This window comes from Enterovibrio sp. FF113, from assembly GCF_041439165.1.
GTDB classification, from domain to species: domain Bacteria; phylum Pseudomonadota; class Gammaproteobacteria; order Enterobacterales; family Vibrionaceae; genus Enterovibrio; species Enterovibrio norvegicus_A.
This window is the reverse complement of record NZ_JBGONO010000005.1, coordinates 1-115,343: the sequence shown is the minus strand read 5'-3', so window position 1 is coordinate 115,343 and position 115,343 is coordinate 1. Positions and strand designations below refer to the sequence as shown.

General features: G+C 47.6%; 94 protein-coding genes, 1 tRNA gene, 1 pseudogene and 1 riboswitch (1 of these 97 running past the window's edge). Of the genes and pseudogenes, 49 read left to right on the top strand and 47 right to left on the bottom strand.

Annotated features, from left to right (window positions below; genetic code table 11):
• Both ACED36_RS05495 and cysC read left to right on the top strand, forming a co-directional pair.
• A protein-coding gene (locus ACED36_RS05495) for an SLC13 family permease (protein ID WP_017005234.1) crosses the window boundary here: on the top strand, window positions 1–62 show its 3' end. 1,666 nt of this gene lie to the left of the window's left edge; the window shows 62 of its 1,728 coding nt (coding positions 1,667–1,728); the start codon falls outside the window, past its left edge; it ends in the stop codon at window positions 60–62.
• A gap of 17 nt (window positions 63–79) precedes the next feature.
• Window positions 80–700 carry an adenylyl-sulfate kinase gene (gene cysC, locus ACED36_RS05490; protein ID WP_371732899.1) on the top strand — a complete coding sequence of 207 codons (621 nt, stop codon included), beginning with the start codon at window positions 80–82 and terminating at the stop codon, window positions 698–700.
• A gap of 30 nt (window positions 701–730) precedes the next feature.
• On the opposite strand, the gene ACED36_RS05485 is transcribed toward cysC, so the two are convergent.
• Entirely contained in the window at window positions 731–1,648 is a 918-nt protein-coding gene (locus ACED36_RS05485; protein WP_017005230.1) for a TIGR03899 family protein, read from the bottom strand.
• Window positions 1,649–1,941: 293 nt separating this feature from the next.
• Complete coding sequence (locus tag ACED36_RS05480) at window positions 1,942–2,496, bottom strand: YtfJ family protein (RefSeq protein WP_016959042.1); 555 nt, start codon at window positions 2,494–2,496, stop codon at window positions 1,942–1,944.
• 394 nt (window positions 2,497–2,890) lie between these two features.
• Between ACED36_RS05480 and ACED36_RS05475 the strand changes: the two genes are divergently transcribed.
• The gene (locus ACED36_RS05475; RefSeq protein ID WP_016959041.1) at window positions 2,891–3,100 is read left to right on the top strand and encodes a DUF1107 domain-containing protein; all 210 of its coding nucleotides are present in this window, start codon (window positions 2,891–2,893) and stop codon (window positions 3,098–3,100) included.
• Window positions 3,101–3,215: 115 nt separating this feature from the next.
• Here ACED36_RS05475 and msrA read toward each other — a convergent pair whose 3' ends face one another.
• A complete protein-coding gene (msrA, locus tag ACED36_RS05470) occupies window positions 3,216–3,857 on the bottom strand; it encodes a peptide-methionine (S)-S-oxide reductase MsrA (RefSeq protein ID WP_371732898.1) in 642 nt (213 codons plus the stop codon).
• Between the two features lie 149 nt (window positions 3,858–4,006).
• On the opposite strand from msrA, the gene ACED36_RS05465 reads away from it, so the two are divergent.
• Complete coding sequence (locus tag ACED36_RS05465; protein WP_371732897.1) at window positions 4,007–5,731, top strand: autotransporter assembly complex family protein; 1,725 nt, start codon at window positions 4,007–4,009, stop codon at window positions 5,729–5,731.
• Entirely contained in the window at window positions 5,731–9,483 is a 3,753-nt protein-coding gene (locus ACED36_RS05460) for a translocation/assembly module TamB domain-containing protein (RefSeq protein ID WP_371732896.1), read from the top strand. Before ACED36_RS05465 ends, ACED36_RS05460 begins: the two co-directional genes overlap by 1 nt.
• A gap of 102 nt (window positions 9,484–9,585) precedes the next feature.
• Here the strand turns inward: ACED36_RS05460 and fbp are convergent, their stop codons facing one another.
• Window positions 9,586–10,602 (bottom strand): class 1 fructose-bisphosphatase, encoded by a 1,017-nt coding sequence (gene fbp / locus ACED36_RS05455; protein WP_371732895.1) that lies wholly within the window; start codon window positions 10,600–10,602, stop codon window positions 9,586–9,588.
• A gap of 305 nt (window positions 10,603–10,907) precedes the next feature.
• On the opposite strand from fbp, the gene mpl reads away from it, so the two are divergent.
• Entirely contained in the window at window positions 10,908–12,266 is a 1,359-nt protein-coding gene (mpl, locus tag ACED36_RS05450) for a UDP-N-acetylmuramate:L-alanyl-gamma-D-glutamyl-meso-diaminopimelate ligase (RefSeq protein WP_371732894.1), read from the top strand.
• A gap of 98 nt (window positions 12,267–12,364) precedes the next feature.
• Window positions 12,365–13,000 (top strand): flavin prenyltransferase UbiX, encoded by a 636-nt coding sequence (locus ACED36_RS05445; protein WP_017005222.1) that lies wholly within the window; start codon window positions 12,365–12,367, stop codon window positions 12,998–13,000.
• A gap of 100 nt (window positions 13,001–13,100) precedes the next feature.
• Here ACED36_RS05445 and ACED36_RS05440 read toward each other — a convergent pair whose 3' ends face one another.
• From ACED36_RS05440 to argR, 3 genes are all read right to left on the bottom strand, one after another.
• Complete coding sequence (locus ACED36_RS05440) at window positions 13,101–13,538, bottom strand: universal stress protein (RefSeq protein WP_016959034.1); 438 nt, start codon at window positions 13,536–13,538, stop codon at window positions 13,101–13,103.
• A 57-nt stretch (window positions 13,539–13,595) separates the two neighbouring features.
• The gene (locus ACED36_RS05435) at window positions 13,596–16,169 is read right to left on the bottom strand and encodes a TRAP transporter permease (RefSeq protein WP_016959033.1); all 2,574 of its coding nucleotides are present in this window, start codon (window positions 16,167–16,169) and stop codon (window positions 13,596–13,598) included.
• A gap of 396 nt (window positions 16,170–16,565) precedes the next feature.
• A complete protein-coding gene (gene argR, locus ACED36_RS05430; protein WP_016959032.1) occupies window positions 16,566–17,036 on the bottom strand; it encodes a transcriptional regulator ArgR in 471 nt (156 codons plus the stop codon).
• Window positions 17,037–17,337: 301 nt separating this feature from the next.
• Between argR and mdh the strand changes: the two genes are divergently transcribed.
• Window positions 17,338–18,273: a malate dehydrogenase gene (gene mdh, locus ACED36_RS05425; RefSeq protein WP_016959031.1), complete on the top strand. Its 936-nt coding sequence runs from the start codon at window positions 17,338–17,340 to the stop codon at window positions 18,271–18,273.
• Window positions 18,274–18,358: 85 nt separating this feature from the next.
• Here the strand turns inward: mdh and ispB are convergent, their stop codons facing one another.
• On the bottom strand, window positions 18,359–19,330 hold the full coding sequence (ispB, locus tag ACED36_RS05420; RefSeq protein ID WP_016959030.1) for an octaprenyl diphosphate synthase: 972 nt from the start codon (window positions 19,328–19,330) through the stop codon (window positions 18,359–18,361).
• A gap of 269 nt (window positions 19,331–19,599) precedes the next feature.
• On the opposite strand from ispB, the gene rplU reads away from it, so the two are divergent.
• The 6 genes from rplU to folA all read left to right on the top strand — a co-directional run bounded on the left by rplU (window position 19,600) and on the right by folA (window position 23,636).
• A complete protein-coding gene (rplU, locus tag ACED36_RS05415; RefSeq protein WP_016959029.1) occupies window positions 19,600–19,911 on the top strand; it encodes a 50S ribosomal protein L21 in 312 nt (103 codons plus the stop codon).
• 17 nt (window positions 19,912–19,928) lie between these two features.
• Window positions 19,929–20,186 carry a 50S ribosomal protein L27 gene (gene rpmA / locus ACED36_RS05410; protein ID WP_016959028.1) on the top strand — a complete coding sequence of 86 codons (258 nt, stop codon included), beginning with the start codon at window positions 19,929–19,931 and terminating at the stop codon, window positions 20,184–20,186.
• A 383-nt stretch (window positions 20,187–20,569) separates the two neighbouring features.
• Window positions 20,570–21,754 carry an Obg family GTPase CgtA gene (gene cgtA, locus ACED36_RS05405; protein ID WP_016959027.1) on the top strand — a complete coding sequence of 395 codons (1,185 nt, stop codon included), beginning with the start codon at window positions 20,570–20,572 and terminating at the stop codon, window positions 21,752–21,754.
• A gap of 137 nt (window positions 21,755–21,891) precedes the next feature.
• On the top strand, window positions 21,892–22,659 hold the full coding sequence (locus tag ACED36_RS05400) for a threonine/serine exporter ThrE family protein (protein WP_371732930.1): 768 nt from the start codon (window positions 21,892–21,894) through the stop codon (window positions 22,657–22,659).
• Window positions 22,644–23,120, top strand: a complete 477-nt coding sequence (locus ACED36_RS05395; protein WP_198928374.1) for a threonine/serine exporter family protein — start codon at window positions 22,644–22,646, stop codon at window positions 23,118–23,120. The genes ACED36_RS05400 and ACED36_RS05395 overlap by 16 nt, the downstream gene beginning before the upstream one ends.
• Before the next feature lie 36 nt (window positions 23,121–23,156).
• Window positions 23,157–23,636: a type 3 dihydrofolate reductase gene (gene folA / locus ACED36_RS05390; RefSeq protein WP_016959024.1), complete on the top strand. Its 480-nt coding sequence runs from the start codon at window positions 23,157–23,159 to the stop codon at window positions 23,634–23,636.
• Here the strand turns inward: folA and ACED36_RS05385 are convergent.
• The 6 genes from ACED36_RS05385 to lptD are packed head-to-tail and all read right to left on the bottom strand — an operon-like array spanning window position 23,633 to window position 30,344.
• Entirely contained in the window at window positions 23,633–24,469 is an 837-nt protein-coding gene (locus ACED36_RS05385) for a symmetrical bis(5'-nucleosyl)-tetraphosphatase (RefSeq protein ID WP_371732893.1), read from the bottom strand. The genes folA and ACED36_RS05385 overlap by 4 nt on opposite strands.
• Window positions 24,470–24,484: 15 nt before the next feature.
• Window positions 24,485–24,859, bottom strand: coding sequence for a Co2+/Mg2+ efflux protein ApaG (gene apaG, locus ACED36_RS05380; RefSeq protein ID WP_016959022.1), 375 nt, complete (start codon window positions 24,857–24,859; stop codon window positions 24,485–24,487).
• Between the two features lie 24 nt (window positions 24,860–24,883).
• Window positions 24,884–25,696, bottom strand: coding sequence for a 16S rRNA (adenine(1518)-N(6)/adenine(1519)-N(6))-dimethyltransferase RsmA (gene rsmA, locus ACED36_RS05375; RefSeq protein ID WP_016959021.1), 813 nt, complete (start codon window positions 25,694–25,696; stop codon window positions 24,884–24,886).
• Window positions 25,693–26,685, bottom strand: coding sequence for a 4-hydroxythreonine-4-phosphate dehydrogenase PdxA (gene pdxA / locus ACED36_RS05370; RefSeq protein ID WP_017005214.1), 993 nt, complete (start codon window positions 26,683–26,685; stop codon window positions 25,693–25,695). Before pdxA ends, rsmA begins: the two co-directional genes overlap by 4 nt.
• Window positions 26,675–27,970, bottom strand: a complete 1,296-nt coding sequence (gene surA / locus ACED36_RS05365; protein WP_016959019.1) for a peptidylprolyl isomerase SurA — start codon at window positions 27,968–27,970, stop codon at window positions 26,675–26,677. Before surA ends, pdxA begins: the two co-directional genes overlap by 11 nt.
• 22 nt (window positions 27,971–27,992) lie before the next feature.
• Window positions 27,993–30,344 (bottom strand): LPS assembly protein LptD, encoded by a 2,352-nt coding sequence (gene lptD / locus ACED36_RS05360; protein WP_016959018.1) that lies wholly within the window; start codon window positions 30,342–30,344, stop codon window positions 27,993–27,995.
• A gap of 208 nt (window positions 30,345–30,552) precedes the next feature.
• On the opposite strand from lptD, the gene djlA reads away from it, so the two are divergent.
• Entirely contained in the window at window positions 30,553–31,380 is an 828-nt protein-coding gene (gene djlA / locus ACED36_RS05355; protein ID WP_017006136.1) for a co-chaperone DjlA, read from the top strand.
• Between the two features lie 28 nt (window positions 31,381–31,408).
• Here the strand turns inward: djlA and ACED36_RS05350 are convergent, their stop codons facing one another.
• The 3 genes from ACED36_RS05350 to rapA all read right to left on the bottom strand — a co-directional run bounded on the left by ACED36_RS05350 (window position 31,409) and on the right by rapA (window position 36,174).
• Window positions 31,409–32,362 carry a D-2-hydroxyacid dehydrogenase gene (locus ACED36_RS05350; RefSeq protein ID WP_017006138.1) on the bottom strand — a complete coding sequence of 318 codons (954 nt, stop codon included), beginning with the start codon at window positions 32,360–32,362 and terminating at the stop codon, window positions 31,409–31,411.
• Window positions 32,363–32,403: 41 nt separating this feature from the next.
• Window positions 32,404–33,126, bottom strand: coding sequence for a bifunctional tRNA pseudouridine(32) synthase/23S rRNA pseudouridine(746) synthase RluA (rluA, locus tag ACED36_RS05345; protein ID WP_016959015.1), 723 nt, complete (start codon window positions 33,124–33,126; stop codon window positions 32,404–32,406).
• A 129-nt stretch (window positions 33,127–33,255) separates the two neighbouring features.
• Entirely contained in the window at window positions 33,256–36,174 is a 2,919-nt protein-coding gene (gene rapA, locus ACED36_RS05340) for an RNA polymerase-associated protein RapA (protein WP_016959014.1), read from the bottom strand.
• 323 nt (window positions 36,175–36,497) lie between these two features.
• Between rapA and ACED36_RS05335 the strand changes: the two genes are divergently transcribed.
• Entirely contained in the window at window positions 36,498–37,871 is a 1,374-nt protein-coding gene (locus tag ACED36_RS05335; protein WP_016959013.1) for a PhoH family protein, read from the top strand.
• 133 nt (window positions 37,872–38,004) lie between these two features.
• Here the strand turns inward: ACED36_RS05335 and ACED36_RS05330 are convergent, their stop codons facing one another.
• The 10 genes from ACED36_RS05330 to leuA form a co-directional block, all read right to left on the bottom strand.
• Window positions 38,005–39,444, bottom strand: coding sequence for a GGDEF domain-containing protein (locus tag ACED36_RS05330; protein ID WP_016959012.1), 1,440 nt, complete (start codon window positions 39,442–39,444; stop codon window positions 38,005–38,007).
• A gap of 181 nt (window positions 39,445–39,625) precedes the next feature.
• A complete protein-coding gene (locus ACED36_RS05325; RefSeq protein ID WP_371732892.1) occupies window positions 39,626–40,624 on the bottom strand; it encodes a GGDEF domain-containing protein in 999 nt (332 codons plus the stop codon).
• A gap of 92 nt (window positions 40,625–40,716) precedes the next feature.
• Window positions 40,717–41,406, bottom strand: coding sequence for a thiamine ABC transporter ATP-binding protein (gene thiQ / locus ACED36_RS05320; RefSeq protein WP_017005200.1), 690 nt, complete (start codon window positions 41,404–41,406; stop codon window positions 40,717–40,719).
• The gene (gene thiP / locus ACED36_RS05315; RefSeq protein ID WP_371732891.1) at window positions 41,390–42,991 is read right to left on the bottom strand and encodes a thiamine/thiamine pyrophosphate ABC transporter permease; all 1,602 of its coding nucleotides are present in this window, start codon (window positions 42,989–42,991) and stop codon (window positions 41,390–41,392) included. The genes thiQ and thiP overlap by 17 nt, the downstream gene beginning before the upstream one ends.
• A gap of 4 nt (window positions 42,992–42,995) precedes the next feature.
• Window positions 42,996–43,991 carry a thiamine ABC transporter substrate binding subunit gene (thiB, locus tag ACED36_RS05310; RefSeq protein WP_371732890.1) on the bottom strand — a complete coding sequence of 332 codons (996 nt, stop codon included), beginning with the start codon at window positions 43,989–43,991 and terminating at the stop codon, window positions 42,996–42,998.
• Between the two features lie 50 nt (window positions 43,992–44,041).
• Window positions 44,042–44,146: riboswitch (TPP riboswitch) on the bottom strand.
• A 38-nt stretch (window positions 44,147–44,184) separates the two neighbouring features.
• Window positions 44,185–44,991, bottom strand: a complete 807-nt coding sequence (locus tag ACED36_RS05305) for a DUF547 domain-containing protein (protein ID WP_016959007.1) — start codon at window positions 44,989–44,991, stop codon at window positions 44,185–44,187.
• A gap of 256 nt (window positions 44,992–45,247) precedes the next feature.
• Window positions 45,248–45,850, bottom strand: coding sequence for a 3-isopropylmalate dehydratase small subunit (gene leuD, locus ACED36_RS05300; protein ID WP_016959006.1), 603 nt, complete (start codon window positions 45,848–45,850; stop codon window positions 45,248–45,250).
• Between the two features lie 9 nt (window positions 45,851–45,859).
• Window positions 45,860–47,275 (bottom strand): 3-isopropylmalate dehydratase large subunit, encoded by a 1,416-nt coding sequence (gene leuC, locus ACED36_RS05295; RefSeq protein WP_016959005.1) that lies wholly within the window; start codon window positions 47,273–47,275, stop codon window positions 45,860–45,862.
• Between the two features lie 89 nt (window positions 47,276–47,364).
• Window positions 47,365–48,453: a 3-isopropylmalate dehydrogenase gene (gene leuB / locus ACED36_RS05290; protein ID WP_016959004.1), complete on the bottom strand. Its 1,089-nt coding sequence runs from the start codon at window positions 48,451–48,453 to the stop codon at window positions 47,365–47,367.
• Window positions 48,454–48,455: 2 nt separating this feature from the next.
• Entirely contained in the window at window positions 48,456–50,012 is a 1,557-nt protein-coding gene (gene leuA / locus ACED36_RS05285) for a 2-isopropylmalate synthase (protein WP_016959003.1), read from the bottom strand.
• 639 nt (window positions 50,013–50,651) lie between these two features.
• Here leuA and ACED36_RS05280 point away from each other — a divergent pair.
• The 8 genes from ACED36_RS05280 to ilvN all read left to right on the top strand — a co-directional run bounded on the left by ACED36_RS05280 (window position 50,652) and on the right by ilvN (window position 63,180).
• Entirely contained in the window at window positions 50,652–52,040 is a 1,389-nt protein-coding gene (locus ACED36_RS05280) for an efflux RND transporter periplasmic adaptor subunit (RefSeq protein WP_371732889.1), read from the top strand.
• A complete protein-coding gene (locus ACED36_RS05275; protein WP_017005190.1) occupies window positions 52,037–55,156 on the top strand; it encodes an efflux RND transporter permease subunit in 3,120 nt (1,039 codons plus the stop codon). The genes ACED36_RS05280 and ACED36_RS05275 overlap by 4 nt, the downstream gene beginning before the upstream one ends.
• 133 nt (window positions 55,157–55,289) lie before the next feature.
• Window positions 55,290–55,820, top strand: coding sequence for a phosphatase PAP2 family protein (locus tag ACED36_RS05270; RefSeq protein ID WP_371732888.1), 531 nt, complete (start codon window positions 55,290–55,292; stop codon window positions 55,818–55,820).
• 24 nt (window positions 55,821–55,844) lie between these two features.
• A complete protein-coding gene (locus ACED36_RS05265; protein ID WP_371732887.1) occupies window positions 55,845–56,984 on the top strand; it encodes an MJ1255/VC2487 family glycosyltransferase in 1,140 nt (379 codons plus the stop codon).
• A gap of 378 nt (window positions 56,985–57,362) precedes the next feature.
• Window positions 57,363–58,310: a transcriptional regulator LeuO gene (leuO, locus tag ACED36_RS05260; RefSeq protein ID WP_016958998.1), complete on the top strand. Its 948-nt coding sequence runs from the start codon at window positions 57,363–57,365 to the stop codon at window positions 58,308–58,310.
• A gap of 319 nt (window positions 58,311–58,629) precedes the next feature.
• Window positions 58,630–60,426 carry a long-chain fatty acid--CoA ligase gene (locus ACED36_RS05255; protein ID WP_371732886.1) on the top strand — a complete coding sequence of 599 codons (1,797 nt, stop codon included), beginning with the start codon at window positions 58,630–58,632 and terminating at the stop codon, window positions 60,424–60,426.
• Window positions 60,427–60,964: 538 nt separating this feature from the next.
• On the top strand, window positions 60,965–62,683 hold the full coding sequence (locus tag ACED36_RS05250) for an acetolactate synthase 3 large subunit (RefSeq protein ID WP_016958996.1): 1,719 nt from the start codon (window positions 60,965–60,967) through the stop codon (window positions 62,681–62,683).
• A complete protein-coding gene (ilvN, locus tag ACED36_RS05245) occupies window positions 62,683–63,180 on the top strand; it encodes an acetolactate synthase small subunit (protein WP_016958995.1) in 498 nt (165 codons plus the stop codon). Before ACED36_RS05250 ends, ilvN begins: the two co-directional genes overlap by 1 nt.
• 183 nt (window positions 63,181–63,363) lie before the next feature.
• On the opposite strand, the gene pykF is transcribed toward ilvN, so the two are convergent.
• A complete protein-coding gene (gene pykF, locus ACED36_RS05240) occupies window positions 63,364–64,776 on the bottom strand; it encodes a pyruvate kinase PykF (protein WP_017005184.1) in 1,413 nt (470 codons plus the stop codon).
• A gap of 650 nt (window positions 64,777–65,426) precedes the next feature.
• Between pykF and ACED36_RS05235 the strand changes: the two genes are divergently transcribed.
• The gene (locus tag ACED36_RS05235; RefSeq protein WP_017005182.1) at window positions 65,427–66,860 is read left to right on the top strand and encodes a sensor domain-containing diguanylate cyclase; all 1,434 of its coding nucleotides are present in this window, start codon (window positions 65,427–65,429) and stop codon (window positions 66,858–66,860) included.
• Window positions 66,861–66,902: 42 nt separating this feature from the next.
• Here the strand turns inward: ACED36_RS05235 and ACED36_RS05230 are convergent, their stop codons facing one another.
• Window positions 66,903–67,811 (bottom strand): sensor domain-containing diguanylate cyclase, encoded by a 909-nt coding sequence (locus ACED36_RS05230; protein ID WP_016958992.1) that lies wholly within the window; start codon window positions 67,809–67,811, stop codon window positions 66,903–66,905.
• A gap of 519 nt (window positions 67,812–68,330) precedes the next feature.
• On the opposite strand from ACED36_RS05230, the gene ACED36_RS05225 reads away from it, so the two are divergent.
• Complete coding sequence (locus ACED36_RS05225; RefSeq protein ID WP_016958991.1) at window positions 68,331–68,543, top strand: cold-shock protein; 213 nt, start codon at window positions 68,331–68,333, stop codon at window positions 68,541–68,543.
• Window positions 68,544–68,785: 242 nt separating this feature from the next.
• A complete protein-coding gene (locus tag ACED36_RS05220) occupies window positions 68,786–68,995 on the top strand; it encodes a hypothetical protein (protein WP_016958990.1) in 210 nt (69 codons plus the stop codon).
• A gap of 116 nt (window positions 68,996–69,111) precedes the next feature.
• Here the strand turns inward: ACED36_RS05220 and ACED36_RS05215 are convergent, their stop codons facing one another.
• Both ACED36_RS05215 and ACED36_RS05210 read right to left on the bottom strand, forming a co-directional pair.
• Window positions 69,112–69,747, bottom strand: coding sequence for a PolC-type DNA polymerase III (locus ACED36_RS05215; protein WP_016958989.1), 636 nt, complete (start codon window positions 69,745–69,747; stop codon window positions 69,112–69,114).
• A gap of 157 nt (window positions 69,748–69,904) precedes the next feature.
• Window positions 69,905–70,369, bottom strand: coding sequence for a MarR family winged helix-turn-helix transcriptional regulator (locus ACED36_RS05210; RefSeq protein ID WP_017005178.1), 465 nt, complete (start codon window positions 70,367–70,369; stop codon window positions 69,905–69,907).
• 110 nt (window positions 70,370–70,479) lie between these two features.
• Here ACED36_RS05210 and ACED36_RS05205 point away from each other — a divergent pair, with 110 nt between their 5' ends.
• Window positions 70,480–71,607: a twin-arginine translocation pathway signal protein gene (locus ACED36_RS05205; protein WP_371732929.1), complete on the top strand. Its 1,128-nt coding sequence runs from the start codon at window positions 70,480–70,482 to the stop codon at window positions 71,605–71,607.
• 77 nt (window positions 71,608–71,684) lie between these two features.
• On the opposite strand, the gene ACED36_RS05200 is transcribed toward ACED36_RS05205, so the two are convergent.
• Window positions 71,685–73,394: a glycoside hydrolase family 30 beta sandwich domain-containing protein gene (locus ACED36_RS05200; RefSeq protein WP_017005176.1), complete on the bottom strand. Its 1,710-nt coding sequence runs from the start codon at window positions 73,392–73,394 to the stop codon at window positions 71,685–71,687.
• 555 nt (window positions 73,395–73,949) lie between these two features.
• Here ACED36_RS05200 and ACED36_RS05195 point away from each other — a divergent pair.
• The 7 genes from ACED36_RS05195 to ACED36_RS05165 all read left to right on the top strand — a co-directional run bounded on the left by ACED36_RS05195 (window position 73,950) and on the right by ACED36_RS05165 (window position 81,016).
• The gene (locus ACED36_RS05195) at window positions 73,950–75,185 is read left to right on the top strand and encodes a tyrosine-type recombinase/integrase (protein ID WP_371732885.1); all 1,236 of its coding nucleotides are present in this window, start codon (window positions 73,950–73,952) and stop codon (window positions 75,183–75,185) included.
• Between the two features lie 62 nt (window positions 75,186–75,247).
• Window positions 75,248–76,174, top strand: coding sequence for a hypothetical protein (locus ACED36_RS05190; protein WP_371732884.1), 927 nt, complete (start codon window positions 75,248–75,250; stop codon window positions 76,172–76,174).
• On the top strand, window positions 76,156–77,574 hold the full coding sequence (locus ACED36_RS05185) for a metallophosphoesterase (RefSeq protein WP_371732883.1): 1,419 nt from the start codon (window positions 76,156–76,158) through the stop codon (window positions 77,572–77,574). Before ACED36_RS05190 ends, ACED36_RS05185 begins: the two co-directional genes overlap by 19 nt.
• A 437-nt stretch (window positions 77,575–78,011) precedes the next feature.
• Window positions 78,012–78,908 carry a hypothetical protein gene (locus ACED36_RS05180; protein ID WP_371732882.1) on the top strand — a complete coding sequence of 299 codons (897 nt, stop codon included), beginning with the start codon at window positions 78,012–78,014 and terminating at the stop codon, window positions 78,906–78,908.
• A gap of 87 nt (window positions 78,909–78,995) precedes the next feature.
• Entirely contained in the window at window positions 78,996–79,238 is a 243-nt protein-coding gene (locus ACED36_RS05175; protein ID WP_371732881.1) for a helix-turn-helix transcriptional regulator, read from the top strand.
• A complete protein-coding gene (locus tag ACED36_RS05170; RefSeq protein WP_371732880.1) occupies window positions 79,231–79,494 on the top strand; it encodes a hypothetical protein in 264 nt (87 codons plus the stop codon). Before ACED36_RS05175 ends, ACED36_RS05170 begins: the two co-directional genes overlap by 8 nt.
• Window positions 79,478–81,016, top strand: a complete 1,539-nt coding sequence (locus ACED36_RS05165; RefSeq protein ID WP_371732879.1) for a replication endonuclease — start codon at window positions 79,478–79,480, stop codon at window positions 81,014–81,016. The genes ACED36_RS05170 and ACED36_RS05165 overlap by 17 nt, the downstream gene beginning before the upstream one ends.
• Before the next feature lie 41 nt (window positions 81,017–81,057).
• Here the strand turns inward: ACED36_RS05165 and ACED36_RS05160 are convergent, their stop codons facing one another.
• From ACED36_RS05160 to rpsU, 7 genes and pseudogenes are all read right to left on the bottom strand, one after another.
• The gene (locus tag ACED36_RS05160; protein ID WP_371732878.1) at window positions 81,058–81,525 is read right to left on the bottom strand and encodes a hypothetical protein; all 468 of its coding nucleotides are present in this window, start codon (window positions 81,523–81,525) and stop codon (window positions 81,058–81,060) included.
• Entirely contained in the window at window positions 81,522–84,530 is a 3,009-nt protein-coding gene (locus ACED36_RS05155; protein WP_371732877.1) for an RNA-directed DNA polymerase, read from the bottom strand. The genes ACED36_RS05160 and ACED36_RS05155 overlap by 4 nt, the downstream gene beginning before the upstream one ends.
• 189 nt (window positions 84,531–84,719) lie before the next feature.
• Window positions 84,720–84,795: transfer RNA gene (locus tag ACED36_RS05150), tRNA-Ile, on the bottom strand.
• Between the two features lie 154 nt (window positions 84,796–84,949).
• Window positions 84,950–86,791, bottom strand: a pseudogene (gene rpoD, locus ACED36_RS05145) (RNA polymerase sigma factor RpoD); the annotation flags it as partial.
• Between the two features lie 81 nt (window positions 86,792–86,872).
• The gene (gene dnaG / locus ACED36_RS05140; protein WP_016958975.1) at window positions 86,873–88,627 is read right to left on the bottom strand and encodes a DNA primase; all 1,755 of its coding nucleotides are present in this window, start codon (window positions 88,625–88,627) and stop codon (window positions 86,873–86,875) included.
• 153 nt (window positions 88,628–88,780) lie between these two features.
• Window positions 88,781–89,224, bottom strand: a complete 444-nt coding sequence (locus ACED36_RS05135) for a GatB/YqeY domain-containing protein (RefSeq protein WP_017005145.1) — start codon at window positions 89,222–89,224, stop codon at window positions 88,781–88,783.
• A 24-nt stretch (window positions 89,225–89,248) separates the two neighbouring features.
• Entirely contained in the window at window positions 89,249–89,464 is a 216-nt protein-coding gene (rpsU, locus tag ACED36_RS05130; protein WP_002537656.1) for a 30S ribosomal protein S21, read from the bottom strand.
• A gap of 197 nt (window positions 89,465–89,661) precedes the next feature.
• On the opposite strand from rpsU, the gene tsaD reads away from it, so the two are divergent.
• A complete protein-coding gene (gene tsaD, locus ACED36_RS05125) occupies window positions 89,662–90,681 on the top strand; it encodes a tRNA (adenosine(37)-N6)-threonylcarbamoyltransferase complex transferase subunit TsaD (protein ID WP_017005144.1) in 1,020 nt (339 codons plus the stop codon).
• Between the two features lie 122 nt (window positions 90,682–90,803).
• On the opposite strand, the gene plsY is transcribed toward tsaD, so the two are convergent.
• A complete protein-coding gene (gene plsY / locus ACED36_RS05120; protein ID WP_026024095.1) occupies window positions 90,804–91,436 on the bottom strand; it encodes a glycerol-3-phosphate 1-O-acyltransferase PlsY in 633 nt (210 codons plus the stop codon).
• Window positions 91,437–91,622: 186 nt separating this feature from the next.
• On the opposite strand from plsY, the gene folB reads away from it, so the two are divergent.
• Genes folB through ACED36_RS05105 form a run of 3 tightly spaced genes read left to right on the top strand, consistent with a single transcriptional unit; the run spans window position 91,623 to window position 93,302 of the window.
• Entirely contained in the window at window positions 91,623–91,976 is a 354-nt protein-coding gene (folB, locus tag ACED36_RS05115; RefSeq protein WP_017005143.1) for a dihydroneopterin aldolase, read from the top strand.
• Window positions 91,973–92,458 carry a 2-amino-4-hydroxy-6-hydroxymethyldihydropteridine diphosphokinase gene (gene folK / locus ACED36_RS05110; protein WP_017005142.1) on the top strand — a complete coding sequence of 162 codons (486 nt, stop codon included), beginning with the start codon at window positions 91,973–91,975 and terminating at the stop codon, window positions 92,456–92,458. The genes folB and folK overlap by 4 nt, the downstream gene beginning before the upstream one ends.
• 40 nt (window positions 92,459–92,498) lie before the next feature.
• The gene (locus tag ACED36_RS05105) at window positions 92,499–93,302 is read left to right on the top strand and encodes an undecaprenyl-diphosphate phosphatase (protein WP_017005141.1); all 804 of its coding nucleotides are present in this window, start codon (window positions 92,499–92,501) and stop codon (window positions 93,300–93,302) included.
• 139 nt (window positions 93,303–93,441) lie between these two features.
• Here ACED36_RS05105 and ACED36_RS05100 read toward each other — a convergent pair whose 3' ends face one another.
• Window positions 93,442–94,683: a multifunctional CCA addition/repair protein gene (locus ACED36_RS05100; protein ID WP_017005140.1), complete on the bottom strand. Its 1,242-nt coding sequence runs from the start codon at window positions 94,681–94,683 to the stop codon at window positions 93,442–93,444.
• Between the two features lie 216 nt (window positions 94,684–94,899).
• Here ACED36_RS05100 and ACED36_RS05095 point away from each other — a divergent pair, with 216 nt between their 5' ends.
• Entirely contained in the window at window positions 94,900–97,203 is a 2,304-nt protein-coding gene (locus ACED36_RS05095) for an AAA family ATPase (RefSeq protein ID WP_371732876.1), read from the top strand.
• 133 nt (window positions 97,204–97,336) lie between these two features.
• Here ACED36_RS05095 and ACED36_RS05090 read toward each other — a convergent pair whose 3' ends face one another.
• From ACED36_RS05090 to ACED36_RS05080, 3 genes are all read right to left on the bottom strand, one after another.
• Window positions 97,337–97,951: a TIGR04211 family SH3 domain-containing protein gene (locus ACED36_RS05090; RefSeq protein ID WP_016958966.1), complete on the bottom strand. Its 615-nt coding sequence runs from the start codon at window positions 97,949–97,951 to the stop codon at window positions 97,337–97,339.
• A gap of 230 nt (window positions 97,952–98,181) precedes the next feature.
• Window positions 98,182–99,447 carry an inorganic phosphate transporter gene (locus tag ACED36_RS05085; protein WP_016958965.1) on the bottom strand — a complete coding sequence of 422 codons (1,266 nt, stop codon included), beginning with the start codon at window positions 99,445–99,447 and terminating at the stop codon, window positions 98,182–98,184.
• Between the two features lie 35 nt (window positions 99,448–99,482).
• Window positions 99,483–100,163 (bottom strand): TIGR00153 family protein, encoded by a 681-nt coding sequence (locus ACED36_RS05080; protein WP_016958964.1) that lies wholly within the window; start codon window positions 100,161–100,163, stop codon window positions 99,483–99,485.
• A gap of 179 nt (window positions 100,164–100,342) precedes the next feature.
• Here ACED36_RS05080 and ACED36_RS05075 point away from each other — a divergent pair, with 179 nt between their 5' ends.
• Complete coding sequence (locus tag ACED36_RS05075) at window positions 100,343–101,869, top strand: CYTH domain-containing protein (RefSeq protein ID WP_371732875.1); 1,527 nt, start codon at window positions 100,343–100,345, stop codon at window positions 101,867–101,869.
• 68 nt (window positions 101,870–101,937) lie between these two features.
• Here ACED36_RS05075 and ACED36_RS05070 read toward each other — a convergent pair whose 3' ends face one another.
• Window positions 101,938–102,747 carry an ion transporter gene (locus ACED36_RS05070; RefSeq protein ID WP_371732874.1) on the bottom strand — a complete coding sequence of 270 codons (810 nt, stop codon included), beginning with the start codon at window positions 102,745–102,747 and terminating at the stop codon, window positions 101,938–101,940.
• 112 nt (window positions 102,748–102,859) lie between these two features.
• On the opposite strand from ACED36_RS05070, the gene ACED36_RS05065 reads away from it, so the two are divergent.
• Both ACED36_RS05065 and glnE read left to right on the top strand, forming a co-directional pair.
• The gene (locus ACED36_RS05065) at window positions 102,860–104,458 is read left to right on the top strand and encodes a methyl-accepting chemotaxis protein (protein ID WP_371732873.1); all 1,599 of its coding nucleotides are present in this window, start codon (window positions 102,860–102,862) and stop codon (window positions 104,456–104,458) included.
• Between the two features lie 156 nt (window positions 104,459–104,614).
• Window positions 104,615–107,470 carry a bifunctional [glutamate--ammonia ligase]-adenylyl-L-tyrosine phosphorylase/[glutamate--ammonia-ligase] adenylyltransferase gene (glnE, locus tag ACED36_RS05060; protein ID WP_371732872.1) on the top strand — a complete coding sequence of 952 codons (2,856 nt, stop codon included), beginning with the start codon at window positions 104,615–104,617 and terminating at the stop codon, window positions 107,468–107,470.
• Between the two features lie 33 nt (window positions 107,471–107,503).
• Here the strand turns inward: glnE and lpxL are convergent, their stop codons facing one another.
• On the bottom strand, window positions 107,504–108,433 hold the full coding sequence (gene lpxL, locus ACED36_RS05055; protein ID WP_371732871.1) for an LpxL/LpxP family Kdo(2)-lipid IV(A) lauroyl/palmitoleoyl acyltransferase: 930 nt from the start codon (window positions 108,431–108,433) through the stop codon (window positions 107,504–107,506).
• A gap of 175 nt (window positions 108,434–108,608) precedes the next feature.
• On the opposite strand from lpxL, the gene hldE reads away from it, so the two are divergent.
• Window positions 108,609–110,039 (top strand): bifunctional D-glycero-beta-D-manno-heptose-7-phosphate kinase/D-glycero-beta-D-manno-heptose 1-phosphate adenylyltransferase HldE, encoded by a 1,431-nt coding sequence (gene hldE, locus ACED36_RS05050; RefSeq protein ID WP_017005134.1) that lies wholly within the window; start codon window positions 108,609–108,611, stop codon window positions 110,037–110,039.
• Between the two features lie 109 nt (window positions 110,040–110,148).
• Here the strand turns inward: hldE and tolC are convergent, their stop codons facing one another.
• Window positions 110,149–111,474: an outer membrane channel protein TolC gene (tolC, locus tag ACED36_RS05045; RefSeq protein ID WP_016958957.1), complete on the bottom strand. Its 1,326-nt coding sequence runs from the start codon at window positions 111,472–111,474 to the stop codon at window positions 110,149–110,151.
• 242 nt (window positions 111,475–111,716) lie between these two features.
• On the opposite strand from tolC, the gene nudF reads away from it, so the two are divergent.
• The 5 genes from nudF to ACED36_RS05020 form a co-directional block, all read left to right on the top strand.
• Window positions 111,717–112,349, top strand: a complete 633-nt coding sequence (gene nudF, locus ACED36_RS05040) for an ADP-ribose diphosphatase (protein ID WP_016958956.1) — start codon at window positions 111,717–111,719, stop codon at window positions 112,347–112,349.
• Window positions 112,350–112,384: 35 nt separating this feature from the next.
• Window positions 112,385–112,813, top strand: a complete 429-nt coding sequence (locus ACED36_RS05035) for a DUF1249 family protein (protein ID WP_026024092.1) — start codon at window positions 112,385–112,387, stop codon at window positions 112,811–112,813.
• A 30-nt stretch (window positions 112,814–112,843) separates the two neighbouring features.
• Complete coding sequence (cpdA, locus tag ACED36_RS05030; protein WP_371732870.1) at window positions 112,844–113,689, top strand: 3',5'-cyclic-AMP phosphodiesterase; 846 nt, start codon at window positions 112,844–112,846, stop codon at window positions 113,687–113,689.
• A 3-nt stretch (window positions 113,690–113,692) separates the two neighbouring features.
• Window positions 113,693–114,271, top strand: coding sequence for an esterase YqiA (gene yqiA / locus ACED36_RS05025; protein ID WP_017005131.1), 579 nt, complete (start codon window positions 113,693–113,695; stop codon window positions 114,269–114,271).
• 96 nt (window positions 114,272–114,367) lie between these two features.
• Window positions 114,368–115,343, top strand: a 976-nt coding sequence (locus ACED36_RS05020) for an ATP-binding protein (protein ID WP_371732869.1), incomplete at its 3' end; no start/stop codon positions are given.

The following is a 115,343-nucleotide window of genomic DNA, read 5'->3' as shown; positions in this document are numbered from 1 at the left end:
CGTTGTCGCTGGTGTACTCGGCATTGGTGCTGGGACTGATACCGGTGTTTTTTCCATTTTAATTAACAAGGATAGAGTTATGAGTGCTTTGGACTCGAAGCATACGGATGAAAACGTCGTGTGGCATAGCCATGCTATAGATAAGAATTTCCGTGCCGAGCAGAAAAAGCAACGTCCGGCATTGCTTTGGTTTACTGGCCTGTCAGGTTCGGGTAAATCAACAGTGGCAGGTGCGCTGGAAAACAAGCTTGCTCAATTGGGGTATCACACCTATTTGCTTGATGGCGATAACGTGCGCCATGGGCTTTGCCGTGATTTGGGCTTTTCGGATCATGATCGTCGCGAAAACATTCGCCGTGTCGGTGAAGTAGCAAAGCTGATGACCGATGCAGGCCTTATCGTTTTGTCAGCGTTTATTTCGCCGTTTCGTGAAGAGCGCGATCTGGTTCGAGAACTGCTGCCAAAAGGCGATTTTTTAGAAGTGTTTGTTGATACGCCGCTCGACGTATGTGAATCACGCGATCCGAAAGGGCTTTATAAGAAAGCACGAGCGGGGGAAATTAAAGCATTCACCGGTATTAGCTCAGCCTATGAAGCGCCAGAGCAGCCAGAAATTCATTTGCATACCGATCAACACACGATCGATGCGATTGTTGCGCAGTGCCTGAGTGTATTGCGAGAGCAAGGTGTGATCGCCTGATCACACTTGCTCAGTGCTTTTGTCGCGCAGTTACGCTTTTTCGTTGACCGTTGATCCCACGTCACTGTTGATAGAAAACGCGCGCGACAGAAGTGCAATTAACGCATCCAAATACTCTGGGTGCGACTTTTGCCCTACCAGTTTTGCCAATTCATTGCCCGTTGGGCTGAAACGATAATAGTAAATGCGCGCGCCTTTGCGAAGTGGCGTCAGCATAAACGTTTGTCCTTGTCCGCTCAGAGGAAGGGAAGAGGCGGGATCGAGCAGGCCTGATTCCAATTCGGTTCTCAAAATGAGTCCCAGATCCATCAAAAGCATCAAATCGGTAAAGGGCAGTTTGAAGCTTCCCAGTGCCAATCTCTCCGCAAGGTCCGGTTTAAAATACCGACGCATACCATTTTCTGGTTGGCGAAACCCCGTGATCAGCTTGTTTGAACCGTCGCTTCCAAAGGTGCAGGCGAGGGAACATGCTCGCTGCAATGCTTGTGCCTCTCGCTGCGTGATGGTTTCTAATAACGCCAGCGCTTTCAGAGAGGTACTGCCGGGTTTGAGGATCTCTTGTTTTAGAATTCGTGCCCATAGATTCTGCATGCTTTCGCCGTAAATGGTTTTCGCCATTTCGAAAAAGCGATACAGCCAATCGGGGTCTGGAGAGCGAGAGGTTTCATCTCGGCACAGATCGTGCGTGATCTTAATGATCTGCTCAAGGTTGGCTTGCTGCTGCTGTTTTATTTGTAATTGTCGATATCCAGCGCGAGTGGTCAGGCTGTCGTGCTCAATGTCGTGCAGCTTTGCATCAATATGGTGAGCCGTTGCAATGGCAGACAACTTTTGTTGACTAGACTTAACGTGATTCTCTTGGCCGCTCTGGGTGCTGCCTGCGTGTTTTTTGTTGCTGTCATCGACGATGACGGCTTCAATCACCACTGTTTTCTTTGGTTCAGCCATATTTTCATCCGCCTGCATGCGATAAATGAATGTTTTAGCAATGGTTTAGCAAGACCGGCAATTAATCAACTATGTTAAAATTAAATTAAATTTGTTAACATTTAATCAAATGCCGAACAAACAAGGAGGAGTCATCGCAGTGAAAAAGTTCAAAGTGAATTCTGTGAATATCCTGCTTGTCGTTTTTTACATTGCTACCTTGCTATATCTGTCTCAGTTTATCGGCTAATTGATCGAAAACATTAAAAAAACCCGCCATTGGCGGGTTTTTTTGGTTCAAGCAGTGAGCAAGATCACTGCATTAGCTTATTGACTAAATCAATGACTTGCGTGATTTCTGCGTGACTTAGTGCGCCTTCTTTAACAAAGCGAACGTCGCCTAGTGGGTCAATCACCATGATGGCTGAGCTTTCATCTTTAAGGTGCCAAGCCTTTGCGACCGCGCCGTTTTTGTCCAAGACAATGGATGACCAACTGAACTCTTGCTTACTGTCTTCTGCGGACGATTTAACGAAACCGCCCGTGCCCCAAATAGCATCATCTTGATTGATAATGGTGGTGGTTTGGTATTGATCATTTGGAAAATCAGCCGCTTTGATCGCTTCTACCAAAGGTGCATTCATTTCTTTGGCGCTACTGCGTCCCGCGATAGCTTGAATAATGCGAACCTTGCCAGTGAGATCGGTGCTGTTCCAGGTTTGATAACCAACCGTGTCGCCATTCAGCGTGAGTTCGCCATGTTTTTCGACAGTGGCGGAGGGTACAGGTTGGCCATTAGAAATGATGTGTGCCGAAGCGAAACCTGAAATGAGAGCGGTTGCTAAGGCTAGTGTTTTAATACAACGCATAGAGGTGATGTCCCCATTTATTAGTGTGTGATAGTACGAAACAACCACTGAAGTCCTTCATCTTTAGGGTGTTTCGGTATTTGACTATAGCCGATACAGGGTAACCGCCCGTATCAATAACAGATCCAACCACTCAAAATCAGAAAAATCCTTGGCACTAATTTGAATCATTTTTGAATCATTGTGTCATATTTTTGCCATCTGGATATTTTTGGCTACGCTTACTCGGTGTGGCAGGAAATAGGGATAACCCGCCCATATCTAATGTCCAAGTTGTTATTGAGATAATCCCTGAACTTTTGGCATTCAGATTGCATCGCAGAAATGTCAGCCATTGGTGAAACTAATGGTGTGCGATACAGGTCTTTTACATTGGCATGGAAGGAGTTCATCAATGTTTCGTATTTTTAATCAGTACCGTCCGCGTCAGGTTGCTCGCTACGTGAAGGGTTTTTTTCGCGGTAGGCTTTATATCGATGGCGTTGGGGCATTTGAATTTGATGGCGGGAGATTGCTCCCCCCAACGAAAAAAGATAAGCGCGCGCTGACTGTGATGACTGAAGTGAATAATGAGATCCGAGCAATGACAGCTGCCGCTGCATAACACGCTGCTCTCTCGCTACTCTAAATTGAAAAGCGCCCGTCGATGACGGGCGTTTGTGTTTCTGCGTTTTAGCGGTGAATCTGAGCCTATTCGCAACGTAAAAAGATCAACGCGTTCATCGCTCCCAAGGGGGCAAGCACACGCCTGTACCACCAATGCCGCAATAACCATTCGGGTTTTTATGCAGATACTGCTGATGGTATGTTTCGGCGAAATAGTAAGGCCCCGCAACATCAATCTCTGTCGTGATATCAGATGATTTCCCTGCGTTTGTCAGTGCTTGTTGATAAGCCTCTTTGCTGCTGAGTGCCGCCTCTTTTTGTTCGTCGTCAAAATAATAGATAGCTGAACGATATTGAGTTCCAACATCATTTCCTTGACGCATCCCTTGAGTGGGATCATGACTTTGCCAAAAGTGTGTCAAAATAGCCGCCAGAGAAATGTTATCTGGGTCATACACGACTTGTACTATTTCGGTATGCCCCGTTTGTGCAGTACACACGTCCTGATAAGTTGGGTTGACTGTAACGCCACCGCTGTAGCCAACGGACGTTGAAATTACGCCATCTAGCTTCCAAAACAGGCGTTCAGCGCCCCAGAAGCAGCCCATTGCCAGTAAAATCTGTGCATGACCATCTGATGGGCTTTTGCTGAGTGACGTGCCATTGACGGCATGAGGGTCAGCCGGAATAATTTCAGCGGAGCGGTTAGGAAGTGCTTGTTCTGCCGTGATCGTGGTTTGTTTATTGTTAAGCATGCCGCGACTCCTTGTCGTCTGTATTTTTATGATTCCATATTTATCGTGGTTTGGTGCACTTTTGCAACAAGACATCTGATCATATGGAGGGTCATACTGTTCAGTAAGAATCAAATTGGCTCTCAGGGTGAGAGAAAGACGTACGGTTGATGATAAGAAAACGATTAATACCTTGGGTACTGAGTGGATTCGTGTTGGTGCCAGAAATGGCCATTGCCAGCGTGGATTTCGACATCAAAGGTTTAGATGATGCGCTCAAGGACAATGTAAGTATTTACATTGACGCCATCCCTGAAAGTGAACGACGACTGAATTTTCGCCTTCAAGCCCGTGTGGCAGATGAAACCAAAAAGGCGCTTCAGGCATTGGGTTACTACTACCCAGTCATTGGTTTCAAGGTTGAAGACAAAACGTCAGACACGGATGCCACGATCGTACTGAACATAGACCCGGGTAAGCCGGTCCTCATTTCAGAGGTCGATATTCAGATCGACGGTGATGCCACCAAAGATGACGCTTTCACTAAGCTATTGGAAACGGCACCGAAAAAAGGCGACATCCTGGATCAGGGAAAATATGATTCGCTTAAATCGGCCATTCAAAGCCTCGCTATTCGTCGCGGCTACTTCGATGCAGATTATACCCTTTCTCGCTTGGAAGTGGCGCCAGGCCTTTATGAGGCATTTATACGGCTTCATTTCAGCAGCGGTATGCGTTTCCACTTCGGCAATGTGTACTATCACAACAGTCAAATTAATGAAGATCGTTTAAGTAGCATGCTGACGTTTAAAGAAGGTCAGCCTTATCTCGTTAGCGATCTCGGTGCTTTTAATCAAGCGTTGGCGAATACAGGTTGGTTTTCGTCTGTATTGGTCGAGGCTGGCCTAGACGATTTGCGTCAAGACAGAGTACCGATTTCGGTGAGCCTCGAACCTGCGCCGCGAAACCAGTTTGAGACGGGTATTGGCTATTCGACGGATGTCGGGCCTCGCGTGAAAATCGGTTGGAAAAAGCCGTGGTTTAACAGCCGTGGGCATAGCTTGAACACCGATCTCTATGTGTCAAAACCCAAGCAAACCCTTGAGTCGACCTACAAAATCCCCCTTGAAGATGTGCAGCGCGAGTATTATCAGGTTCAGGTTGGTGTCGAAAATATCGATAACAACGACACAAAAAGTTTGGAATTGACGTCTTCTGTCTCTCGTCACTGGAAATACGACACGGGCTGGCAGCGCTCATTGTATTTGCGTTGGTTGTACTCTGATTATACCCAGGCCAGCGTTTCAGATATCTCCAATCTCATACTGCCCGGTATTAACTTCTTACGTGTCCGCAGTCGTGGTGGGGCTATGCCCTATTGGGGGGACAAGCAGTCGATTACATTTGAAATGGCTGAACCCATCTGGGGATCTGACATTAATCTTTATCGCGTGATTGGACAAACAACCTGGATTCGAAGCCTTAACAACAATAATCGATTCATTTTTCGCGCCAACGGCGGTGGCGTGTTTACCGATGAATTCGAACGTGTGCCGCCGTCATTGCGCTTTTTCGCGGGGGGTGATAACAGCATTCGCGGTTACAGTTATGAGTCGATTTCACCGAAAGATTCCGATGGGAAACTCGAGGGTGGTAGCTATTTGGCGACGGGATCGCTTGAATACAATTATCGCGTGACAGGCAATTGGTGGGCAGCGTTGTTTACTGATGCAGGGGATGCATGGACAAGTGGTACCCCAGAATGGAATACGTCGGTTGGTGTCGGTGTACGCTGGGAGTCTCCCGTCGGTCCCATCAGTTTGGATGTCGCACACGGGTTTGAAAATACCGATGATAATTTTATGATCCACTTTAGTTTAGGACCGGAATTGTAATGCGCTGGCTGAAACGTTTTGTCATTGCCATCATTCTGTTGTTGGTTCTCATTGTGCTGGTTGTCGGGGCATTGTTGCTGACGCCTGCTGGGGTAAGAATTGCAGTGTGGGGGGCTCAAGAAGCAGTACCTGAACTGACGATCGAGAAAAGCCAAGGCGCTCTGCTCAACGGCTTTACGCTAAGTGGTATTTCCTACCAAAGCTCTGCCTTCTCGTTGACGGGGAAATCTCTGTCGCTCGATATTGAAAGCAAATGCCTGTCTGGGCCTGCTTTGTGTGTTGAAAGGCTGACGGCTGACGGGTTGACGGTTACCGTCGGTGAAACAGAAGCATCACCAGAAGAGCCTTCCGCGCCCATATCTCGGATCTCGACGCCTATTCCTGTGTTCTTAAGCGGCGTGTCTTTGAGTGACATATCCCTTGATATTCTCGGTACGAAAGTGCATTGGGACAGCTTCACTGCTGCAGCGCAAATGCAACGTGACACGCTGACGTTAAAATCGACTACGTGGCAAGGGATCAATGTGTCGCTCGCAACGACCAGTGATAGTGAGGCGAAAAGTGATCGTGCGGATGATGCTAAGAGCAAGGTAGGAAGCAGTGATAAAAACAATTCCGCAGAGGCTATTGTGCTGCCCGAGGTTTCGCTTCCGCTGAATGTAGTCATCGAACGTTTCGAGCTAAAAGATGCCACCTTATTGTTGCCAGAAAAACAGGTGATCAATCAGTTTTTATTGGTCGGAAAAGCCGCTGGAAATGATATTACGCTGTCGCAAGTGGTGCTGGACGCTGAACAAGGCAAAGTTTCTCTAAACGGCGATATTGCCTTGAAAGGCAATTACCCGCTGACCGTAGAAGCCGATGCCAATATTCGCATGGCGCCATTGGCTGGACATTCGCTGAGCTTAGATGCGAAGGGCGATCTCAGCGATTTGGCGTTAGGCGCGCGCTTAACAGGCACCTTGCGAGCGAACCTTTCCGGAAAGGTGAACGTACTTGAGCCGAATATACCGTTTGATTTGTTGTTAAATAGTAAGAATCTGCAATGGCCTATTGATACGGCTGCAGAATATCGGCTGACTTCAACGGCACTCAATGCCCGTGGCAGCCTGAAGCGCTATAACGCAACATTGAAAACATCCGCCTCAGGCGATGTGATTCCTGATATGGCACTTTCAACCAAACTGAGCGGCGATTTGTCTGAAATCACCTTAAGTGATTTTAAGCTTGCGACGTTAGGCGGCGATATTGCAGGAACGGCAAATGTTGGTTGGGCGGATAAGGTGAAATGGAAAACGGCGCTCGATTTTAATGACATTCAACCTGGTCTCCAGTGGCCAGAGGCGGAAGGTAAGCTCTCTGGACAATTTAAAAATGACGGTGAACTGACCTCTCAAGGTGGTTGGAAAGTCAATGTTCCCGAGCTGGATATTCAAGGTGTTGTTCGCGATCAAGCCTTGACCATCGTGGGGCAGGTGAATGCCTCTGATGTGAAAGGCAAGGGCGATATTAAGGTAGAAACCCAAGGTTTGTCGCTGCGCCATGGGCCGAACCAAGTGGCTGTCACTGGACGCGTAGACAACACCTTAGATTTAAATTTGAAGCTGAACTTACCCAAATTGTCGGCGTCTTTGCCACAAGCTGGCGGCAGTATTCAAGGTGATGTGGCTCTGTCGGGTACGTTGAAAAAGCCAACGGCGACGATGACGCTAAATGCCAAGACATTGCGCTGGGAAGAGTTAGTGACTGTGCAAAGTGTCAATGTTCGTGGCTCGGTGACACCGCTCCCGATTATTGGCGGCGGTTTGATTGTTGATGTCACAGGGTTGAAAGCCGAAGGTGTGGATGTGTCTCAACTATCGCTACGTGCCTCGGGCGATGAAAAAGATCAAACCCTGACTGTGTCCGTGAAGGGCAAGCCAGTGGGTGCTGATCTGGCACTACGTGGCAGTTTGGATCGCGAAAAAGGCTGGAAAGGTACCTTATATGAATCCAAGCTCACTACGCCAGTAGGGCCATGGAAACTCGCGAATGAGGTGCCGTTAGGCTTTGAACTTAAAACAGGCAAGGTCGATGTTGGCGCATTTTGTTGGACGCAAAGTCAAAGTCGGATCTGTTTGGATAAACCAATTTCGGTCTCTGACAGTGGCGCTGCGCAGGTATCTATCGTCGACTTTAATCTTGATATTATTCAATCGTTCTTGCCCGTCACGACGACCTTATCGGGGGCGCTTAACGCCAACGCCGATGTGGCGTGGAAACCGGACGCACTGCCGACAGTGAAGGCCTCGGTCACTTTAGGTAGAGGGCAGCTGGTCGAGCAACTCGATCAGCCATTTACCTTGGGTTGGAATAAGAGTTCAGTGAACGCGACGCTGAAAGATGACAAGCTCAATGCCGATATCTTGATTGATGTGGCCAACAACGGATCAATTTCGCTTAATGCCTTAATGACCCACTTATCTGATAAGAAGCGCACATTGCAGAGCACCTTCGACATTAACGCCATCAATCTTGATCTGCTCGCGCCGTTGTTTGGCGAAGACACGCAATTTGATGGCATGCTCAATGGCAACGTCGTGATGAATGGCGATATCAATGCACCAACGGCGAACGGCAGCATCAAGCTGGCAGGGTTGAAGCTACAAAGCCTTTCTGCACCCGTGGAAGTGCGACAGGGTAACGTGACAATTGCACTGACAGGTCGCCAAGGCAACATTAATGGTGACATCAAAACGCCGGATGGCGATCTTGTGTTATCCGGTAGTGCGGACTGGCGTGATCTCAATGCTTGGCTGGCGACTCTCAACGTCAAAGGTCAGCGTTTGAAAGTGGTTGTTCCCCCGATTGTGGCACTTGAAGTCAGCCCTGACATGACCTTGAAAGCAACACCTAAACAAATAGACGTAACCGGCAATGTTTCCGTGCCTTGGGGGCGTATTGTTGTTGAATCCTTGCCCGCCTCTGCGGTGCAGGTATCCAGTGATGTGGTCATTTTGAATGATGATCTTAAACCTATTAGCGAGAACGAATCCTCCCCAATATCAATCAATGCAAAAATCGGTGTGAATATCGGTGACGATGTGCGACTTGAGGCTTTTGGTTTAGTCACAAACTTGGTTGGGAAACTCGATGTCAGCAGTAATAAGAAAGGCCCAAGCGTGAGTGGAGAAATCAATTTAGAGGATGGGACATATCGATCGTTTGGTCAGGACTTGCTGATCCAAAAAGGTCAGATTCTGTTTAATGGGCCGCCAGAGCAACCGTATCTTCAAGTTGAGGCGATCCGTAACCCTGATGCGATTGATGATAATGTCGAAGCGGGTATTCGCGTAACTGGCCCTGCCGATGCTCCTGAGGTGAGTGTGTTCTCGGTACCTGCCATGCCACAAGCTAACGCGCTTTCTTACCTCACAAGAGGGCAGAATCTAGACGCCGAATCGGATGGCAATGCCATGACATCAATGCTGATTGGGCTAGGCCTTTCGCAAAGCGGAAAATTGGTCGGGAAGCTAGGTGAGGCGTTTGGTGTGCAGGATCTCAGTCTAGATACTTCAGGCAGTGGTAACGACGAGAAAGTCGAAGTATCGGGCTACATTCTTCCGGGTCTTCAAGTGAAATACGGTGTGGGGATATTTACCAGCCTGCCAGAGTTTACGGTGCGCTATCGACTGCTGTCAGATTTGTATGTTGAAGCGGTATCCGGTGCTGATAACGCGGTGGATTTGCTATACCAATTCAGTATTAAATAGCGCACTGGTTATCTAGATAACATTGCCGATATCGTGAAGAAAGAAGCCCGCATTTTCGGGCTTCTTTCTGTCTTGATACTTCTGCGCATTTACGTTGTGCGTTTATTCAAAATCAGGGTTATCTCTCAAGAACTCTTCCACTTTATCGACCATGTGCGTTGAACCGACAAAATAGGGCACACGCTGGTGAAGTTCGGTGGGTTTAATATCAAGGATACGTTTTTCGCCGTCAGACGCTTTACCGCCCGCCTGTTCCATGATGAATGACATTGGGTTGCACTCATACAGTAGGCGAAGTTTGCCGCTTGGGTAGGCTGCCGTGCTCGGGTATAAGTAGATGCCCCCTTTGAGCATGTTACGGTGAAAATCTGAAACTAAAGAGCCGATATAACGTGAGGTATATGGACGATTGTCTTCGGGTTCATTCTCTTGGCAGAATTTCAGGTACTTCTTCACCCCTTGCGGGAATTTAATGTAATTCCCTTCGTTGATCGAATAAATCGTTCCTTCCTCTGGAATTCGCATGTTTTCATGCGACAGGCAGAACACACCGATTGATGGGTCATAGGTGAAGCCATGAACGCCATTCCCTGTGGTGTACACCAGCATGGTGGAAGAGCCATAAATGATATAGCCAGCTGCCACTTGCTGATTCCCTGGTTGTAGGAAATCTTCCATGGTCGCCGAGCTACCAATGGGAGAGACGCGACGGTAAATCGAGAAAATGGTACCGACGGAGACGTTGACGTCAATGTTGGAGGAACCGTCGAGTGGATCCATCAAAATGACGTATTTTGCATTGTGTCCTTGCGCGTTGTCGAAAATGACCGCGTCATCTTCCTCTTCACTGGCAACGCCACACACTTGATCCCTTGCCGCCATGGCTGACTTAAACTTCTCATTGGCATAGACGTCGAGTTTTTGTTGTTGTTCGCCTTGCACATTTTCGCTACCAAATGCCCCTGTAATATCAACCAAGCCAGCTTTGTTGATTTCACGGTGGACGATTTTTGCAGCGAGTCGGATAGAAGATAGCAGTGAGCTCAATTCACCGCTGGCATGAGGGTACTCATGCTGCTTTTCAATGATGAACTCGCCGAGTGTACGCATATCGGACATTTCAGATCCTTTTGATGTCTGTAACTAAATTCTTGGGTAAGATGCTTGAAAATAAAGAGGTGCACGCCGCAAGCGTTAGGCGAAAACTGCGCCTTATTTTCCAAGTTGATTCCATACTAAACCGAGTCACGCTATCTCGGCTGTACGCAACAATGCGCAAGTAGTCATGCCATGACTGGGCAAAAAATCAACTTGTTACAAAGTTTATAGTGTAGAACTTTTTATTCGTACCGAAGTAATTTGGACGTGTCCGGAACTGTGATCGCCCTGCGATACAGAACGGGTAACTAGGCTGGCGGAAGCGTATGCATATACATATTTTGGGAATTTGCGGCACTTTTATGGGTGGCGCAGCCATTCTGGCAAGACAGTTGGGTCATAAAGTGACGGGGTGTGATGCCAACGTGTATCCGCCAATGAGCACATTACTTGAATCACAAGGGATCGAGATCATCCAAGGTTACGATCCTTCTCAGCTGGATCCGGCTCCCGATCTGGTGGTGGTAGGGAATGCTATGAGTCGTGGCAATCCTTGCGTGGAATATGTGTTGAACAAAAACCTGAATTACACATCAGGCCCGCAATGGTTGCTGGATTTTCTTCTTAAAGATCGCTGGGTGCTGGCGGTAGCAGGCACCCATGGCAAAACCACGACTGCGAGCATGTTGGCGTGGGTGTTGGATTCATGCGGTTATCAGCCGGGCTTTTTGATTGGCGGTGTACCGGGCAACTTTGGTGTGTCTGCGCGTCTTGGCGAAAGCATGTTTTTCGTGGTCGAAGCCGATGAATATGACAGTGCCTTTTTCGATAAGCGCTCCAAGTTTGTTCACTACCATCCTCGTACATTGGTCATCAATAATCTTGAGTTCGATCATGCCGACATCTTCGATGATCTGGCGGCGATAAAACGTCAATTCCATCATCTTGTTCGCACGGTTCCGGGGATCGGACGCATTATTGCGCCATCGGAAGATCTGAATGTCAAAGACACCTTAGACATGGGATGTTGGAGCGAGCTGGAATTTGCGGGTGAAGATGGTCTCTGGCGCGCTGAAAAAAGACAAGCAGATGGTGGCGAATTTGATGTCTGTTTCGATGGCCAATGTGTGGGCACAGTGCGCTGGGATTTGATTGGCGACCACAACGTCAACAATGCTTTGATGACGATTGCCGCGGCGCGTCACGTTGGTGTCACGCCTGATTTAGCGTGTGAAGCACTGGGAAGCTTTATTAACACCAAGCGTCGCCTTGAGCACAAGGGAGAATTTGCAGGTGTTACTGTGTATGACGATTTTGCTCACCATCCCACAGCCATCAAGACCACGCTGGAAGGGCTGAGAGCGAAAGTCGGTGAAAAACGTATTCTTGCTGTGCTTGAGCCGAGATCCAACACCATGAAGCTTGGCGTACATAAAGATGAGATTGCCCCTTCTTTAGACAGCGCAGATGCCGTCATCTTGTTCCAACCCGATCATATTAAATGGTCAGTCAACGATATTGCCAAGGCATGTAAAGCGCCGGCGCAGACATTTGATGATATTGATCTTTTGGTAGAAGGCATTGCACAAGAAGCCCAAGCGGGAGACGTTATACTGGTGATGAGTAACGGCGGATTTGGCGGCATTCACGATAAGCTGCAACAGGTATTGGCACAGGGTGGCTAAGTTACGCAGCCAGGTGTTAGGCAATAACGTGAATGAATGGCTAATCAAAGCAAATAAGCAAAGCATGCAAAGGGAAACCATGACTAAGGCGTCAGACCATGATTAAAGCTTCAGAGAGCGACAAGCGCATTACACTAGTGTGGAGTGGGGCGTCAGGGGCTCCTTATGGCCTTCGTTTGTTAGAGTGCTTGTTAGCGGCAGATTACGAGGTGTTTTTGCTGGTGTCATCGGCCGCTCGCGTGGTGTTAGCGACGGAACATGGTTTGAAGTTACCTTCAGGTCCCGAGGCGGCTAAAGAAGCACTCGTTAAACACTTGAGTGTGTCGACAGACAAGCTAGTGGTATGCGGTAAAGAAGACTGGTTCTCTCCGGTTGCGTCAGGCTCTGCAGCGCCAAAGAAAATGGTGGTGTGTCCGTGCTCGGCAGGATCGCTGGCGGCGATAGCTCACGGTATGTCGGATAACCTTGCTGAACGAGCTGCAGATGTGGTGTTGAAAGAGCGAGGGCAGTTATTGCTGGTGGTTCGTGAAACGCCATTTTCAACGCTTCATTTGGAAAATATGCTCAAGCTTTCCAAAATGGGTGTCACCATCATGCCTGCTGCACCAGGGTTTTATCATCAGCCTCAATCTATCGACGATTTGGTGGATTTCATGGTGGCGAGAATTCTTGATCATTTAGGTATTGAGCAGGTGTTGGTGCCTCGTTGGGGGTATGATCACCGCAGCGAGTGATAGGGTGATGCTCAAGCAAGATGGCATTGCAATAACACGATGAGATGAAATGAAAAAAGGGCGGGTCGCAATGACCGCCCTTTTTTATGTCTGAAGATTATCAGCCTTGTGGCTTTAAAATCAGCACGTTAACTTTCGATTGTTCTAACACTTTTGATGCCACTGAGCCGATCAATAGCTTGTTGGCTTTTGAGCGCTTATGGCTTGGCATAACAATCAAATCACAGCTCAGAGCGTCCGCTGTTTTCACGATCGCTTTGTAAGGCTTTCCTTCGGCAACGGAAATATCATACGCCACGCCATCAGGCACCATACGCTCTGCAAATGCTTTGAGGTTCAGTTTCACATCTTGTTTCATTTTACGCGCTGCGTCTTCTGGGAAATAAGACGCCACCATGGAATTGTGTATTCCTGGTAGTGCCGTCAAAAGATGCAGGGTCGCGCCAGTTTGAGCGGCTAACCAGACAGCATGTTCAACGGCGTTATCGGCAAAACTCTCATCATTCAAATCAACGGGGACCAGAATGTGTTTATACATGAGTGACACTCTCTTATTCGTTAGTGATCAGAAGGGGCGCTATCGCCCCAGCCGAAATTAAGCCGCTAGCTTTATGCGACGACGCTGATTCCATGCCAGTACACCCAACAATAGGAAGGTTGGAATGAATACCCACTCTTTCATTGGTCGATCAGCCGGAGTGCTGACTTGAACGATTTCCCAATCAAAGTCGATGCCCGCTTTCTCTGCTGGGCTGCCGAATTGGATCATATCGACAAATTTCGCGCCGTCTTCATCACGAAGTTCCAACCCTGTCGACAAGACGCGAGCTAAACCTTCGGCTTGCGCGGTATCTATGGGCAGATGAACGTGCTTAGTGATGATGTCGCCATCGATATTTTCACCACGAACTTGCAAGTTAAGCGTTTGACCATCAGGCAGTTTTTCAGCCACTTCAATAATAGCAGAGCCTTCAAAGTCATTCGTTGGTGCGTATACCTCATCCCAGAAAAAGCCGGGACGGAACAATGCAAATGTGATGAGAAGCATTAAGATGGTTTCCCACCATTTATTACGCGTTAGCCACCATCCTTGGGTGGCAGCAGCAAACACGAGCATTGCGACGGTTGCTGAAACAATGGTTAGGATCAAGTGCACAGGACCATCAATATCGAGCAACAACAACTGGGTGTTGAAGACAAACATAAACGGCAAAATAGCAGTACGAATATCGTAGGTAAAACCCTGAATACCGGTTTTTATTGGGTCGGATTTGGCAATCGCAGCAGCAGCAAAAGCAGCCAAGCCCACTGGTGGCGTGTCATCGGCAAGAATACCGAAATAGAACACGAATAAGTGAACCGCAATTAATGGAATGATCAGGCCAGATTGTGCGCCTAAGGTAACGATAACCGGTGCCATCAGCGTCGATACGACGATGTAGTTCGCTGTGGTTGGCAAGCCCATACCAAGCAGCAAGCTGATCACAGCAGTGAACAGAAGCATGAGTATGATATTGCCGCCAGAGACAAATTCGACAAAGTCGGTCATCACTAGGCCGATACCCGTCAGCGTCACAACGCCAACCACGATACCCGCGGCAGCTGTAGCAACACCAATACCGATCATGTTGCGCGCGCCTGTTACAAACGCTTCCGTCAGATCAATAAAACCCGCTTTGGTTTCTGTGTCCATTGGGTTCTTTTTGTTGAAAAACGCGAGCAGTGGACGGTGCGTCACAACGATAAACATCATGAACACTGTGGCCCAGAATGCAGACAAACCCGGTGAAAAACGTTCAACCGTTAAACACCAAACCAGCACAAAAATAGGCAGTAGGTAGTAAAGGCCTGCACGTGCGGTTGGACCAGGGTCTGGTACTTCTGATAAATCTGCCGCGGCAGGGTCTTCAACGGCGTCTGATTTGTAGCGCGATGAGTAACGAACCAGTGCTACGTACGCGACCATCACAACAATACCGATTATCACGGTTGCCGCTGAGCCGAAGGCTTCTTTGGTCCAACCGATGCCGTAATAGACAGCAAGGCTTAGCACAATCATGCCGACAATCACTGTCATGTAAGAGAACAAGCTCTCAAGGAACGTCGGTTTATGGCGGCGAGGTAGTCCTTCCATGCCCGCTTTACAGGCTTCTAGGTGGACAATATAAATCAGCGCGATGTAGGAAATCAGCGCGGGTAACACGGCCGCTTTGATGACTTCCACATAGGAAATGCCGACGTATTCGACCATGAGAAATGCTGCAGCACCCATGATAGGTGGTGTTAGCTGACCATTGGTTGAAGCCGCCACTTCAACAGCACCGGCTTTGACACCGGAAAAGCCAACACGCTTCATCAGAGGAATAGTAAACGTACCCGTGGTAACAACGTTCGCGATAGAAGAGCCCGATACCAGACCGGACAGGCCTGATGCCACAACCGCGGCTTTTGCCGGGCCGCCACGCATGTGACCGAGCAATGAGAATGCAACTTTAATGAAGTAGCCACCTGCGCCTGCTCTATCTAATAACGCACCAAATAGTACGAACAAGAATACGAACGAGGTTGATACCCCAAGGGCAACACCAAATACGCCTTCAGTGGTCAGCCATAGATGTGACATGGCTTTGTTGATGCTGGCGCCTTTGTGGGCGATGACATCTGGCATATGAGGGCCGGCAAAGGTGTAAAGCAAGAAAAAACCTGCCACGACCATTAACGGAGGACCCAGTGCGCGGCGTGTTGCTTCAAGCAACAACACCATGCCCATCACAGACACAACGATGTCCATTTGGGTGGGGGCGCCGGATCGAGAAGCGAGTTCGTTATAGAACAGGAATAAATAACCTGCTGCAAAACTCCCTAGTGCAGCAAAGACCCAATCAATAGCGGGGATACGGTCACGAGGGGATGATTTAAACGCAGGATATGCGGTAAATGCCAAGAAGATGGCGAAAGCGAGATGTATAGATCGCGCTTCCGTGTCGTTGATTAGGCCCACACCAAAAATGAATGGAAGCGGTGAAGCATACCAAAGCTGGAATAGAGACCAGCACAGTGGAACGAACCATAGAATTCGCCCCGGTATTCCTAATGGAGCTCTGGCCCCGGTGTCCGCTTGCGCAACAATGTCTTGAGCATCAAGCGGTGTCTCGGTCGTCTTCGTCATGCCATTGTCCCTTTTTCGGCAAGTAAAGTGTAAAAACATCTGACATCAGATGCGGATAACCCGCATTGAAGCGGGTTATCTCCTCAGCACGTTTAATACGGCTATTTCTTTTTCATCCAATGATGTCAGCTGTAACGCATAGTGTGGTTAAGGCTCGGTTTGCTAAGTGGAAATCACTATATCTAACAGTAGATGATAACAAACTTGTATCGAGAATTTAAAACCGGAGAAATATTTTGTCATGATATTTCACATCGAAGTGTGGCTTTGGGTGAAAGAAAACTCGAAAGTCTTAAAAATGAGAGATTATTTGACGAGGATTAGTGAATATATGGGCAGGAAAATAGGCAGACGCTTAAGAAAAACATCCTGCCTTAATTTAATGTTTTTACCGTATTAACGACTGTAATCAAACAAACTGCATACCGAGTTAAAAAGGCCTTCAGTCGTGGTTGCGCGAGTTGGGGTAATAAAGATGGTGTCATCACCAGCGACAACGCCAAGAATGCCTTCTGCTTTACCCAACGAGTCGAGTAAACGGGCGATAAGCTGTGCAGCACCAGGACCCGTGTGAATCACAACCAATGCATCGTTGTAGTCGATATCCATGACCAACTCTTTGAGTGGGCTGCTAGTGGTTGGCACACCTAGTTCTACTGGCAGGCAATACACCATTTCCATTTTCGCGTTGCGAGTACGCACCGCGCCAAACTTAGTCAGCATACGAGAAACTTTTGATTGGTTAATGTTTTCGTAGCCTTGCCCTTTAAGCGCATCAACGATTTCACCCTGAGAGCTGAATTTTTCTTCTTTCAGGATTGCTTTGAAGGCTTTCACTAACTGGTCTTGTTTATCTGAATTGCGCATATTTCTTCTTTCTTACCCGTGTCACGATGGCGTATTTTTGCATAGTGATTCAGTCGCGGGCAATAAAATCCGCAGTAAAGTGACGCACCTATCACCTTTCAACAGCGGGAGAGACCATTAAAAAGAAAAATGAGAAGCGCGGCTTATCCTTACCTTGATAGGGTTGTCGACACTAACTGAAGCCACGTATGATGCGATTAGGTCTAAAACAAGGGAGTAGGTGTCGGCTATTTTGTAAACCTCAAAGACAACTACATCCCAAAGGTCTGATATAAAAATAATCGTAAATAAGGAGAACGAGATGAAAGTTGCTGTGATTGGCGCCGCTGGAGGCATTGGTCAAGCTTTAGCCCTGCTTTTGAAAAACCGTCTGCCTGCGGGCTCAGATCTGGCATTGTATGACATTGCCCCTGTGACACCTGGTGTTGCTGTTGATCTTAGCCACATCCCGACACCTGTAACGATCAAAGGCTACTGCGGCGAAGATCCAACCCCTGCACTTGAAGGTGCAGATGTGGTGTTGATCTCTGCGGGTGTTGCTCGTAAGCCTGGTATGGATCGTTCTGATCTGTTCAACGTGAATGCTGGCATCGTTCGTTCTCTCAGTGAAAAAATTGCTGATGTTTGCCCAAAAGCGTTGATCGGTATTATCACTAACCCGGTGAACACCACAGTGGCTATTGCGGCAGAAGTGCTGAAAGCCAAAGGTGTTTACGATAAGAAGCGTCTGTTTGGTATCACGACACTGGACATCATCCGTTCAGAGACCTTTGTGGCGGAGCTGAAAGGTAAAGATCCAAGCAACGTGTGTGTACCGGTTATCGGTGGTCACTCTGGTGTGACGATTCTGCCGCTGCTTTCTCAAGTAGACGGTGTTGAGTTTACCGAAGAAGAAGTGGCTGCATTGACGCCACGTATCCAAAACGCGGGCACCGAAGTGGTCGAAGCGAAAGCGGGTGGCGGTTCTGCAACACTGTCTATGGGTCAAGCGGCATGTCGCTTTGGTCTTGCGCTGGTTCGTGCTGCGCAAGGCGAGAAAGACGTGGTTGAGTGTGCATATGTAGAAGGTGATGGTAAATACGCACGCTTTTTTGCACAACCTATTCGTTTGGGTAAAGACGGTGTAGAAGAAATTCTGGATCACGGTCCATTGAGTGCATTTGAGCAAGAAGCACTCGACAGCATGCTAGACACGCTACGTAAAGACATCACCTTGGGTGAAGAGTTTGTGAAGTAATCACAAGCCTGAAACGAAAAAAGCGGCTTATCAAGCCGCTTTTTTTATGTCTGATCGATGATAGAACAGAGAGAGTGCAATAAAGTTAGGTGCGACGACGTACAGCGATGTGTGCCAGCGCTTTTAATGCTTCTTTGTAATCAGACTCCGGCAAGGGGGTAAGCGCATCGATGGCTTTTGCCGCTTCTTGCTCAGCGCGTTGACGGGTGTATTCCAACGATCCGACTTGCTCCATACAAGCCAAGATAGCATCGAGCTTATCGAGGCCGTTGCCTTGCTCAATGGCTTCGCGGATCATCGCAGCTTGCTGTTCATTACCATTAGCCATCGCATGAAGTAGGGGCAGCGTTGGTTTACCTTCCGCCAAATCATCGCCGGTATTTTTGCCCATCTCATCGCCTTGTGAGGTGTAATCCATCACGTCGTCGATCAGTTGGAATGCGGTGCCTAGATAGCGACCATAATCTTGCATGGCCGATTCGATGTTTTGCGGCGCGTCAGCAAGGATTGCACCAATCTGTGTGGCGGCCTCAAACAAACGTGCAGTTTTCGAATAGATCACCTGCATGTAGCTTTCTTCGGTCGTGTCGGGATCGTTGCAGTTCATTAACTGCAGCACTTCACCTTCCGCGATGACGTTTGTCGACTCACTCATGACATCAAGGATCCTCAAGGATCGAAGTTGTGTCATCATTTGAAACGAGCGCGTGTATATAAAATCGCCAACAAGCACGCTGGCAGCATTGCCAAACATGGCATTTGCGGTCGCTTTACCACGACGAAGATCGGACTCGTCCACGACATCATCATGGAGCAAGGTTGCAGTATGGATAAACTCGACAAACGCCGCGGCCGTCACATGGCCTTCACCTTGATAATTGAGTGATTTAGCTGCGAGCAATGCCAGCATAGGTCGTAGACGCTTGCCACCACCACTGACAATGTAAAAGCCCAGTTGGTTGATTAATGCAACATCAGAATCAAGTTGCGCAAGGATTTTTTTATCCACTTTTGCCATGTCATCGGCAATGAGTGCTTGGATGGTGTTAAAGTCCATTGATGCGTCCGGTCCAAGGGATGAATGCAGTCTGAAACTGTCATTTTTTCGATGATAGTACACTAAATTTTTAGCCTCTACACAGGGTCTTTGGTGAGAAAAACAAGGGTTAGCAACAGTGGACAGGTTTTCACCAATTTTCTTTCATTGCCCTCTTGCCAGTCGACAAATCTTGCCGTAGAATTCGCGCCCTATTGATGAATTAAATGCGCACCCCTCACTGTATACTTTTTAAACGCAGTAGGCTGTGCGGAAATGCGGAGAAACCCATGTACGCAGTTTTCCAAAGTGGTGGTAAACAACACCGTGTAAGCGAAGGCCAAACTATTCGCTTGGAAAAGCTAGACATTGAAACTGGCTCATCAGTTGAGTTTGATTCAGTTCTGCTGGTTGCTAACGGTGAAGAAGTCACTGTTGGTGCACCGTTCCTGGCTGGCGGCAAAGTAACTGCTGAAGTAGTTACCCACGGTCGTGGCGACAAAGTTAAAGTCGTTAAATTCCGTCGTCGTAAGCATTCTCGTAAGCAAATGGGCCACCGTCAGTGGTTCACTGAAGTCAAAATTACTGGCATCAGCGCTTAATTTAGGAGAAGAGAAAAATGGCACATAAAAAAGCAGGCGGTTCTACTCGTAACGGCCGTGATTCAGAAAGCAAACGTCTAGGTGTTAAGCGCTTCGGTGGTCAATCTGTTCTTGCAGGTAACATCATCGTTCGTCAACGTGGTACTAAATTCCACGCTGGCACTAATGTAGGTTGCGGTAAAGACCACACTCTATTCGCTTTGACTGATGGCAAAGTGAAGTTCGAAGTTAAAGGTCCTAAGAACCGTAAGTTCATTAGTATCGAAGCTGAATAATAGCACTCGAACTTATTCTGAAGCCCTGCCTTACGGCGGGGCTTTTTGTTGTATATCCAAGTGACTTTTAAGAAGGGCGCTATTGCCACTTTGACGTGACTTGGATATATAGCGTTTAAAGGCGACTAAGCAGCTATATATTTGCGTGAACTTCGCTCTGTCGAAGTGTAGGGATTCTCGTCACGCAAACGTCACAGGTGTTACGAATAAGTTTGTTCGAACACAATGAATGACGATATCAAACGAAGTGCGGCATTTGATCCTAAGATCATTATGATCATCAGCCCAAAGTGCTCCATCAGGGTGCTGCTAAATCGCCAATGTTAACCCGCAGTCACGTAATACCTAACGTTGTTTAGGTTGTGCTGGGTATGGAGAAAAAAATGAAATTTGTAGACGAAGCGGTGATCCGCGTTGAAGCGGGAGATGGCGGCAATGGTACCGTTAGCTTCCGTCGTGAAAAATATGTTCCTCGTGGTGGACCTGACGGCGGCGACGGTGGCGATGGTGGCGATGTTTACCTGCTAGCCGATGAAAACCTCAATACGTTGATCGATTTCCGTTTTGAGCGTTTCCATGCAGCGCTACGTGGTGAAAATGGTCGTGCGGGTAACTGTACCGGCAAGCGCGGTGATGATCTGATATTGAAAGTACCAGTGGGTACACGTGCGGTTGATGAAGATACTGGCGAAATCATTGCCGATCTCACCCAGCATGAAATGAAGATCATGGTTGCGAAAGGTGGCTGGCATGGATTGGGTAATACTCGATTCAAGTCGTCAGTAAACCGCGCACCTCGCCAGAAGAGTATGGGCACTAAAGGTGAATTACGTCACCTACGCCTAGAACTCTTGTTGCTGGCTGATGTTGGTATGCTTGGCTTGCCTAACGCAGGTAAATCGACCTTTATTCGTGCGGTATCCGCAGCAAAACCAAAAGTGGCGGATTACCCGTTTACTACTTTGGTTCCAAGTCTTGGTGTTGTGCGTGTCGCGCAGGATAAGAGCTTTGTTGTTGCCGATATCCCAGGTTTGATCGAAGGTGCTGCGGAAGGCGCGGGTCTTGGTATTCGCTTCTTGAAGCACCTAGAGCGTTGCCGTGTTCTACTGCACATGATTGATTTGATGCCTGTTGATGGCTCGGATCCTGTCGATAACGCCTTTACTATCATTGAAGAGCTTCAGCGCTACAGCGAAAAGCTGGCGGATAAGCCGCGTTGGATCGTCTTCAATAAGATGGATCTGATCTCGGAAGAAGAAGCTGAAGCTCAGATTGAGCGCGTTTTAGAAGCGCTTGGTTGGGATGAACCTTATTACGCGATTTCTGCGATCAATAAAGGCAACACTCAACAACTGACGTTTGATCTGATGGAATTCATCCAGACTCTGCCTGCTGAGTTGACTCAGGAAGTTGCAGAAGAAAGTAAAGTTGAATTCAAGTGGGATGATTACCACGAGCAGCAGCTTAAGAAGCAGCAAGAAAGCGCTGATGACGATGATGATGATGAGGATGATTGGGACGACTGGAACGAGGACGACTACGACGTCGAAATCATTTACCGTCCATAATTATCGGTCATAGAGAAAACCGCCTTATAGAGGCGGTTTTTTTTCATCCAAATCAAAGTAAAACATGTTTAATTAGCGTACAAACATAGCCCTATCAAGGAAGAGTGGGAGTGATAAAGGTGCACGACGTGCCAGAGATGAGCGAACCCGTTCAGCGAGAGATTTCACGGTTAGTGAGCCACGCAGGACAAATGTTGTTGCAGCATGGTGCTGAAAGTAAGTTGATGAGTGATATATGCTGTCGACTTGGCGAAGCGCTGGGTCTGGACAGTGTTGAAATATCGCTATCGGCGAGTTCAATGGTGATCACGACGATCACCCATCAACATTGTATTACTACGGCCAGGCGTTGCCCGGATCGTGGGATCAATATGCGGATAATTACCGAGATCCAACGAATTCTGATCATGGCAGAAAAAGACCTGATCGATAGAGATGGTGTGAATAAGCGCTTAGCAAGGCTGTCTCCTGAGCGCTATAACCGTTGGTTAGTTGCTGTGATGGTTGGGCTTTCCTGTGCCAGTTTCAGTCGTCTTTCCGGCGGGGACATCGCGGTGTTTATCATCACTTTTCTCGCCTCTTTTGTTGGCATGCTGGTTCGACAGGAAATCGGGCACCGTCAGTTCAATCCTCTGCTTAATTTTGGTATCACCGCATTCGTAACGACATTGATTTCCAGTCTAGGTGCAATGCAGCAGATAGGTAATCAGCCCTATCTTGCAATGGCTTCTTCTGTGCTGATGCTGGTACCCGGATTTCCCCTTATCAATGCGGTGTCAGACATGGTCAAAGGTTACGTCAACATGGGTATTGCACGCTGGGTATTTGCAAGTTTGCTAACACTTGCCACTAGCCTTGGTATTGTTGGTGCGATGAATATGACTGGCGTATGGGGGTGGTTATGAACCTGTTGCTGGCTCTACTCCATGACATGTTGTTTGCCGCTATCCCTGCCGTTGGTTTTGCATTGGTGTTCAATGTGCCCGTTAAGGCATTGAAGTATTGCGCGATGTGTGGCGCATTAGGTCATGGAAGCCGTTTTCTATTGATGCACTTTGGCGTGCCAATTGAATGGGCGACGCTGGGAGCGGCCACTTTAGTTGGTATGGTTGGGGTGTATTGGTCTCAGCGCTTATTGGCGCACCCTAAGGTATTCACGGTAGCCGCAATTATTCCCATGGTTCCGGGGGTGTTCGCGTTTAAAGCGATGATTGCCTTGGTCGAGATAAACAGCTTAGGTTATAGCGAAGCTCTTTGGGCAACCATGATGAACAACGCGATTAAATCCCTTTTCATTATCGCAGCACTGGCAATTGGATTGGCAATGCCAGGATTGTTATTTTACCGCCGTAAGTCCGTGGTGTAGCATGTTGCAGCGTTCATTAGAAAGGATCAATACAGCATGAAAGTCAGTATGATTGCCGCCATGGCAAAAGGAAGAGTGATAGGCAAGGACAATACGATGCCGTGGCATCTCCCTGCGGATTTCGGCTGGTTTAAGCGAAATACCTTGGGGAAGCCCGTGATTATGGGGCGCAAAACCTATGAGTCTATCGGTCGCCCTTTGCCGGGAAGGCGCAACATAGTGATCAGCCGAAATAGCACATGGTCAGCAGAAGGTGTGGAAGCAGTTTCTAGTATTGATCAAGCGTTTGCGCTGGTAGATGGCGTAGATGAGGCGGTTATTATTGGTGGTGGTGCTATTTATACGGCATGCTTACCGCTCGCCGATCGCTTGTACTTGACCTTTATTGATGCCGATATTGACGGTGATACGTGTTTTCCTGGTTGGGGAAATGGCTGGCAAACCAATCATTCAGAGACTTATATGGCCGATGACAAAAACTGCTATAACATGGAATTTGTCGTACTCGATCGCTAATGGGCATGAACAGGGCAAGGAAGGCTAAATATTTGTCTATCTTCCCAACGCACCATGGTCAACGCTCCTCCCCAAACACAACCTGTGTCGAGTCCCATTAACTGGTGATTAACGACGCCACCTAATGCCGCCCAGTGACCAAAAACCAATGTTTCTTCAATGGGCTGGCGTTTTTTGACCTCAAACCAAGGTACTAAATGGCCATCGGTCACTTCCTCTGGTGGTAGTTTGCAGGCCATATCTAAGCTGCCATCAGGTTTGCAAAAACGCATACGAGTCAACGCATTGATGGTGTAACAGTAACGCTCGATCCCTTCTAATTTTTCTGACCACTTAGCGGGTTCGTTGGTATACATGTTTTCGAGTAGCCAAGAATAGCGGTCGCTTCGCAAGATGCTTTCTACGGCATTGGCATGACGCTTTGCGCTATCAAGATCCCAATCGGGAGGAATGCCGGCGTGAGTCATGACAAAGCCAGGAGCATTGTCATTGCTCGAATCACAATGAATTAGCAGGGGTTGTTGTCGAAGCCAAGACAAGAGTTCGGCACGATCGGGAGCATAGAGGATTGCCTGGGTTTTATCCTTGGCTTTGGGCTTTTTAAACCCTTCCGCTACCGCCAGTAAATGAAGGTCGTGATTGCCCAATACCGCGTGCCCGTGCGCACCGAGAGACTTTATAAAACGCAGTACAGACAGAGAATCAGGACCCCGTGCAACCAGATCCCCTGCAAGATACAGATGATCATGGTTTTCATCGAAGCTGACAGTGTCTAGCAGTGTTTTCAGATCGTCAAAGCAACCTTGAATGTCGCCGACAAGGTAAGTGGCCACAAAAGCTCCCGAAAACTAGTGAAGGATATTGGGTAAGGCGAGGCGAAATGGCATGACTTCGATATCAAACTCTTTGTCATCCATATCGACCATGGAGTAAAAACCTTGCATCGCCCCGACGGGTGTTTCGATCACGGTGCCACTGGTGTAGGTGTATTGTTCGCCAGCTTCGATGAGCGGTTGCTCACCCACAACCCCATCACCTTCAATCACTAATTTTTTGCCATTCGCATCGGTCACTAACCATTTTCTACGAAGGAGTTGTGCGTCGTGATCACCATTGTTTTCAATGGTGATGGTGTAAGAGAACACATAACGTTTGTTATCTGGGTCGGATTGCTCTTCAACAAAGTGAGTGACAACCCGAACCATAAATTTGTGATTAACCATCCCTGTCGCGCTTCCTTGTTATTTTTATTGCTGTTGGTGGTTTGCATCCAGCCAGTTCGCCAGTGCGACAAATTGTCCCAATGTTAAACTCTCTGGACGACACGTAGGGTTAATACCAAGAAGCTCAAGTGTCTCCACTTCAACCAGCGCTTTAAAGCAGTTACGCACGGTCTTACGACGTTGGTTGAAACCTTCTCGGCACACGCGCTCTAGCCACTTCAAGCTGGTCGCTGGGTGCGGTAATTCTTTGTGCGGGATTAGGCGCACAACGGCTGAATCGACTTTAGGTGCAGGCGTGAAGGCCGTTGGTGGCACTTCTAGCACAGGAACAACCTTACAGTAGTATTGTGCCATGACGGTCAAACGGCCATACGCTTTGCTGTTTGGGCCAGCCGCTAAACGGTTAACCACTTCTTTTTGCAGCATAAAGTGCATGTCTTTCACTGCACCTGTAAAGGTAAACAGGTGGAACATCAGTGGGGTAGACACGTTGTATGGCAAGTTACCGAAAATCCTTAGTGGATTTTCTGGTGAAGACAAAGCAGCAAAATCGAATTTCATCGCATCACCCTGATAAATTGTCAGTTTTTTTGACAACTCAGGATGGTTACGAAGACGCTCTGCCAGATCGCGGTCAAGCTCAACCACGCTCATTTTGTCGATTTCACGTGCAACTGGCTCAGTCAATGCGCCAAGGCCAGGACCGATCTCAACCAAGTTTTCGCCTGGTAATGGGTTAATGGCAGACACAATACCGTCAATGATGTACGGGTCGTTCAAGAAGTTTTGACCAAAACGCTTACGGGCACGGTGGCCTAGGTGGACTTTATCGCTCATGCTTTCTTATCTACTAATTCGAGGGCGTGGGAGAGCGCTGTCCGCAGGCTTCCAGTATCCGCCGTACCGGTACCCGCTAAATCCAATGCGGTACCATGATCTACAGAAGTTCGGATGAAAGGTAGGCCAAGGGTGATGTTGACCGACTTTCCAAATCCTTTGAATTTTAACACAGGCAAGCCCTGATCGTGATACATCGCTAGCACGGCATCGGCGTCTTTCAGGTATTTGTCTTGAAAGAGGGTGTCTGCGGGTAACGGTCCAATCAGATTCATGCCTTGTTCACGCAATTTGTCGAGCGCTGGCTCAATGACTTCGATTTCTTCTCGGCCAAGGCAGCCGTCTTCACCTGCATGAGGATTGAGGCCACAGACGTAAATCTTTGGCTCGGCAATACCAAACTTGGTTTTGAGATCGTCATTTAGAATGTCAATGACTTGAAACAGACGCTCTTCCGTAATTGCTTTTGATACATAGGCCAAAGGGATGTGAGTGGTCACCAGTGCCACGCGCAGCCCTTCAGTCGCCAACATCATGACCACTTGCGGTACATTGGCGTGATGTTGGAAATATTCAGTGTGGCCACTAAAAGACACGCCAGAACGATTGATCACGCCTTTGTGAACGGGTCCCGTGACGACAGCGGCAAATTCGCCTTGCATATTACCTTCGGCTGCGCGCGTTAGCGTATTGAGTACGTAGCGGCCGTTGGCTTCATTTAGTTGACCGGGAATGACGTCTGCATCAAGAGGTTCGTCACACACCACTAACACGCCAGGCTTGTGCGCTTTCGCTGGTTGAGAGGCATCGTAGTCTTCAAATTCCACATCGATACCAAGTACGTTAGCGCGCTCTGCCAGCATGGTTTTGTTGCCACAAATCACCAGTTGGTGATCCCAATGGTCATGCGCAAGCGACAGCACTAAGTCTGGGCCAATGCCAGCAGGTTCACCCGGTGTGATAGCGATACGTTGAGGATTAGCTTTCATCCGCATCACCAATTTGTTCCACGTAAGCGCCCGCGCGAAGCTCTTGCAACCAAGCCTGAGCTTCTTCGTTGAACTTACGATTCATCAGCATACGGTAGGCACGGTTTTGCATGGCGGCGTCGGTACGATCTGCCTGACGACGATCAAGGACTTCAACAATGTGCCAGCCGTGCACAGTTTTAAACGGCTCGCTGATATCCCCTTTTGTGAGTGCATCAACTTTATCTTTAAATTCAGGCACGTAAATTTCAGTGGTCTGCCAACCGAGATCGCCACCTTTTACCGCTGAACCAGGGTCTGCGCTGTATTGTTTCGCTAAATCATCAAAGGTTTTATCACCATTCTCGATTTGCTTGACCATCAGCTGCAGTTGGCGCTGTGCACCTTCATCGCTAAGAACGATCGAAGTTTTGATCAGAATGTGTCGTGCTTTCACTTCCGTGACGGCGATAGATTCGAGTCCTTTCACGTCGGTGATTTTCAGAATGTGATATCCCACGCCGCTGCGGAAAGGACCAAGAACGGAACCCTTGCCATTGTTGCCGATCTGGTCAGCGAAAATCGTTGGCATCTCTTCAAGGCGTAACCAGCCCCAATCCCCACCATCTAGCGCTTTGGGTCCTTTGGAATTGGCCAATGCTAAGCTGGCAAAGTCTTTGCCTTGCTGCAGTTGCTTTGTCAGTGCTTCAGCATTAGACGCAACGGCATCTCTCTCCGCTTTTTCAGCATCCTCGTCTAAGCGCAGCTGAATATGGCTGATTCGATATTCGACTTTTTCTAAATTTTTAGCATTAAGTTGTGAAGCAAGTGAATCCACTTCCTGTGGCAAAATATTGATACGACGACGAACCTGCGCATTGCGCGCTTCGCTAATGGTCATTTCACGGCGGATTTGGTCACGATACTCTGACCAAGAAATGCCACTGCGTTTAAGAGACTCTCTTAACTTTGCCACTGATGTTTTCTTTTCGTCCGCAATCGCGTCGATAGCTTGCTCTAGGCGAGTATCATCAATGCGGATACCTAGGCGGTTGGCTTCTTGAAGCTGTAATTCTTCTAAGATCAGTTGATCAAGGATCTGCCGTTCTAAGATATCGGCGGGTGGCAGTGATTCTGCGTTCGCGTTAAGCGCTACCGTTTTCTTCAATGCCTCAATATCACTTGATAAGATCACGCCTTCATTCACGACAGTGATCACGCGATCTAGCTCTGCCGGTGAGGCAGAGACTGACAACGAACTGGCTGAGATTGTTGCGGCCAGTAAAGCTTTCGTCCATTTATTCATTAGCTGTTCCAAAATCTCACTATTAATTCTTCAGGCCAAATGGGCTGCGGTATCCCAATGCGTTGCCACTGCCTGTGCTGTAGCCAAAGCCTGCGTTAGTGCCAAGTCCCAATAAGCTGAAGGACAAAGAAATACTGTTGTCATAGACTGCAGGGTTATTGATGTTGCTTCTGGCTAATAGGTATTCGTTGTAGTTCAATCCTATCACCCAGCAAGCCGAGGTGTAGGTGATACTAAGTTGGTTTTCCAGCATTAAATCTTGGGTTAGATCGTGGAAATACTGCCCTTGGAAGTTCACGTTGTCGGTGATGGGAAAGCCCGTCACCAGACCTGCTTGAGAAATGCCATCTTCGGTGATTCGATCTAGGTTGTCAGCACCTATGGTACTGGAGATATAGTCCTTTGAGACATAACGGTAACTGGTTTGTGCGAAGAAGCTACCATCGCGGTATTCCAGTGTGGCGTTACCAAACTGCAGGTTGCTCAAGTTGCTATCATATTCCACCGAGCCGCGCACAAACAGTTTGTCACTCAGGTTCCATTCACTTTCAACCGCCCATGCTGAGTAGTTGATTGGCGTGTCTGATTCATCTCGCTGGCGATCCAAATAGTAAATTTGGCCAAATGCGATATTAAAACGTTCCTTGTAGGCATCATCAAAAAAGCGTGATGCTGCACCAAGGGTAAATTGGTTCGCAGGGTTAATGTAATCGACGCTGCTGAATTGGTTGGCACGGAATAAGCCGTAGTAGTCGGTTTGTAGGCGTGCTGTATCATAGCCACCGCCAGCATAGTTGACCGGGTTGTATATACCGCTTTGATCGACGTCTTTGATATACAGGTACTGAACTTGCGGCTCTAGGGTCTGGGTGTAATTACTGTCCCAGAATGAGCCATCACGCTCTAAAGTCATTGTTGCATGCAGCTTTGCCATAGGAACAACGCGAGAGACGCTTTCTTCCAATGTTTCACCGTTGTAGCCCGTCACGCCTTTGACATTAGACTGATCGTAGTAGGTGTAATAAACCTTGCCTTCGGCCGAAGCGCTGAGCCATGGCAGGTTGTAAGGCAGAGTAATGGTGGGTTCTAGGTTAACGCGCAGTGCATCGGGTTTTGTGTCGTTATCGGTGGCAAACTTGCTGATCTGCGATGGCAGTGAAAAATCCATTCCATAAGCCAATTCAGGGCGATAGTAGTTCATGGCTAGCTGTGGCAGTAGCTTATAGACTGAGGTGTTTGGGCTCAGTGATTGGAAGCTGCGGACACTGAGCGTGGTATCCCAGTTAAGATCGCGATAAGACACATCACCCGTTTGCAGCAAGGTATTGTCTTCACGGCTACCGACACGTGAGTCAGTATGGCGCCCGAAATAGCCAATATCGCTGACCTTGCTGTAATCAATATCATATTTCCAGTGATTTTGAATGCCAGAATGGCGCCAGTTGGCCCCCCAGCTTTTGTCAAACGCTGGATAGAGCTCATCGGTACCCATGTATTCAAACACCATGCTGCCACTGCCAGCCTCGGTGAGGTAACGCGGCTCCATGGTCATAAATAGACCACGGTTGGACATGTATTTTGGTGTGATCAACATGTCAGCTTGAGGGTGGATATTCCAATAAAATGGCGTTTCCAGCTCGAAGCCGTCACTGTCATTCCAAGTTATTGATGGATAGAGAAAGCCCGTCAGGCGGCCATCTTCAACGGGGACGCGAAGGTACGGAAGGTAGAATATAGGCGTATCGAGCACTTCAAATCGGGCATGGTAGAGGTCCGCGAAAATATCTGCGTCTTCTTTTTCAATTTTTCCCGCGCTGAAACGCCAGCTGTTATCTTCATCCGGACACGTCGTGTATGTGCCGTCATCGAGCTCATAAAACGTGGTGCCATTCTTAAACACCCGTTTTGCTTGACCACGGCCCGGTGTACACATCATTTTGTATTCTGCGTCGGTTAACGTGGTGTCTTCGTTGTCGAGATTACTCTGCAGTGTTTTGCCTTTGACTGAAATTTCACCATCATGGAAATACACGTTTCCTTGTGCGGTCACGATATTTTCTGGCTGACGCAGGGTCGCGGTATCCGACTTCACGGTTCGGTTACCTTGTGTGACGATCACATCGCCACGATAGATAGCTTTCTCGTTCGCTTTTGCTTCGGCGTGGTCTGCAACGATAGTGACCGGAAGATTGTTAATGTCGTCAGCTTTCTCATTTTTGGCGAGACAGCGATACTCTGGTGCGAGGCAGGTTTCTTTGGGGATCACCAAGGGTTTTGTGCTGCCTTGGTCGATATTTGCCTGCTCCGCCACAGCCTGACCATGTAGCGCGAGCCAAATCATGGAGGATAAAAAACTTTTGGCAGTCAGTGACATTAAAACTCAATCCTGTTGTTGGCATACAGCGCTGGTATACTGTCGCGCGGCACTCTAGCAAATTTGTGCTGTAAAATGTGGGTTATGATAATGCAAATTACTCATATACCCAAACTACCTCTGTAATCATGTTTTTGAAGGTAGCTTGGGTATGTGTTAAAGATGCGTTATTGCAAACGAAATAGATTAATCAAAAAGAGAAATAAACATGGCAGTTTGGGGAAAAGTTCTAGGGGCATTCTTTGGCTACCTGCTTGGTGGTCCATTCGGATTACTGTTAGGTCTATTTTTAGGGTATAAGTTCGATAAAGCGAGACGAAATACCGCCTTTGGTGGTGGATTTCGAGGTGCGGATCAACAAGTGCGTCAGCAGGCCTATTTTCATGCCACCTTTTCGGTGATGGGACACGTGGCAAAGGCTAAAGGGCAGGTTACGCAAAATGAAATCCGTTTAGCGTCGGTCTTGATGGATCGAATGGGACTGCAAGGTGAAGCACGCCGCCATGCTCAAGATGCATTTCGTGAAGGCAAAGAAAGCAACTTCCCGCTTGAAGAGGTACTGCAAGATGTGAGGCGAACCACCGGTGGTCGTTTTGACTTGCTGCAATTCTTCTTGGAAGTGCAGATCCAAGCCGCGTATGCCGATGGCACCGTGCAGCCAAGCGAACGTCAGGTACTGTATACCATTGCTGATATGCTGGGTTTTTCACGCCAGCAGCTTGAAAAGCGCCTTGCTATGCAAGAAGCCGCGTTCCATTTCTATCAACAGCAAGGTCAAAGTGGTGGCGGGCATCATCAGCAATGGCAGCCGGATACGGGTCAGCGTCTAAAAGGGGCGTATCAAATCTTGGGTGTTGACGAGGATGCCGATGGGCAAACCATTAAGCGTGCGCACCGCAAGTTGATGAACGAGCACCATCCAGATAAGTTAGCCGCGAAAGGCTTACCTCCGGAAATGATGGAAATCGCCAAGCAAAAAGCACAAGAAATTCAAGGTGCTTACGATTTAATTAAGAAAGAAAAGGGCTTCAAGTAGCCCTTTTCTAAACTTGCCGGTGGCTTATCTAAACCAGGTTCTTAGGGGCGCCTTTGATAAAGGCGTCCATGTTCTCTGTTAATTGGTTTGCCAGGGCCTGAATGCTGGAATCTGATCCCCATGCAACGTGTGGCGTGAGAATAAGATTCGGCATACCCGCATGAGCCAGTAACGGGTTCGACATGGTTGCTGGCTCTTGCGTGAACACATCGACACCCGCACCCGCAATCACACCTTTCTTCAGTGCCTCAACGAGCGCCTGCTCATCAACTAAGCCGCCACGACCCGCGTTAATTAAGATTGCTGACGACTTCATCTGAGCGAACTCGCTGGTGCTCATCAAATTTGTCGTGTTTTCGTTAAGTGGGCAGTGAAGCGTCACAACATCGGCTTGCGCGAGCATGGTTTCAAACGGCACGTAGCCTTCTCGGGTGTGCGCAGCGCCTTTTCTCTCTGAACGTATTACCGTCATGCCCACCGCTTTTGCGAGTGTCGCGACGCCCTCTCCAAGGTTACCCGATCCAATAATGCCAAGGGTGGCGTCAGCAATGTCGCCGATGGGGTGCGTGAAGAAGCAAAATTGGTTTTTCTCTTTCCACACACCGTTTTCGATGTCGCGATGATAAGCATTGAGATTGCGGCGCAGTGCAAATGCCAGCGCCATCACATGCTCGGGCACGGAGCGAGTGGCGTAGCCGCGGATATTGCACACAGGCAAGCCATTAGCGTGGCACCAGTCGACATCGACATTGTTGTAGCCTGTCGCTGATACCGCAATGAGCTTGAGGGATGGCAGCGTAGAAAGCGTCTCTGCGTTTAACATCACTTTGTTAGCGATGACAATAGTGGCATCTGCGAGACGCTCAAGCACTTGTTCCGGTAAGGTGGTTTCGAAGCTTTCCCAGTGATGGGGAAATGAAGGCGCAGGTATGCGAATGTGAGCAGGGATGGTGGCGCTGTCGAGAAAGACTATCTTTTCCATGGCGGACTTCCTTTTTCCGCCACTGTAAAACGTTGACTGCGCTATTTCAATAAACTTGCATCGGCTTTAATGCCACGTTTGACCAATGTATCAGTAGGGGCATTGGCGTAGAAATCACAGGGTGCCGACAAATGCATAGGTTCACCTGTGCCAGGGTGAAGAAAACATAACTCGCCAGCATGCAGTTGAAGACGAGGTGAATACTTATACGCTTGCGGATACGCATAGAATTCATCACCAACAATCGGGTGCTCGAGTGCCAACATGTGTACGCGAAGTTGATGAGATCGCCCCGTGATGGGCAACAGGCGCATTAAGGTCGTTTTCTTCTCGCGCTTGATCACTTCATAGTCCGTGACGGAGGGCTTGCCAGTTTCGAAGCACACCATTTGTTTCGGCCGATTCGGCCAGTCACAAATTAGCGGTAAATCCACGCGACCTTCATCAAGCTCAACACTTCCCCAAACCCGCGCGTAATAAAGCTTGTGAGTCACGCGCTCGCGAAATTGCGCTTTCAAGTGGCGTTCGGCATCTTTGTGCATCGCGAACACAATTAAGCCAGAGGTCGACATATCAAGGCGATGCACCAATTCTGCCTTCGGATACTCTTGTTTGATGCGTGACCAAGCGCTGTCGTAGTGCGCCGGATCGCGGCCCGGATTGGTCAAGAGTCCGCTGGGTTTATTCAGGGCGATAATGTCATCGTCCTGATAAATAACGTCCAGCCAAGGCTCCTTTGGTGGGTTGTAGATAAAGTCGCTCATGAGTTCGCTCGAAAATTAAACGGCCGGAAGTGTAGCACGACAGGCTTGAAAAAGAAGAGAGTGAAAAACAAAGGCACCGCCGAAGCAGTGCCTTGATTGGGTGTTTAGCAAATGTTGATCGGTAACGGGTTACTGGTGGCTAACCACAATCACACGTAACGCATCAAGACGAACTTGTGCTTGGCTGATGTAGGTGCGCAGAGCCGCCATTTGTGTTTCCAAGCTTTCCAACTCGTCGTCACGAATGTTCGGGTTCACCGCTTTTAACGCCTGCAAACGATCCAATTCCGAGCGCAACTTAGTGGTCATCTCAGCTTCGGCACTTTCTTTTACCGATACTAGATGAGTTTGTGCAATCGGGGTTCCCATTTCAATCAAGCCATGGATCTGCGTTTGAACCGAAGAGACCAGCTTGCTGCCGAGGTGGCGGTTGACTGGGCTTAATTGACGGTTGAAGCCTTCAAATTCCACTTGGGCAGCTAAGTCATTGCCTTTGGCGTCCAGAAGCACGCGAATTGGCGCAGCCGGAAGGAACTGATGAATGCCTGAATTTTTCGGCGCTTGCGCGTCGGCAACATACAGCAGTTCAAGAAACAAAGTGCCAACAGGCAAGGCTTTGTTTTTCAGTAGCGAAACCGCCGTAGAACCCACCTCTTCTGACAACAGCAAGTCGATGCCGCCTTGGATCATTGGGTGTTCCCAACTGATAAAGCGCATGTCTTCACGTGAGAGTGCCGTTTCGCGATCAAACGTTATCGTGCAGCCTTCTTCGGGTAGTCCCGGATAGCTTGATACCAGCATGTGCTCAGATGGCGTCACCACAATGGCGTTTTCGCCTTTGTCGTCTTGGTTCAGGCCAACCGTATCAAATAGACCCAATGCAAATGTCACTAGATTGGTGTCGCCATCAAGTGAGGCAATTTTTTCTGCCAACGCTTTGGCTTGCTCACCACCGTTAGAGTGCATTTCCAGCAGACGGTCGCGGCCTTTTTCCATTTCACCTTTCAAGCGATAATGCATCTCGGCACTGGTTTCGACCAGTGCATCGAGAGACTCATCAATGCTGCCTTTTGCCAGAAGCTGAAGCAGGTCATCTTGAACGTGCTCAAACACGGCACGACCGGTTGGGCAGGTCTCTTCAAAGGCATTAAGGCCTTCGTTGTACCAGCGCGCCAGCAATGCTTGTGAGGTGCCGATCATGAAAGGAACATGGATTTCAATATCGCGTTGTTGACCGATACGATCCAAGCGACCAATACGCTGCTCAAGCAAGTCTGGGTTCATGGGCAAATCGAACATCACCAGTTGGTTTGCAAACTGGAAGTTACGACCTTCTGAGCCAATTTCAGAACAGATAAGCACCTGCGCGCCAGCTTCATCTTGGGCGAAATAAGCTGCCGCCTTGTCACGCTCAAGAATCGACATGCCTTCGTGGAATACGGTGCCACGAATACCTTCGCGCTCACGCAGTGCTTGTTCTAATGACAGCGCAGTTTGCGCGCGCGAACAGATCACCAGCACTTTTTCTTGGCGGTTAGATTTTAATAAATCCAGCAGCCAATCAATGCGCGGGTCAAAGCCCCACCAGGTGGCGTTTTCGCCTTCAAACTGCTGGTAGATATCTTCAGGGTATAACCACTGAATCGCTTTTTGCTCAAGGCTTTGACTGGCACTACTCATGATGCCAGCCACGCGCATGGACGTTTGATACTGTGATGGTAACGCTAATGGATAAAGGTTTAGGTGGCGCTGAGGGAAGCCTTGGATAGCAGCTCGGGTATTCCGGAACAAAACACGACCAGTCCCGTGGCGATCCATCAGATTATCAATCAGCTCGTTACGTGCATCACGACGTTGAATGTCATCCACATCATTGGCTTCGACAATACGCAGTATCGGTTCAACATCTTGCTCGGACAATAGCTCCGTGATGCTGTTTTTCGCTTCGTTGCTTAGCGTTTCGTTAGACAGCAATTGGCTGACAGCATCCGCGACTGGCGCGTATTGTTGTTCTTCTTTAACAAACGCTTGGTAATCATAGAAGCGATCAGGATCCAGCAGGCGCAAGCGAGCGAAATGGCTTTCATGGCCTAGTTGCTCTGGGGTTGCGGTCAGAAGCAGTACGCCCGGCGTGTTTTCTGCAATCGCTTCAACCACCTGATATTCACGGCTTGGTTTATCTTCACTCCACTCAAGGTGGTGCGCTTCATCCACGACCATTAAATCCCATTCGCCTTCCGCTGCCTGTTCAGCACGCTTGCGGCTTTTACGAAGGAAATCCAGCGAGCAAAGCACCAGTTGCGCGGTATCGAACGGGTTATCGGAATCAGCGAAGGCTTCCACACAGCGTTCTTCATCGAAAACAGAAAAATGAAGATTGAAACGGCGAAGCATTTCTACCAGCCATTGGTGTTGAAGCGTTTCAGGTACCACGATTAATACGCGAGATGCGCGACCAGACAGCACTTGCTGGTGGATAATCATACCCGCTTCAATGGTTTTACCCAGGCCGACTTCATCGGCTAACAAAACGCGTGGCGCGTGGCGCTGACCCACTTCGTGAGCGATGAACAACTGGTGCGGGATCAGGCCAGCACGCATGCCACACAGGCCACGCATTGGACTTTTATGTTGTTCATATTGGTTTTTCAGTGCGCGATAGCGAAGCGCAAAGCGATCCATCCGGTCTATTTGACCAGCGAACAGTTTGTCTTGTGGTTTGTTAAAGCGAATGTGGTGACTCAGTAAAATCTCACGAAGCTGGACGTCGTCTTCACCGGTATCCGAGCGCTGTCCTGTGTAGGTCAGTACACCCTTTTCTTCGTCAACGCGTTCGACTTGTAAAAACCAGCCTTCGTGGCTTTCAATGCTGTCACCCACATTGAACATTACACGGGTGATAGGCGCATCGCTGCGGGCGTATAAACGATTTTCTTCGCTGGCGGGGAACATTAGGGTAACGGTACGTGCGTCGATAGCAACCACAGTACCAAGACCTAGGTCACTTTCAGTATCGCTGATCCAACGTTGTCCGAGGGCGTAGGGCATAAGTGAAGAAACCTCTGGTTAAAGCTGACACAAATTGGAGCGTGCTTTTTCGAGAACTACAGTGTAGGCCATGATGAGCACCGAGAAAATGGCTGCTTATGGTACTTGAAGTTGTGAGCATGGTCACGGTCAATGTAGGAAATTTGGCGTGTGTAACAAATAGGCAACAAATTCGTGAAAATGTGGAGTAATCGACGTGTAAGGATTTGAATTTGTCTTACGATTAAGAATATACCCCGATGCGAGTGTCTTTCTAAACGAAGTCATCGTCATTGGGGAATATGTGGGTTGTCTCACTTGCCTATGTTACCAAGGAGGTGTCTATGGGCGATGCCGAACGCAAATTCTTTGTGCTGGATACTAATATCCTGCTTCATGAACCATTCGCCATCTATTCATTTCAAGAACATGATGTGGTCATTCCTATGACCGTCCTCGAAGAACTTGACCGAATCAAAGACAGTAAGCGGGATGTGTCCCGTGATGCACGGGTAGCGATTCGGGCCCTTGAAGGTATATTTAAAGACGCAACGCCGGATCAAATCTCAGAAGGGATAGTGGTCGGTAATGAAGGTGCAACAGGTACGGTTTCAATCTTGGTCGACTTTGAAATCAAGGAAACAGTACAAGCCTTTGCGGATAAAGCCGGTGACAACCGGATCCTTAACGCCGTCTTATTTCTGCAAGCCAAACGTACGCCCCGCAAGGTGGTCTTGGTCACCAAAGACATCAACATGCGACTTCGCGCCAAAGGTGCTGGGGTGCTGTATGTTGAAGATTACCGTACCGACCAGTTAATCGACGATGTTAGCCTGCTTACTAAGGGCTTTCAGGTTTTCGAAGGCAGTTTCTGGGACCGAGTAGGGCAGTGTGATACGCAAAATAGTGGCAGAACCACGCTGCATACTGTGCCGCGTGAAATGGTCGACAACACCTACATGAACCAATATGTCCTTGATGAAAGTGATGACTTTGCTGGGCGAGTTGTTGGGTTGAATGACAACGAACTCCAACTCAAAGACATCAGTCGTGAACGTTTAATGCATCGCGAAGCATGGGGGGTTCGCCCGAAAAATATTTATCAAGGCATGGCTGTAGATGCCTTGCTTGACCCGAGCATCGATCTGGTGATACTCACTGGGCCTGCAGGTTGTGGTAAAACCATTCTCGCCATGGCCGCTGCGCTTGAGCAGGTGGTGGAAAAAGGGATGTATGACAAGATTATTGTCACCCGAAATACACCAGAAATTGCTGAGTCTATTGGTTTTCTACCCGGAACCGAGGAAGAGAAAATGCTCCCTTGGCTTGGTGCGGTCACCGATACTCTGGAAGCGCTGCACAAAAACGATGAGTGCACCGATGGCTCCATGCGTTACATCATGGATAAAGCCAACATCCAGTTTAAATCGGTTAACTTTATGCGCGGTCGCTCAATACAGAACGCCTTTGTGATTCTGGATGAGTGCCAAAACCTCACCGCATCACAGCTTAAAACCATTATCACCCGCTGTGGAGAAGGCACAAAAATTGTCTGCTCAGGTAACCTAGCGCAGATTGACAGTCCTTATCTAACCCCTGTGACATCAGGGTTGACCTATATCGTAGAGCGATTTAAGAACTTTGAAGGCAGTGCGAGCGTCTACTTGAATGGCGTGGTGCGAAGCCGTCTGGCCGAGTTTGCTGAAGAGAACTTATAGCAACTTGATGGATAATCACGATTAGACAGTTGATAGAGCAACGAGATAACGAAAAGGCTGCCCGAGGGCAGCCTTTGTTGTTTTGGTTACCAATTTCGCGACAGTGTAGTCGTGATTTTTTGCGTTATTGCGATTAAGCCCAATGACGCTCTGCCATGCTTTCTGGTTCATGGTCATTAGCACTAAAATTGCCATAGTTGGGTTTGTTTGCCCGCATACGCTTAGATGCGATACGCACCAGTGCTTCGCCATGCTCACCATCATAAGGGTAACAGCCAATCCCAGCGCTGAATTTCACCGGCACCACTTGTTGGTCAAAATAGAGTGAACTTAGTTGTAGGGCTTTTTGTATCTGATTAATTTTTCGCATCGCCTGACTGTTGTCACTCAAATCAAATAATATCGCAAATTCTCCGCCGCCAAGGCGTGCAAACATGGTTTGATTTGAAAGCTGAAGACGTAGCTGAGTCGCAAGGTGTTTCAGTGCCATATCACCAATATATTGACCATGATTCTCATTGATGTGTTTCAGCCCATCAATATCCAGCACCGCAACCACAAACGGTGAAGGTGAAAAGCGTTTGTCTGCGAGTTGTGTGAAAAATTGATGTCGAGATTTTGCACCTGTCAGTACGTCGTTTTGAACGGCACTCTCAAGACGATTATTCGAATCTTTCAGTGCCTCAACGGCATTTTTTAGCTCATTGGTGCGAGACTTCAACAAGCGATGGTAAAGCGTTAGCCCACCAATCAATAGCACCAAGGAAGAGATAAGAATGATGTAGTGTGCTGTTTTGTTCAGCCAAGGTAAGGTGGCATTGAGCCTACTGGCTGGGATCCATTTGTTATAAATGGCATCAATGTCAGCCACGTCTATTTTACTTAATCCGCGCTCAATTTGGGCAATGTTATCTTGTGTAACTTTAGCGACTGCAAAATGGAGCGGAAAAGAGTAGAGCTTGCTTCGAGAGGTGAACAGGCCAGTATTCCCAGAATGGCGCATATCGTAAAGCGCCGTACTCAGGTCATCAATGAATACATCAATCTCGCCTCGATAGGCCGCTTCATTTAATGAACCAAAAGTGGGGTACAAGGTAATATTTTCTTCAGAAAGGTGTGACAAAAGAAAGGCATGTTTGGCGCTGTCTTTGACTGACCCTACTTTCGCTGAGCCAAGGGCGTTAAAATCTTCGAAAGGCAAATCTTTTTGCACGAACAGGTTCACATTGTAGTGATTGAGCGGCAGCTCTCGAGAGAAGGCTAAATTGTCCGCCCGATCGCCTGTATAGCCTAACCCACCATGAACGACGCCTTCGTTGTTCGCTGCATACTGCAGAGACTCACTCCACGGCAAGAGTTGAAAATGCACGTCAACATCGTTGGCTTTTGCATATAAACGCCAATAGTCGACCATGATCCCATCAGGTTGTCCGTCGCGATTAATGAATGAGAAAGGTTGCCAAGTTGATGAGCCAGTGACGATCAGTTGCTTGGTATCGGCAAATGAAACAGGCGATAGCAAAGAGAGAAAGAATGTGAGTGCGGTAACTGTGAACTGACGAATGCAGGGCATAAATGAACTCGAAATAACCAACCTGTCTAGATTTTCTGGCGTTGATTATACGCAACCCTCTGCATTTAGGGAATTGATATGTGATGTTTTTGTCAATGGATGTGCCATTGTTAATTTGTATATATCGTCACAAAAACAAAAGCCGCCTTTGTGGCGGCTTACATTATAGCGGGTATAGCTGCTAGAACAGTTCTACGTCGTCTTCAGGTACCAAAGACTGCAATTCGCCACAGGCAATCAAATCTTCATAAAATGCGACTTGGTTGCGCCCATTTTGTTTGGCTTTATAAAGAGCTTGGTCAGCAAAACCCAGCACAGTAATAGCATTGAGTTCTTGATCGCTGATGGATGCCGCCCCCATTGAGATAGAGACGTCTTTTGCTTGACCATAATCACGTTCGTTGACGGTTTTGATAAAGCTACGGACGGTCACCTCCATGTCTTCACGAGATTGAGGGTGCATGATGACAACAAATTCATCGCCACCATAGCGGAACAGAAGATCCTCATCATCAAACGCTTTTTTCATCATTGAGGTGATTAACAAGATAACCTCATCGCCAAACACATGACCCAGTGCATCATTGACCTTCTTGAAGTGGTCGATGTCAAAAATGCAAACCCAGTGGTGGTGGGAAGGGTCATCCGTGATGCTGTTACCCTGTATGAGAAAACGGTCAAGCAGTAAATCAATTTTGGTGGTGAGTAGCTTGCGATTGTAAAGCCCTGTTAGGCCGTCTCGTTCACTGGCAGAAATAATTTTTTGATAGTTTTCATAGATTTTTGCTAATCCCTCGACCAGCTGAACTTCATCGCCTTTGAGTTGATCGCATTTACAGAAAACCACCGCATTAATGTCGTCATTTTCGCCTTTGATAGGCACAGCAAGCAGGGACTGATTGTCTGCGGAACTAAATTCCACCACATTGTCACCAATGGTCACGCAATTATGAAGCACTCGTTCAATCGCATCTTTTTCCTCTTCATAGAGAAAGATGTCTGAACATGCAACGACCATGAACTCTGGGTTTGTCTCAGGATTATAATCCAACACCAGAACCTGATTTGCCGGGGTTAATTGCAAAATTGTCGTGATGAGGCTTTCAGAAATGGTGTCGGACTCCGTTTGGGCCGTAATATCGACCACCGAGTCCAGCACATCAATACTGGTAACAGTCACAATCGCATCTCTCTTATGAGTTCGTTGTCTTAAAAGTAAGTATAGATGCGGTTGATTGATGCGCAATGTCTGCCAGTACTTCAATGCTAAATTTATGAAAGATATTGTTTTATGATTTCATTTGGTGCGCTGAGTTCTGAGATATCTGCGTGATATACCACGTTCCCACCATCAATAAACAAGACGTTATCAGCGATGGCCATGGCATCTTCAGGATGGTGAGTGACCATCAAAATGGTGGTGTTGAATTGGCGAGCGAGTTGCTTTACCTGCTGAAGCATGTCCTTACGCAATGACGGGTCAAGCGCAGAGAAGGGCTCATCGAGTAATAGCAGTGGGCGATTGCGCACAAGGCATCGCGCGAGTGCGACTCGTTGCTTCTGGCCACCAGAAAGCTGCCCTGGTAATCGTTCAAGGTAGCTTTCTAATCCAACCTGTTCTGCTGCTTGCCCAATGGATTTTTTGTCGTCAGCACTGAGCGCTAAGCGCGGGCTAATACCGAGCGCAATATTGTCGAACACAGTTAAGTGGCCAAAAAGATTGTGCTCCTGAAACAAAATAGAAAGCGGGCGCTCATGTGCAGGGGCTTGGGTAAACTCATTATCATCGAATAGCACATTACCGCCGCTTGGCGGCAATAGCCCACAAAGCAGTGATAACAGCGTACTTTTTCCTGCGCCACTAGGGCCGAGGATCGCCGTGATAGAGCCCGGCTTAGAAGTAAACGAAAAAGACAGCGTTTGTGCCTGATAGTGATACGACAATTCACTGACTTTCAGCATGACGTTTCCTCGTGATCAATGTTTCGATAAGGGCATAACTGCCAAGACTTAATGCAAACAAAACAAGCGATGCCGCCGCTGCTGCATCCATTTGGTAGCTACCCATTAAATGGAACAAATAGAGAGGGAGCGTTTGAAAATCCTGACTACCAACTAAAGCAATCGCGCCTAAATCTCCCGTAGAAAGAACAAAGCTAACAGCAAAGGCTCGCGCGATGGGTGTGCTGAGTGCGCGCCACTCAATCAGTCGCAGTCTGTTGATGCCTTTGATGCCAAGACAGTTGCACAATCCGTGGTATTGCTGTGACAACTGATAAGCGGGCTGGCTGAGAATTTTCACGACATAGGGCAACGCCATTAAAGTGTTCACCGCGAGTATTAACCAATACGGTGAACTGAATACGTCCATATGTTCACGCAGCATCAAAAACAACCCCGTGCCTAACACGACACTTGGCACCACCAGTATCAAAGATGCGGTCATTTCGATGCCATCGGCGCGTCTAGGATGCCCTGTTAAGCGCCAAAATCGACTGGTTAGCACAATGGTTGCACCCAACATAAAGGCACATAGTGCACTGCCAAACGCCAACGAAAGTGAATTGGCGGTGGCCTGCCAAAGCGCTGCTTGTGTTAGCACCGAAAGCGCACTTGGGTTGATGCCGCTCACCACCACCATCACCAACGGTGGCAGTACCAGTAGGGCTGCGAAACCAATCCATACGTAGTCCCAACACTGTTCCAGGCGAGTGTCACTGCGTTTGGCGAGCAGAATGTTGCTGTCTTTGCCTTGCAGTGAAAGGGGCTTGGTCATGCGCTGTACCACAATGTGGAAAAAGCCGCACAGCAGCAGTTGCCATAGCGCAAGCAAGGCACCCGTTTGAAGATCAAAGTCAAAACGGATAGCCTGATAAATCGCCAGCTCAATGGTAGTGGCACTAGGCCCACCACCGAGTGCCATCACTGTGGCAAAGCTGGTAAAGCACAGCATAAACACCAGACCAATGGCATGGGGCAATTGCTGGCGTAAATACGGCCATTCAAGCAAGCGAAACTGATGCCATCCTCGCATCCCGAGTTGCTGCGCCAAACGGCGTTGATCTGACGGGATTTGATCTAGAGCTTGAACCAGTAATTGAGCAGAAAAGGGCAAGTTAAAGAAAACGTGTGCGAGCAATATGCCGGACAAGCCGTAGATGCTCACATCCCATTTCATGCCAACTACGGACAGGGCGTCGGCCAGAAGACCGCTTTTCCCATAAATGGCTAATAGGCCAAACACGCCTACCAGCACGGGTAGGACGAGCGTCATGGAAAAGAGTTTAAGCAGCAGTGCTTTGCCTTTGAATTGACGCCGTGACAGCGCGTGGGCAACAGGGATTGCTAAGCCAACTGAAAGGAAGGTAGAAAGTAGCGCCTGTTTGAAACTGAAAAATGTGACGTGTTGAAGGTAAGGGTCATGCCATAGCGATGCGACGTCTAAAGACGGCGCTTGAGAAAGCAAAGAAAATAAAGCGGCGCTGATCAGCACCGCAATTAACGAAGCCGAGAGGATGCCCGGCCACGTTCTTGAAGGGTTTAGCACAATGTTACTTCACCAAGGCTGATTGCCATTCACGGATCCAAGTGCGGCGATTATCCGCCACTTTCTCTGGCGTGAACTGCAAGCTTTTGTTTGGAACCGACAAGGTATCAAAACCTGTTGGCAGTTCAACGCCCGTGACCGGATACATCCAGTTACCCGTTGGAATCGCGTTCTGGAAACCGTCACTTAGAATAAACTGCATGAACGCGTCTGCGAGTGCCGAGTTGTTTGAGCTTTTCACTTTTGCCGCCACTTCCACTTGCATGTAGTGACCCTCTTCGAAATTAGCACTCGTGAAGTTTGGGTTTTCTTCGGCAATCAAATGATAAGCGGGTGACGTGGTGTAAGACAGTACCATGTCTGACTCGCCGCTTAAGAACATGTTGTACGCCTCAGACCAGCCTTTGGTCACCGTGACGGTTTTGGTCGCCAATTGCTGCCATGCAGCAGCGACATCATCGCCATAGATGGATTTCATCCATAGCATCAAACCTTGTCCAGGCGTTGACGTGCGCGGGTCTTGATAGATAATGGAAATATCGTCGCGCGTTTCGACCAGCTCTTTTAAGCTTTTTGGTGGATTAGCGAGTTTGGTTTTGTCATACACGAAAGCAAAGTAGCCGTAGTCATAAGGCACGAATGTGGTGTTGTCCCAGCCATCGGGAAGCGTGACACTTTTCACGTCCACTTTGTGTGATGCAAGCAAACCTGTCTTTTCGGCTTCCGCCATCAAGTTGGTATCTAGACCCAACAGCACGTCAGCTTTGCTGTTTTTGCCCTCAAGACGCAGTCGGTTAAGAATGGTGACGCCATCTTCCAATGCCACAAGATTCAACGTGCAATCGCACTGCGCTTCAAACGCCTTTTTCACGGCAGGACCTGGGCCCCAATCAGCAGCAAAAGAATCGTAGGTGTAAACCGTTAGCGTGTCTGAAGAGCTTGCTAACACAGGACCGGCCATGGTCATGGTTAACATCAGGGTAGAAATCGGAAGTTTCATGGTTGCCTCACATCATGTTTGGCGAGGCTGAGGGTCATTGAGTTGAGTTGCACTCCGCGACATCTCATTCCTACGCCAGCATTATCTGGTTCAGGTTTATGGGTTTAGCTTTCGCAATCTCAGCCGACTTCATGTCAGCTCCCCACGAGATGGTTGATATTGTAATCATCAAGGCGATGATTACCAATCATTGTTATGGCTTATTGAGCGACCAGTCGTAATCGTATTGGATTTTCCCCGACCAGCCTTTTAGTGGCTTCCCGTCGCGATACACGTCTATCTGCTTCAAAATGGCTTGTTCATTGTCACCAAAATCAACGCCATACCATTCATAAATGGATGACAAGGTTAAGGTGTTGCCATCAACGCTAGCGCCTTTTTCGCTGTTGGTGAATTGCGTTGCCGCTGCATCAAGTAAGGACTCCGTGTTCTCTGCAGTAAAGGCGGTTTTGGCAAGGTTTGGGCAACCTAGGCTGGCGCAATTCACGGCATAATGAATACGGGAGTCGTTCCAAATAGGGCGAAGAATGCGGTGCTCAATATCGTTTAACGTCAGCGATTGTCCTGCGACAGTGGTGGCTTTGTCATCCCAAGGGCCAAAGCTTAGGAAACCACCCAATTTGGTGATGGATTTGATGGGATATTCATCGAGAATCACTTTCACTGTCAGCGCATTATACAGATTCACCCAGTAAGCAAATTGCTCGCTTTGACGATAGTTGCGCGGGTCAAGTGAGGTTAAATCGGTCAGGTATTGTTCCAGTACCGCTTTGTCTTGCGACGACACTGCGCCGTAATTGAACAAAGTGTGCTGGCCTTCCTCGGTAAGATAGCGATCAAGGAGGTGTTGCCACTGACTGTGGTCAAACGTGGCTGAATTGCTTTCGTTACTGTTATCCCAAGTTGGCCATAACTCGCTTTGGGGGGCGGCAAATGCCTGACTTGAAAGCAATAGCAACATTGCGAATAGCGATACGCCAAGAGGCAGTTTTTTACGCATGTTTTATCCCTAACTCAAAATAGTTGTGTGTAATACCAATGAGAATAAATGTGTCGTCATTCTTGCTGGTTAACATCGGCAATCTCTGCGTCAGAGGTTTTTCCTGCGCAAATTGATGACCGCTGACTTAATCAGATAGGTATAAAGACCTGAGTAAATGCAGTTTTCTTTCTTTTTGATGGGTACGAAGCGCATAAAAAAACCGACCATTATCATGGTCGGTTTCTTAGTAAAGCATATATATTCCAATAAGATCTTAGACTAAGAAAGCGGGGATCTTGGCTTCGTATTCGGCGATTTTGTCGCTGTGCTGCAGTGTCAGACCGATGCTATCTAGTCCTTCCAGCAAGCAATGACGGCGGAAATCGTCGATTTCAAACGTATAGACTTTATCGCCTGCTGTGACGGTTTGCGCTTCCAAATCTAGCGAAATTTCTGCGCCTTCATTGTCTGCTACAAACGCGAACAGCTCATCGACTTCTGCTTCTGTCAGCGTAACGGGCACCATTTGGTTATTGATGGAGTTACCGTAAAAAATATCCGCGAAGCTTGAAGAAATCATCACTTGGAAGCCAAAGTCGGCCAAAGCCCATGGTGCGTGCTCACGGGAAGAGCCACAGCCAAAGTTTTCACGTGCTAACAGCACGCTTGCGCCTTTATAGCGTGGTTGGTTAAGCACAAATTCTGGGTTGTCTTGCAGGCCTGCTTCGTCGAGAAAGCGCCAGTCATGGAACAGGTGTTTGCCAAAACCGGTACGATTTACTTTCTGCAAAAACTGTTTTGGAATGATAGCGTCGGTATCGACGTTAGCGGCGTCCAGCGGTGCCACCAGACCAGTATGTTGTTTAATTCCTGACATGGTGATTCCTTATGCGTTCGTAATGTCGAAGCTGTTAACGTCAACAAAGTGACCCGCAACGGCAGCCGCGGCAGCCATGGCTGGGCTAACCAGATGGGTACGACCTTCGCGGCCCTGACGGCCTTCGAAGTTACGGTTGCTGGTCGATGCGCAGCGCTCTTTTGGCCCTAAGCGGTCGTTGTTCATCGCCAAACACATGGAGCAGCCTGGCAGACGCCATTCAAACCCTGCTTCGATAAAGATCTTATCCAAGCCTTCTGATTCTGCTTGCGCTTTCACTTGCTCAGAACCCGGAACCACTAAGGCTTGAACACCTTGTGCGACCTGACGGCCTTTGGCAACAGCAGCAGCGGCGCGCATGTCTTCAATACGTGAGTTGGTGCAAGAACCGATAAACACTTTGTCGATGGTGATGTCAGTGATTTTCTGACCGGCTTCAATGCCCATGTATTTCAGCGCGCGCTCTGCAGAGTGACGCTCAATCGGATCGTTAAAGCTTTCTGGTGCTGGCACTACGCCATTGATACCAACGACCTGGCCTGGGTTCGTGCCCCACGTTACTTGGTTGTTGATGTCGGCAGCATCGAGTGTCACCACGGCATCAAATTTGGCGTCGTCATCGGTTTTCAGCGTTTTCCAGTATTCAACCGCTGAATCCCAATTCTCGCCAGTTGGGGAGAACTTGCGACCTTGCAGGTAATCAAAGGTCGTTTGATCCGGTGCAACCAGACCCGCTTTCGCGCCAAGTTCAATCGCCATGTTACAGACCGTCATACGGCCTTCCATGGTCAGATCTTCAATCGCCTGACCGCAGAATTCGACCACGTAGCCCGTCCCACCGGCATGACCGACTTTGCCGATAATGGCGAGAACGATGTCTTTTGCCGTTATGCCGTCAGCGACCTTGCCTTTGACCTCGATTTTCATGGTCTTGGCACTGCCTTGCTTCAGGGTTTGGGTTGCCAGCACATGCTCAACTTCTGAGGTGCCAATACCAAACGCCAATGAACCAAATGCGCCATGGGTCGCGGTGTGCGAGTCGCCACAAACAATGGTCGTGCCTGGCAGGGTAATACCTAATTCAGGGCCGATCACGTGAACGATGCCCTGATACGGGTGGTTCAGGTCGTAAAGGGTAACGCCAAACTCTTCGCAGTTTTTCGCGAGGGTTTCCATCTGGATCTTAGCCATCTCGCCAGAGGCATTGATGTCTTTGGTTTGGGTAGACACGTTGTGGTCCATGGTGGCGAAGGTTTTCGACACCTGGCGCACCGGACGGCCTTTTTCACGCAAGCCATCAAATGCCTGCGGAGAGGTGACTTCATGCACCAAGTGGCGGTCGATATACAGCAAAGGGGTTTCACCTTCTGCTGCGACCACCACATGGGCGTCGTAGACTTTTTCGTATAGTGTTTTTGCAGACATTGCTTCTTCCTTATTTTCCCTGTTGTCTTGAGACTCGTCGCGGCGTTGGCGACGAGAGCAAAGACTGACGGGAAGAATCCTTTCTTATTTTATGCTTCGCGGACGTACGCGGTGATTTTATCACCCATTTCAGACGTCGTCAGCGGAGTTGTGTTACCAGCCAGATCCGCGGTCAATTCACCCGCTTCTAGCGCCTTGCTCACTGCGTTTTCAATCGCAATCGCGGCGTCTTCTTCACCTAGGCTGTAACGTAGCATCAATGCCGCAGACAGAATCTGTGCCACAGGGTTGGCAATGTTTTTACCGGCGATGTCTGGTGCGCTGCCGCCTGCTGGTTCGAATAGGCCGAACTTACTGTCGTTGAGACTGGCCGATGGCAACATGCCCATGGAGCCGGTGATCATCGCGCACTCATCTGAAATGATGTCACCGAAGATGTTCGAACAAAGCATCACATCAAACTGCGACGGGTCTTTAATAAGTTGCATGGTCGCGTTGTCGATGTAGATGTGTGACAGCTCAACATCTGGGTAGTCTTTGGCGATTTCTTCGACCACTTCACGCCACAAAATCGAGCTTTGCAGGACGTTAGCTTTATCGACAGACATGACTTTTTTGCGGCGAAGACGCGCCGATTCAAACGCGATGCGAGCAATACGCTCGATTTCGTAGCGATAGTAAACTTCGGTATCAAATGCACGTTCTTCAGCGCCAGAGCCTTCGCGGCCTTTTGGCTGACCAAAGTAGATGCCACCGGTCAGTTCACGTACCACCACGATGTCGAAACCGCGCTCAGAGATATCAGCACGCAGCGGAGAAAATGCTTCAAGTCCTGCATGAATTTGCGCAGGGCGAAGATTACAAAACAGTTGGAAATGCTTGCGCAAAGGCAGCAATGCGCCGCGCTCTGGTTGCTCGTTCGGTGGCAGGTTTTCCCATTTCGGGCCGCCGACTGAACCAAACAATACTGCGTCTGCGGCTTCACAGCCTTTTAAGGTCGCATCTGGCAGTGGTGAACCATGGTTGTCGATGGCAATGCCACCGACGTCAAACTCGTTTTTATCAAAGGTGATATCGAATTTTTCACTGATAGCATCCAGCACTTTATGGGCTTGTTGCATCACTTCTGGGCCAATACCGTCACCCGGTAGAACGGCAATCTTATACGTACCTGCCATGGTTATACTGTCTCCGTTTTCAAAGTTGCTTGTTCTTTAATTTGAGCAATGCGGTTAGCGCGGTAAATGCTGTTGATGACGTGCAATAGCGCCTGTCCCGATGCTTCAATAATATCTGTTGAAACGCCCGTGCCGTGATACTTGCGGCCTTTATAATTGGCGATAATGTCAGCTTGCCCTAAACCATCTTCCCCTTCGCCTTTGGCGGTCAGGTCAAACTTATCCAGCACGATTTCGTAACCCGTAATACGGTAGATAACTTGATATAAAGAATCTACTGGGCCGTTGCCGATGGCAGCGTCGCTAATTTCTTCGTCGCCACATTGCAAGCTGATGGTCGCGGTGGCTTTCACACTACCACTTTGCACGCTCAGGTACTTCAACTTGTAGAAGTCATCTTCTTCTTGCAGGTTATTGAAGAACATCAGTGCTTCCAAGTCATAATCGAAAACTTGGCCTTTTCGGTCGGCTAGCTTCAAAAATGCTTGATATAAATTATCCAAATCGTACTCAGTATCGCTGTAGCCCATGGTGTCCATGTGGTTCTTCACGGCAGCGCGGCCAGAGCGACTGGTTAGGTTCAAGGCTTTTTGGCCCAAACCTATCGACTGAGGGGTCATGATTTCATAGGTGTTCTTGTTTTTAATCATCCCATCTTGGTGAATGCCTGAGCTGTGGCTAAAGGCATTCGTGCCCACAATCGCTTTGTTGGATTGAATCGGCATGTTGCAAAGCTGGCTGACCATCTTACTGGTACGGCTAATCTCGCTATGGTTGATGCCTGTATCCACGCCCAGCAATTCGCTGCGGGTTTTGATGATCATGGCAATTTCTTCTAGTGCGCAGTTACCTGCACGCTCACCAATACCATTAATTGTGCCTTCAATTTGACGCGCACCGGCTTGCACTGCAGCAATTGAGTTAGCAACCGACATGCCCAAGTCGTCATGGCAGTGAACTGAAATCACGGCTTTGTCGATGTTAGGAACGCGGTTAAACAGGGTTTCGATAATACCGCCAAACTCACCGGGTACGGTGTAGCCGACAGTGTCAGGAATGTTGACCGTGGTTGCGCCTGCTTTGATGGCTTCTTCTACCATGCGGCACAAGTTATCAATGGGGGTGCGACCTGCATCTTCACATGAGAACTCGACATCGTCGGTATAGCGACGCGCACGTTTAACGGCGTTAACACCCATCTCGACCACTTGGTCATAGCTGCGACGCAATTTGTCTTGTACGTGAATGGTAGAAGTAGAAAGAAACGTATGAATGCGGAACGCTTCAGCGGCTTTTAACGACTCAGCCGCGACATCAATGTCTTTATTTACGGCACGGGACAAGCCACAAATACGGCTGTTTTTGATCGTTCTTGCAATGGTCTGCACCGATTCAAAATCGCCGGGACTCGAAACGGGAAAGCCAGCTTCAATCACATCAACACCTAGACGCTCGAGCGCCAGTGCGATCTGCAACTTCTCTTTTACAGTCAGGCTGGCTGACAGCGCTTGTTCGCCGTCGCGTAAGGTAGTGTCAAATATGATGACTCGGTCTTTCATGGTCGTTCCCTCTCTTGCCGTTGAATACCCATATCGTGGACAGTTTCTTAGTTACTGACTGATAGTGATATTAGTTATCCGTACCGCTGGCAGGTAATACAAAAAAACCCGCGCACTCGGCGCGGGTTTCGTAAGTCTTGGTGGATGTTATCTTCAGTCCATGACCTACCCGCGCGAAAAGCTCACGAGGAGTAGAAGGTCTAGGAGGAAAATACGCATCATCATTTTTACAGCTTCCTAATAAGGTCTGCACAAATGAATACCAAACCATTTACTATTGCGTCAATATCAAAATAGAAAATAACAAGAATGCGTTATTCATACTGTTAACTGTGGTGAAATAAACTGCTTTTCATGTGTCAAATTGGTTTTATTCACTAACTGGGGTTTTGGGTGATCTCACGACGAAAGCGTTAGTTGAATACGACGACGTGAGTTTGTCGTCGTCTCATTGGCTTGGAACGCAGTTGGCGCTGCTACGATTGCCACAGTTCGGCTTGTCACAAATTGATAATTTGGCAATGCAATGTTTTGTAAATTGAAAGAAATACTGGATGTTCCAACGTAGTATTACTTCGTGCATGAATCGGTATAACGCGATTTGTACTGATACTTTGTTGGATACGGAGGTCTTTTACCATGACACTGCGCCGAAAACTGCTTTTCTTTCCCGCCTTGGCGATCGGTGCGTTGGTGCTGTTTATGGCCATTACTTTGCGTCCTGATATTCCCGTGAAACCCGCACAATCTAAAGCACGGGCGGTCGATGTGGTTACCCTAATGCAGCAAGACATTGCCCCAAAAGTGACGGGGTTTGGTCGGGTGACACCGAAACTAACGTGGCAAGCTATCGCCGAAGTGAATGGTAAGGTGATTTACCGAAATCCGGCGTTGCAAAAAGGGCAGGTACTGCCTGCGGGCACGGAATTACTTCGTATTGACCCGACGGATTACCAACTCGCCGTGGCGCAAGCACAAGCTGATGTGAGCGCAAAAGAAGCCCGTCTCGCCAAGCTCGATCTGGACGATACCAACTTGCAAGCCACGCTCGCGATTGAAATTCGGCGTCTTACCTTGAGCCGAGATGAACTCACTCGCCAGAAAAACCTGCGAAAGAAAGGGCTGACGTCCCAATCTGATCTGGATTCGGAGCAGCAAGCTTTCTTATCGCAACAAGCGCGAGTGCAAGATCTGCAAAGCCAGATAAAAGTGCTGCCCGATGAAAAGCGGATCACTCAGGCAGAATTGGATGTTAGCCGATTGGCACTTGAGCAGGCTGAGCGCAATCTGGAGAAAACCCAAATTGTACTTCCGGTCGACAGTCGCATTGCGGAGGTTAATATCGAGCAAGATCAAGTGGTAACACCTCAACAAGTGATGGTGGTTGCCCATGGTCTCGAAGCGGTAGAAGTGGACGCACAAGTCTCTATTCACGATATGCAAACTGTGTTCGACACCTTGGTTGATGCAACCGGCAACGGTTTTGAACAAAAGATCCACCAACTGGATGCCAGTGTGGCGTTGTCGAGTGGTTCGTTTACCCGTGAGTGGGGCGCCAATGTGGCGCGTATTAGCGATACCGTGAACCTCAATCAGGCCACTGTAGGTGTGATTTTGGAAATCGCGCTGAGTGATAAAAAGCATGCGGGTATTGCTGCCATGCCGACACTGGTCAACGGCATGTTTGTTAAAGCCAGTATCTCAGGACAACCCGTTTCCCATTGGGTGATCCCCGAGCAAGCGCTCAGAGGCGATAAGATCTATGTGATGGAAGAAGGCGAGCTTGTCGTCTTGCCTGTGACTATTGTGTTCCGCAGCGGCAATCATGTTGCGATCGACGGCGCGCTGAAACAAGGACAGCAAATCGTTATCAACGATCTGCTGCCTGCGGTGCCCGGAATGACGCTGGAAGCCGTCACTGTCGATGGCGAAAGCGTTGACCGAAGCGGTATTGAACAGAGTCGTGTTGATGAAAACAGTATGGAGCAAAGCCGTGTCGGTGAAAAAGCGACAGAGGACGACGTATGATTCGTTTTTTCGCCCGACATCCGACAGCCGCCAATTTGCTGATGCTGACGCTGATCTTGTTGGGCCTGACGTCATTATCCAAACTTAAACGAGAAACCTTCCCCGAATTTGCGCCGCCTTACATTCTTGCCAATGTGGTTTATCCCGGAGCAAGCCCTGAGCAGGTAGAGCAGAATATCTGTCTGTTGATGGAAGAAGCTGTTGATGGGCTTTCCAATATCGAAGAAACGCGCTGTGAAGCGGTGGAAGGCTCCGCGAGTTTAGTGGTGAAACTCAATGCCGAGGCTGATATCTCGCGCATGCTGGTGGATATTCAAACCCAGATCAACGCCGTGAACAACTTCCCCAGTGATATCGAACCGCCTGTGGTGCGTGAGTTGGACTGGAATGAGCCAGTTGTTGATGTTGCGATCGCGGCAGAAACGGATTGGGTCGGGCTAAAAGCCTATGCCGAAGATCTCAAGCAAAAACTCAAGCACCAATATGATGTTCAACTGGTTAACGTGGCAGGATTTTCCGACAAGCAAATACGCATCGAAGTACGCGAAAGTGCCATACGCCAACTGGGCTTGAGTGTGGAAGATATCGCCGCGCAGATCAGCGCTCAAAATATCAATCTCCCTAGTGGCAATGTTGAATTAGCCGACAAAAGCTTGTTGATCCGCTTTGATCAGCGACGAATTGCTACAGAAACACTCGGTCAGATCGTGGTGGCGGCTGACAGCGAGGGTGGCGTGATCCGCCTGCAAGACATCGCCACACTAACAGAACGTTTTGAACTGGATGAACAAAAAGTCTGGTTTGATGGCAAGCCGTCTGCACTGCTTAAGATCAGCAAAAACAAAGCCGATGACGCCCTTCGTATCAAAGAAAGAGTGGTGCAGTTTGTCGACGATCAGCAAGCCATTGCGCCTGCGGGTGTCACCTTAAACCTCACCAATGATTTCTCGTCCCTGCTTTGGGATCGTCTGACCATGATGACCCGTAACGCATGGCAAGGGGTGATCTTGGTCTTTGGTGTCATGTGGCTGTTCTTCTCATTTCGCTATTCATTTTGGGTGGCGGCAGGTCTTCCAGTGGCCTTCCTTGGTAGCTTCTTTCTCATGGCGCAGCTTGGGTTATCGATCAACATCATGTCGCTGGTGGCGTTGCTAATGGCGATAGGGATCATGATGGATGACGCCATCGTGATCTCCGAATCCATCGCATCCCATATTGATCGGGGGCAGAAGCTGGAAGATGCGGTGGTCAATGGGGTGAAAAAGGTGCTGCCGGGCGTCGTGTCTTCCTATCTCACCACCGTGTGTATCTTTGGTAGCTTGATCTTCTTGCAAGGGGAAATGGGGGCTGTGCTGCGCGTCGTGCCCATGGTGCTGATCTTGGTCTTAACACTCAGCCTTGTTGAAGCCTTTCTTATCTTGCCGCACCACTTGCAACATTCACTCTCGAAGGCAGGCAAGCCTAAGCCTGATCTTGCGTTCAAACGAAAATTCTTAGAAAAATTCGAGCATTTTCGTGCTAATAGATTAGCGGTACTTGTCACCAAAGCCGTGGAATGGCGCTATGCATTTGTCGGTGGCGTGCTTGCCATGCTATTGATTTCATTCGCCCTGCTGGCTTCCGGCGCCGTGCGCTTTGTGGGGTTTCCCGAACTGGATGGTGATATTGCCGAAGCGCGAGTGATCCTGCCGCCAGGGTCTTCCTTGGCGCAAACCGAATCGGTTGTGGCAACGCTGATTGAATCTGCGAATCGGGTGAGTGAGCGCTTAAGTGAAGAGAATGAGCAAGGACAACCGCTGATTGAACACATTACCGAGCAGTTCAATTTTAACGCCGATGCCGACGAAAGCGGTCAGCACATTGCCACTGTGCGTATTGATTTGCTCAGCGCAGAAATGCGAGAAACATTGATCGATGATTTCGCCGCGGAATGGGAAAAAGAGACGGGCATGCTAACCACACCGATTTCTTTGGTGTTCAAGCAACCTGCCATGGGTCCCGGAGGACGTGATTTTGATATTCGATTGCAACACGACGATCTGGATGAATTGAAACAAGCATCGGTACAAATCCAGCAATTTATCGGACAGTTTGAGGGCGTGTCCGGTGTGCTTGATGATATGCGCCCAGGCAAAGAAGAAGTGAAGGTGACGCTGCGCCCTGGCGCGGAAACTTTTGGTATTAATGGTCAAATGATTGCGCGGCAGTTACGCGCGGCGTACTTCGGACAAACCGCTGATGAAATTCAAGTCGGGCCAGAGTCGATTGAAGTGGATGTGCGACTCGACAAAGACGATGCCAGCAGTCTACAAGGGTTGGCTAACTTTCCTATTGTTTTGCCTGATGGCAGCTTGATCCCCTTATCGACTGTGGCAGAGCTGAATTATCAGCGCAATTATGTGCGGATCCAGCGTATTGACGGGCTTCGCACTTTGAGTGTGTTTGGCGATGTGGTGCAAAGTCAGGTCAGCATTGGTGATGTATTAGCGCGCCTAAAAGAAGAAATCGTGCCCGGTTTGGAAACCCAATATCCAGGGCTGCGCGTGCTGTTTGAAGGGCAAAGTCAGGACTCGGCAGAAACAGGGCGCTCAATGGGCATTGGTTTTGCCCTTGGTCTGTTTGGCATCTTCGTTATCTTGAGTTTCCAATTCCGCAGTTACCTTGAACCTTTTGTGGTGTTGATAGCGATTCCGCTGGCACTGATTGGTGTGCTTTGGGGGCATTGGCTGCTTGGTCATCCTCTGAGTATGCCAAGCATGATGGGTTTTGTGTCTCTTGCTGGCGTGGTGGTGAATGACTCCATCTTGCTGGTGCAATACATTCGTCATCATTTAGATGAAGGGGATGATGTTTACAGCGCCGTGGTTCGCGCCAGTCAGGAGCGTTTTCGTGCGGTGTTCTTAACCTCGTTAACGACGGCGGCTGGTCTGTTGCCCTTAATGCTGGAAACCAGTTTGCAGGCACAAGTGGTGAAGCCATTGGTGATCTCGATTGTGTTCGGCATCTTCACCTCAACCTTATTGGTGTTGTTTATGATCCCAGCGGCCTACGCCATTTTGGCGGATTTTGGCAAAGTGAAACGGCATGAGCCATTACATGCACCCGGCTCGGTATAACTCGCTTCGGCATACGCACATTTCTACATTAATGTGATGGCATAAAATTCACACAGTCGTCTGCAAATCGTAACCGGACTGTCACTGCTCAACTCTACGCTGACTATGTAACGTCAATAAATGGAGTTGATGAATGCGCAGTCTCGTTACCCTCCAAAGGGTCGATCAGGCCGTATCTACCCTTTGTTTAAGCCACCGATTCAGTGCCGATATTGCACGCGTGTTTCGGTGGGTATCCAAAAGTGGAGACGGACATCTTTATCTGGCTATCGGTGCTTTGCTTGCACTGACAGCAGGCGACAAAGGCGTCTCGTTTCTTGTTTGTGGTTTGCAGGCATTTGCGATTGAGTTACCCGTTTATATGGTGCTTAAGCGTCTATTTCGTCGAGCTAGGCCACAGCACCTCCCTGCTTTTATTATCCCTTCCGATCTTTACAGTATGCCATCAGGCCATACGTCAGCGGCGTTTCTCATGGCAGCGCTTCTCAGTCATTTTTACCCTGATTACAACGCGGTGTATTGGGCATGGGCAGCCAGTATCGGTGCTTCACGCGTGTTGCTCGGTGTGCATTACGTTTCCGATGTGTTGGTGGGCGCGTTATTGGGACTAGGGTGTGCGTCATTGGTATTGCGCTTTTCCGAGTATGTGTATTTCGCGGGATAGCCCGTATAACAATAGAGAGCAGTGATGAAAATTCTTTATGGCGTACAAGGAACGGGCAATGGACATATTTCCCGTGCACGGGCGATGGCACAAGCCTTATCTGAAACGCCAAGCATCGAGGTGCAGTTTCTGTTTTCTGGCCGCGCCGAATCCGCGTATTTCGACATGGCAGTGTTTGGTGATTACATGGTGCGAAGAGGATTCACCTTCTTTAGCCATGCCGGAAAAATTGATCACGTAAAAACGGCGTTCAACAATAACTTGTGGCAGTTTATGCAGGAAGTGCGCACGCTGGATGTGACGCAATATGATTTGGTGATTTCAGATTTCGAGCCTGTCACTGCGCATGCCGCCAAGCATCGTGGTGTTCCTTCTCTTTCAATCAGCCATCAGTCCGCGTTTCTTTATGACGTGCCCAAGCAAGGGCAAACCCTCATAGATAAAGCCATCATGCGTTTTTTTGCGCCCACTGAACTCAACATCGGCCTTCACTGGTATCACTTCAACCAACCCGTTTTACCGCCTATTATTGATTTGAAACCGAACGATTCACATCCCAAAAGCGGCGCGGTATTGGTGTATTTACCGTTTGAACGGTTGGACAGTGTTCTCACCACCTTGCGACACTTTTCTTCATCATTTATCTGTTTCCATCCTGATTGTCAGAACGCGGCACAAGATGGCAATGTTGATCTTCGGCCATTAAGCAAAGCAGAATTTCAACAGGCTTTATTCGCTTGTGATGGCGTGATTGCGAACGGCGGTTTTGAGTTGCCCTCTGAAGCTTTATCTTTGGGCAAGAAATTGCTGCTTAAACCTCTCAGTGGTCAGTTTGAGCAGCAAAGCAATGTCACCACGTTAGACATACTTGGTTTGGCAAGCACCATGGAAAGTTTGGACATAAATGCGATCCGCCAATGGTTAGCGCACTCCGAAAGTCAGCGAGTGAAATATCCTGAAGTGGCAGAAGCCATTGCGCAATGGTTAGCAGTGGGGGATACGAGCACCTTGCCTGAGCTTCATGAGCAGCTTTGGTCACAGGTGGAGTTTCCCGAACATGTGAACGATTTATTGTCGGATTTTTGGCCAAGTCAACGTCGTAAACAGGCGATGTTCAACATGAAGCTACCTGTGGGATCAAATAAAAAAGCCAAGCAGTATTGATTGCATGAATGGGTTGGTATCGAGGATTTTGTGTGCGATTTTTAGATCTATATGGTTGTTTTATAATCGAAAAAAGCAATGGATTTTTAGGTTTACCCTCCTGCCTATGAACATGTTTTTATAACAATTTACTGGGGTATCTTTCGCCAGTCATGTTACTAAGTTTGTGTCCCAGTCATGGTGTGTTCAGTTTCATTAAGTAAACTTATCACCTGTCAGGACATGAACGCGTGTTTGACGTTCCATTATCCAAACTCGATCCGCTGTGCTCAATGGCATAGCTACCTAATCGCTTTGTAATCGCCTTTTTTAGGTGTGATAGCAGTTTGTATACATGGGTAACGTTGACACATTTACTCCCTTGTTCAAGGTTTAGGTATGACGCATATAGAGTCGACGAATAATTCTGAAAATCGCGCTGATACGACGCTGAGAAGTGTCGATCTTAATCTCATCACAGTGTTTGATGCGGTGATGCAAGAGCAGAACATTACTCGTGCCGCACAAAATTTAGGGATGTCGCAACCTGCAGTGAGCAACGCAGTGGCTCGCTTGAAAGTCATGTTTAATGACGAGCTGTTTGTACGTAATGGCCGTGGCATTAAACCTACCCAGCGTGCGCGCCAGTTATTTGGTCCTATTCGTCAAGCCATACAATTGATCAAGAACGAACTGCCAACGTCGGTGTTTGTTCCTGAAACGAGCAACCGTACGTTCCGACTGGCAATTTGTAGCCCATCGGACATGCGTTTTGTTCCGCAAATCCTGAACTCGATCAACCGCGTCGCTCCGGCCATTAATGTTCAGGTAGAAACCGAGTTTGATCGCGATATTTCTCGCAAGCTTCGTTATCAGGAAATCGACTTTGTGATTGATTACCTGCGTTTTGGCGAAACCGGTTTTTCTAGTACTGAAATGTTTAACGACGAACTGGTTGTGGTGGTCAATAAAAATCACCCACGACTGGCAGATAGCATTACAGCAAAAGCCTTGCTAAATGAAGCGCACGCAGTGCTAAAACACAACGGAGAAATGCTGAGTTATGCCGAAGGCTTCTATCGTGATGGTCGATACCGTGAAGCATACCAAGGCGTAAGTTTAAGCAATATTTTGTATGTCGTGAGCCAATCTGAATTAGTGGCGGTTGCGCCGCGCTGGATGGTGGAATCGGGTCAACATCAAACCAACCTTAAGACACTCCCACTGCCGTTAGAAAACAATCGCATTAGTGGTTATTTAAGTTGGCATGCCTCTGCTGAAAAAGACAAAGGTCACCTCTGGATGCGTGATCAACTGCTGTCGATTTGTGGTAACTCGTTGAGTTAATAGCCACATAATTATCTGTGGACGACCCGCCAAAGCCGACATTGCGTCGGCTTTTTGTTTATGTGCTTTTCCTTCGTGCATTCTTGATACGTATTGTTACAACTTCCTTATAATTTGAGAGAACAGGTGTACTCTGAAATGAACACTGTTCGTATTCATTTATGGTCGATTATTAACCGTGTTTCCGGCGCTTTTTCTTGTAATTGATGTAGGAGTCATTACACTGCAAGTCTAGTTTGAGCTTACAAGTGTTAGCTCATATTTTTGATGTTTCGCAAGGCATGCTTGCGGGGCATAAGATGTGCTGAGAGAGAATTGAATGGCGCTGAAATTTCATATCGTTAATCGTATCCGTGAGCAGGTAAAAGCGCAGGGAGATAAAACCGCATTGCGTTTCCAAACAGCGAAAGGATGGGGCGATATCAGCTGGCGTCAATTTGGTCAGCGCATCGACGATATATCGCGTGCAATGTTGGTATCAGGACTGGCTGTGCAGGACAAGATCGCTATTTTCGCGAACAATTGTCCAGAATGGACCATCACGGACATGGCAGCCCTGCAAATTCGTTGTGTGCCTGTGCCTATCTACCCAACCAACACGCCAGATCAGACGGCCTATATTCTAAAGGATGCGGGTGCGCGAGTGCTGTTTGTGGGTGACCAAACTCATGCAGATATCGCGATGTCGATTGCAGAGCAATGTCCGGCGCTTGAGCACATTATTAGCTTTAATGAGAACGTGGATTTTGCTGGCCACCCAATGGGGATGAGCTGGGAAGCATTCATGGCTCTTGGCAACGATAACGTTGAGCAAGAACTTCAAACGCGCATTGCAGATGCTGCGATGGATGATCTGACGACGCTGATTTATACCTCGGGCACGACAGGCGAGCCAAAAGGCGTGATGTTAGATTACGCGAACTTTGCTGCCCAGCTTGAAAGCCACGACAAAGTACTGTCTATCTCTGAAAACGAAGTGTCATTGGCATTTTTGCCATTGTCCCACGTGTTTGAGCGTTGTTGGACGCTATTCGTGTTGCATAACGGCGCAACCAACTGCTACTTGTCGAATACCAATGCTGTTCGTGAAGCACTGCAAGAAGTACAGCCGACAGTCATGTGTGCGGTACCGCGGTTCTACGAGAAAATCTATAGCGCAGTCCACGAAAAAGTGGCAACGGCGAACCCAGTGAAAAAAGGCATGTTCCATGCCGCTGTTACCATTGGTAATAAAATGGCAACGAGCATTCAGCAGGGCAAAAAGCCGTCAGCCTTGCTACAAGCAAGCTACCGCATGGCAGACAAACTGGTACTGAGCAAACTGCGTCAACTGCTGGGTGGTAAAATTAAGATGATGCCGTGTGGCGGCGCAAAACTTGAACCAACCATTGGTCGTTTCTTCCACGCGATTGGCATCAACGTCAAACTGGGTTACGGCATGACCGAAACCACAGCGACGGTTTCATGCTGGGACAGCGCGACGTTTGACGCGGATTCTATCGGATTGGCGATGCCTGGCGCGCAAGTGAAGATTGGCAAAAACAATGAGATTCTGGTTCGTGGTCCAATGGTCATGCGTGGCTATTTCAACAAACCAAAAGAAACGGCCGAAACCTTTACGGAAGACGGTTATTTAAAAACTGGGGATGCGGGACATATCGATGCGGCGGGTAATCTGTTTATTACCGACCGCATCAAAGAGCTGATGAAAACCTCTGGTGGCAAATACATTGCGCCGCAAGTGATTGAAGGTAAGTTGGGTAAAGACCACTTTATTGAGCAAATTGCCGTGGTTGCAGATGCGCGTCACTTTGTTTCTGCCCTGGTTGTGCCGTGTTTTGAAACACTGGAAGGTTGGGCGAAAGAACTCAACATTAAGTATCACGATCGCATGGATCTGATTAAACACAGCGACGTGGTCGAAATGTTTGAAAAGCGGATCACCGAGCTACAAAAAGAGTTGGCGAAGTTTGAACAGGTGAAAAAATTCACTTTGTTGCCGTCAGAATTCTCGATGACAAACGGTGAATTAACACCCACGCTTAAATTGCGCCGTAAAGTCATTCTTGAGCGTTATAAAAAGCAAATCGAAGCCATGTATAAGAAGCACATGTAATTCGGATTGCATACGGCAAACAAGCATCTTGATGTTGCTTGAGTCTAAACAGCAAATAAGCCCAGCGTGAATTTCCGCTGGGCTTTGTTTTATCTGGCTTTATGGCAGGGAATGTCTGTGTGTTTCATACTGTCTTATTCATGATACGATCGCTAATTAATGGCACTTTACGGACGACTTGAGGCAGTTTTGGTTCTAACTTGCCAAAAATGGCGTTTTGCTCGTCTACAAAAGGCTGACGCTCGAACACTAAATGTTGTCAACTGGTCTTATTTCAGCGGTAGATGCTGTCATAGTAGGCTGTAACAGAGTCTTTGCTGATGAAAAGTTCATCAGATAGAGTTTTACTGGGAATTTCGGTTAACCAATAGACAGATTTGCTAACAAAGCGTTAAAGTTGCAGTGCTGTTTTGATTCTTGTTACTACCGGAATCAAAGGCATAGCTGGCATGGGAAATTGGCAAGTAAGTCGTAAATGCCGAGTCTCATCAATAGGCTACAAATAAGTCCTAATACTATGCATACATGGAGGCGTATAGTGGAAATGTTATCCGGAGCCGATATGGTCGTTCGTTCAATGATCGACCAGGGCGTAAAACATATTTTTGGTTATCCAGGCGGATCAGTGCTGGATATCTATGATGCTCTGCACGAAAAAAGCGATATAGAGCACGTGCTCGTTCGTCACGAGCAAGCAGCAGTGCACATGGCTGATGGTTATGCCCGTGCAACCGGTGAAGTGGGTGTGGTACTGGTCACCTCAGGGCCAGGTGCAACCAACGCGATTACAGGTATTGCTACCGCGTATTACGATTCCGTTCCTATGGTCGTGCTTTCCGGTCAGGTGATGAGTAACCTGATTGGTAATGACGCTTTCCAGGAATGTGACATGGTGGGGATTTCACGCCCTATCGTAAAACACAGCTATCTAGTGAAAAATGCGGAAGACATTCCGAAAATCATCAAAAAAGCCTTTTATCTCGCATCGACTGGCCGTCCGGGTCCAGTGGTTGTTGACCTGCCAAAAGATATGCTGAACCCTGCCAATAAATTTCCGTATGAATATCCGGAAAGCATGTCCATGCGTTCTTACAACCCAACGACCACGGGTCACAAAGGACAAATCAAGCGTGGCTTAAAAGCCCTGCTTGAGGCGAAAAAGCCGGTTCTTTATGTGGGTGGCGGTGCCATTATCTCTGAGTGTGGCGAGCAAATTAAAACGCTGGCAGACACATTAAATATTCCGGTTATCAGTACACTGATGGGCTTGGGAGCTTATCCGAGTACGGGTGACAAATCGCTGGGTATGCTTGGCATGCACGGCACATACGAAGCCAACATGGCAATGCACAATTCCGATCTTATTTTCGGTATCGGTGTGCGTTTTGATGACAGAACGACCAACAACGTCGAAAAATACTGTCCGAATGCCAAGATCATGCATATCGACATCGACCCATCGAGTATTTCGAAAACGATCTCGGTGGATATCCCGATTGTTGGTTCGGCAGATGCGGTACTTAGCACCATGTTGAGGCTCCTGACCGAGCAAGGCGGCACGAACGATGCTGCAGCGCTTGACGCGTGGTGGAGCAACATCAATGTGTGGCGTGATCGCAAGTGTCTGGCGTATGAAACCAAAAGTGATCGCATTAAGCCGCAACAGGCCGTTGAAGCCGTCTATAAGCTGACGAATGGTGATGCTTACGTGGCATCCGATGTGGGTCAGCACCAAATGTTTGCGGCGCTGTACTACCCGTTTGACAAGCCACGTCGCTGGATCAATTCCGGTGGTCTTGGCACCATGGGCTTTGGCCTGCCTGCAGCCATGGGTGTGAAGTTCGCGCTTCCTGATGCAGAAGTGATTTGTGTCACTGGTGATGGCAGTATCCAGATGAATATCCAGGAGCTGTCGACCGCATTGCAATACGATATTCCCGTCAAGATTATCAACCTCAACAACCGCTTCCTCGGTATGGTGAAGCAGTGGCAAGACATGATTTATCAAGGTCGTCACTCACAATCGTACATGGATTCGGTGCCTGATTTCGCGGCCATTGCAGAAGCCTATGGTCATGTAGGTATTCGCATTAACGATCCGGCTGAGCTGGAAAGTGAGCTGGCGCGTGGATTGGCGATGAAAGACAAATTGGTCTTTTTCGACATCAGCGTTGATGAAACCGAGCACGTATACCCAATGCTGGTACGAGGCGGTGCGATGAATGAAATGTGGTTGAGTAAGACGGAGAGAACATAATGCGCAGTATTTTATCGGTTTTGATGGAGAACGAGCCAGGCGCATTGTCCCGTGTTGTTGGTTTGTTTTCTCAGCGCGGTTATAACATTGAATCTTTGACGGTTTCACCGACAGATGATCCAACGCTGTCTCGTCTTAACATTACCACGACGGTGGTGAGAGACTCTGAACGAGAGCAAATTGAGAAGCACCTGCATAAGCTCATTGATGTACTCAAAGTCAGCAACGTGACCGAGTCTGATCACATTGAACGTGAACTGGCGATGGTAAAAGTAAAAGCAACGGGTTTTGCACGTGCAGAAGTGAAACGCACCGCTGATATTTTCCGTGGTCAGATTGTTGATGTGACCAATTCGCTGTATACGGTTCAGCTAGCGGGTACGAGCGACAAGATTGACGCTTTTATTTCAGCAATGAAAGACGTCACTGACATCATCGAAGTCGCACGAAGTGGTGTTGTTGGTATTGCACGCGGTGAGCGAGCATTACGTCAGTAATCGCTGATAGCCAAAGCTCGATAAGCGCTGTTTAATAAGAAAAACCGAGGGTGGAAACGCCGTCGGTTTTTTTGTGAGGAAAGTTCAAGAGTAAGAGCAAAAAGCATCTCTCATCTTGTTACTTTTCTTTAGACGTAAAAAAAGGAGCCAATCGGCTCCTTTTTCAGCTTCAGTAAACGTCTCTTACAGAACGTGTACAGAAGAAGTGTTAGTTGTACCTGAAGCAACCAGTGCGCCAGAAACCATAACAACGATGTCGCCTTTCGTGCCAAGACCTGATTCTAGAGCGATTTCTTTACCTTGACGGTAAAACTCGTCAGTGCTCTCGTACTGGTCAACAACCACTGGCGTAATACCTTTGCTCAAGCAAAGTTGCGCAGCAGTTTTCGCGTTAGTCGTTACTGCGATGATGTTTGCAGTTGGGAAGTACTTACGAACTGAACGTGCAGATTTACCCGCTTCCGTTGCAACAACGATCAATGGAGCACCCAGCTTCTCAGCGGTGTCTACTGCGCCTTTACATACAGCTTCAGTGATGCGTAGACGAGCGCTGTCTAGACGTGAACCTAGCTCAGCTTTCAGTACTGAATCAGTACGCTTAGCGATTTGCGCCATGATGGTTACTGCTTCAACTGGGTATTTACCTTTAGCGGTTTCACCAGAAAGCATGACTGCGTCAGTACCATCCATGATGGCGTTAGCAACGTCGCCCGCTTCAGCGCGAGTTGGACGTGGGTTCTTGATCATTGAATCCAGCATTTGAGTTGCAGTGATAACAACTTTACGTGCACGGTTACATTTCTCAATCATCATCTTCTGCGCGAAGATAACTTCTTCAGCAGGGATTTCTACGCCCAAGTCACCACGAGCAACCATGATGCCGTCAGACAGCTCAAGGATCTCGTCGAAGTTATCTACACCTTCTTGGTTTTCGATCTTCGAGATGATTTGGATGCTCTCGCCGCCGTTAGCAGCAAGGATTTCGCGAATTTCTTTAACGTCAGATGCTTTACGGATGAAAGAAGCCGCAACGAAGTCAACGCCTTGCTCACAACCGAATACTAGGTCGCTCTTGTCTTTTTCAGACAATGCAGGAAGGTTAACTGAAACACCTGGCAGGTTAACGCCTTTGTTTTCGCCCAGATCGCCATTGTTCAGTACTTTACAGATAACGTCAGTTTCTGTGGTTTCCAGTACTTCCATTTCGATCAGACCATCATCAACAAGGATGATGTTGCCAGCGTTCAGGTCTTGAGAAAGACCCGTGTAAGTCACAGCAACGCGCTCTGAATTACCCACTACTGATGCGTCAGTAGTGAAAGTGAACGTTTGGCCTGCAACTAGCGCAACGTCGTTGCCGCCTTCTAGTTTGATGGTGCGGATTTCAGGACCTTTGGTATCCAGCAGGATTGCTAGCTGCTTACCAGTGTTCTTCATCACGTCGCGAAGGTTCGCGATACGCGTACCGTGTTCGTCGAAGTTACCGTGTGAGAAGTTCAGACGCATTACGTTCATGCCAGCATCAGCTAGCTTGGTCAGCATTTCTACTGATTCAGTTTTTGGTCCAATCGTACAAACGATTTTGGTCTTTTTCATGTAGGGTTCTCTCCGGTCGAGCTTTTAACCAAGGGACAATTGTTGCTGTAATCACGATTATTCACGCTCGATGTCTGTAATAAAACAACAAGCTAATACGTAGTGAGCAATAAGATTGCCCTTATGCTCTTACAGCGTTAATACAGATTCATGACACAGTAATTGTGTTGTCCAAACGGTGTTTATCGCTTGGACAACACAACTCACTCATGAAAGCGGACACAGTATACATTGTTTATGTGGCGGAAATTTGATCGCAGGCAATGGATAAAGAGTATTTCCTACCTTCATTCCATCATCCACTCAAATGATACAGGTACAGTGCCGCGCTCAAGGGCCGTAAATTTACCACATAAAATGAGGTAGATCACTAACTGGCAACGATTCAGCAAAGAGCCGTAAACCTTGAGGATTGAAGAGATGAATGCGGTGAAGAATAGGCATTTAGCGCGTTATTCTCCCAGTATTTACATGAAACTTAACTACATTATTCTTGTTGATATTCGGTTTTCTCATAAAGTTTCACACAAAAACCGAGACACTTCTCGTTATCGCCATTCAAAGGATAATCAGGGTAGGGGGACTCGCTTAAACTTTGCGACAATGTTATCAAATTATTCGCCAAGCTGGCACATTTCAAAGGAATGCATTTGTATCATCAATTGGTTACGCTGGCTTTAACCGCGGCCATAGTTTTATGGACGTCGGCCAGTGTTGCGATGCCTACGGTTGGCGAAAATATCCTAACCGTGACCAATTCACACAGTTGGAAACCGTTTGCATTTGTAGAAGATGGTGAGCCTAAAGGGTTGCTCGTGGACTATTGGCGTCTTTACGGAGACGTGAATCAGGTGCCCGTCGAATTTATACTCTCTGATTGGAATGACTCCTTAGAACATGTCGCTCAAGGGGGAAGGAAAGTGCATGCGGGGTTACTGTATTCATCATCTCGCGATCATTTTCTGGATTACACGCTACCACTTTTCGAAATATCGGCTTCCCTTTATATCGCTAACGACAGTGAGCAACTGAAAACGCCAAATATTCTGCCTGAGATGGAAATCGGTGTGGTGCGAGGTGGATACGAAGAAGAGTACCTAAAGTCGCGATATCCGTTGGTCAAGTTGGTGGGCTTTGATAACAACGCCAAACTAATAGAGGCAGGACTCAACGGCCAAGTAAATCGTATGTTGCTCGATACTCAAGTCGCGACCTACTACTTATCACAACGGACTGATCCTTATCAGTTCATACCTATTGATATTCTCTATACCAAGATGATTTACGCCGCGGTGCCAGAAGACAATGAAGCGTTGCGAGACGAAATTATCGCGGGAATGAAGAATATCCCACAGACAGAAATTACGCGCATTGAGCAGAAATGGCTGAACACGAGTCATGTGTTTACGGTACCTGGATGGGTTTGGCCTTTAGGGTTAGTTTTGATCGCTTTGGTGACATTTAGTTATATTGTCCTGCTTCGTCAAACGGTTCAGCGAAAAACACGCGACCTGAAGGCACTCAACAAAAAGTTGGAAGCGTATGCATTCACGGACTCGCTGACCGGGCTGTTGAATCGTCGTGGGCTTGAAAAAATGTTTGAAGGCCGAAAAGTAAAGGCATTGATGAAAAGCCGACAATTGGCGGTGTTAATGATAGATGTCGATCATTTCAAGCGAATTAACGACAACTTCGGTCATAGGAAAGGTGATGAAGTGCTGATCGGCCTAGGCAAAGCATTTGAACACTCACTGAAAGAAGGCATCGCGTTATCGCGTTTAGGCGGCGAAGAATTCTGCTTATTATTGGAGGTCAAAAACCGGCATCATCTCGACGCAGTCACCGAATACATTCGTTGTCGTCTTGTCCCTAGCGCTTCGCAACGCGAGTTGGGATTGGAGGTGAATGCATCGATAGGTGCTGTATTGGTAGATACAAAACGAGGACATTTATCGCTGGATTCACTGATCCACCAAGCGGATAAATTGATGTATTTGGCAAAGGCAGCAGGGCGAAATAGTGTGAAAACGAAATCGCTGTCGAGCGAGGGAAAGCAGCACCATGCATTCGGTGTATTGAGTTAACGTGTCGAGTGATTGCTATGTGTTAGTTCACCAATGTGTAAATCAGTCAGGTAAGCAAGGTGTTGGCGCTGAATCGTCAGCGTCATTGTTGATGACCTGGTTACGCCCAGACTCCTTCGCAATATAGAGAGACTTATCTGCGCGTAAACTGGCAGAAATAAACCCTTCCGCATCGCTGATTTCAGTGGCACCGATGGAAACGGTGACATTTATAGCCAGAGGCTGCTTATTTAAATGACTGACACGGACGGTTAAATCTTCAATTCGACCGCGCAACATTTCGAGGCGTGCGCAAACGTCTTGCCTATCATCAGCCCAAATAAGTAGCGCAAACTCCTCGCCACCTAAACGAAAAGCACACTCTTCTGGTTCGGTGAACTCCTCGATAATACGTGCGAGTTGCTTCAGGACAAGATCGCCAACGGGGTGACCAAAGCTATCGTTGATACGTTTAAAGTGATCAATATCGACCATCGCCAGGTATTGGCGGCGCTGAGGCGTGGCATTGCGTTCATTGAACAAATCGAGCAAGTAACGACGATTATAAAGGTTCGTGAGATCATCCCGATTGGCCATGTCTCTTAATGTACGCTCTCGGAATACCTGATCGGTTACCACACTCACGAAGGTACACATTGCTTTTTCACCGAACCAATCAATCACTTTATCTGTGATTTCCGCAATCATCGGATTACCTTTCAAATCAGTGTGATTGATGACTTCGGGTGGGGTCGGCGTGCCTGTTTCAATGGCATGCTTGTAGCGACGCTGTGCCTCAGGCCAGTGTTCATCTTCAAATAACACTCGAATACTTTCTAGATTCAGCACCTCTTGGGCGTTCGACATGCCACTAAATTTCGCAAACGCATTGTTCGCGTACTTAGGTACGAAATCGATGTGGATCACACAAGGGTTAGGATGAATATCTAAAATGTCTTTGAAATCTGGCATCGCATGGGCAAGGTATTAGTCAAAAGAGTGTGAAACTTATCATTTATCCATGTGTAAACTGCGATGTGTTTCAAGAAGTTGGGATTATTGTCATGTTTTTCTCGATGTCGAGATGAGTGTGTTGCATATCTACAGATGTAACGGCTGACTATATAGTGAATCGAATTGATAATGAGACAATGAAGTTGTCGGGTGAATGCTAGCGACCGTTCGTGACAGACGTAAAAGCCCTTTATAACGATGTGGAAATTCTATCATCATTACTCAGGCGGCTTGTTGAAGGGGGATTTGAACGCGATAGAAAATAAATCTCGCTATTTTAAAATTGCACGGTATAGTGATGGCTGGCTCTTAGAAAAGAGTTGTTAATGCTACATTTAGTATAAGTTTCTTCTCAGCTACTTCTCGATACCCTTCGTTTAATATTCTGCGTCAAATTTGTCTTCATCGAACATTCAATAGCTTTCATTATCAGCCTTCATTAAATAATTCATACATATATAAAAAATAGAGGTCACTATGTCTGCTAAAACGACTGGTACAGTAAAATGGTTCAACGAAGCGAAAGGTTTTGGTTTCCTTACTCAGGATAATGGCGGAAAGGACGTATTCGTTCATTTCAATGCAATTGTTTCTGATGGCTTTAAAACCCTAGCCGAAGGTCAAAAAGTTAGCTTTAACGTAGAAGATGGTCCTAAAGGCCTGCAAGCTAGTGAAGTAGCAGCGCTATAATTTAGCGATGCATAATGGCGCACTGTGACAACGAATATTGATCATGTTGCGTCATTAGACCTTTCAGTTTTCCCCGAATAACCCAATAAAATCATTTTCTAAACGCGTCACATACTCTCAGTATGTGCTGAAGCGAACCTGTAGAAAATAATAAGGAATATTATGTCCCGTAGAACAACACGCCAACGACACTGGTACCAATTGTCACGTGAAAAAAAACAATTAATAACAACGAGTGAATAATGCTAAAAATTGATTTCCATTTAGAACAAGAAAACGCATCTTGGAACGCAGAAATACATCAGCTAAACAGTGACGTTTTAAAAAGGCACATATTGCCAAAGATAACATCGACTAATCGTAATATTGATTTCGAATACTGTGACAAAACATGCTCAGGAAAAATCATTGAGCCGAGTGGCAATGTTGTCGGTGATTTTACCGTACATTAATGCTTTAAGCATTTCAGCGATAACCGCCCCGCTAAAAACGCATAGAGAGCGAGACTTATACAGAAATTCGATCTTGTCGTCAGACTGACACCCATCGATAATCACCAAGTATCGCTCTAACTTCCCCGTACTTTTCGAAACACACCGTCAAGCGCCTGTTTACTCGTCTTACTGATCGTCTGCATCAACCTAAACTCAGGGTTGCGAATGTGCTGCTGATCCAACTCGTCGAGCATAAGCATCCATAGCTTTGCGGTCATTTGAGCATCCGCCAATGCGCGGTGAAAGACGCCATCATGATCAATACGTTTAAACCGAACCAGCTCGCCAAGTTTATGACTGGGCGCATCCTGAATAAGACGCCGTGCAATCAGCATCGAACAAGCGAACTGGCCGGAATAGCCGACATTAAGCGGCTCTAGCTCTGCATCCAAAAAGCGTTTATCGAATGACGCGTTGTGTGCAACAAGATTACTTCCCGCAATAAACTCCCCAAACTGTGCCATGACTTCAGCGCAAGGCTGTGCCGTACGCAGCATGTTATTGGTGATGCCGGTATACCCTTCAATAAAGCTACTGACCCGAAAGCCTGGGTTCATGAGCGCCTGAAACGTATCAACAACTTCACCATCAACCAGTTTTACCGCACCAATCTCGATCGCTCTGTCGCCCATATTGGGTGATAAGCCAGTGGTCTCGAAATCGAGCACGATAACGCTGTGCGCGGGTGTATGTGCAAGTGTTGATGACATGAAAATGACCTTGTTAATACATGAAAGGAAAACGGTGGGAGTATATACCCAATCAATCTCAAGATGCTTGCTCAACGAGAATTTGTTGGCGACAGGCGCAGCGCTGGTTTGAAAGCACTCTCGTTTTACGTTGAGGATCGCGTTGTCGTAGTGAGCATTATGATGCGTCTCTGTTATTGTCCAGCCACGCTTTTAGTTTATCTGTGTGTTGAAGCATTTGGCGCATTTCATCGTTTTCCCACTGGTCAAAACATTGATTAATCACGGGAAGAAAACTGGCGAAAGCAGATTGCACACGAGCAAGACCATCCGCATTGATTTTGATCCACTTCTTCCTGCCGTCCGCATCATCTTTTCTAATATCAACGAGCCCTTGCTCTGCGAGCTTATTGACGACTTTGGTTAGCCCTGGCTGGTTCATTTGCATCACCTGAGCAAGCTGACTAATGGTCTGCTCTCGCTCTGGCTGGTGCGAAAAGTGATTCAGTAAATTGAACTGTGATTGGTTTAACCCGCAAGGCTCAAGTGCCTTACTCAGCCACGCATCGGAAAGTTGATTTATGATCCCTAATGAAATCATTATCTTAAAGGACAATCCCTGCTTTTCTGTCAACATATGCATCAAACCTCTTGATAAATATTCCGTGGAATGTATATTTATTCCATGGAATGTAGTTTAACAGAGCATAAAAAAAGGGGATAGCGGTGAATAGACGGAAATTCATTAAAGTGATGGGGGCAGGTGCAGTTGTTCTAGCAGCGGGACCTGTTGTTGTAAGCCAAGTGTCGGGTGCAACGTCTACATCATTTAGACCCACTCATACCTATTCAGATATTCGGAAAACCCTGATCAGCTATGCGATGTTATGTCCTAATCCACACAACATTCAGCCATGGAAAGTTGCCTTTGAAGGTAAGGACACGATATTACTTTTCGTCGATAGCGACAGGCTTCTCCCTGAAACTGATCCTATTCATCGTCAAATTCACATTGGCCAGGGCACATTTATTGAAAGCCTCGCCATTGCCGCCAGCCATTTTGGTATTCGAGCGAACGTTCAATATTTTCCTCTTGGTGAATACAGCAACGAAGAACTCGAAAACAAACCCGTTGCGGCAATCACACTTCAACTCGATGAAAGCGTGACGCCAGATCCGCTGTTCCCATACTTGATCACTCGGCAATCGACCAAGACCGAATACACCAATGAAATGTTGAAGGATGTAGAGCTGAACAAGATAGTCAACATCGCGACAGATGGAGATTACCGTATCGAATTGGTGCAAGACGACAACGCTAAAGAGGCAATGCGCGGTTTCTTAAATCAAGCCATGTTCATTGAAGAGCAGAACGCAGACAGAAGCATGGAGACGATTGGCATGTTCCGTTTCAATGACAAAGAATACGCCCAATATCGAGATGGTTTTGGGCTTCCACAAAGTGGCGTGACAGGCGTAAAACGTTGGATGGCAGAAACATTCTTTGTCACCAGAAGCGCGGCGGAGAGCGATCCGGCCAGCTTTGGTAAAGAAGGTATCAAGTTAACGGAAGCCGTTACCAACAGCACACACCACTTCGCACTGCTCGTTAGCAAAAACAATACGCGTAAAACGCAGGTCGAAGTTGGTCGCTTATACAATCGCATTAACCTGCTGACAGCAACGATGGGGATTGCCCAACACCCGATGAGCCAAATTTTGCAAGAGTACAAAGACATGCTGCCATTGCAGATGGAATTTAAGCAGTATTTTGGTGTGCCCGAAGCGGAAACGGTGCAGATGGTATTTCGGCTTGGAAAAGCGAAACAAAACACGGAATCACCGAGGCGAGAAGTTAACGCTCTGATCATCAATGCCTAATTAGGGCATTATGTATTGCCTTTCAATCCCATCAAGCATTTTATTACCAATGCTTGATGGGACCGTTCGGCGTCTACTTACAGTTGCACGCGAACGGTTTGCAGGGAATTGGCTGGGATATTGATTTGCGCGTTCTGCGCACCAATGACCAAATCAAACTCGATGGGCTGCTTGGTGGTATTCAGCAATTGCACACTTAACAGGTTATCGCTGTTAATCGTCGCACTCGCATGCAAGTCATCATGCGCTAGGCCGTCCAAAAACTTATCGGCCTGTACGGCTTTATCGCCAGGGCGAATCGTTCGGCTAAATTGCGCCAGCACGTCATAAATCGGCGTGTAGTAAACATAATCATTTTCCACATCGATCATGATTGGCGCACCGCAGAAGTTACCCGCGTGATTTGGACCACCATTGTGGTCAAGCACCGCATTCCAATCTATCCAACCGTCCATCCAGTGGTTAAGACTGACAATGATATTTCTCGCATAGCGATGAACTGGCGTATAGATAGGGTGGTTCTCTGGGTTCGGTGCCCACGTTGCCGTATACGCCCAATCGGTCGCGTTTTCATTCCACCAGAATTCATCATTATCAAACCAGCCAGATTCCTGAAACTTCTCTGGATCTAAAATACCCTTTGGCGCGGGTTTGCCAAGATCATCGATGGTGCCTTCCGTGTGGATAATAGAAAAGCCCGGATATTTGTTATGAACACGCTCTAACGCACCTTCATAAACATCCACTGTGCTTGAATACCAGTGAACCGCAGAACCGTAAACAAAAGGCGCGGTTTCAGGATCACCCAAGATAACGTCAGCCCAATGCTCTAAGTGATCGCGGTTTTGATCGTAAATCAAAACGCGAGTATCAGCAAAAGCGCTTTCTTTTAACTTCGGACCAAGGAACTCTTTAATGAAAGTATTCTGGGTTTCCGCGGTGAAGTGCATGCTTTCCCAGTTGCCGCTGTTACCGTGGGGTTCATTCACAGGTGTTAAGCCCCAGATATCAACCCCTGCTTCTTTATAATGCTCAAGGTACTTCAACAGATAATCGGCGTAGGTTGACACATATTCCGGCTTTAGCGAGCCGCCTGTACCTTGCCAGTCGTTCTCTTTCGATCCCGGAATAAACCATGTCTCGATGTCTTTCATCCATGGCGGCGCAGTCCATGCGGAAGCAATGATGCTTAATGTACTGTCATCTTGTTTTGCTTTGATGGCCATTGCCTCGTGGATCATAGGCAGTACATCAAACGACTCATCTTGAATACCGGGATACTTCGCCTTAGAAAAACCATCGCCGTCCGGCGCGATAGTGAAGTGCTTTAGCTCGCTATCACCTTCAACTTCCGCATATCCAAGCTTTCCTTCCACAGAAAAATCCGTCGAACCGATAGGGGTTCGAGTCAAAGAAAAGTTAGCGCCGGTGTCAGCGTAAAGTTTTTCCATCACTTCCTGTCGTTTATCGACAGAAAGGTGAGCCAGAACAAAAGCTGAAGACTCAGTGAATGACGTGCCAATACCTGAAATGGTCTGCTTAATAACATCAGGTTGGATCACGATCTGCGTGCCGTTCGCCGTCTCTGTGGTAAAGGCTTGGTTCGACATCAACGACATCTTGTCGCCAGCTTCGCTGGTGAGCAGGATTTCAGTCGTAGAGGATAATCCGAAATGTTTACTGTTGTTCTGAATCAATGGTTTGTCCTTGTCATATTCAGATGTGCAGGAAAACATCATCGCTGAGGACAATGCGATAAAAACTGCAGAGAGCGTTCTCACTTCCATGTCGTTACTCCGTGTTCCGTAAAAGTGCCTACTCAGAATTTCAGTGAATATAAAGGAGAAACCTTACCTACTAGTGAACCAATGAAAGCGCTTTCTTTTCGATTCGCAAGGCTGGCTCTCAACACTAAATTCAACCCATACATATACCTTGTTCACTCTAATTTGTAACTAATACCGCCGATGAACTCTTTCTGTTTTCTTGGATTCAATACAAGTGGACGTTGGAGATGTGACGCTGGCAGTAGTGAGCCATGGAAGAAGTGATCAGAGAGGCCATTTATAGAAAAGACAGGTCTGTTGTCGTTGTTGTTCAGATGCCGCTATCACAATATAGGGTGCATTTTTGAATCAAGGACCATGCGATTATGAGACGGTTTTAGGGGTGTATTAGCATGTACAGCAATGAACAAGAAAGCACAAAATAACCGTTTAATATCAATAAATTGAAAGAAAGTCAGTGTATCTAGTTGTTCACTGGAATTCATGGGAATATGATGAATCTGCTACATATGTGCTACACAGAGCGAGCGGCTAAGTGCAAGGAAGCAGATCAATATGCCCATAAAAAAGAAGATCACCACGACCAGTATCAAGCAATTTAAAGTCGAAGATAAGCGGATCAATGATACCGAAATTCTCGGCTTTCATGCGCGGATTTCTACATCAGGTCGCATCTTCTATTATCTGTTTTATCGCTTCGAAGGGAAGCAGGTCAATTATAAATTGGGGAACGCGAACGACATCACCCCGACACAAGCGAGAGACCTCGCCAAAGCCAAAGCGGGTGAAGTGGCAAAAGGCAACGACGTTCAAGACATTAAGAAGAAAGTTCGTCAAGAAGCCCAACGCCGAAAACACATCAAATTGCCGACCTACCTTGATGAACGCTATTTGCCGTTCCTGCTGACAAGAAACCCCAAAACCGCACATCGCATCATTAAACACCTAAAGAGCCATTTTGCTTTCTTGATGGACAAAGAACTCGATCAAATCACTGCGTGGGAGATAGAGAAGTGGCGAAGCGAACGACGCCAAAAGGGAAAAGCCGCCGCCACGATTAATGATTCCGTGAACACACTGAAAGGCGCGTTATCCCGTGCGGTGGAGTGGGGGCTTATTGATTCCCACGAACTGAGCAAAGTGAAAACCATCAAAGCCGACAATACCCGCGTTCGTTACCTTAACGACAACGAAGAAAAGCGGTTACGCCATGCCATTAAAGAGCGAGATTGGAATATCCGCCTTGCTCGTCGTTCTGCCAATGCTCACAGAGAAACTCGCAATTACGAAAAGTACCCAAGTTTGGATGATGTAACCTTCGTCGATTACGTTGAGCCACTTATCTTGCTTGCCATGAACACAGGCTTACGCCGTGGTGAAATGTTGAGCCTTGAATGGTCAGACATATCGTTTGCCGAAAGGTACGTGCAAGTGCGCGGAAGCAATGCCAAATCGAAGAAGGGAAGAATCGTTCCCTTGAACAACGAAGCCTATAACGCGCTCACCAATTGGCGAGAGCAAAACCAAACGTCGCGGTATCTGTTTGAGGGCAAAAACGGCGTACCACTGAAAGAAGTGAAAAAGCCATGGGCGACGGTACTGGATTTGGCGCAGATTCAAGGCTTCAACTTTCATGACCTCCGCCACCACTTTGCGAGCAAGCTAGTAATGGCAGGGGTAGATTTGAACACGGTTCGAGAACTGCTAGGCCACTCTGACCTTAAGATGACGCTAAGGTATGCGCACTTAGCACCAGAGCATAAAGCGGCTGCTGTTAATTTGATTGGTTAAATCCTGATTTAAGATATTATTTAGTGTACTTGGCTGATCATTGAAAAAATGAAGGAGAGTTAATGAAGCCAGACCCACATCCGCTAGATTTTGATTGGCGATATAATGAAGATACTGTTACTAGGTTAGTTGAGCTTTCCAAGCCCAGTATGAGCTTGTTAGCTATTGGCAGCCCATCAATAGTTGAACTAGCTGAGGGAAAAAATGTTAAGACTTTATTGGTCGATAGACAACCTGCCCAGTCTGTTAAAAATCATTTATTAAAAGATGTAAATATTAATGCTCCTCTAATGGAATCTTTTGATTGCATTTACTTGGATCCACCTTGGTATTTACCTGAAATGTTTCGTTGGGTAAGTTGGGCTGCGCAGTCATGTGCGTATAGAGGTGTGATTTATTTGTCATTGTGGCCTGAAGAAACAAGGCCTTCAGCTGTTGAAGAACGAGAAAAACTATTTGACTGGCTTGATGAGTGGGCAAGCTATGAGACTCACCTTGGATTCTTGACCTACGAAATGCCTAGATTTGAACATAAGGCTTCTCAAGTTACTAATATTATTCCAGATGAAAAAGAATGGCGAAAAGGAGACTTGGTAGTCATTAGGCCTGATAAGTTACCAGAACTACACCCTACTATTGATGGGAGTGAAATTTGGCATAGGTTTATAATTAATAATTACCAGTTGGCTGTAAGGATTGATAAGTATACTGGTGGTGATGTCTCCTTGGAGAAACACCATGATGCTAATGGGTGGAATTGGCCTTCTGTTAGTAAGCGGGCTATAGGAAGAGAATTGATCAATATTTGGAGTTCGGATAATGAAGTAGGTATTATCAATGGCACTTCTGATGCGATCGTATTTATCCAAAAAGTGCTTGGTGTTAGTAGCGATAATAGCGATTTTTCAGGCGATTTTACAAGTCTAGGTCAATGGAATTTGCCAAAAAAACCTTATGAGAGAGTCATTGAATGGGTTCACCAAAGCTAGCGATAAGATTTAGAAATGTTGGGGTTGATACGATTGAAGAACATCAATCTCTAATTGGCAGTATTGGTTCTGTTTATTGGGGGTGGTGGAAAAAAGCTTTTGAGGATGTGTGCTCTGATACTTTTTCATCATTAGAATATGGTGATGAAATCTATATTTTTAATAATGACGAAAAAAAATGTCATATAGGTGTTGTGGCTAGAGCTTCTTTGGAGGGGATACCAAGTGAAGATGCTATTTTTATTCCTGAATACTATAGAGGTAACAGAGATAAAGTTGCAGGTTGGTTCCGTTTTACGGAAATAAAAGAATGCGATTATGATTTTTCCATTGGTAGTGAATTTGGCGAACACACACTTATTCAGTTAGTTGGTCGGAAAAAAGAGCTGGGTGAAAGTATTAAGAAAATTGATGCCAAAGATCGAAGTGTTATTTTACAGTTCTCAGATTTACATTTTGGTGATGATTACGCTTTTGGTATGGAGTCGTCTTTAGATATATATACTGGTGATAAGTGTAAGTTAAGTGAAGCTATATGCTCAGATATTGAAGGTTTGGGGCTTAGAAATGAGATAGCTGCTATTTTAGTTACGGGGGATCTAACTACAAAAGCGAATTGGTCAGACTCAGTTAAGTCTGAGATTAATTTGTTTTTTAAAAAGCTTAGGGATTTCTTCGGACTAAAAAAAGAGCAGGTTATAGTCTGTCCTGGTAATCACGACTTTCATAGAATTGACGGGGGTGTAGTTCCTCCGGTTCAACAATATGAAAGTCAGATTGAGTATGAGCATGAAACGTCGTATAGGGCATTTATTCAGCAGTTGAATAAAAAACTGATCGATTCTCCGATCGATACAGTCGAAATATTGAAACTTAAGAATGTAGATGTTGCTTTATGTACGCTCAACTCATGCAAGGTTTCTAGTACAAAGTTCACCGAGTACGGATATGTTGGTGATCGAGGCTTAACCGCTCTGAGGGCACTACAGAAAATAAGTGAACCAAGAACATTTAAAATGATGGCATTACATCATCATTTATTACCAATTAATCCTGTAGAGCATTTGTCCGAAAAAATATCTATGACGCTGGATGCGACTATTTTATTGGATACAGCATCTGAAGTTGGAGTGAAATTAGCAATTCATGGGCATCAACATACACCTGCTTTGATCAAATTTGATAAGAAGTTTAGTGTGGATGACCGCGATAAAAAACCTGTGACAGTAGTTTCTAGTGGCAGCACATCTGTTCATCATGGACGAAGAATTGATGGAATAGTCAATTGCTACTCACTTATTAACTTTAAACCTGATGGTGCTGATTTAGAAGTTAGGAAGCTTCATCATGGGCGCATTTTTGGTGGAACTCTTTACAAAGAGCGCATTGGTTACGAATAGATTGTAACCTGAATATTTACCATTTCGGTTAGTTAACCGACGAAGCCGTATGAACACTAGGCTTCTAAACAAGCACGGTTATAGCACTTGTTCGGTTAGGTAGCCGACGAAGCCGCATAAAAACTAGGCTTCCAGCCGAAACGGGTAAGCCTAAAGGCTTGTGCGTTCGGCTTGCCTAGCCTAAAGGCTATTTCGACCGCCGACACGTCCCAAATCGCCAACCATCATCCCAACATAACGTTATGTAACGAACTATACCTGTTGGTTCACTAAATGCGCTTTCTCGTTATGTAACGTTACGAGAATACGAGCCAGATCGCTTGTCGTTAGGTTATACGTTTAGGAACATAACGTTATGAGGCATTGTGTTATGTCGGCTTCGAAGCCGAACGATAACCGATGATAAGGCGAAGGGAAGTCTAAAGGCTTGGGAGTATATGAAAGACAACAGGCGATTTTTCAGATTAGACGAAATATCCGATGTGACGCCGTTAACCAAAGGCCAGTTGTTAGATGCCATCGACAACGACAAGTTAACCTTATGTGCATTGATTGAAGGTAAAAGCCTTGGTTACTTTCATGAACCGAAAACGCTCGCCAATGTGTTTGATTACAAGGGCGTCGCTCGGCTAGGTCTTGATGTGGCGAAAAAGTTACTTAGCGATGGAAAGGCAACTGTGTCTCATGTTGTGGTTCTAGAGCCAGATAAGATTGAAAACTGGCGTTCGGTTGAGTCGGCTTATCCAAATATCAGCACTGAACGGTTTGATCATGTCAAAAACTTTACCAAACCAGAATGCGCCGTCAGCGCTTATGTGTCGATTGAACAGATAGACGATTGGAGAGGAACATTAGAAAGAACCCTCTTACCTAAGCGAAAGCGCAGTGCCCAAGAGAGTAGGGAAGCCCTTAGCAATCTGTTTCAAGCGATTGGAGGCACAAAAAGGCAAGTTATTGCGTCTCAAAGCATATATTTGCATGCACATCAGCTTCGCTTTGATTTGGTATCGGTTCACAAAGTATTTGGTCTAGATACCAATCAAAATGCGCTTCAAAGCCAAACTATTGTAAATCCCAGCGATATTGAAATTCATCCCATCAAAATCATGATCAACAAGGCGATTATTGGCAATGTTGAAGCCAATGCGCGAACCGTCTGGAACCTAATCAAACGGGATCATCAAACCGATGCCAAACAGATTGATGTGGATAGCCTGATTAGCACGATGAACAATGATGAAATCGAATGGTTTGGTCAGCAAGACACAGTGCGAATTACCAAATATAAAACCTTTCAAAACTTGCTTTCAGAGGTAAGAAAAGCGAAAAGTTAAAAACCTTCCCGACCATCTTCCCGATTATCTTCCCGACGCGATCGGGACACTTACGGTATCTCCTAACACACATCAGGAGATACCCAAATGCAATCAGACAACACCCAGAAACGTGCATACACAGAGCAAGAGACTTCCGCCTATATCGGCATGAGCCGTTCCTTTCTGCGTCAATCACGCATGGAAGGCCACCGCCAGAATCGCACCGAAGCACCGCCATTTATTAAGATTGGTCGCGCAGTCCGTTACCTAAAAGAAGATCTCGACCAATGGCTCGATAACCAACGCAAGTACACCCAACTCGTATGTGATGGGGGTGTGCATGCTTAAGCTAAATCCATACCTAACTAGCATCATCAAAGCCATGCAAGACGGGCATTGGTTTGAACAGTGTGCTGATTATCGTGTTAATCAAACCTCTTTTATCGGTTCTCGCGGATTCAACATCAAGCTGAATCACCGCACCGTTTTTAAGCTTTTCCGTGAAGGGCTGATCAGTTACCGAACGATTCACCCATATGGGGTTAAGCGTTACGTGTTTGAACTGACTCAGGAAGGGAGGGCGATTGATGTCTCCAATCACTGAGGAAGAATACGAAACACTGGATAGATTCGACAGGCCGTTCGTGGAAGAACGGCTTTGCCGTTTGCCGCCGAAAGCGCAACACATTCTCTTTAAACGCTATATCGCCATTTCAGACGCTTTCACCCGCAATACTGACCTTCGTGAAACGGTTGATAGCCTTGTTTCGAAGCTGACCGTTTCCCCTGAAAAGCTCAATCTCAATATTTCAGAAGATGAACTGCGTGAAGAAGCCGAAGCGCTGGTTGATGCCGCGTTATCTATCCGTCGCACTTTATATGGCGCAGAAGACGAAACGATTAGTGCCCTTCATGCGCTTTGCCTGAGCTTTGGTTTTGAGCCGCCAGATGAAAACAAATACACGTTAGAGGGGAGGTTAAGACGACTTTCTGATAAATCATGGTGGCTGCGTAGACTTCGCAAGGCACTGCGCAAGAACATTGAAACCGTGATGCGCCATTTGAACCAAGTCAGCCGTGTGAAAGCGATTTACTGTTCAGATGAAACGCTCGATGCCAGAACCGCTCAAAAGTTTCACCAAGCACGTTACCTTGAGAACACGATAGCCACTAACCAACTAGGCCAAAGCTTTAGCCTGTTGGAGCTTTCACAAAAGGGCGTCTCTGACCCGAAAATCCGCAAAATGGAATTGATGGTTCGTGCGCGTGGCTTTGAAGACCTTGCTAACGAACTCGGCCATTCTGCGACATTTTTAACGCTGACTTGCCCGTCAAAGTATCACCGCAGTTACGCCACCACTGGCGACGAAAACCCAAAGTGGGGCGGTTACACACCCGCCGAAGCGCAAGCCTACCTTAACGACATTTGGAAACTCATTCGCGCCAAACTTCAACGTGAAGAGGTGCGTTTCTATGGTTTTCGCGTCGTGGAGCCGCAACACGACGGCACACCGCATTGGCACTTATTGTTGTTTGTTGAGCCAAGGCACTATGACGTGTTGATAGATACCATGCGTGAATACAACTTGCGCGAAGATGGCGACGAAGCAGGCGCAGATCGACACCGTTTCACCGAAGTGAAGATTGACCCTAACAAGGGTTCGGCAACGGGCTACATCGCTAAATACATTTCAAAGAACATCGACGGCGAAAACCTTGAATCAGGCGTTTACGGTGAAGACCCAAAATGCGCAGCGGCAAGGGTGGAAGCGTGGGCGGCCTGTTGGAGCATTCGCCAGTTTCAGCAACTCGGCGGTTGTTCAGTCACGGTATGGCGCGAACTGCGCCGCCTTAAAGAAATGATGGGCGAAAGCAAGTTAGTCACAGATATTCACGAAGCCGCAGATAACGGCTGTTGGAAATCCTACACGGCATTAATGGGCGGTGTGTTCTGTAAACGCACAGAACAAGCCATAGCGCCACATTACGAACTCAGTGTGGATTACGCGACGGGAGAGGTGAAAAGCTCCATGTATAGCGACGAGGAGCTTTTAAAGGTACTCAAAGGTATCTCAGCAGGTGGGAAGACCATCATCACCCGCGTCAACGAGTGGCATTTGTCCTAGTGGCAAATGTGCTTTTACTTGGAGTTCTGTGAATAACTGTATTATTCGTCTTTTAATGCCAGTTTGATCAGTGTCGTTAGCTCAGGCTCCCATTCATTTCTCTCAACTGTACCTGAGGTAGATAGATGTTTTTTGTGTTTTTTTAGTTGATGTAGGATTGTGTTTTTCCATTGTTCATCATTTGAACTTTCAAGTAGGACTTGCTCAAAAATAAAAAGCATTTTAGAAACAAACCACCAATAGCCTTCTCTATCTATTTGTTCTGTTTTGGGTGGTTTTATCCCCTTTGCATATGACAAGTTATTAGAACAAAGGTTTAGGTATTCTTTATAGAAGTTACCGCTATTTTGCCTTCTTGATAGCTTTAACTGATAGTACGCAGTAATTGCAGCAGCAGCTGCGATAAAAAAGGTTAAAATGGATACTACCTTTGCTGTTGAATCAAGAAGCGAAGACCAAATGCTAGGGTTTTTAACCATTTCACTAAAGTGGAAGTAAAATTCTGTCATGATGTTACCTTTTCATTTTTAGTTGTTGCTATTTTTCTTGTTGATGAGCAAGTGAAGCCAATTGGAACCGGTTTGAATATCCCATTGTTATCTTCATTATGGAACTTTCTCAAGTTTATATACTCTATTTCTGCGACCACAAAGTAGTCCTCTACACCCCCTTTCAATCTAACTATGTCACGAAGGTGTGCTTCTTTATACGGAGCTCTAACTCTGCTATCTCCATATGCTCTGTTGTTAACTTGGACAACATAAGTATGAATGTCATGTGCAGCACTATCGACAAGAAAGCTAAATGTGTTAATGTCCTTATTCCAAGCTAATACAAATAAAGTATCTAGCTTTCCTTGGAAGTGAAGCCTGTTAGCAGGATTGGTTAAGTCGCTGCATATTATAATTCCGAAGTGAAATTCACCGTGTTTGTATATGGGTAGAGATTCCTTATGTCCCTTAGGTTTGTAAAGGTGAAGCTTTTTACTATCCAGCGCTCTTTTCTCATCATGAGCTGGTAATATTTTAGGTTGAGTAAACAAAAAGCTTGTATTATACCCTGGCCAATAAGTAGTCAAAGAAACTAAGCAGTCATTGCGTATAAATCCATTTTGCAATGAGTGATATTCTATTCCACAAATTAAGGATATTCCATTTGACGCTAGTTTTCTTGCTATATTTAGCGCCCACTTTCGTGGTAGTGAGCATTCTGGGAAAACAACATAATTTATCTTATTTTGACTTCTCAGTATTGAGTTTATTAGCCTGTTGACACTTTCGTAACGCTCGATGCTTCTATCTGGATTATTATTTAGTGCTCCATTGTACTGATCATTCGTCATTTCAAAGTTAGTTAGGGCTATGAATACAGACTCTTTCATTGATTTTGGGATTTTAACGTCATATATATCTTCTGAAGGGTCATAGCCAAGATCTGACTTACTTGTGACTCTTGCTCCTCTGATTGCCCTAATTGATTTTTTTAGTAGGCTGGAGTCTTTTAGTGTATCTTGGCAAGTTAAAGCTATTTCAGAGGCGCTGAGTGGTCTGGTGGGGAATGAGAACGCTTTCCAGTGTGCATTTTTTTTATTGGATAGAACTAAAAAATCCTCTATATCTTTTAGTCTAAGAACACGTTTAGAATATTCGCTTAGATTATTGTACGCATTGAAAGCAGGCATTTCTTTGTTGTCCGAGTAATACCAGTAATCTTTATAAGCCCGAGTTGCCAAATCAGCCATGAGTAACTTTTCACTCATTATGGTTACGTAGTTCTCATTTATGGATTCAGAACTACTTCCTCTAATTTCATATGCTTTTTTCACGCATTCTGTCAAAAGGTCTATTCTTTGTGTTTTTTTCTCACTTGCAGATTTTATAGATGTTTCAATTAAGCTTTCACTTAGATACTCCTTTAGTAAGTTTAATTTTTTTTGATTGAATCCTTTTATTTTTGTTGTTTCTTCTATTAGGAGAATGCACTCTTTAAGCTTATTAATAAATCGGTTTGCATGCTCGTAGTCTTGATTTTCAATCACGACTCTAAAAACTCTTGGTATGTAGCCATAAAGATCAAATAAACCTTTAGGTGTTAATAAATATCGCTCTACTAATCCATAGAACTCTTCACGAGTGTTTTCCCAGTTTTTAGGTGAAAGGTTAGATGTATAAGTTTGTATGTCTCTCAAAAGCAAGGAAAAGCCAAGTCTCTTAACGGATAACCCATCAGCCTTTCGTAAAGCATCGGTTATCAGAGATGCATCTGAAGACGCCAGTAACGCTTTCTCTGCCATACGGCCAGCTGTACTTGGAACCTCAGCAAGCAATCTATGTTCACTTGATTGTGCTCGAATCTGGTCAGAAATTTGATTTATCAGATCAAGTCCATGTTTAGACGATAAGCTAAATATTTTCTGCTTTTCAGGTTTGAACTCTAAATGTGAATCGGCTGCATATCTTAGTTTTAAGCGTAAACTAGGCTTTTTATCTTTTGACTGATTAATTACTAAAGAATCTACGTTATCTCTTATGTGTGAAAGTATCTTGTTTCCATTGGCATCGATGTTGTTTGATATAAAGACCATGAATATGTCGTCAACATATCGCCCATAATATGCAGTCTTTAGCCCATCAGAGATTTGTAGGTCTAACTCAAACAGAAGAATGTTTGAAATTACCTTAGAAGCTGATAAGCCAACTGGTAATGCTCCTTCTGACCGTTTCTGGTAGTCAGGAGTCGATTCGTACCAATAGTTGATCGAGTTCACTAGATGGCGCGTGAAGGTCATTTCGTCAGAGTTTAGATTGACATCTAAAGCTGCAAGGAATGAAGGCCTTACTAAGAAGTTTGGGGAAACATTGTGATAGAAGCTGGTTAAATCCATAGTGATGGCGGTGACGGTCTCTCCTTTTTTGACAAGAGTCCGCATGGTATCTAATCCATTCTCTCTCCAGCTTTTATACGCGGAGTAATAGGGTTGGAACAGGCCGATAGAATCCACGTTAGGTTCGTAAGATTCAGTATTTTTTTGATATACCCTTCTGAGACGGTTTCCATAGGCTAGGCTCTTGTCAAGTTTGGCTTCTAACTTATGACCAACTTTAAGGATCCATAAAGCAGAAACTACCTGATAGTCGATTGTCGGTCTTATTATCAGTCGGTATTCGGCATCTAACTTTTTTCGTGAATCTTGAAAGCGTTTTTTCCAGTCAGATGAAGGGTCTACTGACCTAAAATGTACAGTCTCACCGTCCGCCCATTTCTCGTCATCAAGAGATTTAGGTATATATAGATACCCTCCGATAAATTCGATATCTGTAAACCACTCAGTCTCAGCACTTACTAGCCGTTCAAGAAGAGATGTTAGGTTATGTTCTAGGTTTTCTTCGTACTCAGAATAAGCGATTGAGCTTATATTTGAAGTCTCATAAAACGATTCTTGCTTTGCCTTTCTGTAAGCAACGTAGAGCTGCTCTAGTGTTACAAATTCAGTGCTTAGTGTTTTTATCGGCATTATGGGACAGGCTTTCAAATAAGTAGGCTGGATGTAGTGATTGTCTCACAATAGAGACTTCGTTTCTTTTATCTAGTTATAGAGAGAAAGGAAGAGTGAATTTGGCCAAATCTGCTACACAGGTGCTACACAGAACTAAAAAATGCGAAAGGCCTGAGTGGTTACTAACCGCTCAGGCCTTTCTGTATATGGTGGCCCCTCCCAGACTTGAACTGGGGACCAATCGATTATGAGTCGAGTGCTCTAACCACTGAGCTAAGGGGCCATGTAGGCGAATGATTATAGGGGAAGGGGAGCGAGGTGTCTAGACGCAACCATACCCTAATCAGTATGGATTTTAGCCACTTAAACCAAATCTTGGATATGAAAAAGGCGAGCTGTGCTCGCCTTCTCATTTTTACTGTTTTTAACCGCGTGGATTATTCATCCAAGAAGCTGCGCAGAACTTCTGAGCGGCTTGGGTGACGCAGTTTACGCAGTGCTTTCGCTTCAATCTGACGGATACGCTCACGCGTTACGTCAAACTGTTTGCCGACTTCTTCCAGCGTGTGATCGGTATTCATGTCGATACCGAAACGCATACGCAGAACTTTCGCTTCACGTGGCGTTAGGCCAGCAAGTACTTCGCTGGTTGCCATGCGTAGGTTGTTCATTGTCGCTGAATCCATTGGCAGCTCGAGGGTAGTATCCTCGATAAAGTCACCCAGATGCGAATCTTCATCATCACCGATTGGTGTTTCCATGGAGATTGGCTCTTTGGCGATCTTCAGCACTTTGCGGATCTTGTCTTCTGGCATTTGCATGCGCTCTGCCAGTTCTTCTGGCAGTGGCTCACGACCCATCTCCTGAAGCATCTGACGTGAGATACGGTTCAGTTTGTTGATGGTTTCAATCATGTGAACAGGGATACGAATAGTACGCGCCTGATCAGCAATTGAACGTGTGATTGCCTGACGGATCCACCATGTTGCGTACGTCGAGAACTTGTAACCACGACGGTATTCGAACTTATCTACCGCTTTCATTAGGCCGATGTTACCTTCTTGGATTAGATCCAAGAATTGCAGGCCACGGTTGGTGTATTTCTTAGCAATCGAAATAACCAGACGTAAGTTCGCTTCAACCATCTCTTTTTTCGCACGGCGTGCTTTCGCTTCACCGATTGACATGCGACGGCTGATGTCTTTGATACGCTCTACGTTCAAGCCGGTTTCATCTTCGATGATTTTCAGCTTTTGAACACTGCGACGAAGATCTTCTTCGTATTGCTTAAGGCGATCAACGAACGGTTTTTCTGACGCGAGTGCTGCATCCAGCCAGTTGTCAGAAGATTCGTTGCCGCTAAATAGCTGTACGAAGGTTTTCTTAGGCATTTTAGCTTGGTCAACACACAGGCGCATAACAAGGCGCTCTTGTGTACGTACGCGATCCATTGTGCCGCGCATTTCTTTAACCAGGCGATCGAACTGTTTCGGGATTAGACGGAACTGTTTAAACGTTTCAGACAGCTCGGCAACTGATTCTGCCGTGTCTTTGTGGAAACGTCCGTTTTTGTTGATAGCAACTTGCATTGTGTCATAAGCAATGCGCAGTTCATTGAACTTCTCGCGCGCTAGCTCTGGATCAATGCCAGTGTCTTCTTCTTCTTCGTCGTCATCGTCGTCATTTTTATCTTCATCTTCAAGCTGCTCTTTTGTCAGCTCTGAACCGATGTGTGTTGCTGTCGGTGCGATGTCGTCTTGGCTTGGGTCTACAAAGCCAGAAATGATGTCTGTGAGACGAAGCTCTTCAGCTTCAACTTTATCGAATTGGTCTAGCAGGTATGCAATTGAGCCAGGATATTCGGCAACCGAAACCTGTGCTTGGTTGATACCATCTTCGATGCGTTTGGCGATGTCGATTTCGCCTTCGCGGGTAAGCAGTTCTACCGTACCCATTTCACGCATATACATGCGGACAGGGTCTGTCGTACGGCCGATTTCAGATTCAACGCTAGATAATGCTGCTGCTGCGGCTTCGACGGCATCTTCGTCAGCTACAGTTTCAGTCATCATTAGCTCATCGGCATCAGGAGCAGTTTCCACCACCTGAATGCCCATGTCGTTGATCATCTGAATAATATCTTCAATCTGATCGGAATCGACAATGTCTTCTGGTAGATGGTCGTTTACTTCTGCATAGGTTAGATAGCCTTGTTCCTTACCTTTTGCGACAAGCAACTTTAGCTGTGACTGCGGATTTTGATCCATAGACGATATCCAACTTCGGGTCTGAGTGAAGAATTTAGTATGCGGGAACGCAAACCGCCAATTCTAGCAAATTACAATGGTTCTGACTACTTTCTAGTCGGGACGGCTTTGAAGTAACTGCCATAATTCCCGTCTCTCTTCAGCTGATAAGCCGATGCTTCTGTCTCGAGCCTGTAATTTGTCTATTTGTTGCGCGACACACTGAGCCAATATTCTGTCCAGTGAGTCTAAAAATACATCTAATGCATTGTCTTCATTAATGGGAAGTTCCCAACTGGCCAGTTTGGCCAACAATGCTTCTTGATCTGAGCCACGCCAATGTTCGAGCAGCTGTCCTGTCGTAATATTGGGACGATGACGGCAAAGTTCAAGCATAGTCGTGAATAAATTTATGCCGGGTATCCCCAGCGCTTCCACGCCATCAAGTGGTGGCACAGATTCAACAAACCCAGGATTCTGTAATAACAGTGTAATGACTTCACGCATCGGCGTGCGTTTCATTTCTGGTAGTGGCTTGCGTGTTTGCGCTTGCCCTTGTTTGCTGAGCAGTTTTTCAAGCTGCTGTTCATCAGGAAGACCGAGCCTTTGCCCTAGTGTATTCCGTAAGTAGAGGCGCAATGTGCCTCCCGGAACTTTGTCGATCAGTGGTACGGCTAACGTGGTCAGTTTGGCTTTGCCTTCCTGACTGCTGCTGTCCACTTGTTCCATTAGGGTGGAGAACAAGAATTCTGATAGCGACATGGCTTTCGCCATGCGTTGTTCAAAACCTTCTTTGCCTTCCTGTCTAACCATGGAATCCGGGTCTTCGCCGTCGGGCAAAAACATGAACTTCAACTGACGACCATCAACTAAGTGCGGTAATGCTTGCTCCATGGCGCGCCATGCAGCATCGCGTCCGGCGCGGTCACCATCATAACAACAAACCACGTTCGATGTTTGTCGATACAGGGTTTGCATGTGTTCTGCGGTGGTGGCTGTACCGAGTGAGGCAACAGCATAGTCGACATCAAATTGTGCCAACGCCACCACGTCCATATACCCTTCGACCACCAGAAGTTGTTTCGGTTCGCGATGCGCTTGTAGCACTTCGTAAAGACCGTATAACTCTCGCCCTTTATGGAAAATGGGCGTTTCTGGGGAGTTGAGGTATTTGGGCGTACCGTCGCCTAATACTCGACCACCAAAGCCGATCACTCGGCCACGTCGATCACGAATGGGGAACATGACTCGACCGCGAAAGCGGTCATAGCGGCGTCCATTATCGTTTTCGATCAACATGCCCGTTGATACCAGCGCTTGCTGACTCGCATTGTCTTTGCCAAAGCGTGTGCGAACTTGATCCCACTCGTCGGCGACATAGCCAATGCCAAATTTTTGTACGATTTCCCCCGATAGGCCGCGGCCTTTAAGGTAATCGATAGCTGTTTGTCCCGCTTCGCTACGCAGCCCACCCTGATAAAATTGGGCGATTTGCCCCATCATCTGGTACAGGTCGCGTTTTTGATCGCTACGCGCATAAGGGCCTTTTGGGGCGCCACCATCACTCTGTTCACGGGGGACATCTAAACCAAGCTGTGAGGCCAGTTCTTCAATCGCTTCAACAAATTCAAGACGGTCAAATTCCATCACAAAATCAATGGCATTGCCGTGTACGCCACAACCGAAGCAGTGGTAGAACTGTTTTTCCTGACTCACCGTGAATGAGGGGGTTTTTTCGTTATGGAAAGGGCAGCAGGCACCGTAGTTTTTACCCTGCTTTTTTAATTTTACCCGCGCGTCTATGAGCTCGACAATGTCTAGTCGGGCAAGTAGATCGTCAATAAATGAGCGTGGGATTTTTCCTGCCATAAACCTATGTGCGTTTTTTGAATACGGGAACGTGAGTGAATTCAGTATGTTCTAGTCAGAAAACAGGAACAGTATTTACTAACGAGAAGATACGAACAAGCCGCGCACTCCAAAATTGGATAGCACGGCTTGTTTGCAGGTTAGGTAAAAACCTTATGCCAGATTGGATTTAACCAATTGGCTGATTTTACCCATGTCAGCGCGGCCCTGAACTTGAGGTTTCAGGATGGCCATGATCTTGCCCATGTCTTGCATGGAGCTCGCACCAGAGGCTGCAATGGCATCTTTTACCATTGCATCCACTTCGTCGTCGCTGAGTGGTTGTGGCATGAATTCTTCTAAGACGGAGATTTCAGCCAATTCCACATCAGCAAGGTCATCACGACCTGCTGACTGATATTGCGATACGGAGTCACGACGTTGCTTAACCATCTTGACGATGACTGCCAACACTTCGTCGTCAGTCAGTGTTTTCTGACCGTCGATTTCTTGTTGTCTAATTGCAGATATCATCAAACGAATAGTGCCAAGGCGAAGTTTATCTTTCGCCTTCATCGCTACTATTTGCTCACTCTTAATGCGAGTAATCAATTCCATATCACAATCCTGTATTAATCGTAATTAGTACAGGCGAACGCGGCGAGCGTTCTCGCGAGCCAGCTTCTTCAGGTGACGCTTAACAGCGGCAGCCTTAGCGCGTTTGCGAACGGTAGTTGGCTTTTCGAAGTGCTCACGACGGCGAACTTCAGAAAGAATACCTGCTTTTTCACAAGAGCGCTTGAAGCGACGCAGTGCTACGTCGAATGGTTCGTTTTCACGTACTTTAACTACTGGCATGTGCCTTTCACCTCAGGGGTTGTTCGTTAATCGCTGGAGACAAAAAATGACCAGCTTTGTTTAAAAATGGTGCGGAATTCTAATCCGATCTGCGGGTGCTTGTAAAGCATAACTGGTGAATTTGATCGCGCCCATGTAATATTGCGGCCTGTTTTTGAGAAGACAGATTGAATATAAACGAAGTGAGCTGAGGTGTTATGCGAATTCTAGGCATCGAGACATCGTGCGATGAGACTGGCGTTGCGATTTATGATGATGAAAAAGGGCTTCTGGCACATCAGTTATATAGCCAAGTAGAAGTGCACGCTGACTACGGCGGCGTGGTGCCTGAGCTTGCTTCTCGTGATCATGTGAAGAAGACGATTCCACTGATCAAAGCGACGCTAGAAGAGGCGGGGTTAACGCCTCAAGATCTGGATGGCGTGGCATACACGGCGGGCCCTGGCTTGGTGGGCGCGTTGCTGGTTGGTGCTACCATTGGTCGTAGTCTTGCGTATGCGTGGGATTTGCCGGCTGTGGCAGTTCACCATATGGAAGGGCACTTACTGGCGCCAATGCTGGAAGATAACCCTCCTCCGTTTCCGTTTGTCGCACTGTTGGTTTCTGGCGGGCATACCTTATTGGTGGAAGTAAAAGCCATTGGTGAGTACAAAATCCTTGGCGAATCGATTGATGATGCTGCGGGTGAAGCGTTTGATAAAACCGCTAAGCTAATGGGCCTTGATTACCCAGGCGGACCGTTGCTTTCTAAGCTGGCAGAAAAGGGCGACAGTAGCCGTTTTACCTTCCCGCGTCCGATGACAAACGTACCGGGTTTGGACATGAGCTTCTCTGGCTTGAAAACGTTCGCGGCCAATACGATTTCTGCTAATGATAATGACGATCAGACTCGCGCGGATATCGCACGTGCATTTGAAGATGCAGTGGTCGATACCTTGGTGATCAAGTGCAAGCGTGCGTTGAAACTGAGCGGTATGAAGCGCATTGTGATTGCGGGCGGTGTGAGTGCTAACCGTCATCTGCGTGTGAAGTTGGAAGCGTTGGCAGATTCTATCGGCGGTGAGGTGTATTACCCACGAACTGAGTTTTGCACTGACAACGGTGCCATGATTGCTTATGCGGGTATGCAGCGTCTGAAAAACGGCGAGCACAACGATTTGGGCGTGAAAGCCTTCCCGCGTTGGCCGATTGATCAGCTTAAGTCGGTTGAGGTTTAAGAGCGGGTTCTAGGAAGAGCAAAACCAAAAAAAGCGGCGACTGTTTAACAGCGCCGCTTTTTTATACCTAACGTTCGGGATATTGTCTTCTCGAACCTAGAACCTAGAACTTAAGATCTGCTCTACCCCTCTTGTTCTTCTTGTTGCTCTTCTTCTTTCGATTTTTTCTTCTTATTCCACACTTTTTGCTCTGTGCCGTTCAATAGTCGCTTAATGTTTTCCTGATGACGGAAAATAATGAGACACGACAGCATGGCGACAGGCATGGTGAATTGCGGTTTGACCATCCAAGTGAACAACGGCGCGAACAAAGATGCGATGAGTGCGCCAACGGATGAGTATCCGGTCAGTAATAATGTGGCCAACCATGTGCCAAGCATCATCCCTGTGAGGTCTAAACCAATAGGTGCGATTGCACCTAAGGCGGTTGCAACGCCTTTGCCACCGCGAAAGTGGAAGAAGATGGGGTAGATATGCCCAAGACAGGCGGCGATACCAATCAAGCCAAGCATGAAAGGGTTGATGCCGATAAGGTAACTGATCCAGACGGGAATGGTGCCTTTGAGCATGTCGCACAGCAGGACCAAGGCGGCAGCGAAACGCCCACCTAAGCGGAATACATTGGTGGCGCCGGGGTTGCCTGAACCTTGCTCTCGTGGGTCTGGCAGACCGTAAAGCCGACAGATCAACACTGCACTGGATATCGACCCCAGTAGGTAGGCAGCAACAATCATTAGCATTCCGAGTGCGGTCATTTTTTCATCCACGTTGAACATTCGCTAGGGCGGCGAGAACTTGCTATAGTTCGCGCAACAGACACAAAGTATCCAATTATTTAGAGATTTTGTGTATGTGCAGCACCGCGAGTTAGGCGCTGGTTGACCGATGTTACGTGCTTTTGCGCATAATAGGTATCCGACCTCTGAATTTTTTGAGTGAACATGGATTTAGTATTTATTGAGCAGCTGGAAGTCATTACCACCATTGGTGTGTACGACTGGGAACAGCAAATCAAACAAAAACTGGTGTTTGATATTGAAATGGCGCATGACAACAAACCTGCTGCTAGCAGTGATGATGTTGCTTTTGCCCTAGATTACTCTTCTGTTAGCGGCGCGATTCTTGATTTGGTCGAAAACGGTCGTTTTCTGCTGGTTGAGCGTGTGGCTGAAGAAATTGCGACTCTTATTCAAACGCAATTCTCCGTGCCTTGGGTGCGGGTGAAAGTGAGCAAGCCTGGCGCGGTGCCACAAGCGCGTACCGTCGGCGTTGTGATTGAGCGAGGCGTGCGGTGATTCAGGTTCTGGTAAGTGTTGGGTCGAACATTGAACGTGAGCACCATATTGCGGAAGGCATGGCGGCGCTCAAGACTCTTGACCCAAACTGTCGCAGCTCTCGCATTTTCGAAGCCGTTCCTGTTGGCTTCGAAGGCCCGAACTTTTACAACCTTGTGGTTGAACTTCATACCGATTTAAGCCTCGAAGACATCATGGCTGCGCTGCGTGAAATCGAATCTCGCTGGGGACGTGAACGCGATGCAATTAAGTTCCGTGACCGTACGCTTGATATTGATTTGCTGACTTACGGCGAGCTATCTCAGCCTTCTGGACCTGTGTTGCCAAGGAAGGATGTTTACAAATTTGCGTTTACCCTTTGGCCATTGGCAGAGCTTTGCCCGGATCAGGTCATTCCCGGTGACACGCAAACTTACCAACAAGCCTGGGACGCGTTCAGTGATGAACAACCTCTTTGGCCGGTAACCGATTTTTCGTTGTAATTCATTTCTTTTGATAACCAATAATAAGTGACTAACCACTATGAGCATGTTTGAAGCCTTTGCGCTGGCTTTAATTCAGGGCCTGACAGAATTTCTTCCCGTGTCGAGCTCTGCGCACCTTATTCTCCCTTCTGAAATTCTTGGCTGGCAGGATCAAGGCTTAGCCTTTGATGTTGCGGTTCACGTTGGTACGTTACTGGCTGTTGTGGGGTATTTCCGCAAGGAAGTGACGCAATTGCTCGGTGCATTTTTCCGCTCAATTTTCAAAGGTGAGCGTTCATCTGATGCAACGCTTGCGTGGATGATTGCGCTGGCGACGATCCCTGCCTGTATCTTCGGTTTGTTAATGAAAGACATCATCGAAATTTATCTGCGTTCGGCGTGGGTGATTGCGGTGACGTGTATCGTTTTCGGCTTGCTACTGTGGTGGGTGGACAACAACGCCAAGTGCGAAATTGATGAGTACAAAACCACGCCTAAATCTGCATTGTTGATTGGCCTATCGCAAGCGCTAGCAATGATCCCGGGTACGTCTCGTTCTGGTGCAACCATGACCATGGCGCTTTACTTGGGTTATACCCGTGAAGCGGCGGCGCGTTTCTCGTTTCTGATGTCTATCCCGATCATTGTGTTGGCGGGTAGCTACCTTGGTTTAGGGCTAGTGAAAAGTGATGTGCCGGTTATGTGGGCACCTATCATGGTGGGTGTGGCGGTGTCGTTTGTCAGCGCTTACATTTGTATTCATTGGTTCTTGAAACTGGTGACCACCATGGGCATGAAGCCGTTTGTGATTTACCGCATTGCGCTGGGGCTAGGTTTGATGGCGTTTCTTGCGACGCGCTAAGGGTTAAGATCAGGACCTAGGACCTAGGTCCTAGATCCTAGATCCTAGAAAAGAAAAAAGCGGCTCTGTTATCAGAAGCCGCTTTTTTAGTCTCTTATTTCGGGGCAATGTTTTCTTTAGGACCCTAGGACCTTGATTATTACTCCGGCTTCTCCGGCCTTGCCTCGGCAAGAAACCCTTTCACCGCTTCAATACGTTGGCGCGTCAATTCCTCGCGAATTAACGGCCCTTGAAATCCTGCCGCTACGATGTGTTTCACTTCCACGCTTAATGCCGCCTCAAACGTGCCTAGCAACAAGGTAGCTTGCGGATAGGGGCGATCTTCAAACCCCGTTCGTCCTTGATGATCGGCTTGGCTGCCGATGGCAAGTTGCGGCACTTTTTCGGGCTTTCGCCAGCAATCGTTTCGGTCAAATATCTTAATGAAGGTCGCGGCTTTTAGCTCGCCCGCGTTATGCACGTTGGTGTGTTCAGCGCAGACCAATAAACCCGCATCACGATAGGTATTCGGTACGCGTATACGCTCACACAGCGCTTTGACGGGTTTTAATCCAAGCTTGGTGTGGAGTTTGTGGCTTGGCCATTCTTCTTTGGGTGTGAGCGCTTTCCCTAGGTCGTGCACCTGCGCCGCAAAACGGATCACGGGGTCTGCGGTCAGCTGTGCTGCTTGCTCAGCGACCATTAAGGTATGAATGCCCGTATCAATTTCTGGGTGCCACTGTTCAGGTTGGGGGATGCCAAACAACGCATCGATTTCTGGCAGCACCACGGCAAGCGCACCGCAGTCGCGAAGTACACGCAAAAATACTTCAGGATGAGCGGTGAACAAGGATTTCTCCCATTCTTTCCATACGCGTTCTGGCGTCAGGGCGCTCAGCTCACCGCTTTTAACCATGGTGTTCATGAGTGCCATCGTCTCGTCCGCTACCGCAAAACCGAGATGATGGAATCGCGCCGCAAAACGCGCCACTCGCAACACTCGAAGCGGGTCTTCGACAAAAGCGGGGGAGACATGACGCAAGACGCGATCCGCGAGATCACCTTGTCCGTCATAAGGGTCAATTAGCGTGCCGTCTTTCGCTTGCGCAATGGCATTGATGGTGAGGTCGCGACGCGCCAAATCTTCTTCCAGTGTGACATTCGGGGCGAAATCGCACACAAAGCCTGTGTAACCCGAACCGGATTTACGTTCGGTACGGGCGAGGGCATGTTCTTCATGAGATTTAGGGTGCAAGAAGACAGGAAAGTCTGCGCCCACTTGCTGATAGCCTGCATCCAGCATGGTGTTGATGTCAGCCCCAACAACCACCCAGTCTTTGTCTGCGACATTAAGCCCTAACAGCTTGTCTCTTACGGCACCGCCAACGAGGTAGGTTTTCACATGAATATCCGAAATTTAAGCAATAATGTCATTATGATATACCCAAACAACCTCAAGATGCAGGTCTCTGCGGGCGTGGTATGTCGTATTAGTGTGTAAAAGCTGCGAACCCGCCCTCGATTCACCTGTCACACCGAGTGATAGCCTTTACATGGTTGGGGCAGCACGATACCGTGACGTGCCAATCAAACGCGATTGAGGACACAGAGAACTTTCATGTATCAAGATTTTTTCCGGCTTACCGAATCACCGTTTGCGATCGTGCCAAACCCTAAATTCTACTTCTTGAGTGAACGCCATAAAGAAGCGTTGAGTCATGTCCTTTCTGGTATCGAAGACGGGGGTGGGTTGGCGTTATTGACCGGAGAAGTAGGCACCGGAAAAACCACCACCATGAAAGCGATGCTCGAGCGCTTGCCTGAGAAAACGCAAGTGGCGACCATTCTCAACCCCAGCGTGTCGGTGCTTGAACTGCTGCAATCACTGTGTGATGAACTCGGGCTGGAATACCGCGAAGACGACAGTTTTAAGCGCTTGTATGATGCCATTGCCGACAAGTTGTTTAACAATGAGTCCAAAGGTATTCAAACCATTTTGCTGGTGGATGAAGCGCAGCATCTGATGCCGGATGTACTTGAACAGCTTCGTCTACTCACTAACATCGAAACCTCTTACCGCAAACTGCTCAAAGTGATTTTGATCGGGCAGCCTGAACTGCAACAAATGCTGCGTCAGCCTAACCTGCGTCAGCTCGCGCAACGTATTACCGCGCGTTATCACCTTATGCCGCTAACGCCAGATGAAGTGCATCAATACATTACTCACCGTATCAGTTGTGCTGGTGGGCTCGAGCCTTTGTTTGAAGTATCGGCCGTGAAGCTGATCGCCAAAGAAACTGGCGGTGTGCCGCGTTTGATTAATGTGGTCTGTGATCAGTCTTTGAAGCTGGCTTTTAGAGAATCCAAACAACGTGTAAACAAAGACATTGCGTCACAAGCCTGCCGTGATGTTCTCGATTGGCAAGACGCCAGTAAGCCAGCCTTTGGCCACAATACGCAACGTTCAGTGAGTCGCTACTGGCCGTATTACGCAGGGGCAATTGGTGGAGCGGCGCTACTCGCTATCGCTATTCGTATTGGCCTGAGTGGCGGCGCGGGTGATGTGTCACCGCCTGTGGCGGCGAGTACGGCTACAAGCCTTCCGCCTGCTGCTGTCATTGTGGCAGAGCCTGTGGTTGAGGCTGTTACGGTGATCGAATCACAACCTGCGCCCGCAACGGTAACGAACCGTGTGGTTGAACCGCCAGCGAACACTGGCTCAACACAGCCTGAAACCATGACATTCTCGGCGCTGGTGGACGAAAGCCTGAGTGCTGGTTCTGCCATGCAAGCGCTTTACAAGCTGTGGGGCTTTGATGCTGATGTATTGGCGGCGAGTTGTTCAAAACAAGTGCGTGGTGAACTTGCTTGTTACAAGAGTAAATTACCGTTTGATCAACTGCTGACGATCGACCGTCCTGCGGTTCTTGCCATGAATGGGCCTGAGGGGAGTACATGGTTTGCCGTGCTCTTTAGCAAGGGCAACAAGCAATATGAGTTACTCGCAGGTGACCGCCGAGTTTTGGTCAGTGAGGCGTTTCTTAAACAAATGTGGAACGGTGAGGCACTTATTTTATGGCGTCCACCTCTGGGGAACCCCTCTGCGATTACCTCAAGCCAACGTGGCGAACGCGTTCGCTGGCTTGAGCAGCGCTTGAATTTGGTGCTCGGCAGCACGGATCCTATTTCGAATCAATTTGGTTTGGCGCAGCGAAGCAAAGTGCGTGAGTTTCAGCGTAGCAATGACTTGGATGCCGACGGCATTCCAGGGCCACTGACCTTTATGGTGTTGGATAGGGTACTTGAGATGCCGGGGCCAATTTTGGTGAACAGCGTGAATGCAACGCCGTCTGAACAAGCTCTGATTGCGGATGGTGACATTGTGGTATTGCCAGAGTCTGATGTGTTCGATGTGGCGCTACAGTCCCTCCCTGAGCCTGTTTTTGCTGAGCCAGAGTATGTTGAACCAAGAGCAGTGCCAGCGAGTGCGCCCGCCACAAAACCGGAACGCAGACAAACTGAAAAATCTAACCTGTCTAAAGCCGACAAAGATCAGCTCACGCTGGATGATCTTGATTTATCGGTGCTCTCGCCAGAATTGGCGTTGAAAGTAGAAACGGCCTTGAGCAGCGATAAATCCCGTACATTGGAAGCGAAGTTACAGCGGATTCAGAATGATATTGATGTGGTGGCTATCGCCGATCTTTCTGCTGACATGCTAAATCGCCTTCCCAAAATGGACTTTCAAACTCATATCTACGCATCGAATGCTAAATCACGTTGGATCAAAGTGAATAACAAAGAAACGCGTGAAGGTGAACTGGTCGCTGATGGCGTGCTGCTTCGTGGTATAGAGCCACAGCAGGTTGTTGTGCAGTTTGAGAATGCTTTGATTGCGATTCCTGCGTTGACGACGTGGTAAATGGAAAACGTGGCTGAGAGCCTAGGAAGAGCTTGCCTTAGGATAAACAGGTTCTAGGACGGGACACCGAAAAACCAAAAAAAGCCGCATTATTAAATGCGGCTTTTTGTCGTCATGCCTATCGCTTAGGAGATTACGCCCAACCGTTATTACGCTTTTTACGACGCGGAATAAGGTGAGGTAAGACCAAACCGAACAGCAGACCACCGCCAGCGACAATGCCACCATAAGTGAAGTAGCGCATCAACAAGTCGTCTTTTTGCGTATCGATACGCGCACGTAGTTCACGAATTTCTGTTTGTGCGTCGATCAAGTTCTGATTCAGTTCGCTGGTGTGTTGCTCGAGCTCTTTCACTTGAGCGTTACGCTGATCCAGTGATGTGATCAAGCCTTTGGTTTTGGCTTCCGTATCGCCTTGTGCGCTTTCCAATGCTGCTTTTACTTGGGAAAGTTCTTTTTCCAGCGCAGGTAAACGTGTTTTTAAACCCGCTTGGTTGGTGACGTACTTGGTTTCTACCCAGCCTTTACGGCCGCGGTCATCAATCACTTGGCTGTAACCCGCATTCCGGTTACGGTCCACAACTGTAATCTTTGTACCTGCATCTACGCTACCCACGATGCGATATTGTGAGCCCGGGCCAGAATGCATGTAAGTAAAAAGCTCGTCAGAGATGAAGTTGTCCTGAGCGTTTGCCGCAGGGACCACTAGCATCATCAGCATAGCCAGGGCAGAGAAAAGTTGCTTCACGGAGTATTCCTTTGGTTGTTCGTGAGTGTCGTTTGTTTTGTACCTGCCGGATTAACGCTTTGCTCACCCTTGCTGACGCAATCATCGAGCAGAGATTTAATCCGATTGGTATCAGATACTAAAAAATTTTCGGGTCTAGGTACAACAAAAGGGAGGCATAACCTCCCTTTTTTGACCGAAGACTGACATCGCTGCACAAAAACGTGACGGAAATGCCTTTCTTAGGGTGCTTACAAACCGAATATTGCTTCCATGATATAGAAGAAAATAACGGCGAGCAGTGCGCCTGCTGGCAAAGTCACGACCCAAGACGCAACAATGTTTCTCACTACGCCCAAGTTCAATGCGCCAATACCGCGCGCAAAACCAACACCCAACACAGCACCAACTAGGGTTTGTGTGGTCGAGATTGGCAGACCCGTTCCTGATGCCAGAACCACGGTTGAAGCGGTTGCTAGTTGCGCGGCGAAACCACGACTTGGAGTCAGTTCGGTAATGCCTGTTCCCACGGTTGCCATGACCTTGTGGCCCAGTGTCGCCAAACCAACAACGATACCCACACCGCCCAGTGGCAAAATCCACCATGCAATTTGGGTTGTTTCTGAGATTTGACCCATGTTCTCAACCGTTGAAACGATAGCAGACAGAGGACCAATCGCATTGGCAACGTCATTTGAACCATGCGCAAATGCCATCGCACAGGCCGTCACTACCATCAGCAAGCTAAATACGCGTTCAACGCCTTGGTAACCATTGGCACCCACGTCGTCGTTCTTGTATTTACGGCTGATGTAGACATAACCAAATGCCATGATCAATGCAGATAGCGCAATTGATACCATCACTGCTTCACCTGTTGTTAGGTGAAGACCGACATGTTTGAGGCCTTTTTTGATGGTAACCATCGCGATGATCATTGCCGTCATAAACATGTAAACAGGTACAAAACGTTTGGCATTGATAAGCGGTTGGTCGGTATCAAAAATCAGGCGCTGCGCACTGAGGAAAATGACGTAAGCAAAAATACCTGATATCAGCGGGGTCACAAGCCAACTGCCCACAATACCTTGCACTGAGCTCCAGTCTACGGCGTGTGCGCCAACAGAGACACAGGCGAAACCAATAATGGCGCCAATGATGGAGTGCGTGGTTGATACCGGCCAGCCCATAAAGGATGCAAGCAACAGCCAAGTACCCGCTGCCAGCAATGCTGACATCATGCCGTAGACAAGTACCTCAGGCTGACTGGCGTACAAGGAGGTGTCTATGACGCCTTTGCGTATGGTGTCGGTTACTTCGCCACCTGCGAGGTATGCACCTGCAAATTCGAAGATCATTGCAATGATGATTGCTTGTTTAACGGTTAGCGCTTTCGAGCCAACAGATGTTCCCATGGCATTAGCGACATCATTTGCACCAATACCAATCGCCATCATGAAACCAAAAGCCGCGGCCACCAAAATAATGATGGTGCCGTAATTCGCTAGGATTTCCATTGTTTTACCTTGTTATTTGTTCGGTGAACGTTGCACTACGAACGAGAAAGCATAAGCTCAAGGCGCGAGCCAACACGTTGTGCCTGATCGGCGATTTCGCCGACCCATTCAAGGATCTTGTACAGGAACATCACATCAACGGGGTTGTATTCACCCTCGACTGACATCAGTTGCTGACGCAGATGAATTTGCATCGTATCGGTGTCATCTTCGATGGCATCCAATTCGTTGATCATCTCTTCCACTAGCGTTACTTCACGTCCTTTAAAGCCAGTTTCGAGTAATTCATCCAGTTCACTAATAACGCGGCGCGCCTGATCGGCGGCGTCGAGACAACGCTGCACATACGCAACAAAGTCTGGGTAAAGAAGGGAGGGAACCTGAAGTTGTCGGCCGATTACACGACCAGCAATGTCTTTTGCGAGGTTGGCTAGCTTGTCTTGCTGAGTCAGCAAATCAAGCATATCTGTGCGGTCTACGGGGAGGAAAAGACCACGAGGTAATTTAAGACGAATTTCGCGCTTCAAGACATCCGCTTCTTTTTCTAGCGTCGAAATTTCGTGGCGCAAAGCCTCTGCACGTACCCAGTCACCTTGCTCGCAAGCTGCGAAGAAGGGAACCAATAGTGAACAGCAGTCATTGACGCGGCTCACGTGACGTTGCAAAGGTTTTAGAGGGCTCTTTGCGAATAGCCCCATGATTGTATTTACTGGCATAGCCGTATCTACCTATCAAGTCTGAATTGGATGCAGACTAAATTTTACACGATGGTGTACAAGCCGCGAATGTTAGCGTAATCACATTCTTATTGATACCGTTTCAGATCAATGAAAGTCCCTTGCTCGAGTGCCCAATTACTCATATCCTTGTTCTGCTATTGGTTATAGGTACCTTTATGGAAACTGAGATTGAGTTAAAGTTTTTTGTCTCTCCCGATTTTTCACGACAAATTCGCGACAAAATTACTGATTTAAAGGTATTGCAGCAACGTCAGCGCAACCTTGGCAATATCTACTACGACACGCCGGATTTCTTGCTGCGCAAGCATGATATTGGTTTGAGGGTGCGACGATACGATGATGTATTTGTCCAAACCCTAAAAACTGCTGGCCGCGTTGTCGCGGGGTTGCACCAACGACCAGAATACAATGCGGAACTTGAATCGCCCGTTCCTGACCTCTCTCTAATTTCTGCCGATGCTTGGCCCGACGGATTAGACGTCGACGCCCTCAGCGCCAATTTATTTCCTTTATTCTCGACGGACTTCGAACGCCAACAATGGTTACTTGCCATGCCCGACAGTAGTCAGGTTGAACTGGCGTTCGATAGCGGCGAAGTGACCACCAAAGATGGCGGTTATGACCCGATCTGTGAAGTCGAGATTGAACTGAAATCCGGTCAGACTGATGCCTTGTTTGTCTTGGCGCGTGAGTTAGCCGAAAACGGTGGGTTACGTCTAGGAAACTTGAGCAAGGCTGCGCGTGGATACCGTCTCGCAACCGGCTATAAAGGCGATGTCGTTAAATCACTGTCGATCGTTGATGTGAAAGGCACCGAGTCGACAGAACAAGCTTTTGTCACGGCGCTAGAGCATGCGCTGGAGCATTGGCATTATCACGAGCAAATTTACGTTGAGCGCCCTGAGCAAGATGCCATTTTTGAAATGTGCAGTGCTGTGGCGCTTATCCGCCAAGTCTTGGTGTTATACGGCGGTTTGATCCCTCGTCGCGCCAGTGCCTTGTTGCGTCAAGAATTGCATTGGCTGGAAGGTGAGCTTGATTGGATCAACGAAGCGCGTGCGATTGAGCGCCTGGTTGATGACAAAGGCTATTTCCTGAGAAAGCTGAATGTGCAAAAACCGTTGCTGTCGAAGCTTGGGGAATGCTACGACGCACTGCCTGAGCGTGCAGAAGTACTGGAATTACTTCACTCTTCGCGATACTGCAATCTCTTGCTTGACCTTAGTCGTTGGATTTTGACGCGAGGCTGGCAGCCGTTCTTGGATGATAAAGCGCGCGAAAAGCTCGAAGAGCCTATTCGCAGTTTCGCCAATCGTTCGCTAGCAGTATCAAGTGATGAGTTGCTGAGTGTGTTTTCGCTTGAAAATGAACTCGATAGGTTTGGCTATTTAGACCAACAGCCTCGCTTGACACGTAACTTGCTGTCTGGCTGCTGTGTGGCTGCTTTGTATGATGCTGAAGACCGTGAAACCTTCCGATTACCTTGGCTGGATTTACTGCAAGGCATTGACGATATTTTACTGCTTGAGCCGGTTCGTAAACTTGCTGAACACGAAGATTTTAGTGAGGACGATAAAGCGCAGATCGAAAAATGGCTTCGTCGTAAAGAAGAATCACTGCTTCATGCCATGATGCAATCTCGCCAAATCGGATTAGCCCTCGATCCTTACTGGGATCAGTAAGCTTATTGGGAGCAGTAACCTTGGTTACTTGAGCACCCATGCAAAAATAAAAATAGCGCCTGATGGCGCTATTTTTTTGTCGGTTTATCCGCGATGTTTTCTTGCTCGGGAGTTGCTGGCGCTAGCATGTTAAGTCGCGCTTCCATATCGGCCAAGCGCGTTAACATTTGCTGTTGTTGTGCTAATAAGGTTTCAAGCACCACGCTTTGGCGTATTGCTTGTTCCTGCTCTTTCTTCTCCGGCTTGGTGATATAAGACGCCACCAGACCGGTTACTGCGCCGAAAATACCGACCCCACAGACAATCACCACCACGGCAACCGCTCGACCTGCGGCGGTGACGGGGTAGTGGTCGCCATACCCAACGGTCGATATCGTTACGAACATCCACCAAATAGCGTCGGTCAAACTGTCAATATTGGCGTTATTGTCTGTGCTTTCGAAAGCAAAAATCGCGGCAGAGCCAGCAGAAATAAGCACGGTCAGCAGTAGCAGAATACTGGCCATGGCCGTTTCATTGCGGTTTTTTCGCATATAGAAAACTAAGGGTTCGCTCGCCTTGAGCAGTCGGATCACTCTGAAAATCTGAAACACACGCGCGAAGCGCAGGGCTTCCACAACAGGAATGCTGGCGAGGATATCTATCCAATGGGTTTTCAAATAAGTGAGTTTATTATCACTTTTAAGAAAATGTATTGAGAGTTGAAGCAGAAAAATCATACAGATCAGCGTGTCGACACCGAGCAATAAGGTATAAAGAGGATCACTTTTAGGCAGTAGCACCAGAGTGCTGACGACACATAATGAGACGAAAGAGAGCAGTAAGCTCAACAAACTCATTGGATTCAGATCTAAGTTTTGTGTTTTTGTCTCTGTCATCACTTTATGAACTGCCTTTGCTGCCGTTAAAAATATGGCGAATATCTACCCGCTTTGCGTCAACGCTAGTGTCTCGCAACTTTGCGAAGCAATGATAAAGGAGTCACCAAGAATGTCTCAGATGATATTCAAGCCTTGGGAAAAGGCTGTTAGCAACATCAAACTCGTCCCCAAGCTTGTGATACTAATGGTATTTAGTACCGCTTTGTTGCTTGCAAAGCAACTTTGGGATGCCAATGCATTTCGCGCGTCGGTCACCGAAATCACGGAAGCGCAAAGCCATAGCCAAGCGTTGCGAAGTGCTGAATTGGCAAAAACGCTGCTGGCGCTGCCAGAGGGTGCCGCTTTACTAGAGCGTGTGGCAAAAAGTGAAAACCTGACCAGCAATAGCAATGAATACGTCTTTTTTGCCAACAGTGCTAGTGGAGATGTGTTGGCTCACCCCTCTATCTCTTCATACCAAGGGTTAAATTTACCATTGGAAAGTGGCCGCCAGCTTGGTGAACAAATGCGCAATACACAAGGTGAGTTCAAATATCATCTTACCGATCAAGCGCGTCACGGCTTTGTCGTCCCTGTGACGGGAACTGACTGGGTGGCTGTGGCGTCACAAGCTGACTCTGCGGCTGATCAATACTATCAAGCATATCTGGTTCAGGTTGCTTGGCAGACAGCGGGCATGATTGTCGCGTTTATGGTGATATTGCTCGGTGGGTCACGTCTGATGTTACGTCAAATCAATTACTTGATTGATTGCATGCGTGAAATGGCGCGTAAGAACTTGAGTCAACCTGTCAATATGGATTGTGGTGACGAGTTTGGCGAGCTGGCGCGTGAACTTGAAAAAACACGTCTTCAATTGGTCAGCGTGATTAAAACACAGCGCACTTCATCAGAAGATCTGTCTTCAATGGCAGAGGTGATGACGATTAGCATGGATGAAACCCGTGAGTCAGCCAAAGAGCAATTTGGTGAAATTGATCAGTTGGCATCGGCGATGAGCGAAATGACATCTACGGTACAAGACGTTGCGGGTCATGCTCGCGCTGCGTCACTGGCCACCGAAAGTTCGCGTGAACAGGCCGTCAGTGGTCAGCGCTATGTCAGCAATACCATTGGCACGATCAATAAGCTGTCTGATGATATCCGTGAGTCTGCCAATGTGGTGAATCAGGTAGAAGAGCGCGTTGAGAAGATAAGCTCTGTGGTGGTCACCATTCAAGGGATCTCTGAACAAACGAATCTGCTGGCTCTGAATGCGGCCATTGAGGCGGCGCGAGCAGGCGAGCAAGGGCGCGGTTTTGCTGTCGTCGCTGATGAAGTGCGCAACTTGGCGCAAAGTACGCAAAAAGCGACGGTAGAAATTCAAGATATGATCACGCAGCTGCAATCGTCAGCACGACAAGCTGTAGGTTTGATGGAGCAAAGTGTGGTCGAAGCGGTGGAGAGTGTCGCGTCAGTCAGCAAGGCGGGTGAAGAGCTGAATTTGATTGTGGATCAAATTGCTCAGATCAATGACATGAATTTCCACATCGCGACGGCTGCGGAGCAACAATCCTCGGTCACGGATGAAATGAACCTTAATCTCAATAATGTGAGAGAGTTGGTGGAAGCCTCGGTGACTGTGGTGACTGAGTTGGCAGAAACCTCCGGTGATATTCAAAACAATGCCGAAGCGCTGGATTTGAAAATCAAGGAGTTTGCGGTGTAGTTTCTACACGCGAATCAAGAAGCCCGCACCTTTGTGCGGGCTTTTTTTGTGATATTTTAAAGGCGAGCGATTAATGAAAATAATTGACGGCTGCATTTAGCGATACTTATTCGCCGTCACGATTCGCAACCACAATTAGCGATAGGAAAGGAACTGATGTCATTGCCCATGGAACTGGAAACTTGCGCAGCTCGCAGGTTAGAAGCGCTGGCTGAACAGCAGTCAGACAATCTTGCGTCTTGGCAAGGTGCGCAGCGCGAAACGCTGACTCGCACTTTGGCATTGAGTGATTTCATTGCAGAGTCCATTTTGCACGATGACACTTTACTGCCTTGGCTTGAGGAAAATCTGCCGTCAGGTCTGCGCGCGCCGCAGTATCGAAAGCGATTGAAAGAGAAGCTCGATAGCCAGCAAGACGAAAACGGCTTGATGCGTGAGTTACGCCGTTTCCGCCGACAGGAAATGACATGGCTGGCATGGCATGATTTCAATGACACCATGACGCTAGACGACAGCCTTTCCCATCTGTCTAAGTTGGCGGAGGCGCTGATCATGGAGGCTTACGGTTGGCTGTATCGTCATTGTTGCACTGAATGGGGTACGCCTTGTGACGCAGAAGGAAATCCCCAACCTATGCTGGTGCTGGGGATGGGCAAACTCGGTGGCGGTGAGCTGAACTTTTCATCTGATATTGATTTGATTTTCACGTATCCAGAAAACGGTGAAACGCAAGGTGCACGTCGCAGCATTGCTAACGCTCAATTCTTTACGCGTCTTGGTCAGCGTCTGATCAAAGCGCTCGACCAGCAAACGTTCGATGGCTTTTGCTATCGCGTCGATATGCGGTTGCGCCCCTTTGGTGACAGTGGCCCGTTGGTGATGAGCTTTGCTGCACTTGAAGATTACTATCAAGAGCAGGGACGCGAATGGGAACGTTACGCGATGATCAAAGCCCGCGTGATGGGCAAAGAGCAGTTTGATTGTTATCAGACGCTTCGCCAAATGCTGCGCCCGTTTGTGTTCCGTCGTTATATCGATTTCAGTGCGATCCAATCTTTACGCCGCATGAAGGCAATGATCCGCAGTGAAGTTCGCCGTCGTGGCCTCACCAATAACATCAAGCTCGGCGCGGGCGGTATTCGTGAAATCGAATTCATTGCCCAATCTTTCCAACTAATACGCGGTGGTCGAGATCCTATTCTTCGTCGCCGTGGCCTGTTCTTTACCCTTTATGCCATTCGTGAGCTTGGTTTATTGCCTGAAGCTGAAGTGGACACGTTAGAGGCGTCTTATCGCTATCTGCGTCGTGTTGAAAACCTTTTGCAGGCGATAGACGACAAACAAACGCAGACCTTACCGGATAATCCGCTGGATCAAATTCGCCTTGCAATTGCGATGGGTGAAAACAGTTGGGATGATCTCACCGCAGCGATCAGCGCGCATATGCTCGGGGTACATACGGTTTTTGACGATCTGATTGGTGATGAAGAAGACAATGGTGAGACGAAGATCGACGCCGATTTTGGTGAGATCTGGGATGCGGCACGTGATCCCGATCTGGTCGAGAAGATCTTGATCGATATGTCTGCGGCGAACCCGGTGGAAAAAGCACAAGCATTACTGCGCTTTAAAGAAGAATTAGCAAAGCGTACCTTGGGCCCGCGCGGTCGCGAAGTATTAAACCGCCTGATGCCCGTGGTATTGAGTAACATTGTCTGCCGTGAGAACAGTTTGGCAGTGTTAGAACGTGTGCTGAAGCTTCTGGTTAGCATTGCCACGCGTACTACTTATCTTGAGCTGTTGGATGAGCATCATGGTGCTATTACGCAGTTGGTTCGCTTGTGCAGTGCCAGCCGAATGGTCGCAGAGCAGTTAGCCTCGTACCCCATTCTGCTTGATGAATTGCTGGATCTTCAGCATCTCTATAACCCGACGCCGCTTGATCAGTATCGTAATGAATTGTTCGATTTCTTGGCGCGTATCCCTGAAGAGGATATGGAGCAGCAGATGGAGATGATCCGCCAGTACAAGCAAACTCAATTATTGCGCATTGCAGCGGCAGACATCGCGGACGTATTGCCTGTGATGAAAGTCAGCGATCACCTGACGTATTTAGCGGAAGCCATTGTGGAGGCCGTGGTGAATCAGGCGTGGTATCAAATGGCTGAAAAATATGGACAGCCGAAGCATTTACTTGAGCGAGATGGCCGTGGTTTCGCGGTGGTAGGGTATGGCAAAGTGGGGGGTATAGAGCTCGGTTATGGCTCGGATCTGGACGTGGTGTTCTTGCATGACTGCCCTGACAATGTGTATACCGATGGACCAAAAGAAATCGATGGGCGGCAGTTTTATCTGCGCCTTGCGCAGCGTATTGTCCATTTGTTTTCAACACGCACCACATCTGGTGTTTTGTATGAAATCGATACCCGCCTTCGCCCTTCTGGTGTATCGGGTATGTTGGTGACGACGCTTGAATCCTTCCAAGACTATCAGAACAAAGAAGCATGGACGTGGGAGCATCAAGCACTGGTTCGCACACGATTGATTTATGGTGATGTGGCGCTAGGACAAGGCTTTGGCAAAGTACGCAAACAAGTGCTAACCCAAGCGCGTGATGTGGCGTCGCTGAGAAAAGACGTGGCTGACATGCGGGTAAAAATGCGTGAGCATCTTGGCAGCAAAGAAAGCGGGAAATTTCATATCAAACAAGATCCCGGTGGTATTACCGACATCGAATTTATGACCCAATTTTTGGTGCTTGCTCACAGTCATGACGAGCCTGCGCTAACGCGTTGGAGTGATAATGTGCGTATTCTCGAAGACATGGCGCAAGCGGGAATTTTAGATACGGCAAAGGCTCTTGCTCTGCGTGATGCGTATGTTGTGATGCGGGATGAAATCCACCGTTTGAATTTACTCGATGCGTCTGTAGAAGTGGCCAATGAAAGCTTTGCTCACGAGCGTGAAGTGGTACGTGAGGCGTGGTCGCAGTTGATGGAACCGAAGGGTTAGAAAGCAGGTCCTAGAGTCTAGGACCTAATATTCTCAATCGTAGAGTGAAGGCTCACCGTCAGGTCGGCTCTTAAAGCGGCGATGCAACCACATGTATTGTTCTGGCGCGCGCATGATCGAGCGTTCAATAAACTTGTTGGTGTAAATTGCCGCTGCTTTTTCGTCATCGTAAGGGAACGCATCCATTGGCGGATCTAGCGTCAGGGTGTAGCCGGTACCTTCGCGATCTCGCGTAATAGTAAACGTCATCACCTTGGCTTTTCCTGCAGCAGCCAGCAAATGTGTGCCCGTGGTGGTACATGCTTTCTCTACCGCAAATAATGGCGCCCATGTATAGCGGTGGCGACCATAATCGTGGTCAGGCGCATACCAAAGCAGTGCGCCTTTACGCAGCACTTTAACCATACGTTTAACATCGCGACGATCAATCGCGCCATTGTCTCTGGTGCGACCACGATATTGAAACCAGTCATACACGGGATTTGCATTCGGGCGATATACGCCATAGCCCGACGTATGTGTGCCAAATGAACGTGCGCCCAACTCAAGGTTAAAGGAATGGACCGCGATGATTAGCACACCTTGCTGACTGGCCTGAATCTCTTCAAGTTGCTCAAACCCGACGTACGTCATGTGTTTCTTAATGCGCCAGTCAGGCCAAAACCATGCCATGCAGGTTTCAAAAAGCGCCAAACCCATGTGCTGAAAATTCTCTTTTAGCAAGGCGTGACGTTCACCCCCTGTCATTTCCGGGAAGCAAAGCTGCAGATTACGGTTGGCAATTTTTCGACGACTTTTAAATAGCTTCATCACCAGCAGGCCAATATTTTGGCCTAAAAACCGCTGAACGCGATAAGGCAGCCAGCTGATGAGAAACATCAAGCCAACGCCAATCCAGGTATGCAGATACTTTGGATGGAGATAAGACCATTGAAATGTCGGAGCGTCTGAGGTTTGACCCATGGTGATTACGTGTTTCCTGACTCAATCGATAAACAGAAGAAACGCATTGTAACCTTAACTCTGACCAAGATGCATGTTTCAGTGTGTTAGAGAGCGCGCAGAGGGGCCTAATCGGCTGTTGCTTTGTAGGCTTTATGGTACTATCGCCGACGTTCCTTTGTCCGTGGAGAAAACAATGAAACTCACTTTGCCTGACTATCAGCAAGCCGACGTTCTGGTTGTTGGTGATGTAATGCTTGACCGTTACTGGTACGGCCCGACTGGACGTATCTCGCCAGAAGCACCTGTGCCTGTGGTGAAAATCAACCAAACCGAAGAACGTCCAGGCGGCGCTGCGAACGTGGCAATGAACATTGCAGCGCTCGGCGGCAAAGCAAGACTGATCGGCCTTGTCGGTCAGGACGAACAAGCGCAGGTGCTGAACGACACCCTGAGCTCTCTGAAAGTGGATTGTCATTTCGTTGGTCTGGCTGAATATCCGACCATTACGAAACTGCGCGTGATGAGCCGCAACCAGCAGCTTATCCGTTTAGATTTTGAAGAGAGCTTCCACAATGTGGATGTGCAGCCGATTTTAGATCGCATTGAAGCAGCATTGCCTCAAACCAAAGCGATGATCCTGTCTGACTACGCCAAAGGCGCATTGCAAAATGTACAGCCGATGATCCAATTGGCACGTAAGGCGGGCATTCCTACGCTGGTGGATCCAAAAGGGGCTGACTTTGAGCGTTACCGCGGTGCGACACTGCTAACGCCAAACATGAGCGAGTTTGAAACGGTTGTGGGCGCATGCCTATCGGAAGGCGACATCATCGAGAAAGGCTTAGCGCTTATCCGTCAGTTCGAGTTCGATGCGCTGCTTGTGACTCGTAGCGAGCACGGCATGATGTTGTTGCAAGAAGGTCATGAACCTTTGAGCCTGCCAACACTGGCGAAAGAAGTGTATGACGTGACAGGCGCGGGCGATACCGTGATTTCTGTGTTGGCGTCGTCGCTGGCTGCCGGTAAATCACTGGCAGATGCGTGTGCGCTGGCGAATGCTGCGGCAGGTGTCGTCGTTGGTAAACTGGGTACATCAACGTTGTCGACCATTGAACTGACAGAAGCGGTACACGGTAGCCACCAATCTGGCTATGGCGTGGTGACAGAGAATCAACTGATTACGGCAGTTCAAGTGGCGAAAGCGCGCGGTGAGAAAGTCGTGATGACCAATGGTTGTTTTGACATCTTGCATGCGGGTCATGTGGCTTACTTGAACGAAGCGGCGAAATTAGGCGATCGCCTGATTGTGGCGGTAAACACCGATGAGTCTGTTCGCGGCCTCAAAGGTCCGGGTCGTCCAGTTAACCCAACGGATCGCCGTATGGCGGTATTGGCGGGCTTGAGTGCGGTAGATTGGGTGGTACCGTTTGGCGAAGAAACGCCACAGCGATTGATCAGTGAAGTATTACCAAGCTTGCTGGTAAAAGGCGGCGACTACAAACCTGATGAGATTGCAGGCGGTGAAGAAGTGATTGCGGCTGGTGGTGAAGTGCTGGTGCTGAACTTCGAAGATGGTTGCTCAACCACAGAAATTATCAATTCGATTTTAAGCGGTCATAACTGATCGCATTTTATCTTCAACATTGGGTATTCATCATTCAATGTTCAAGCGAAAGAAAAGGCACCGCATTGCGGTGCCTTTTTTGATGCTTAGATTTGGTTACTCAGCGAAATTATTTTTTCGGTGGGATAAGACCATTGTTGATCTCAACCAGATCGTTCTCGGTCAGTGTACCCACTGCTTGACGCAGTTGGAGAACACTCACGATGTAGTCATAACGTGCATCTGACAGGTTGCGGTTCGCGTCATAAAGACGACGTGTCGCATCCAGTACGTCAACGATCGTACGCGTACCAACTTCAAAACCTGCTTCTGTTGCTTCCAACGCAGATTTCTGAGAAATCACGGTTTGCTCGTACGCACGCAGTGCACCAATGCTGGCGTTGATATTGTTATAAAACGCGCGAACATCTTTTACTGTTGAACGGTAAGTGCCTTCAAGCTGCTCAGAAGCGGCAACATAGTTATATTGTGCTTCTTTTACACCCGCGCTGATCGAGCCACCCGAGTACAACGGCATCGCAAAGTTAATACCACCAGACAGTTGGTTATTGCTTGCATCACGAGTAGGGACTGTTTTGTTGTCCTGATCGGTATAGCCATAACCCAAATCAAACGTCAGTGATGGCATGTGACCAGATTCAGCCAAGCTGATACGTTCTTTCGAAGCGTCTCGAGAAATGCGCTGTGCCAATAGGCTTAGGTTGGTTTCTTCAGCCTGCTTGACCAATGCCTCTGGCGTTTGGTCTGGGCGAGTTGCTGAGAAAGATTTGGTGTTCAGGATATTCAGCGATTCATGACGCTGCCCTGTGATTTCACGCAATTCTTCGTAGCTGTTGCTTACCGTGTTCTCAGACAGAATTTCTTGTGCCAATACCGAGTCATACTGAGCCTGCGCGTCATGTACGTCAGTGATTGCTGATAGCCCAACTTCAAAACGTTGTTTTGTTTGCTCTAGTTGACGACCGACGGCGGCTTTTTCTGCCTGAACAAAAATCAAATCATCGATAGCGCGCAGCACATTAAAGTAAGCTTCTGAAACGCGAAGGATAAGACCTTGTTGTTGCACGGCATACACAGCATCGGCTTGGCGTGCAGTGATTTCCGCAATATCCAAATTGATCCAGCTGTTCTGATCGAACAGTTCTTGGCTCAAATCCACACCGGCGGTTAGTGTGTTGGTATCAAAAGGACCAGTGCTGCTCTCTTCACTGTTACGAATCAAGTTGTAGCCAGCGGATAGATTAATTTGTGGTAATAGCGTTCCGCGGGTCGTATCAATGGCGGCAAAGGCAGCGTCGCGTGTCGCTGCTGATTGCAGCAGTTGCGGATCGCTTTGTTTCGCTTGCTCATATACTTGAATTAAATCATCTGCGCTGACCAAGGGGGCCGTGGAACTTAGCGCAACCCCGATGAAATAGGGGAGCAATTTTTTCATAAAGGTAATCCCTGAACGTTTGTTCGTTTTATAAATTGCCAAAGGGCATTCGGCCTAGTGTAAACCATGCTTGCTGACTTGGAACTGACAATATGAGGGTTTATTAAGAAAAATTGGTTGTAAAAACATCTAAACCTTGACGCTACTCAAATATTTCTGCAATCCATACCAAAAAAGTGAAGGTTTATGATTGCGGGCACATATTTGTGAGACTTATCATTTACGCCTAGCTCGGAGGCTATATGGGACAAAACGTGCCACAGCAAATTCAACCTAACCAGTTTGGCGTTAATGACGTTCATATTGATAACACTGACGTTGTCTATAATGGTTACTTTAAGATGGTTAAATACCGTTTTCGTCATCGCCTGTTTGCGGGTGGCTGGAGTGAAACCATTGAACGTGAACTGTTTGAACGTGGACACGCGGTAGCGATGCTCCCGTACGATCCTGTGAGTGACAAGGTCGTATTGGTTGAGCAAATTCGTATCGGCGCGATGGCAGCGAGTCCATCCCCTTGGCAGTTAGAAATTGTCGCGGGCATTATCGACAAAGATGAAACGCCAGAAGCGGTTGCTGTACGTGAAGCCGAAGAGGAAGCAGGGCTTGCAGTCAAAGAGTTGTTGCCGATGACCAGTTACTTATCGAGTTCTGGTGGTTGCTCTGAACGTATTCACCTGTTCTTGGGTATTGTTGACGCCAGTGATGCAGAAGGCATACATGGCTTGCCTGAAGAAGGGGAAGATATATTGGTTCATCTTGTACCGCGCACAACGGCGATGCAGTGGATGGAAGACGGTAAGATTGAAAACGCAGCATCAATCATTGCATTACAGTGGTTGGCATTAAATCTCAAGAGGTGGCGAGCAGATTGAGTGACACACTCGTCTGACCGTAAGCAGGTAGTGATATGTTAAGACGAGGGTATCAGGTCGATTTAAGTGCCTTGATGCGAATGTATGAAACCAATTACGCAAAACTGCTCAGACTGATGCCACATCAGGATGATGTCGGAGAGTTCTGTGTCTATGACATTCAAGGCAATGAATTTCAACTAGACATTGTTGAATCAACTCGTTATACCACCTTGCTCGATATTTGGCAGCGCGGGGATATTCCTCATTATTTGAGACCTCGGCTCACGGTTCGTATGTATCATGATGCACGTGTCGCTGAAGTGTGTACGAGTCAGCAGATTTCTCGGATTCAGCCGCGTTATGATTACCCGAATCCACGAATGCATCAGCGGGACGAAAAGCACCAGATTAATGCTTTCCTTGCCGACTGGCTGGCGCATTGCTTGCGAAACGGAATGACAAAACAAAACATTATTTATTAGTTTGACGCGTTAACATGACAACGCGTATTTATGATCAGGATTTTCAAGACGTTGCGGATTTGCCATCTTACTAGCCAAAACAGCCAGACCGTCCGGTTGTTGCAAATTACAGATACCCACCTTTTCGCAGATCCTTATGGCTGTTTGCTGGGGGTGAATACCGCTGCGAGCTATAAGGCCGTTGTGGAGGAAATTCGATCTCAAAACATTGAATTTGATGCGATTATTGCAACGGGTGATTTGTCACAAGACCATACTGAGCAATCGTATCTACGTTTTGTAGAAGGTATCGCGGATTGGTCGCAACCTTGCTATTGGCTACCAGGCAACCATGATTATCAGCCGGAAATGCAAAAAGCGCTGACACAATCTACTCTGGTGCGTTGCGATCAGGTGCTAGTGGGAGAAGACTGGCAGCTCGTGATGTTGGACAGTCAGGTTAAAGGTGTCCCCCATGGACGCTTGTCGACTGAGCAATTGATACTTCTAGAGCAAGCCCTAGCGGTGAATCCGTCTCGTCATACCTTGGTGTTACTTCACCATCACCCATTACCAGCGGGCAGTGCATGGCTGGATCAGCATCAGCTTCACAACCAAAATGATTTTTGGGCACTGGTCGAAAAGTACAATAACGTCAAAGGCGTGGTGTGTGGTCATATCCATCAGGATTTAGACACTCAGTTCAAAGGTTGTCGTGTCATGGCTGCACCGTCGACGTGTATTCAGTTTTTGCCTGATTCTGATGATTTTGCGCTCGATTCAACCAACCCGGGCTGGCGTGAGATTTCTTTGCATCAAGATGGCACGATTACGTCGAAGATTGGTCGCTTAAAAGGCTCTGACTTCCAGCCTGATATGAATTCGTCAGGTTACTGAATCATGTCTTCATTACTGCTTTATATCCATGGCTTTAATAGCTCGCCGTTGTCAGTAAAAGCGCAGCAAATGAAAGCGTGGTGTGAGACTAACCGCCCAGACATAAAGCTGGAAGTTCCCCGTCTTGCCTGTTACCCTGCCGACGCTGCCGCTCAGCTAGAGCAGCTTGTTGAGCAATATAAAGGTGACTATTGTATCGGTTTGGTCGGTAGTTCTCTTGGTGGTTATCTATCAACCTGGCTCAATGACAAATATGGCTTTCGCGCCGCCTTAGTGAATCCAGCCGTGAAGCCTTATGCGTTGCTGGCAGATTATCTTGGCCCGCAACAAAACCCGTATACCGGGGAGCAATACCTGCTGCAACCTCATCATATGGATGAGCTTAAAGCGCTTGAGACAGAATCCATTACACATCCCGATTCAATGTGGCTGTTACAGCAAGAAGGTGATGAGGTGCTTGATTACAGGCAAGCCGTCTCCAAGTATCAGGGATGTAAGCAAACTGTTGAGGCGGGCGGCGATCACGCTTTCGTCGGCTTTGATAGATATCCCGCTGAGATTATTCAATTCTTAGGACTGTGACTGTAACTCACAGAATGATCGCGTCAGCTGTGTCATTATTTGGCAAGCTAGCGAACCTTCACAGACCATGTGACAAAATTTAGAAACCAATCATCTATGACAGATCAAGTTTATAACGCTGGATCCATTGAAGTTCTCAATGGTCTTGAACCGGTACGTCGTCGTCCCGGTATGTATACAGACACGACTCGCCCCAATCATCTCGGTCAAGAAGTCATCGACAACAGCGTCGATGAGGCGTTGGCGGGACATGCTCGGAAGGTGGAAGTCATTCTCCATGCGGATCAATCCCTTGAGGTGACGGATGACGGTCGAGGTATGCCTGTTGATATCCACCCTGAAGAAGGGGTGTCAGGCGTCGAGCTGATCATGTGCAAATTGCACGCTGGTGGTAAGTTCTCGAATAATAACTACCAATTCAGTGGTGGTTTGCACGGCGTAGGTATATCCGTGGTGAATGCGCTGTCAAAGCGTGTCGAAGTCTCTGTTAAACGTGATGGTCAAGTGTATGAAATTGCATTTGAAAATGGCGATAAAGTTCAAGAGCTCACCGTAACTGGCACCTGTGGCCGTCGCGCTAAAGGTACTCGCGTCCATTTCTGGCCGGATACCTCTTACTTTGACTCCCCGAAATTTTCTGTTTCTCGCCTTAAAAGTAACCTCAAAGCCAAGGCCGTTTTGTGCCCAGGTCTAGAGATTGTCTTTACCGATAAAAACACCAATGAAACCATTCGATGGTGTTACGAAACGGGTCTAAAAGACTATCTCACTGAGGGTGTGAAAGGGTATGAGCTGTTACCAGCAGAACCCTTTACTGGCGATTTTAGTGCCCCGCATGAAGCGGCCGATTGGGCTGTAATTTGGCTGCCTGAGGGCGGCGAGCTAGTAACTGAAAGCTATGTGAATCTTATCCCAACAGCGCAAGGCGGTACGCACGTTAATGGTCTGCGCCAAGGTTTGTTGGATGCGATGCGTGAGTTCTGTGAATTCCGTAACTTGCTCCCTCGTGGCGTGAAGCTGACGGCTGACGATATCTGGGAGCGCTGTGCCTATGTGCTTTCGGTGAAGATGC

Coding starts and splice junctions, on each gene's coding strand:
- ACED36_RS05185 (WP_371732883.1), top strand. CDS start 76,156: ATGGGTTCACCAAAGCTAGCGATAAGATTTAGAAATGTTGGGGTTGAT.
- ACED36_RS05440 (WP_016959034.1), bottom strand. CDS start 13,538: ATGTATAAACACATTCTGGTCCCCGTTGATTTGAATGATGAGAGTTTT.
- tolC (WP_016958957.1), bottom strand. CDS start 111,474: ATGAAAAAATTGCTCCCCTATTTCATCGGGGTTGCGCTAAGTTCCACG.
- lpxL (WP_371732871.1), bottom strand. CDS start 108,433: ATGGGTCAAACCTCAGACGCTCCGACATTTCAATGGTCTTATCTCCAT.
- ACED36_RS05095 (WP_371732876.1), top strand. CDS start 94,900: ATGTATCAAGATTTTTTCCGGCTTACCGAATCACCGTTTGCGATCGTG.
- ACED36_RS05230 (WP_016958992.1), bottom strand. CDS start 67,811: ATGCCAGATTTCAAAGACATTTTAGATATTCATCCTAACCCTTGTGTG.
- djlA (WP_017006136.1), top strand. CDS start 30,553: ATGGCAGTTTGGGGAAAAGTTCTAGGGGCATTCTTTGGCTACCTGCTT.
- mdh (WP_016959031.1), top strand. CDS start 17,338: ATGAAAGTTGCTGTGATTGGCGCCGCTGGAGGCATTGGTCAAGCTTTA.
- ACED36_RS05275 (WP_017005190.1), top strand. CDS start 52,037: ATGATTCGTTTTTTCGCCCGACATCCGACAGCCGCCAATTTGCTGATG.
- folB (WP_017005143.1), top strand. CDS start 91,623: ATGGATTTAGTATTTATTGAGCAGCTGGAAGTCATTACCACCATTGGT.
- ACED36_RS05195 (WP_371732885.1), top strand. CDS start 73,950: ATGCCCATAAAAAAGAAGATCACCACGACCAGTATCAAGCAATTTAAA.
- ACED36_RS05155 (WP_371732877.1), bottom strand. CDS start 84,530: ATGCCGATAAAAACACTAAGCACTGAATTTGTAACACTAGAGCAGCTC.
- ACED36_RS05270 (WP_371732888.1), top strand. CDS start 55,290: ATGCGCAGTCTCGTTACCCTCCAAAGGGTCGATCAGGCCGTATCTACC.
- folA (WP_016959024.1), top strand. CDS start 23,157: ATGAAAGTCAGTATGATTGCCGCCATGGCAAAAGGAAGAGTGATAGGC.
- leuO (WP_016958998.1), top strand. CDS start 57,363: ATGACGCATATAGAGTCGACGAATAATTCTGAAAATCGCGCTGATACG.
- ACED36_RS05070 (WP_371732874.1), bottom strand. CDS start 102,747: ATGACAGAGACAAAAACACAAAACTTAGATCTGAATCCAATGAGTTTG.
- rluA (WP_016959015.1), bottom strand. CDS start 33,126: ATGAGCGACTTTATCTACAACCCACCAAAGGAGCCTTGGCTGGACGTT.
- yqiA (WP_017005131.1), top strand. CDS start 113,693: ATGTCTTCATTACTGCTTTATATCCATGGCTTTAATAGCTCGCCGTTG.
- ACED36_RS05170 (WP_371732880.1), top strand. CDS start 79,231: ATGCTTAAGCTAAATCCATACCTAACTAGCATCATCAAAGCCATGCAA.
- pdxA (WP_017005214.1), bottom strand. CDS start 26,685: ATGAAAGCTAATCCTCAACGTATCGCTATCACACCGGGTGAACCTGCT.
- ACED36_RS05175 (WP_371732881.1), top strand. CDS start 78,996: ATGCAATCAGACAACACCCAGAAACGTGCATACACAGAGCAAGAGACT.
- ACED36_RS05160 (WP_371732878.1), bottom strand. CDS start 81,525: ATGACAGAATTTTACTTCCACTTTAGTGAAATGGTTAAAAACCCTAGC.
- ACED36_RS05445 (WP_017005222.1), top strand. CDS start 12,365: ATGATTAAAGCTTCAGAGAGCGACAAGCGCATTACACTAGTGTGGAGT.
- rplU (WP_016959029.1), top strand. CDS start 19,600: ATGTACGCAGTTTTCCAAAGTGGTGGTAAACAACACCGTGTAAGCGAA.
- plsY (WP_026024095.1), bottom strand. CDS start 91,436: ATGACCGCACTCGGAATGCTAATGATTGTTGCTGCCTACCTACTGGGG.
- ACED36_RS05075 (WP_371732875.1), top strand. CDS start 100,343: ATGGAAACTGAGATTGAGTTAAAGTTTTTTGTCTCTCCCGATTTTTCA.
- glnE (WP_371732872.1), top strand. CDS start 104,615: ATGTCATTGCCCATGGAACTGGAAACTTGCGCAGCTCGCAGGTTAGAA.
- ACED36_RS05265 (WP_371732887.1), top strand. CDS start 55,845: ATGAAAATTCTTTATGGCGTACAAGGAACGGGCAATGGACATATTTCC.
- cpdA (WP_371732870.1), top strand. CDS start 112,844: ATGATCAGGATTTTCAAGACGTTGCGGATTTGCCATCTTACTAGCCAA.
- ACED36_RS05135 (WP_017005145.1), bottom strand. CDS start 89,224: ATGGAATTGATTACTCGCATTAAGAGTGAGCAAATAGTAGCGATGAAG.
- msrA (WP_371732898.1), bottom strand. CDS start 3,857: ATGCTTAACAATAAACAAACCACGATCACGGCAGAACAAGCACTTCCT.
- lptD (WP_016959018.1), bottom strand. CDS start 30,344: ATGTCACTGACTGCCAAAAGTTTTTTATCCTCCATGATTTGGCTCGCG.
- rapA (WP_016959014.1), bottom strand. CDS start 36,174: ATGCCCTACGCCCTCGGACAACGTTGGATCAGCGATACTGAAAGTGAC.
- ACED36_RS05105 (WP_017005141.1), top strand. CDS start 92,499: ATGAGCATGTTTGAAGCCTTTGCGCTGGCTTTAATTCAGGGCCTGACA.
- fbp (WP_371732895.1), bottom strand. CDS start 10,602: ATGTCCGATATGCGTACACTCGGCGAGTTCATCATTGAAAAGCAGCAT.
- surA (WP_016959019.1), bottom strand. CDS start 27,970: ATGAATAAATGGACGAAAGCTTTACTGGCCGCAACAATCTCAGCCAGT.
- ACED36_RS05200 (WP_017005176.1), bottom strand. CDS start 73,394: ATGGAAGTGAGAACGCTCTCTGCAGTTTTTATCGCATTGTCCTCAGCG.
- ACED36_RS05435 (WP_016959033.1), bottom strand. CDS start 16,169: ATGACGAAGACGACCGAGACACCGCTTGATGCTCAAGACATTGTTGCG.
- ACED36_RS05480 (WP_016959042.1), bottom strand. CDS start 2,496: ATGCGTTGTATTAAAACACTAGCCTTAGCAACCGCTCTCATTTCAGGT.
- mpl (WP_371732894.1), top strand. CDS start 10,908: ATGCATATACATATTTTGGGAATTTGCGGCACTTTTATGGGTGGCGCA.
- ACED36_RS05475 (WP_016959041.1), top strand. CDS start 2,891: ATGTTTCGTATTTTTAATCAGTACCGTCCGCGTCAGGTTGCTCGCTAC.
- ACED36_RS05225 (WP_016958991.1), top strand. CDS start 68,331: ATGTCTGCTAAAACGACTGGTACAGTAAAATGGTTCAACGAAGCGAAA.
- ispB (WP_016959030.1), bottom strand. CDS start 19,330: ATGGACTTTAACACCATCCAAGCACTCATTGCCGATGACATGGCAAAA.
- tsaD (WP_017005144.1), top strand. CDS start 89,662: ATGCGAATTCTAGGCATCGAGACATCGTGCGATGAGACTGGCGTTGCG.
- leuD (WP_016959006.1), bottom strand. CDS start 45,850: ATGTCAGGAATTAAACAACATACTGGTCTGGTGGCACCGCTGGACGCC.
- ACED36_RS05280 (WP_371732889.1), top strand. CDS start 50,652: ATGACACTGCGCCGAAAACTGCTTTTCTTTCCCGCCTTGGCGATCGGT.
- leuB (WP_016959004.1), bottom strand. CDS start 48,453: ATGGCAGGTACGTATAAGATTGCCGTTCTACCGGGTGACGGTATTGGC.
- ACED36_RS05400 (WP_371732930.1), top strand. CDS start 21,892: ATGAGCGAACCCGTTCAGCGAGAGATTTCACGGTTAGTGAGCCACGCA.
- rpmA (WP_016959028.1), top strand. CDS start 19,929: ATGGCACATAAAAAAGCAGGCGGTTCTACTCGTAACGGCCGTGATTCA.
- thiB (WP_371732890.1), bottom strand. CDS start 43,991: ATGAAACTTCCGATTTCTACCCTGATGTTAACCATGACCATGGCCGGT.
- leuC (WP_016959005.1), bottom strand. CDS start 47,275: ATGTCTGCAAAAACACTATACGAAAAAGTCTACGACGCCCATGTGGTG.
- rpsU (WP_002537656.1), bottom strand. CDS start 89,464: ATGCCAGTAGTTAAAGTACGTGAAAACGAACCATTCGACGTAGCACTG.
- ACED36_RS05255 (WP_371732886.1), top strand. CDS start 58,630: ATGGCGCTGAAATTTCATATCGTTAATCGTATCCGTGAGCAGGTAAAA.
- ACED36_RS05330 (WP_016959012.1), bottom strand. CDS start 39,444: ATGCCCTGCATTCGTCAGTTCACAGTTACCGCACTCACATTCTTTCTC.
- pykF (WP_017005184.1), bottom strand. CDS start 64,776: ATGAAAAAGACCAAAATCGTTTGTACGATTGGACCAAAAACTGAATCA.
- nudF (WP_016958956.1), top strand. CDS start 111,717: ATGGGACAAAACGTGCCACAGCAAATTCAACCTAACCAGTTTGGCGTT.
- ACED36_RS05085 (WP_016958965.1), bottom strand. CDS start 99,447: ATGGAAATCCTAGCGAATTACGGCACCATCATTATTTTGGTGGCCGCG.
- ACED36_RS05190 (WP_371732884.1), top strand. CDS start 75,248: ATGAAGCCAGACCCACATCCGCTAGATTTTGATTGGCGATATAATGAA.
- ACED36_RS05165 (WP_371732879.1), top strand. CDS start 79,478: ATGTCTCCAATCACTGAGGAAGAATACGAAACACTGGATAGATTCGAC.
- ACED36_RS05395 (WP_198928374.1), top strand. CDS start 22,644: ATGGGGGTGGTTATGAACCTGTTGCTGGCTCTACTCCATGACATGTTG.
- ACED36_RS05350 (WP_017006138.1), bottom strand. CDS start 32,362: ATGGAAAAGATAGTCTTTCTCGACAGCGCCACCATCCCTGCTCACATT.
- ACED36_RS05460 (WP_371732896.1), top strand. CDS start 5,731: ATGCGCTGGCTGAAACGTTTTGTCATTGCCATCATTCTGTTGTTGGTT.
- dnaG (WP_016958975.1), bottom strand. CDS start 88,627: ATGGCAGGAAAAATCCCACGCTCATTTATTGACGATCTACTTGCCCGA.
- ilvN (WP_016958995.1), top strand. CDS start 62,683: ATGCGCAGTATTTTATCGGTTTTGATGGAGAACGAGCCAGGCGCATTG.
- ACED36_RS05180 (WP_371732882.1), top strand. CDS start 78,012: ATGAAAGACAACAGGCGATTTTTCAGATTAGACGAAATATCCGATGTG.
- ACED36_RS05065 (WP_371732873.1), top strand. CDS start 102,860: ATGTCTCAGATGATATTCAAGCCTTGGGAAAAGGCTGTTAGCAACATC.
- ACED36_RS05080 (WP_016958964.1), bottom strand. CDS start 100,163: ATGCCAGTAAATACAATCATGGGGCTATTCGCAAAGAGCCCTCTAAAA.
- ACED36_RS05335 (WP_016959013.1), top strand. CDS start 36,498: ATGGGCGATGCCGAACGCAAATTCTTTGTGCTGGATACTAATATCCTG.
- hldE (WP_017005134.1), top strand. CDS start 108,609: ATGAAACTCACTTTGCCTGACTATCAGCAAGCCGACGTTCTGGTTGTT.
- ACED36_RS05210 (WP_017005178.1), bottom strand. CDS start 70,369: ATGCATATGTTGACAGAAAAGCAGGGATTGTCCTTTAAGATAATGATT.
- argR (WP_016959032.1), bottom strand. CDS start 17,036: ATGCGCAATTCAGATAAACAAGACCAGTTAGTGAAAGCCTTCAAAGCA.
- cgtA (WP_016959027.1), top strand. CDS start 20,570: ATGAAATTTGTAGACGAAGCGGTGATCCGCGTTGAAGCGGGAGATGGC.
- ACED36_RS05305 (WP_016959007.1), bottom strand. CDS start 44,991: ATGCGTAAAAAACTGCCTCTTGGCGTATCGCTATTCGCAATGTTGCTA.
- rsmA (WP_016959021.1), bottom strand. CDS start 25,696: ATGAGCGATAAAGTCCACCTAGGCCACCGTGCCCGTAAGCGTTTTGGT.
- ACED36_RS05485 (WP_017005230.1), bottom strand. CDS start 1,648: ATGGCTGAACCAAAGAAAACAGTGGTGATTGAAGCCGTCATCGTCGAT.
- thiQ (WP_017005200.1), bottom strand. CDS start 41,406: ATGCTGAAAGTCAGTGAATTGTCGTATCACTATCAGGCACAAACGCTG.
- apaG (WP_016959022.1), bottom strand. CDS start 24,859: ATGGTTAATCACAAATTTATGGTTCGGGTTGTCACTCACTTTGTTGAA.
- ACED36_RS05220 (WP_016958990.1), top strand. CDS start 68,786: ATGCTAAAAATTGATTTCCATTTAGAACAAGAAAACGCATCTTGGAAC.
- leuA (WP_016959003.1), bottom strand. CDS start 50,012: ATGAAAGACCGAGTCATCATATTTGACACTACCTTACGCGACGGCGAA.
- ACED36_RS05215 (WP_016958989.1), bottom strand. CDS start 69,747: ATGTCATCAACACTTGCACATACACCCGCGCACAGCGTTATCGTGCTC.
- cysC (WP_371732899.1), top strand. CDS start 80: ATGAGTGCTTTGGACTCGAAGCATACGGATGAAAACGTCGTGTGGCAT.
- ACED36_RS05205 (WP_371732929.1), top strand. CDS start 70,480: ATGGGGGCAGGTGCAGTTGTTCTAGCAGCGGGACCTGTTGTTGTAAGC.
- ACED36_RS05035 (WP_026024092.1), top strand. CDS start 112,385: ATGTTAAGACGAGGGTATCAGGTCGATTTAAGTGCCTTGATGCGAATG.
- ACED36_RS05465 (WP_371732897.1), top strand. CDS start 4,007: ATGATAAGAAAACGATTAATACCTTGGGTACTGAGTGGATTCGTGTTG.